General features: G+C 68.7%; 103 protein-coding genes, 6 tRNA genes and 3 riboswitches (1 of these 112 only partly in view). Of the genes, 73 read left to right on the plus strand and 36 right to left on the minus strand.

Annotated features, from left to right (window positions below; translation table 11 throughout):
- Positions 1 to 653, minus strand: partial view of a glycine cleavage system aminomethyltransferase GcvT gene (gene gcvT / locus ABGI63_RS20235; RefSeq protein WP_349744250.1) — the 5' portion only. Its footprint begins 466 nt before the window's first position; the window shows 653 of its 1,119 coding nt (coding positions 1-653); its start codon is at positions 651 to 653; its stop codon lies off the left edge, out of view.
- 52 nt (positions 654 to 705) lie between these two features.
- Positions 706 to 814: riboswitch (glycine riboswitch) on the minus strand.
- 9 nt (positions 815 to 823) lie between these two features.
- A riboswitch (glycine riboswitch) is annotated at positions 824 to 927 on the minus strand.
- A gap of 225 nt (positions 928 to 1,152) precedes the next feature.
- On the opposite strand from gcvT, the gene ABGI63_RS20240 reads away from it, so the two are divergent.
- From ABGI63_RS20240 to ABGI63_RS20270, 7 genes are all read left to right on the plus strand, one after another.
- Complete coding sequence (locus ABGI63_RS20240) at positions 1,153 to 1,821, plus strand: hypothetical protein (protein WP_349744251.1); 669 nt, start codon at positions 1,153 to 1,155, stop codon at positions 1,819 to 1,821.
- A gap of 36 nt (positions 1,822 to 1,857) precedes the next feature.
- Positions 1,858 to 2,715: a MipA/OmpV family protein gene (locus ABGI63_RS20245; protein ID WP_349744252.1), complete on the plus strand. Its 858-nt coding sequence runs from the start codon at positions 1,858 to 1,860 to the stop codon at positions 2,713 to 2,715.
- A 45-nt stretch (positions 2,716 to 2,760) separates the two neighbouring features.
- Positions 2,761 to 3,420, plus strand: coding sequence for a response regulator (locus tag ABGI63_RS20250; protein ID WP_137943440.1), 660 nt, complete (start codon positions 2,761 to 2,763; stop codon positions 3,418 to 3,420).
- The gene (locus tag ABGI63_RS20255; RefSeq protein WP_349744254.1) at positions 3,417 to 4,730 is read left to right on the plus strand and encodes an ATP-binding protein; all 1,314 of its coding nucleotides are present in this window, start codon (positions 3,417 to 3,419) and stop codon (positions 4,728 to 4,730) included. Before ABGI63_RS20250 ends, ABGI63_RS20255 begins: the two co-directional genes overlap by 4 nt.
- A 63-nt stretch (positions 4,731 to 4,793) precedes the next feature.
- On the plus strand, positions 4,794 to 6,290 hold the full coding sequence (locus ABGI63_RS20260; protein ID WP_349744256.1) for a DegQ family serine endoprotease: 1,497 nt from the start codon (positions 4,794 to 4,796) through the stop codon (positions 6,288 to 6,290).
- A 183-nt stretch (positions 6,291 to 6,473) separates the two neighbouring features.
- Positions 6,474 to 7,313 (plus strand): flagellin N-terminal helical domain-containing protein, encoded by an 840-nt coding sequence (locus ABGI63_RS20265; protein WP_349744257.1) that lies wholly within the window; start codon positions 6,474 to 6,476, stop codon positions 7,311 to 7,313.
- Between the two features lie 184 nt (positions 7,314 to 7,497).
- Positions 7,498 to 9,414, plus strand: a complete 1,917-nt coding sequence (locus ABGI63_RS20270; RefSeq protein WP_349744258.1) for an O-linked N-acetylglucosamine transferase, SPINDLY family protein — start codon at positions 7,498 to 7,500, stop codon at positions 9,412 to 9,414.
- Between the two features lie 31 nt (positions 9,415 to 9,445).
- Here ABGI63_RS20270 and ABGI63_RS20275 read toward each other — a convergent pair whose 3' ends face one another.
- A complete protein-coding gene (locus tag ABGI63_RS20275) occupies positions 9,446 to 11,719 on the minus strand; it encodes a hypothetical protein (RefSeq protein ID WP_349744259.1) in 2,274 nt (757 codons plus the stop codon).
- A gap of 95 nt (positions 11,720 to 11,814) precedes the next feature.
- On the opposite strand from ABGI63_RS20275, the gene ABGI63_RS20280 reads away from it, so the two are divergent.
- On the plus strand, positions 11,815 to 12,765 hold the full coding sequence (locus tag ABGI63_RS20280) for a hypothetical protein (RefSeq protein WP_349744260.1): 951 nt from the start codon (positions 11,815 to 11,817) through the stop codon (positions 12,763 to 12,765).
- Here the strand turns inward: ABGI63_RS20280 and ABGI63_RS20285 are convergent.
- Genes ABGI63_RS20285 through ABGI63_RS20315 form a run of 7 tightly spaced genes read right to left on the minus strand, consistent with a single transcriptional unit; the run spans position 12,757 to position 18,980 of the window.
- Positions 12,757 to 14,844 carry a flagellar biosynthesis protein FlhA gene (locus ABGI63_RS20285; RefSeq protein ID WP_349744261.1) on the minus strand — a complete coding sequence of 696 codons (2,088 nt, stop codon included), beginning with the start codon at positions 14,842 to 14,844 and terminating at the stop codon, positions 12,757 to 12,759. The two genes, ABGI63_RS20280 and ABGI63_RS20285, sit on opposite strands and share 9 nt — an antisense overlap.
- Positions 14,841 to 15,974 (minus strand): flagellar type III secretion system protein FlhB, encoded by a 1,134-nt coding sequence (flhB, locus tag ABGI63_RS20290; RefSeq protein WP_349744262.1) that lies wholly within the window; start codon positions 15,972 to 15,974, stop codon positions 14,841 to 14,843. Before flhB ends, ABGI63_RS20285 begins: the two co-directional genes overlap by 4 nt.
- On the minus strand, positions 15,967 to 16,755 hold the full coding sequence (gene fliR / locus ABGI63_RS20295) for a flagellar biosynthetic protein FliR (RefSeq protein WP_349744263.1): 789 nt from the start codon (positions 16,753 to 16,755) through the stop codon (positions 15,967 to 15,969). The genes flhB and fliR overlap by 8 nt, the downstream gene beginning before the upstream one ends.
- Before the next feature lie 11 nt (positions 16,756 to 16,766).
- Positions 16,767 to 17,036, minus strand: a complete 270-nt coding sequence (fliQ, locus tag ABGI63_RS20300) for a flagellar biosynthesis protein FliQ (RefSeq protein ID WP_137943431.1) — start codon at positions 17,034 to 17,036, stop codon at positions 16,767 to 16,769.
- Positions 17,033 to 17,788, minus strand: coding sequence for a flagellar type III secretion system pore protein FliP (fliP, locus tag ABGI63_RS20305; protein WP_349744264.1), 756 nt, complete (start codon positions 17,786 to 17,788; stop codon positions 17,033 to 17,035). Before fliP ends, fliQ begins: the two co-directional genes overlap by 4 nt.
- A complete protein-coding gene (gene fliN, locus ABGI63_RS20310; RefSeq protein ID WP_272647304.1) occupies positions 17,785 to 18,147 on the minus strand; it encodes a flagellar motor switch protein FliN in 363 nt (120 codons plus the stop codon). Before fliN ends, fliP begins: the two co-directional genes overlap by 4 nt.
- Positions 18,144 to 18,980 carry a FliM/FliN family flagellar motor switch protein gene (locus tag ABGI63_RS20315; protein WP_349744265.1) on the minus strand — a complete coding sequence of 279 codons (837 nt, stop codon included), beginning with the start codon at positions 18,978 to 18,980 and terminating at the stop codon, positions 18,144 to 18,146. Before ABGI63_RS20315 ends, fliN begins: the two co-directional genes overlap by 4 nt.
- 444 nt (positions 18,981 to 19,424) lie before the next feature.
- A riboswitch (cyclic di-GMP riboswitch) is annotated at positions 19,425 to 19,525 on the plus strand.
- Between the two features lie 617 nt (positions 19,526 to 20,142).
- Here ABGI63_RS20315 and fliE point away from each other — a divergent pair.
- The 17 genes from fliE (at position 20,143) to flgJ (ending at position 33,564) form a co-directional block, all read left to right on the plus strand.
- Positions 20,143 to 20,472 (plus strand): flagellar hook-basal body complex protein FliE, encoded by a 330-nt coding sequence (fliE, locus tag ABGI63_RS20320; protein ID WP_269841515.1) that lies wholly within the window; start codon positions 20,143 to 20,145, stop codon positions 20,470 to 20,472.
- Between the two features lie 49 nt (positions 20,473 to 20,521).
- Complete coding sequence (fliF, locus tag ABGI63_RS20325) at positions 20,522 to 22,216, plus strand: flagellar basal-body MS-ring/collar protein FliF (protein WP_349744267.1); 1,695 nt, start codon at positions 20,522 to 20,524, stop codon at positions 22,214 to 22,216.
- Positions 22,209 to 23,228 carry a FliG C-terminal domain-containing protein gene (locus ABGI63_RS20330; protein ID WP_262972882.1) on the plus strand — a complete coding sequence of 340 codons (1,020 nt, stop codon included), beginning with the start codon at positions 22,209 to 22,211 and terminating at the stop codon, positions 23,226 to 23,228. Before fliF ends, ABGI63_RS20330 begins: the two co-directional genes overlap by 8 nt.
- Positions 23,225 to 23,911 carry a flagellar assembly protein FliH gene (gene fliH / locus ABGI63_RS20335; RefSeq protein ID WP_349744269.1) on the plus strand — a complete coding sequence of 229 codons (687 nt, stop codon included), beginning with the start codon at positions 23,225 to 23,227 and terminating at the stop codon, positions 23,909 to 23,911. Before ABGI63_RS20330 ends, fliH begins: the two co-directional genes overlap by 4 nt.
- Entirely contained in the window at positions 23,908 to 25,218 is a 1,311-nt protein-coding gene (gene fliI / locus ABGI63_RS20340) for a flagellar protein export ATPase FliI (RefSeq protein ID WP_349744271.1), read from the plus strand. The genes fliH and fliI overlap by 4 nt, the downstream gene beginning before the upstream one ends.
- The gene (locus tag ABGI63_RS20345) at positions 25,215 to 25,649 is read left to right on the plus strand and encodes a flagellar FliJ family protein (RefSeq protein ID WP_349744272.1); all 435 of its coding nucleotides are present in this window, start codon (positions 25,215 to 25,217) and stop codon (positions 25,647 to 25,649) included. Before fliI ends, ABGI63_RS20345 begins: the two co-directional genes overlap by 4 nt.
- 84 nt (positions 25,650 to 25,733) lie before the next feature.
- Positions 25,734 to 27,113: a flagellar filament capping protein FliD gene (fliD, locus tag ABGI63_RS20350; protein WP_349744273.1), complete on the plus strand. Its 1,380-nt coding sequence runs from the start codon at positions 25,734 to 25,736 to the stop codon at positions 27,111 to 27,113.
- 3 nt (positions 27,114 to 27,116) lie between these two features.
- Positions 27,117 to 27,506, plus strand: a complete 390-nt coding sequence (gene fliS / locus ABGI63_RS20355) for a flagellar export chaperone FliS (protein WP_349744274.1) — start codon at positions 27,117 to 27,119, stop codon at positions 27,504 to 27,506.
- Between the two features lie 4 nt (positions 27,507 to 27,510).
- Complete coding sequence (locus tag ABGI63_RS20360) at positions 27,511 to 27,831, plus strand: hypothetical protein (protein ID WP_349744275.1); 321 nt, start codon at positions 27,511 to 27,513, stop codon at positions 27,829 to 27,831.
- On the plus strand, positions 27,828 to 28,970 hold the full coding sequence (locus ABGI63_RS20365; protein ID WP_349744276.1) for a flagellar hook-length control protein FliK: 1,143 nt from the start codon (positions 27,828 to 27,830) through the stop codon (positions 28,968 to 28,970). The genes ABGI63_RS20360 and ABGI63_RS20365 overlap by 4 nt, the downstream gene beginning before the upstream one ends.
- Before the next feature lie 16 nt (positions 28,971 to 28,986).
- A complete protein-coding gene (locus ABGI63_RS20370) occupies positions 28,987 to 29,460 on the plus strand; it encodes a flagellar basal body-associated FliL family protein (RefSeq protein ID WP_137943418.1) in 474 nt (157 codons plus the stop codon).
- 17 nt (positions 29,461 to 29,477) lie between these two features.
- Positions 29,478 to 30,203 carry a FliA/WhiG family RNA polymerase sigma factor gene (locus tag ABGI63_RS20375; RefSeq protein ID WP_349744277.1) on the plus strand — a complete coding sequence of 242 codons (726 nt, stop codon included), beginning with the start codon at positions 29,478 to 29,480 and terminating at the stop codon, positions 30,201 to 30,203.
- Between the two features lie 21 nt (positions 30,204 to 30,224).
- Positions 30,225 to 31,154 (plus strand): flagellar motor stator protein MotA, encoded by a 930-nt coding sequence (gene motA, locus ABGI63_RS20380; protein ID WP_349744279.1) that lies wholly within the window; start codon positions 30,225 to 30,227, stop codon positions 31,152 to 31,154.
- Positions 31,144 to 32,112, plus strand: coding sequence for a flagellar motor protein MotB (locus ABGI63_RS20385; protein ID WP_349744281.1), 969 nt, complete (start codon positions 31,144 to 31,146; stop codon positions 32,110 to 32,112). The genes motA and ABGI63_RS20385 overlap by 11 nt, the downstream gene beginning before the upstream one ends.
- 36 nt (positions 32,113 to 32,148) lie before the next feature.
- Entirely contained in the window at positions 32,149 to 32,436 is a 288-nt protein-coding gene (gene flgM, locus ABGI63_RS20390) for a flagellar biosynthesis anti-sigma factor FlgM (protein ID WP_349744282.1), read from the plus strand.
- Positions 32,433 to 32,861 (plus strand): flagellar export chaperone FlgN, encoded by a 429-nt coding sequence (flgN, locus tag ABGI63_RS20395; RefSeq protein ID WP_349744283.1) that lies wholly within the window; start codon positions 32,433 to 32,435, stop codon positions 32,859 to 32,861. The genes flgM and flgN overlap by 4 nt, the downstream gene beginning before the upstream one ends.
- Positions 32,848 to 33,564, plus strand: coding sequence for a flagellar assembly peptidoglycan hydrolase FlgJ (gene flgJ, locus ABGI63_RS20400; protein WP_349744284.1), 717 nt, complete (start codon positions 32,848 to 32,850; stop codon positions 33,562 to 33,564). The genes flgN and flgJ overlap by 14 nt, the downstream gene beginning before the upstream one ends.
- Positions 33,565 to 33,572: 8 nt before the next feature.
- Here flgJ and flgA read toward each other — a convergent pair whose 3' ends face one another.
- Positions 33,573 to 34,283: a flagellar basal body P-ring formation chaperone FlgA gene (flgA, locus tag ABGI63_RS20405; RefSeq protein WP_349744286.1), complete on the minus strand. Its 711-nt coding sequence runs from the start codon at positions 34,281 to 34,283 to the stop codon at positions 33,573 to 33,575.
- Here flgA and flgB point away from each other — a divergent pair.
- From flgB to ABGI63_RS20465, 12 genes are read left to right on the plus strand one after another with little or no spacing between them, the layout of a single operon-like run.
- On the plus strand, positions 34,282 to 34,647 hold the full coding sequence (gene flgB / locus ABGI63_RS20410; RefSeq protein ID WP_266004826.1) for a flagellar basal body rod protein FlgB: 366 nt from the start codon (positions 34,282 to 34,284) through the stop codon (positions 34,645 to 34,647). The two genes, flgA and flgB, sit on opposite strands and share 2 nt — an antisense overlap.
- A 9-nt stretch (positions 34,648 to 34,656) precedes the next feature.
- Entirely contained in the window at positions 34,657 to 35,085 is a 429-nt protein-coding gene (gene flgC / locus ABGI63_RS20415; RefSeq protein ID WP_137943409.1) for a flagellar basal body rod protein FlgC, read from the plus strand.
- Complete coding sequence (locus ABGI63_RS20420) at positions 35,082 to 35,741, plus strand: flagellar hook capping FlgD N-terminal domain-containing protein (RefSeq protein ID WP_349744287.1); 660 nt, start codon at positions 35,082 to 35,084, stop codon at positions 35,739 to 35,741. The genes flgC and ABGI63_RS20420 overlap by 4 nt, the downstream gene beginning before the upstream one ends.
- A gap of 20 nt (positions 35,742 to 35,761) precedes the next feature.
- On the plus strand, positions 35,762 to 36,985 hold the full coding sequence (locus ABGI63_RS20425; RefSeq protein WP_137943407.1) for a flagellar hook protein FlgE: 1,224 nt from the start codon (positions 35,762 to 35,764) through the stop codon (positions 36,983 to 36,985).
- Positions 36,986 to 36,987: 2 nt separating this feature from the next.
- Entirely contained in the window at positions 36,988 to 37,713 is a 726-nt protein-coding gene (locus ABGI63_RS20430; protein WP_349744289.1) for a flagellar basal body rod protein FlgF, read from the plus strand.
- Between the two features lie 18 nt (positions 37,714 to 37,731).
- Positions 37,732 to 38,520, plus strand: coding sequence for a flagellar basal-body rod protein FlgG (gene flgG, locus ABGI63_RS20435; protein WP_171018290.1), 789 nt, complete (start codon positions 37,732 to 37,734; stop codon positions 38,518 to 38,520).
- Positions 38,520 to 39,170, plus strand: a complete 651-nt coding sequence (gene flgH / locus ABGI63_RS20440) for a flagellar basal body L-ring protein FlgH (protein WP_262972896.1) — start codon at positions 38,520 to 38,522, stop codon at positions 39,168 to 39,170. The genes flgG and flgH overlap by 1 nt, the downstream gene beginning before the upstream one ends.
- Before the next feature lie 13 nt (positions 39,171 to 39,183).
- The gene (locus ABGI63_RS20445) at positions 39,184 to 40,287 is read left to right on the plus strand and encodes a flagellar basal body P-ring protein FlgI (RefSeq protein ID WP_349744290.1); all 1,104 of its coding nucleotides are present in this window, start codon (positions 39,184 to 39,186) and stop codon (positions 40,285 to 40,287) included.
- Positions 40,287 to 40,658 (plus strand): rod-binding protein, encoded by a 372-nt coding sequence (locus tag ABGI63_RS20450; protein WP_349744291.1) that lies wholly within the window; start codon positions 40,287 to 40,289, stop codon positions 40,656 to 40,658. Before ABGI63_RS20445 ends, ABGI63_RS20450 begins: the two co-directional genes overlap by 1 nt.
- Entirely contained in the window at positions 40,655 to 42,004 is a 1,350-nt protein-coding gene (flgK, locus tag ABGI63_RS20455) for a flagellar hook-associated protein FlgK (RefSeq protein WP_349744293.1), read from the plus strand. Before ABGI63_RS20450 ends, flgK begins: the two co-directional genes overlap by 4 nt.
- Before the next feature lie 16 nt (positions 42,005 to 42,020).
- On the plus strand, positions 42,021 to 42,923 hold the full coding sequence (locus tag ABGI63_RS20460; RefSeq protein ID WP_349744294.1) for a flagellin N-terminal helical domain-containing protein: 903 nt from the start codon (positions 42,021 to 42,023) through the stop codon (positions 42,921 to 42,923).
- A gap of 13 nt (positions 42,924 to 42,936) precedes the next feature.
- On the plus strand, positions 42,937 to 44,034 hold the full coding sequence (locus ABGI63_RS20465) for a hypothetical protein (protein ID WP_349744295.1): 1,098 nt from the start codon (positions 42,937 to 42,939) through the stop codon (positions 44,032 to 44,034).
- A gap of 5 nt (positions 44,035 to 44,039) precedes the next feature.
- On the opposite strand, the gene ABGI63_RS20470 is transcribed toward ABGI63_RS20465, so the two are convergent.
- Positions 44,040 to 44,813, minus strand: a complete 774-nt coding sequence (locus tag ABGI63_RS20470) for a transporter substrate-binding domain-containing protein (RefSeq protein ID WP_349744296.1) — start codon at positions 44,811 to 44,813, stop codon at positions 44,040 to 44,042.
- A gap of 309 nt (positions 44,814 to 45,122) precedes the next feature.
- Here ABGI63_RS20470 and ABGI63_RS20475 point away from each other — a divergent pair, with 309 nt between their 5' ends.
- The 22 genes from ABGI63_RS20475 (at position 45,123) to ABGI63_RS20580 (ending at position 72,444) form a co-directional block, all read left to right on the plus strand.
- Positions 45,123 to 45,425, plus strand: a complete 303-nt coding sequence (locus ABGI63_RS20475) for a hypothetical protein (RefSeq protein ID WP_349744297.1) — start codon at positions 45,123 to 45,125, stop codon at positions 45,423 to 45,425.
- The gene (locus tag ABGI63_RS20480; RefSeq protein ID WP_349744299.1) at positions 45,425 to 46,000 is read left to right on the plus strand and encodes a Pvc16 family protein; all 576 of its coding nucleotides are present in this window, start codon (positions 45,425 to 45,427) and stop codon (positions 45,998 to 46,000) included. Before ABGI63_RS20475 ends, ABGI63_RS20480 begins: the two co-directional genes overlap by 1 nt.
- Positions 45,997 to 46,779: a hypothetical protein gene (locus ABGI63_RS20485; protein WP_349744301.1), complete on the plus strand. Its 783-nt coding sequence runs from the start codon at positions 45,997 to 45,999 to the stop codon at positions 46,777 to 46,779. Before ABGI63_RS20480 ends, ABGI63_RS20485 begins: the two co-directional genes overlap by 4 nt.
- Before the next feature lie 25 nt (positions 46,780 to 46,804).
- A complete protein-coding gene (locus ABGI63_RS20490; RefSeq protein ID WP_349744303.1) occupies positions 46,805 to 48,619 on the plus strand; it encodes a phage tail sheath family protein in 1,815 nt (604 codons plus the stop codon).
- 14 nt (positions 48,620 to 48,633) lie between these two features.
- Entirely contained in the window at positions 48,634 to 49,074 is a 441-nt protein-coding gene (locus ABGI63_RS20495) for a phage tail protein (RefSeq protein WP_349744304.1), read from the plus strand.
- Positions 49,075 to 49,090: 16 nt separating this feature from the next.
- On the plus strand, positions 49,091 to 51,040 hold the full coding sequence (locus tag ABGI63_RS20500; protein WP_349744305.1) for a phage tail sheath C-terminal domain-containing protein: 1,950 nt from the start codon (positions 49,091 to 49,093) through the stop codon (positions 51,038 to 51,040).
- A gap of 11 nt (positions 51,041 to 51,051) precedes the next feature.
- Positions 51,052 to 51,579: a phage tail protein gene (locus ABGI63_RS20505; RefSeq protein WP_349744307.1), complete on the plus strand. Its 528-nt coding sequence runs from the start codon at positions 51,052 to 51,054 to the stop codon at positions 51,577 to 51,579.
- A gap of 2 nt (positions 51,580 to 51,581) precedes the next feature.
- Positions 51,582 to 52,385: a CIS tube protein gene (locus ABGI63_RS20510; RefSeq protein WP_349744308.1), complete on the plus strand. Its 804-nt coding sequence runs from the start codon at positions 51,582 to 51,584 to the stop codon at positions 52,383 to 52,385.
- Between the two features lie 16 nt (positions 52,386 to 52,401).
- Positions 52,402 to 52,560 (plus strand): hypothetical protein, encoded by a 159-nt coding sequence (locus tag ABGI63_RS20515; protein WP_349744310.1) that lies wholly within the window; start codon positions 52,402 to 52,404, stop codon positions 52,558 to 52,560.
- Between the two features lie 21 nt (positions 52,561 to 52,581).
- The gene (locus ABGI63_RS20520) at positions 52,582 to 53,649 is read left to right on the plus strand and encodes a phage late control D family protein (RefSeq protein WP_349744312.1); all 1,068 of its coding nucleotides are present in this window, start codon (positions 52,582 to 52,584) and stop codon (positions 53,647 to 53,649) included.
- Positions 53,646 to 54,338: a phage baseplate assembly protein V gene (locus ABGI63_RS20525; RefSeq protein WP_349744314.1), complete on the plus strand. Its 693-nt coding sequence runs from the start codon at positions 53,646 to 53,648 to the stop codon at positions 54,336 to 54,338. The genes ABGI63_RS20520 and ABGI63_RS20525 overlap by 4 nt, the downstream gene beginning before the upstream one ends.
- Positions 54,339 to 54,345: 7 nt before the next feature.
- Positions 54,346 to 55,980 carry a hypothetical protein gene (locus ABGI63_RS20530; RefSeq protein WP_349744315.1) on the plus strand — a complete coding sequence of 545 codons (1,635 nt, stop codon included), beginning with the start codon at positions 54,346 to 54,348 and terminating at the stop codon, positions 55,978 to 55,980.
- Positions 55,981 to 55,984: 4 nt separating this feature from the next.
- A complete protein-coding gene (locus ABGI63_RS20535) occupies positions 55,985 to 56,428 on the plus strand; it encodes a GPW/gp25 family protein (protein WP_349744317.1) in 444 nt (147 codons plus the stop codon).
- The gene (locus ABGI63_RS20540) at positions 56,418 to 58,682 is read left to right on the plus strand and encodes a putative baseplate assembly protein (RefSeq protein WP_349744318.1); all 2,265 of its coding nucleotides are present in this window, start codon (positions 56,418 to 56,420) and stop codon (positions 58,680 to 58,682) included. The genes ABGI63_RS20535 and ABGI63_RS20540 overlap by 11 nt, the downstream gene beginning before the upstream one ends.
- An 80-nt stretch (positions 58,683 to 58,762) precedes the next feature.
- Positions 58,763 to 61,510 carry a phage tail protein gene (locus ABGI63_RS20545; protein ID WP_349744320.1) on the plus strand — a complete coding sequence of 916 codons (2,748 nt, stop codon included), beginning with the start codon at positions 58,763 to 58,765 and terminating at the stop codon, positions 61,508 to 61,510.
- A 24-nt stretch (positions 61,511 to 61,534) separates the two neighbouring features.
- Positions 61,535 to 61,879, plus strand: coding sequence for a hypothetical protein (locus ABGI63_RS20550; RefSeq protein ID WP_137943386.1), 345 nt, complete (start codon positions 61,535 to 61,537; stop codon positions 61,877 to 61,879).
- Between the two features lie 10 nt (positions 61,880 to 61,889).
- A complete protein-coding gene (locus ABGI63_RS20555) occupies positions 61,890 to 62,051 on the plus strand; it encodes a hypothetical protein (protein ID WP_349744321.1) in 162 nt (53 codons plus the stop codon).
- A gap of 6 nt (positions 62,052 to 62,057) precedes the next feature.
- Positions 62,058 to 63,071, plus strand: coding sequence for a hypothetical protein (locus ABGI63_RS20560; protein ID WP_349744322.1), 1,014 nt, complete (start codon positions 62,058 to 62,060; stop codon positions 63,069 to 63,071).
- Positions 63,072 to 63,080: 9 nt separating this feature from the next.
- The gene (locus ABGI63_RS20565; protein ID WP_349744324.1) at positions 63,081 to 65,057 is read left to right on the plus strand and encodes a hypothetical protein; all 1,977 of its coding nucleotides are present in this window, start codon (positions 63,081 to 63,083) and stop codon (positions 65,055 to 65,057) included.
- A gap of 3 nt (positions 65,058 to 65,060) precedes the next feature.
- Entirely contained in the window at positions 65,061 to 69,452 is a 4,392-nt protein-coding gene (locus ABGI63_RS20570) for a hypothetical protein (protein ID WP_349744325.1), read from the plus strand.
- Positions 69,453 to 69,458: 6 nt separating this feature from the next.
- Entirely contained in the window at positions 69,459 to 70,850 is a 1,392-nt protein-coding gene (locus ABGI63_RS20575) for a hypothetical protein (RefSeq protein WP_349744327.1), read from the plus strand.
- Positions 70,851 to 71,082: 232 nt separating this feature from the next.
- Entirely contained in the window at positions 71,083 to 72,444 is a 1,362-nt protein-coding gene (locus tag ABGI63_RS20580; protein ID WP_349744329.1) for a sigma-54 interaction domain-containing protein, read from the plus strand.
- Positions 72,445 to 72,465: 21 nt separating this feature from the next.
- Here ABGI63_RS20580 and ABGI63_RS20585 read toward each other — a convergent pair whose 3' ends face one another.
- Together ABGI63_RS20585 and ligA are read right to left on the minus strand one after the other, a co-directional pair.
- A complete protein-coding gene (locus ABGI63_RS20585) occupies positions 72,466 to 72,750 on the minus strand; it encodes a hypothetical protein (protein WP_349744330.1) in 285 nt (94 codons plus the stop codon).
- 102 nt (positions 72,751 to 72,852) lie between these two features.
- Positions 72,853 to 74,913, minus strand: a complete 2,061-nt coding sequence (gene ligA, locus ABGI63_RS20590) for an NAD-dependent DNA ligase LigA (RefSeq protein WP_349744331.1) — start codon at positions 74,911 to 74,913, stop codon at positions 72,853 to 72,855.
- Between the two features lie 94 nt (positions 74,914 to 75,007).
- On the opposite strand from ligA, the gene ABGI63_RS20595 reads away from it, so the two are divergent.
- A complete protein-coding gene (locus tag ABGI63_RS20595) occupies positions 75,008 to 76,213 on the plus strand; it encodes a multidrug effflux MFS transporter (RefSeq protein ID WP_349744332.1) in 1,206 nt (401 codons plus the stop codon).
- On the opposite strand, the gene ABGI63_RS20600 is transcribed toward ABGI63_RS20595, so the two are convergent.
- Entirely contained in the window at positions 76,214 to 77,125 is a 912-nt protein-coding gene (locus ABGI63_RS20600; RefSeq protein ID WP_349744333.1) for a LysR family transcriptional regulator, read from the minus strand.
- Positions 77,126 to 77,229: 104 nt separating this feature from the next.
- Here ABGI63_RS20600 and ABGI63_RS20605 point away from each other — a divergent pair, with 104 nt between their 5' ends.
- On the plus strand, positions 77,230 to 78,000 hold the full coding sequence (locus ABGI63_RS20605) for an SDR family NAD(P)-dependent oxidoreductase (protein ID WP_349744334.1): 771 nt from the start codon (positions 77,230 to 77,232) through the stop codon (positions 77,998 to 78,000).
- 7 nt (positions 78,001 to 78,007) lie between these two features.
- On the opposite strand, the gene paeA is transcribed toward ABGI63_RS20605, so the two are convergent.
- Positions 78,008 to 79,333 carry a polyamine export protein PaeA gene (paeA, locus tag ABGI63_RS20610; protein WP_432767446.1) on the minus strand — a complete coding sequence of 442 codons (1,326 nt, stop codon included), beginning with the start codon at positions 79,331 to 79,333 and terminating at the stop codon, positions 78,008 to 78,010.
- Between the two features lie 167 nt (positions 79,334 to 79,500).
- Between paeA and ABGI63_RS20615 the strand changes: the two genes are divergently transcribed.
- On the plus strand, positions 79,501 to 81,051 hold the full coding sequence (locus ABGI63_RS20615) for a methyl-accepting chemotaxis protein (RefSeq protein ID WP_349744336.1): 1,551 nt from the start codon (positions 79,501 to 79,503) through the stop codon (positions 81,049 to 81,051).
- Here the strand turns inward: ABGI63_RS20615 and ABGI63_RS20620 are convergent.
- Both ABGI63_RS20620 and smc read right to left on the minus strand, forming a co-directional pair.
- Positions 81,044 to 82,117: a cell division protein FtsZ gene (locus tag ABGI63_RS20620; RefSeq protein ID WP_349744338.1), complete on the minus strand. Its 1,074-nt coding sequence runs from the start codon at positions 82,115 to 82,117 to the stop codon at positions 81,044 to 81,046. The two genes, ABGI63_RS20615 and ABGI63_RS20620, sit on opposite strands and share 8 nt — an antisense overlap.
- A gap of 11 nt (positions 82,118 to 82,128) precedes the next feature.
- Positions 82,129 to 85,644, minus strand: a complete 3,516-nt coding sequence (gene smc, locus ABGI63_RS20625) for a chromosome segregation protein SMC (RefSeq protein ID WP_349744340.1) — start codon at positions 85,642 to 85,644, stop codon at positions 82,129 to 82,131.
- A gap of 252 nt (positions 85,645 to 85,896) precedes the next feature.
- Between smc and queF the strand changes: the two genes are divergently transcribed.
- From queF to ABGI63_RS20665, 8 genes are read left to right on the plus strand one after another with little or no spacing between them, the layout of a single operon-like run.
- A complete protein-coding gene (gene queF, locus ABGI63_RS20630) occupies positions 85,897 to 86,328 on the plus strand; it encodes a preQ(1) synthase (protein WP_262973071.1) in 432 nt (143 codons plus the stop codon).
- Positions 86,329 to 86,338: 10 nt separating this feature from the next.
- Complete coding sequence (locus ABGI63_RS20635; protein ID WP_349744341.1) at positions 86,339 to 86,764, plus strand: SET domain-containing protein; 426 nt, start codon at positions 86,339 to 86,341, stop codon at positions 86,762 to 86,764.
- 11 nt (positions 86,765 to 86,775) lie between these two features.
- The gene (dapC, locus tag ABGI63_RS20640) at positions 86,776 to 88,002 is read left to right on the plus strand and encodes a succinyldiaminopimelate transaminase (protein ID WP_349744342.1); all 1,227 of its coding nucleotides are present in this window, start codon (positions 86,776 to 86,778) and stop codon (positions 88,000 to 88,002) included.
- A complete protein-coding gene (gene dapD / locus ABGI63_RS20645) occupies positions 87,999 to 88,817 on the plus strand; it encodes a 2,3,4,5-tetrahydropyridine-2,6-dicarboxylate N-succinyltransferase (RefSeq protein ID WP_269841564.1) in 819 nt (272 codons plus the stop codon). The genes dapC and dapD overlap by 4 nt, the downstream gene beginning before the upstream one ends.
- Positions 88,818 to 88,842: 25 nt before the next feature.
- Positions 88,843 to 90,000: a PilT/PilU family type 4a pilus ATPase gene (locus ABGI63_RS20650; RefSeq protein WP_349744343.1), complete on the plus strand. Its 1,158-nt coding sequence runs from the start codon at positions 88,843 to 88,845 to the stop codon at positions 89,998 to 90,000.
- Entirely contained in the window at positions 89,997 to 91,145 is a 1,149-nt protein-coding gene (gene dapE / locus ABGI63_RS20655) for a succinyl-diaminopimelate desuccinylase (RefSeq protein ID WP_349744344.1), read from the plus strand. Before ABGI63_RS20650 ends, dapE begins: the two co-directional genes overlap by 4 nt.
- On the plus strand, positions 91,142 to 92,020 hold the full coding sequence (gene prmB / locus ABGI63_RS20660) for a 50S ribosomal protein L3 N(5)-glutamine methyltransferase (protein WP_349744345.1): 879 nt from the start codon (positions 91,142 to 91,144) through the stop codon (positions 92,018 to 92,020). Before dapE ends, prmB begins: the two co-directional genes overlap by 4 nt.
- Positions 92,017 to 94,005: an ABC-F family ATP-binding cassette domain-containing protein gene (locus ABGI63_RS20665; protein WP_349744347.1), complete on the plus strand. Its 1,989-nt coding sequence runs from the start codon at positions 92,017 to 92,019 to the stop codon at positions 94,003 to 94,005. Before prmB ends, ABGI63_RS20665 begins: the two co-directional genes overlap by 4 nt.
- 13 nt (positions 94,006 to 94,018) lie before the next feature.
- On the opposite strand, the gene ABGI63_RS20670 is transcribed toward ABGI63_RS20665, so the two are convergent.
- Positions 94,019 to 94,372 (minus strand): DUF1304 domain-containing protein, encoded by a 354-nt coding sequence (locus ABGI63_RS20670; protein ID WP_349744348.1) that lies wholly within the window; start codon positions 94,370 to 94,372, stop codon positions 94,019 to 94,021.
- 66 nt (positions 94,373 to 94,438) lie between these two features.
- Here ABGI63_RS20670 and ABGI63_RS20675 point away from each other — a divergent pair, with 66 nt between their 5' ends.
- Both ABGI63_RS20675 and ABGI63_RS20680 read left to right on the plus strand, forming a co-directional pair.
- A complete protein-coding gene (locus tag ABGI63_RS20675) occupies positions 94,439 to 94,933 on the plus strand; it encodes a MarR family winged helix-turn-helix transcriptional regulator (protein WP_349744350.1) in 495 nt (164 codons plus the stop codon).
- A gap of 14 nt (positions 94,934 to 94,947) precedes the next feature.
- Entirely contained in the window at positions 94,948 to 95,373 is a 426-nt protein-coding gene (locus ABGI63_RS20680; protein WP_137940555.1) for an organic hydroperoxide resistance protein, read from the plus strand.
- 45 nt (positions 95,374 to 95,418) lie between these two features.
- On the opposite strand, the gene ABGI63_RS20685 is transcribed toward ABGI63_RS20680, so the two are convergent.
- Complete coding sequence (locus ABGI63_RS20685) at positions 95,419 to 96,357, minus strand: asparaginase (protein WP_349744351.1); 939 nt, start codon at positions 96,355 to 96,357, stop codon at positions 95,419 to 95,421.
- A 76-nt stretch (positions 96,358 to 96,433) separates the two neighbouring features.
- Between ABGI63_RS20685 and lexA the strand changes: the two genes are divergently transcribed.
- Positions 96,434 to 97,144, plus strand: coding sequence for a transcriptional repressor LexA (gene lexA / locus ABGI63_RS20690; protein WP_349744352.1), 711 nt, complete (start codon positions 96,434 to 96,436; stop codon positions 97,142 to 97,144).
- A gap of 109 nt (positions 97,145 to 97,253) precedes the next feature.
- Here the strand turns inward: lexA and ABGI63_RS20695 are convergent.
- From ABGI63_RS20695 to ABGI63_RS20775, 17 genes are all read right to left on the minus strand, one after another.
- A tRNA-Asp gene (locus tag ABGI63_RS20695) sits at positions 97,254 to 97,330 on the minus strand.
- A 79-nt stretch (positions 97,331 to 97,409) separates the two neighbouring features.
- Positions 97,410 to 97,485 (minus strand) — tRNA-Glu (locus ABGI63_RS20700).
- A 67-nt stretch (positions 97,486 to 97,552) separates the two neighbouring features.
- Positions 97,553 to 97,628 (minus strand) — tRNA-Ala (locus ABGI63_RS20705).
- 94 nt (positions 97,629 to 97,722) lie between these two features.
- A tRNA-Asp gene (locus ABGI63_RS20710) sits at positions 97,723 to 97,799 on the minus strand.
- Positions 97,800 to 97,869: 70 nt separating this feature from the next.
- Positions 97,870 to 97,945, minus strand: a tRNA-Glu gene (locus ABGI63_RS20715).
- Between the two features lie 69 nt (positions 97,946 to 98,014).
- Positions 98,015 to 98,090: transfer RNA gene (locus ABGI63_RS20720), tRNA-Ala, on the minus strand.
- Positions 98,091 to 98,183: 93 nt separating this feature from the next.
- Entirely contained in the window at positions 98,184 to 99,584 is a 1,401-nt protein-coding gene (gltX, locus tag ABGI63_RS20725; RefSeq protein ID WP_349744353.1) for a glutamate--tRNA ligase, read from the minus strand.
- Between the two features lie 37 nt (positions 99,585 to 99,621).
- The gene (gene purF / locus ABGI63_RS20730; protein WP_349744355.1) at positions 99,622 to 101,136 is read right to left on the minus strand and encodes an amidophosphoribosyltransferase; all 1,515 of its coding nucleotides are present in this window, start codon (positions 101,134 to 101,136) and stop codon (positions 99,622 to 99,624) included.
- Positions 101,137 to 101,175: 39 nt separating this feature from the next.
- The gene (locus ABGI63_RS20735; protein WP_349744356.1) at positions 101,176 to 101,664 is read right to left on the minus strand and encodes a CvpA family protein; all 489 of its coding nucleotides are present in this window, start codon (positions 101,662 to 101,664) and stop codon (positions 101,176 to 101,178) included.
- Between the two features lie 6 nt (positions 101,665 to 101,670).
- A complete protein-coding gene (locus ABGI63_RS20740; RefSeq protein ID WP_349744357.1) occupies positions 101,671 to 102,333 on the minus strand; it encodes an SPOR domain-containing protein in 663 nt (220 codons plus the stop codon).
- A gap of 107 nt (positions 102,334 to 102,440) precedes the next feature.
- Positions 102,441 to 103,757, minus strand: coding sequence for a bifunctional tetrahydrofolate synthase/dihydrofolate synthase (gene folC, locus ABGI63_RS20745; RefSeq protein WP_349744358.1), 1,317 nt, complete (start codon positions 103,755 to 103,757; stop codon positions 102,441 to 102,443).
- 67 nt (positions 103,758 to 103,824) lie between these two features.
- Positions 103,825 to 104,697, minus strand: coding sequence for an acetyl-CoA carboxylase, carboxyltransferase subunit beta (accD, locus tag ABGI63_RS20750; protein ID WP_137940563.1), 873 nt, complete (start codon positions 104,695 to 104,697; stop codon positions 103,825 to 103,827).
- Positions 104,698 to 104,718: 21 nt separating this feature from the next.
- Positions 104,719 to 105,522: a tryptophan synthase subunit alpha gene (gene trpA / locus ABGI63_RS20755; protein WP_349744359.1), complete on the minus strand. Its 804-nt coding sequence runs from the start codon at positions 105,520 to 105,522 to the stop codon at positions 104,719 to 104,721.
- Complete coding sequence (trpB, locus tag ABGI63_RS20760) at positions 105,519 to 106,766, minus strand: tryptophan synthase subunit beta (RefSeq protein WP_349744360.1); 1,248 nt, start codon at positions 106,764 to 106,766, stop codon at positions 105,519 to 105,521. The genes trpA and trpB overlap by 4 nt, the downstream gene beginning before the upstream one ends.
- 13 nt (positions 106,767 to 106,779) lie before the next feature.
- Positions 106,780 to 107,418 (minus strand): phosphoribosylanthranilate isomerase, encoded by a 639-nt coding sequence (locus tag ABGI63_RS20765; protein WP_349744361.1) that lies wholly within the window; start codon positions 107,416 to 107,418, stop codon positions 106,780 to 106,782.
- 14 nt (positions 107,419 to 107,432) lie between these two features.
- A complete protein-coding gene (gene truA, locus ABGI63_RS20770) occupies positions 107,433 to 108,221 on the minus strand; it encodes a tRNA pseudouridine(38-40) synthase TruA (protein ID WP_262972945.1) in 789 nt (262 codons plus the stop codon).
- 63 nt (positions 108,222 to 108,284) lie between these two features.
- A complete protein-coding gene (locus tag ABGI63_RS20775) occupies positions 108,285 to 110,936 on the minus strand; it encodes a FimV/HubP family polar landmark protein (RefSeq protein ID WP_349744362.1) in 2,652 nt (883 codons plus the stop codon).
- Positions 110,937 to 111,018: the final 82 nt, after the last annotated feature.

Consider the following 111,018-nt stretch of genomic DNA (forward strand, 5'->3'; position numbering starts at 1 on the left):
ACCTCGGGCTGGGCCAGCAGTTTGCGCGCCAGGGCCTCGGCCTGCGCACCGGCCACCGAGATCTCGAAGCCGTCCTCGCCGGTGTAGCCGGAGCGGGTCAGGAAGGTCGGGATGCCGTCCAGCTCGAAGAAGCCGCCGGTCATGAAGGTCAGCTTGGCGACCTCGGGGTTCAGGCGCGCGAGCGCGGTCACGGCCTGCGGGCCCTGCAGCGCGAGCAGCGCCTGCTCGGGCATGGGAATCACCTCGCACTTGGTGCCGATGGTGGCTTGCAGATGGGCGATGTCCTGCACTTTGCAGCCGGCATTGACGACGACGAACAGGTCGTCGGGGCGGCGGCAGATCATCAGGTCGTCGAGGATGCCGCCCTGCTCGTTGGTGAAGAGGGCGTAGCGCTGCTTGAACACGCCCAGGTCGATCACATCGACCGGCACGATGGTTTCAAGCGCGGCAGCGGCGCCGGCGCCGACCAGGCGCAGCTGGCCCATGTGCGAGACATCGAACAGGCCGGCCGCGGCGCGGGTGTGCTTGTGCTCGGCCATCACGCCCGACGGGTACTGCACCGGCATGTCATAGCCGCCGAAGGGCACCATCTTGGCGCCGAGTTCGAGATGCAGGGCGTGCAGGGGGGTCTTGAGGAGAGCGTCGGCGGACATGGGAAAACTCCGAGGGCATTCAAACAGCCCACGCCCATCGGGGGCGCGGGGGGATGCCCTCGCTGTCCGGCTTACCTGAGAGATTGACCGCTGACGGTTCGCCAACAGCTTGCCCCTTCGGTGGACGGACTCGGGGCCCGCCTCTCTCCAGTGAGGAACGCCCGGTTCTGGGCGTTTTGTCAGTCCTTTTGCCTGAGCGTTCGCAGCTTGGGATCACCATCGCCACTGCGCCTTCGGCGGCTTCCGCTAGGAAGCTCTCTCCTGACCGGCGGCATTGTAGCCATGGTTTGAGCTCGCCGAGCTCGCGGCTTGGGATTCAGCAAGTCTTCATGCAGGGTGCATGAAATCTTCAGCGTCGCTGCCGACACTGCGATCACCCGGGAGATACCCGGGGACGCCGTCGATCGGCGGGTTCACAAGCAAGAAGGGAAGGCTTGAGCATGAAGTACCGCTATCCACACCGCGCCGCGCCGGGCGACGCCTGCGCCGGGGTCCTGCCTTGAGCGGCCACGGCCTGCTGGCGATGCTAGGCCTGGTGCTGGCCCTGGCCGACGGCCGACCGGCCTGCGCCGCCAGCAATGCCCAGCTGCCGGCGCGCACCGTGTTCGAGATGGCGGCCGCGCTCGACCGGCTGGCACCCGAAGAGCGCGATGCGATCCGGCTGCAACACCGTCTGCGGGCGCTCACGCCGGGCGAGGACCTGCGGCTCTGGTATGTCGAGCAAGGTCGGCGTGTCGACGTCCCCTTGCTGGCCGATGGCCGCTTCGAGCGCCCGGCGGCGCTGGCCAGGGCCGACGTCGCCGCCACCATGCATGCCAACAGGCCGCTGGATGATCTCGATCTGAACATCGATCTGCTGGTGCAGTTGCCCGACGGCCGGGAATTCCGTTACGCCGACCTGACGCGTGCTGCGGCGCAGATGAACGGCTTTGCCAAGCGCCAGGCCGGCTTCGCCGGCGTCTTCGCCCCCAAGGTTCACAGCCTGCAGTTCCGTTGCGAGCAACGGCCCGATTGCGCACTCACCGTGCATCTGCCGGCCGGTGCCCGGACTTATCTGCCCGACGCCAAGGACCGCATCGTCTTGCGGCTCAGTGCCGCCTTGAAGGATGCCAACCCGCGCATCACCACCGTACAGCCCTTCGCCGAGATCGTCGGCGCTATGGATTGATTGCTCCCACCACTTTCCCTACTCGACCCACCACTCATGAACAAGCCATCCAAACTCATTGCCGGCCGTCAAACCGCTGCGGCCGCCGCCCTGCTGCTGAGCCTGGGCCTGGTGCCAGCACTGTCCCATGCCCAGGCCGGCGCCGAGCCTGCCGGGGGCAACACCCTGATGCTGGGCATCGGGGTGGGCTTCGATGCCAAGTACGCCGGTGCCAAGAAGATCGAGGGCGGCGTGCTGCCCGGGATCGACTACCAGATGAGCAATGGCTTCTTCGCCAGCACCATGCGCGGCATAGGCTGGGCCGGCGAAACCGGCCCGCTGGGCTATAGCGCCTCGCTGGGGCTGCGCGGCGGCCGCAACGACAAGGACAAGAAGGGCATCTCCGGCGGCGCTAAGGAGCTCAAGGGCATGGGCGAGATCAAGACCATAGGCACGCTCAATCTGGGCCTGAGCTACAGCCTGATGGACACCGTGCAGCTGAGCGCCGGCGTGGAGCTGCCGCTCAGCAAGGGCAAGGACAAGGACATCGCCCAACTGAAGGACGCTCGCCACGGCACCGTCTTCCGGCTCGGCGCCGAGGCTGGCGTCTGGTCCGACGAGCGCAACGAACTGTCCATCGGGCTCAGCGCCAGCGCCGGTGACAAGAAGTACACGCAGGCCTTTTTTGGCGTCAGCCCGGCCCAGGCGGCGGCGAGCAAGTACGGCATCTACACGCCCAAGTCCGGCTTCCATTCGCTGGATGCCAGCGTCAGCTGGAAGTACAAGATAGACAAAAAATGGGGCGTGATGAGCTCGCTGGGCGCGACCCGCCTGCTCGGCGACGCGGCCAAGAGCCCGCTGGTGCAGCGCAAGGCCAGCCCGACCGGCATGGTGATGCTGACCTATCTGTACTGAGGGCCACCCTAAGCCCGGCCTAAGCCGGGCGTGGACAATACCGGCATGCGTTTATTGCTGGTGGAAGACGATCAGATGATTGGCGAGCAGCTGCTGGACCTGCTGCGCGCCGAGGGCTATGCGGTCGACTGGGTGCGCGATGGCGAGCAGGCCGACACGGCGCTGCAGGCCCAGGACTACGACCTGCTGCTGCTCGACCTGGGCCTGCCCCGGCGCGACGGCATGAGCGTGCTGCGCGCCTTGCGCGCGCGCAAGCAGCGCCTGCCGGTGCTGATCGCCACCGCCCGCGACGCGCTGGCGCAGCGGGTCGAGGGGCTGGACGCCGGCGCCGACGACTATGTGCTCAAGCCCTTCGAGCTCGACGAGCTGCTGGCCCGCATCCGCGCACTGCTGCGCCGCGCCAGCGGCCGCGCCGAGCCGGTCTACGAGCATCTGGGCGTCAGCCTGAATCCTGCCACCCATGAGGCCACGGTCGGCGGCCAGCCGGTCACGCTGTCGGCGCGCGAATGGGCGGTGCTGGAACCGCTGCTGGCGCGGCCGGGCCTGGTGCTGTCGCGCCAGCAGCTGGAGGAGAAGCTCTACAGCTGGAAGGACGAGGTCACGAGCAATGCGGTCGAGGTCTATATCCACGGCCTACGCAAGAAGCTCGGGCCCGGCCTGATCCAGAATGTGCGCGGCCTGGGCTATATGGTGCCCAAGCAATGAGTACGGCAAGACCTGCCCCCTCGCTGCGGCGCCGGCTGATGCTGTTCCTGCTGGGTGCCGTCAGTCTGGCGGCGCTGCTGCAGGCCTGGAGCGCCTACCGCACGGCCTTGCAGGAGGCCGACGCGATCTTTGACTACCAGATGCAGCAGATGGCGCTGTCCATCGGCGGCGCCGCGCCGCCGCGCCATCTGCCCGAGGAGCTGGAGCTGATCATCCAGGCCTGGACCGACGACGGCCTGCAGCTGTTCGCACCGGCGCCGCGGGCGCGGCTGCCGCAGCGCGCGGTGCTGGGCTTCACCACTGTCGAGTCGGAGGGCAAGCAGTACCGCGTGCTGTCGATGCAGACCGGCGGCCGGGTGGTGCAGGTGGCCCAGGAGCTGGCGGTGCGCCAGCGCCTGGCCGGGCGGCTGGCCTGGCGCACGATCACGCCCATCGCCATCGTGCTGCCGCTGCTGATGGCGGTGGTGGGCTGGGTGGTGAGCCGCTCGCTGGCGCCGGTCGAGCGGGTGCGCAAGCAGCTGGCGGCGCGGGCGGCCGAGGATTTGTCGCCGGTGGGCGAGGGCGGCCTGCCGGCCGAGATCCAGCCCATGGTGCAGGAGCTGAACTCGCTGCTGGCGCGCATGCGCCAGGCCTTCGACGCGCAGCAGCATTTCGTCGCCGACGCCGCCCATGAGCTGCGCTCGCCGCTGACCGCGCTGAAGCTGCAGCTGCAGGCCCTGCAGCGCAGCGGCGGCGAGCCCGAGCGCGCGCTGATCCAGCAGCGCCTGGGCGCCGGCATCGAGCGAGCCGGCCATCTGGTCGAGCAGCTGCTGCTGCTGGCGCGCCAGCAGGCGGTGGGCAGCGTCGAGAGGCGGCCGGTCGCGCTGGAGCCGCTGACCCGTCAGCTGATGGGCGAGCTGGCCGCCAGCGCCCAGGCCCGGCACATCGACCTGGGCTTGCTGCGGGCCGACGCGGTCAGCGTCCCGGGCCAGGCCGATGCGCTGGCCGTGCTGCTGCGCAATCTGCTGGACAACGCGCTCAAGTACACGCCCGAGGGCGGGCGGGTCGATGTGCTGCTGCTCGACGAGGGCGGCACGGCGCGGCTGCGCATCGAGGACAGCGGCCCCGGCATCGCGCCCGAGGAGCGCGAGCGCGTGTTCGATCGCTTCTATCGCAGCAGCGAGCAGCAGGCCCAGGCCAGCGGCTCCGGCCTGGGTCTGGCCATCGTCAAGTCGATTGCCGAGCGCCACGGCGCCCGGCTCGCACTGGAGCGCTCCGAGGCGCTGGGCGGGCTGCGGGTGGATGTGTTGTTCGACAAGAGCGCGCCTTAAGTGCCACCTAAGTCTTGCTTGCCATAGTGAGCCCATCGACGCTCACTTTTAGCAGGAGGCTTTATGGCAGCAGCAGAAACGATGATCCCGGCCAAGCGTTTGGTATGGGCCCTGGCGACGGCCGGACTGATAGGCGTCGGCGGCGGCGCGATCGGCGCGGCGGCCTTGCAGAAGACGGCCACGCCGCCGGCCGCAGGCGTGCAGACGCCATCCGCCCAGCCTTTCTCACCCGTTCAGGCCGCCGCGCCCGGCGCAGCCACGGGGCTGCCCGACTTTGCCCAGATCACCCAGCAAAACGGTGCGGCCGTGGTCAATATCAGCGTCACCGGCAGCGTCAAGACCAGCCGCGCCGCGCCGCAGCTGGACCCCGATGATCCCTTCTACCAGTTCTTCCGGCGCTTTCAGGTGCCGGGCCAGCCGGGCCAGGCGCGCGAGATGCCCACGCGCGGCCAGGGCTCGGGCTTCATCGTCAGCGCCGACGGCCTGATACTGACCAATGCCCATGTGGTGCGCGACGCCCAGGAGGTGATGGTCAAGCTGACCGACCGGCGCGAGTTCCCGGCCAAGGTGCTGGGCAGCGATCCCAAGACCGATGTGGCGGTGCTGAAAATCGAGGCCAAGAACCTGCCGGCGCTGAAACTGGGCAGCAGCAAGGACCTGCGCGTCGGCGAATGGGTGCTGGCGATAGGCTCGCCCTTCGGTTTCGAGAACAGCGTCAGCGCCGGCGTCGTCAGCGCCAAGGGCCGGGCCCTGCCCGACGAGACCTTTGTGCCCTTCATCCAGACCGATGTGGCGGTCAACCCCGGCAACTCGGGCGGCCCGCTGTTCAACGCCCGCGGTGAGGTGGTCGGCATCAACTCGCAGATCTACAGCCAGTCGGGCGGCTACCAGGGCATCTCGTTTGCGATCCCTATCGAGGTGGCGACCCGGGTGCAGCAGCAGATCCAGGGCGGCGGCCGCGCCCGCCATGCGCGTCTGGGCGTGACCATCCAGGATGTGAACCAGAGCTTTGCCGACTCCTTCAGGCTCGAGCGCCCGGCCGGGGCCCTGGTGGCCGGGGTCGAGGCCGGCGGCCCGGCGGCCCAGGCCGGGCTGCGCTCCGGCGATGTGGTGCTGAAGTTCAACGATCAGCCCATCGTCGCCTCCAGCGATCTGCCGGCCCTGCTGGGCCAGGCCACGCCGGGCGAGACCGCCACGCTGGAAATCTGGCGCCAGGGCAAGCGCGAGCAGCTCAAGGCCAAGCTCGGCGAAGCCGGCGAGCCGCAGCAGGCCAGGGCCGAAGACGAGCAGGCCACGCCGGCCGGCAAGCTGGGGTTGGCGCTGCGCCCGCTGCAGCAGGGCGAGCGCCGCGGTGCCGAGGGCGGCCTGGTGGTGCAGGACGCCGGCGGTGCGGCGGCCCGCGCCGGCGTGCGGCCCGGCGATGTGCTGCTGGCGATCAACGGCACGCCGGTCAGCTCGGTCGAGCAGGTCCGCGAGGTGGTGGCCGCCGCCGATAAATCGGTGGCCCTGCTGGTGCAGCGCGGGCCGGAGAAGATCTTCGTGCCGGTGCGCATCGGCTGATTCCTGGTGCCCATGGGCGGCTTTGTGTGAACAAAGTCGCGCAGCGAAGCCCGCTTTGGCGGGTTTCGCTTTTTTTGCTTCAGCGATTTAAGTCCGCCGGCGCGGCTGCCGCCTTGTACCGGTGAGGGCAGAAGTTCCTGCCCGCCAACGAAGACACAACCCTTCTTCTGGAGTGAAAACATCATGTTGAGCCTGCACACCAACGCCGCCGCCCTGTCCACCCAAAGCTCGCTGGGCAGCACCCAACGCGCCCTGACCACCTCGATGAGCCGTCTGGGCACCGGCCTGCGCGTCAACTCCGCGATGGACGATGCCGCCGGCCTGCAGATCGCCACCCGCCTGAACGCCCAGACCCGCGGCATGGCCGTGGCCCAGCGCAACACGCAAAACGGCATCTCGATGCTGCAGACCGCCGAAGGCGCTCTGAATGAAGTCAGCAACATCGTGCTGCGCATGAAGGACCTGGCCACGGAAGCCTCGAACGCCACCTCCAACGCCGACGACAAGACCGCGATGGACAAGGAGTTCCAGGCGCTGAGCTCCGAGCTGAACAACATCATGTCCAACACCAAGTTCGGTGGCCAGGCTCTGTTCAGCGGCGCCGGTGCGACGCTGGCCGCAGCCGCCTCGTTCCAGATCGGTTCGGACGCTGCCGAGGTCTATGCCTTCAATTCGTCGGCCTCGCTGTCCGCCGCGACCGGCGCTCAAGCCACGCTGACCGGCGGCAATGTGTCGACCGCCGGCACCGCCACGACGGCCATCACCAATGCCAACACGATGCTGGACAAGATCGGTGCACTGCGCGCCGAGCTGGGCGCCGGTGCCAACCGCCTGGACCACGTCTACAACAACTTGCAGAACATGAAGACCAATGTGTCGCAAGCCAAGGGCCGCATCATGGACGTCGACTACGCGACGGAGACCTCCAACATGACGACCAAGCAGATGCTGATGCAAGCCTCGTCGTCGATGCTCAAGCAGAGCAACAGCATGTCCGGCATGGTCATGTCGCTGCTGCAGTAATTGCCGCAGTTGCCGTGACGGCGGCGGTCCGCGCACCGCCGCATCGAAAGCCAGGCTTGTGCCTGGCTTTTTTTATGGGGTCGGCGTGACAAGCCGCACGTCAGCAAGGCCTGCCTCGGCCGGAGTCGGTCCGGATCTTTCTAGAATTTCGCGTCAACAACGCGCACGCGCAGGACGGGATCGCATGAGCAGTTTCCAGCAGACCCTCAGGGCCAAGCAGTACCGTGAGGCCGGCCACCGCGCGATGACGCGCCAGCAGTGGAGCGATGCCGCGCGCGAGTTCGGGCGCGCCCTTCACCAGCTGCCCAAGGACAGCCAGCTGTGGCTGTCGATGGTGCAGGCCCAGATGGCGATGAACGATCTGGCCGGCGCCCAGCAAAGCGCCGAACGCCTGGTCGAGCTCGAGCCCCACAGCCTGGCCGCGGTCAAGCTGCTGGCCGAATGCCTGCGCAAGCGCGGCCGCAGCGACGAGCTGCTGGCGGCCTGTGCCCGCTTGCCCGCCCAGGTGCCGCGCGACGAGGAATTGCTGATGATGCAGGCCGAGGCGCTGCTGTTCACGCCGCGCATGGCCGAGGCCGTGCCGCTGCTGACCCAGGCCCTGCAGCTCAATATCAAGAACAGCCTGGCCCATTTCCAGCTGGGCCTGGTGCTCAAGGACCTGAACATGGCCAGCCAGGCCGCCGTCTGTTTCGAGACCGCGGTGCTGACGGCCCAGAACGTGCGTCCCGATGTGCGCGCGCTGGCGCTGTCGCGCCTGGTGTTCCAGCTCGCCCTGATCTGCGACTGGCCCCAGCTGCAGCGCCACAAGAACACCATGCTCGACGAGCTGTCCCAGGGCAGCGATGCGGCGGTGCTGGAGATTGCCCCGTTCACGCTGCTGGCGCTGGAGAGCAGCGCGCAGCAGCAGCTGCGGGTCGGGCAGCTGCGCTGCGCCGCGCTGGGCCGCTCGATCGAGCCGCTGGCGCCGCGCGGCGCGCGCCGGCCGGGGCGGCTGCGCATCGGCTATCTGTCGTCCGACTTCTTCATGCATGCGACGGCCATCCTGATGACCGAGCTGCTGGAGCTCCGTGATCGCGAGCGCTTCGAGGTCTTTCTGTACTGCCACAGCCCCGAGGACGGCTCACCCGAGCAGCTGCGCCTGCGTGCCGCGGCCGACCATTTCCGCAGCGTCAAGAGCCTGGCCGATGTCGAGGTCGCGCGCCTGATGCGCGAGGACGATATCGACATCGTCATTGACCTGAAGGGCCATACGCACAACAGCCGCATGCACATCCTGGGCTACCGCCCGGCGCCGGTGCAGGTGAGCTATCTGGGCTATCCGGGCTCGACCGGCGCGGCCTTCATCGACTATGTGGTCGGTGATGCGGCCGTCACGCCGCTGGCCCATGCGCCGAGCTATAGCGAGCGCATCGCCCAGATGCCGCACAGCTACCAGCCCAACGACAGCCGCCGCGCGCTGCCGACCAAGCCGCCGCGCGCGCTGCTGGGCCTGCCCGAGGACGCCCTGGTGCTGAGCTGCTTCAATCAGAGCTACAAGATCACGGCCGAGATGGCCGATCTGTGGGCCCAGATCCTGAAATCCGTGCCCCAGGCCGTGCTGTGGCTGCTGGCCTGGAACGAGGCCGCCCAGCGCAATCTGAGCAAGGAGATGGTCGCACGCGGCATCGATGCGAGCCGCTTGCTGTTCTCGCCGCTGATCGGCAGCAATGACAATCTGGCCCGGCTGCAATGTGCCGACCTGGTGCTCGACACCTGGCCTTGCAACGCCCACACCACGGCCAGCGAGGCCTTGTGGGCCGGCGTGCCGGTGCTGACCGTGCCGGGCGAGACCTTTGCTTCCCGCGTCGCCGCCAGCCTGGTGCAGGCCTGCGAGCTGCCGGACTTTGTCTGCGCCAGCCCGCAAGCCTATGTCGACAAGGCGGTCAGTCTGCTGACCGGGCTGGACGAGCTGCGCGCCGCCCAGGCCCATCTGCGCGAGCAGCGCATGCGCCTGCCGCTGTTCGACAGCCGCCGCTACACCCGTGACTTCGAGGCCTTGCTGCTGCGCATGTGGGAGCGCCACGAGGCCGGGCTGGCGCCCGCGCCGCTGAGCGCCGCCTGAACCGGACCGGGCCGCCCCGGCCGTCGCGTCCTCAGGCCATCGCCGCTGCGCCCAGCAGCGCCTCGAGCTGGCGGCGGAACTGCGGCCAGGAGAATTGCGCGTCGTAGTAGGCGCGCGCCTGCTGCGCCGGCGCTGCGGCGGCGGCGCTGTGCTCGCGCAGCAGCGCCGCCAGTTGCTCCGGGCCGGCCCAGCCCAGCTCGCGCCCGGCGTAGACGCTGAAGTTCTCGACCAGGGAGCCGGCCTCCATGCCGGAGAAGAACAGCACCGGCAGGCCGGCGCCCTGGGCCTCGATCGCCGCGCGTCCGCCGCCCACCGGCGCCGAGCCGATGTAGAAGGCGGCGTCCGGCAGCGCCAGCAGGGCTTGCCACAGCGAGGGCACCAGACCCAGCGGCACGAAGCGGGCCGGGTCGATGTGCTGCGCCCGCAGCTGGCTGCGCACAAAGGCAATCCAGCTGTCGTCCAGCGGGCCGATGAAATAGAACTCGCCGTCGACCGCGCTCAGCGCGGCAGTGACGATCTTGTGCAGCGCGAACTCGCCGGTCTGCACGAACTTGCCCGGCCGGCCCGAGGTGACCACCGAGCGGCGCTGGCCGGCGGCGGGCAGCGGGCGGCAGCCCTGGTCGGCGACATAGAGTGGCAGCAGCTGGACCGGCTGCTCGAGCTGGCCGCCGCAGGTCTGGGCCAGCATCTCGGACAGGTCGGCATGGGCCACGCCGGCCAGCGTGCAGCCCAGGCTGGGGTTGTGGTCGCAGTGGTGGATCAGGGTCTTGCCGGCGCTGGGGTGCCACAGCGTGCCGACAAAGGCGACCGGGTCCTGGTGATGCTGCAGATAGACGATCTGGGCCAGCGGCAGGCCGGCGGCGATGCGGGCCAGCGCGCGGCTCTTGTCCCAGAGCGTGGGCTCGGACAGGCAGATCACCTCGATGCCCTCGAAGCGCTCGCGTATCCAGCGCATCTTGGGTCCGTCATTCTGGTAGGTCGAGAACAGATCGGTCAGCACGATGACCGGCCGCTTGACCGCGCGGGCGATATCTTCCAGCACCTTGGTATGGCCGCCGACCTGGAACAGCTCGGTCGCGACGATCAGCGTCACATCGGCCGGCTCGGCGCGCGATGATGCAGCGCCGGGCTTGGTGCCCAGCGCGCGCGTCAGGCGCTCGATCTGGCGGTCGAAATCGGGGTAGTAGAGCCCATGGTGGGCCACGCCGGGCAGACAGAAATGCTGGTGCACGGCCAGCGCGATGATGTTCAGCGCCTCGTCGTGGCGGCCGGCGTCGATCTGGCGGCCGGCCTTGTCGGCGGCATCGTCCAGGTACTGGAACAGCGGTGCCGGCTTGCGGCCCGGGCGGTTCGGCAGCAGCGGGGCCGCACCGCCCGGCGCCGCGCCAAAACCCAGCGCCAGGTCCTGGGCGGTCTGGCCGATGGCGCCCTGGCTGTGCACCTGCCACAAGCCGGCCGCGAAGCCCAGCGCATCGGCATACTGCTCCACCGGGTCGGTCTGCCTGAAGCGCTCGAGCTGGGCGTAAAGCCTGGCGTAGAAGTCCGGCGTGCCGAAGTCCTGACCGAACAGGCGCTCGAGGTCCTGCTCGTCGAACCAGCCGATGCTGTCCTCATAGGCGGCCGGCGGCTGGCTTGCCGCACGCCGCTCGGACAGTACCGGCGTGCCCAGCGACTGGCACAGAAAGGCCCGCACCTGCTCGAAGCGGGCGCTCTCGTAGAAGGGCACATTGACGACGGCCTTGGCCTCGCGGATCAGCGCGTCGCGCTCGGCGCCGTAGAGCGGGAAGGGCGCCACCATCACCCGGCGGCCGCAGGCCTCGATGCGCTTGAGCAAGCCGGCGCGGCGCTCGTTCATGCTGCCGAAGAACAGCAGATCGATAGGCCGCTGTTCCAGCGGCGCGACATCGTCCTGCGCCATATAGGGCGCGTACTGGAAGGAGGTGATCGGGATGTCGTCCGGATAGTCGCTGCACTGCGGCGGATTGGCCGGGTCGTAGTCGATCACCGCCGAGTTGCGCAGCAGCTGCAGATAGGCGGCCGGCAGGCGCGCGCCCTCGCGGCCGAGCTGCTCCAGATTGACGAAGATGCAGCTGTAGGCCTGGCACAGCCGGATGTCAAAACCCAGATGGGCACCGAACACCAGGTTGACCGCGCCATGGCGCAGCTGGTTGCGTTCCATGCTGACCTCGGCACCGAAGCGCTGGAACTGGAACTGGAAGTAGATGGCCGGGTCCAGCAAGGCGTCGCCATGAGCATAGCCGGGTGGGTGGATCAGGCAGATATGGATGGCGGGCAGGGCGCTCATAGCGTCTCGACAGGGATGGGTTTGAGGTCCGGCGGGAGCCGGCGTTTAATTGTTTGGCGATCCAGGTCGCCTTTAATGGGGTACAGGACACCCAGATGACGCTGCCCAACTCCGCCATTGCCGCCGTCGCCGCCATCAGCACCATTCGCCCGGTGCTGAGCTGGCATGCCGACACGGCGATGCCGCCGCGCCAGGTCGGCGAGCTGCTGCGTCTGCTGGTCGAGCAGGACGCCCAAGGGCAGCTGCTGGGGCAGCACGGCAGCGGCTTGCTGCTGCGCCTGCCGCCAGGCACGGCGATGCCCGGTGACCAGCTGCTGTTGCGGGTGCTGTCCACCCAGCCCAAGCTGGAGCTGGCCCTGATCGAACACCGGCCGCAGCGCCCGGCCGGCGATAGCGCCACCGCCGAGGGCGAGATGGCCGCGCTGCGCAGCGATCAGGCCTGGCAGCTGCAGCTGCGCCTGCCCTCCTCGCTGAGCCCGGCGGCCTTGGCCATGCAGTGGCGCAGCCGGGTGCTGGCCGATGCCTCGCGCTTGGGTCTGCCCGGCCCGGTCGCCGAACCGGCGCAGACACAGGGCTTGCAGCTGCCGCCGACCCAGGTGCTGGGCTGGAATGCCCAGGCCTTGTTGCTGCGCCTGATCCAGGCGCCACCGCAGGGCTGGCTGCCGGACGGCGGCGACGAGGCCGGCGAGCCTGCGGAAGCCGGCGATGGCGTGCTGGCGCTGACGGTGCAGCTGAGCTTGCAGGGCGGCTGGGTTCAGCTGCTGCTGAAATGGCAGCAAGGCCTGTGGCTGCAGCTGTCGGCGGAGAAGCCGCCCACCCTTCAGGCCTTGCGCGCGCTGATGCCGCGCATCGCGGCGGCACTGGCGGGCGTGCCGCTGGCACTGCGCCACTGCCAGCTGAGCAGCCGGCTGATCGCGGTCAACGCGCCCCGCGCCGGCACCCAGACGCTCCATGGCGCGCAGGGCTCCAGCGGCCCGCTGTTCCGGGCCGCCGCCGAGATCGTCTGGGTGCTGCAGCATGCGGATGCGCCGAACAGCTCAGCCTAGCGAGCCGATCACCGCGATCTCGCGCTGCTCGGGCACTTCGTTGTAGGACAGCACGGCCAGGCCGGGCGCGAACAGCTTGGCATAGCGCGCCAGCAGCGGGCGGATCTGCGGCATCACCAGCAGCACCGGGGCGGCGCCCTGGCCCTTCATCTGGTCGCGCGCCATCGGCATGTGCTGCTGCAGCTGGCCCAGCAGCTGCGGGTCGACCGGATAGCTGTCGAGCTGCACCTTGGCGCCGCCCTGGCGGGCCTGGTTCAGCGCGCCCAGCAGCAGGTTCTCGAGCTCGGCGCCGATATTGAAGACGCGCATGGCCCCGACCGGGCCGCACAGCTGGGTCACGATCTGGCGCTTCAGCGCGCAGCGCACCTCGGCGGCCAGCAGGATAGCGTCCTTGGTGGCCTCGGCGTTCTCGACCAGGGTGCTGGCGATGCTGACGATGTCCTTGATCGACACGCTCTCGGCCAGCAGCAGGCGCAGGATCTTCAGCAGCTGGCTGTGGCCATAGGCCTTGTCCAGCGCGGCGGCCAGCTTCGGGCTCAGCGCGCTCAGGCGTTCCAGCAGCGCCGAGACATCGTCGAAGCGCAGCAGCTCGGGCAGTTGCTCGCGCACCAGCTTGGAGAGGTGGGTGGCAATCGTGCTGGGCACGTCGACCACCTGGTAGCCCAGGCCCAGCGCATGGGCCTTGTGCTGCGGCTCGATCCAGATCACCGGCAGGCCGTAGGCCGGGTCGGCACCGGGCACGCCGTCGAGTTCGCCATAGACCTGGGCCGAGGCGATCGCCATCAGCCGGTCGGGATGGACCTCGGCCTGGGCGATCACGCTGCCGCCCAGCAGCACCGCGTACTGGCTGGGCTTGAGCGAGAGATCGTCGCGCACCGAGATCGGCGGCAGCAGCAGGCCCAGGGTCTCGCTGAGGCTTTGGCGCATGCCCTTGACGCGCTGCTGCAGCGGGGCGCCGTTCTCGGGGTTGATCAGGCCGACCAGCTTGTAGCCCAGGCTGACCGACAGCGGCTCGACCACCGGCAGCGCGCGCCAGTCCAGCTCGGGTGGCGCACCGGTCAGCAGCGCCGCCTCGATGGGCGCGGCCGGTTTGATCGCCTCGCCGGCGCGTTGGGCCATGCGCCAGCCCACATAGGCCAGCGCGGCGGCAAAGCTCAGGAAGGCGAAGGTGGGCATGCCCGGGATCACGGCCAGGGCCACCATCACCGCGGCCGCGCTGTAGAGCACGGTCGGCGAGGCCAGCAGTTGCTCGCCGATCTGGTTTTCCATGTCGCCGGCGTCGCTGACGCGGGTGACGATGATGGCCGCCGCAGCCGACAGCAGCAGCGCCGGGATCTGGGAGACCAGGCCGTCGCCGATGGTCAGCAGCGCATAGGTGCGGAAGGCATCACCCAGGCTCAGATCGTGCATGAAGGCGCCGATCGCGACGCCGCCGACCATATTGATGATCAGGATCAGGATCGATGCGATCGCGTCGCCGCGCACGAACTTGCTGGCGCCGTCCATCGCGCCATAGAAGTCGGCCTCCGAGCCGACATCCTTGCGGCGCTTCTGCGCCTGCTCCTGGTTGATCAGGCCGGCGTTCAGGTCGGCGTCGATCGCCATCTGCTTGCCGGGCAGGGCGTCCAAGGTGAAGCGGGCCGAAACCTCGGAGATGCGCTCCGCACCCTTGGTGACGACGATGAAGTTCACCACCATCAGGATCACGAAGACGACGATGCCGACGACGAAGTTGCCGCCGATCACGACATTGCCGAAGCTCTCGATCACCTGGCCGGCCGCATGCGTGCCCTCGTGGCCATGCAGCAGCACGACGCGGGTCGAAGCCACGTTCAGCGACAGCCGCATCAGCGTGGTCGCCAGGATGATGCTGGGGAAGACCGCGAAGTCCAGCGGGCGCTTGCTGTTGACACTGACCAGTATCACGACGATGGCCAGCACAATGTTGAACGTGAACAGCACGTCCAGCAGCACCGGCGGCAGCGGCAGTATCACCATGGCCAGGATGGCCATCAGGAACAGCGGCGCGGCGACGCGGTACTCGCGCATCAGGGCGCTCAGGCGTTGCATGGGATTCATGAGGGGTCAGACAAATGAGTGGGCACCGCCAGGTCGGCGGGCAAATGGGGCGCGCTCTTGCGCGCGCCCGACCTGAAGGCCTTGAGCTGCATCACATAGCTCAGCACCTGGGCGACGGCCTGGTACAGCGAGGCGGGAATCTGCTGCTGCACCTGGGAACTGTTGTAGATCGCGCGGGCCAGCGGCGGCAAGGTCAGGATCTGCACCTGGTGCTGCTTGGCGATCTCGCGGATGTAGAAGGCCATCTCGTCGACGCCCTTGGCGAGCAGGAAGGGAGCCTCGGCGCGCTTGTCGTCGTAACGCAGCGCCACCGCGTAATGCTCGGGGTTGACGATCACGACATCGGCCTCGGGCACGGCCTGGCGCACGCCGCGCCGCGCCAGCTGCTGCTGCAGCTGGCGGATGCGCTGGCGCACCTCGGGCCGGCCCTCGTTCTGCTTGTGTTCTTCCTTCAGGTCCTGCTTGCTCATGCGCTGGCCCTTCAGGAAGAAGAAGAGCTGCAGCGGCGCGTCCAGCAGTGCGAACATGGCCAGCAGGGCGGCCATCACCATCAGGCTGTCCATGCTCAGCGCGGCGCCATGGATCAGGGCCTGATCCAGGCTCTGGCCCTGCAGCGCGACATAGGCGCCGGCCAGGCTGCGGCTCAGATAGACCAGGGCGCTGAGCAGGCAGATCACCTTCAGTATCGAGATGCCCAGATCGCTGTAGTGCTTGGCGCTGAAGAGCCGGCCCAGATTGCTGACCGGGCTGAGCCGGCTCAGCTTGGGCGCCCAGTTGGAGGTGGCGAAGATCAGGCCGCCGGGCATCAGCGAGGCCAGCATCAGCGTCAGCGGCAGCAGCAGCAGCGGGGCCACCATCTTCAGCAGCAGCAGCAGGCAGGCGCCGAAGGCGGCCGACCAGACATTGTCCTGCGCGCCGTCCAGGTCCAGCGGCGCGAAGGCCAGCTTGAACAGCATGTCGAAATCGTCCAGGTACATGGGCATGCACAGCAGCAGCAGCTTGAAGCTCAGCAGAATGCCCACCGCCATCGGCAGATCCTTGGAGCGTGCGACCTGGCCCTGCTCGCGAGCCTTCTTCAGCTTCTGTTCTGAGGGCTTTTCGCTCTTGTCGGCGCTGCTGGACTCAGACATGGCCGGCCCCCGACTTCAGGCCGCGGTCAATCATGTCCAGCACCTGCTGGGTCATGCGCAGATAGTGGGCCGGCACATGGGCCAGGATCTGGCTCAGCATGAAGAGGCCGAACAAGGTCACCAGCGAGAAGCCCAGTGAGAACAGGTTCAGGCTGGGCGCGACGCGGTTCAGCAGGCCCAGGCCCATCTGCACCACCAGGGTCGAGAAGATCACCGGCAGCGCCAGCAGCAGCGCGGCGGAGAACACCCAGGCCAGGTTGTAGGCCACCGTGTCCATATTGAGCCCGGCGATGCCGGAACCGACCGGCCAGACCTTGAAGCTGCCGCCCAGCACCTGGACGAAGAGCAGGTGGCCGTCGACGGTGAAGAACACCAGCATGCACAACATGCTCAGCAGCGCGGTGATGACATCGGAGGACGAGCCGTTCATCGGGTCGTTCATCACCGCCATCGACAGGCCCAGCTGCGAGGACAGCAAGAAGCCCAGCACGGTGATCACCGCCATCGCCAGATGGAAGGCCAGGCCCAGCACGAAACCCAGCAGCGCCTGCTCGGCGGCAGCCAGCACGCCGGCCATCGACCAGGGATCGACGCTCAGCGCGGTGGCCTGCGAGATCGGCATCAGCACGACGGCCAGCGCCAGCGACAGCAGCACCCGCGCGCTGATCGGCACCATGGCCTCACCGATCATCGGCGCCGCGCTGAGCATGGCCATGACCCGGCAGAACGGCCACCACAGCGCGCTCAGCAGGGTCACAAGCTGGGCAAACTCAAGCTCCATGGGACGCCCCCTCAGCCAACCAGGGTGGCCGCGCGCTCGAAGATCGAGACGCAGAAGTCCATCAGGTAGCCGACCATCCAGCGCCCGGCCAGGCCTATCACCAGCAGGGTCACGAGCATCTTGGGCAGAAAGCTCAGGGTCTGCTCATTGATCTGGGTGGCGGCCTGGAACAGGCTGACCAGCAGGCCGACGATCAGGCTGGGCACCACCGTCAGCGCGACCAGCAGCATCACCATGTTCAGGCATTCGTTGAGCAGGTCAACCGCGACTTCCGGTGTCATCCTATGACCCTCACGCTGGTCACCAAGGTGTTGACGGTCAGGGTCCAGCCATCCACCAGCACGAACAGCAGGAGCTTCAGCGGCAGCGAAATCACCAGCGGGCTGAGCATCATCATGCCCATGGCCATCAGCACCGAGGCCACGACCAGGTCGATCACGAGAAAGGGGATGAAGAGCATGCAGCCGATCTGGAAGGCGGTCTTCAGCTCGGACAGCACAAAGGCCGCCAGCTTGACGGTGAAGCCATGGTCCTCGGGCTTGGCCACGCCTTCTTCGCCGGCCAGCTTGGCGATCTGGGCCAGCGAACTCTTGTTGGTCTGCGCCAGCATGAAGCGCGACAGCGGGGCCTCGGCGATCTTCAGCGCCTGCATCAGGGTGATCTTCTCGGCGTCATAAGGCACCAGCGCCTTCTCCCAGATCTGCTCGCCGACCGGGCGCATCACCAGGATGGTCAGTATCAGCGCGACGCCGGTGATCAGGCGGTTCGGCAGGCCCTGCTGCAGGCCCAGGGCCTGGCGCAGCAGCGACAGCACGATGATGAAGCGGGTGAAGCTGGTCATCATCAGCACCAGCACGGGCAGCAGCCCGAGCAGTGTCATGATGATCAGGACCTGGGTCTTGACGGTGAACTCGTTGGCCGCCCCGCCGGGCGCGGCGCCGGTGATCTTCAGCGTCTGTGCCAGCGCGGGGTGGTGCAGCAGGGCCAGACCGGTGCCCAGGACCGAGGCGGCCAGGCCGCGCAGCAGCTTCATGAGCCGAGCTGGTCCAGATCCAGGCCGGCGATCTCGATGATCTTCAGCCCGTAGTTCTCGCCCGACACCACCACCTCGGCACGGCCGATGGCGGTGCCGTTGACCTTGATGGTCAGCGGCTCGCCGGCCAGCGTGTTCAGCTCGACCACGCTGTCGGCCTGCAGATGGGCCAGGTCGTGCAAGGAAAGCTTGGCCTCGCCGACCTCCAGGGTCAGCGTCACCGGGATCTTGCGCATCAGCTTGGGCAGATCCCGCGCCGGCCGGGCCGGTTCGGCCGGCACCTCGTTGGGCAGGGCCAGGTCTTGCTCGGGGAAATCGTTCAGCAAGGCGTCGATAGCTTGGTTGTCGTTCATGGTCATTCCGCGTCAACGAAAGAGGTCAGGCACAGCTTGCCCTGGTGTTCGGCCACCGAGGCCGTGAAGAGGAGGGCGCCGTCGACCAGCACATCGGTGCTCTTCAGCCGCACCGGGATCAGGTCGCCGGGGCGCAGGTCCAGCAGCTCGCCCAGCGGCAGGGTCTGCTCCAGCAGCCGGGCTTCGAGCTTGAGCTTGAGTTGCTTGGCGAGCTGCTGCGTGTCGGCCCTGGGGGGCTGCGGCAGGGTCTGGCCGAGCCGCTTCAGCAGCTTGCCGATATAGAGCGGGTCCAGTGCCAGCAGCAGCTGGCTCTGCAGCCCCTGGCCGAGCTCGCGCACGGTGATCTGGATGAACCAGGAGCCGGCACTGAGCTGGGGCTGCAGGCTGGGCTGCAAGGCCGGCGCAGCGACGGTTTCGGCGGGCTCGCCGATCAGACGCAGCGCGCACTGCAGCGATTGCAGGCACAGCCAGCTCAGCATGCGCTCCTCGGTGGCGGTTTCGGCCGGCGGCTCGCTGCTGCCGGCGCCGGCATTGCCGTAGCGATGCGCCATCAGGTTCAGCACCAGGGCGCGCTCGGCCAGACAGGCGACGCGGCCATGCTCGGCCTCGCCCACCATCCAGCGCCCGGCGACCGCTTCGGGGCCCATCGGCTTGATGCTGATCGCACCGATCTCGTACTGGGCGCGGTAACGGCGGTTATGGCCGAGGAACAGCTCGCCCAGCGCCTCGCCCAGCTGCTCGGCGAAGCGCGGCAGCAGGTGCACGGGGCGGCCCAGCGTGCGCGGGTCCAGCGGCTGGGGGCTGGGGCGCGGTGAGGCGCGCGGTGGTTGAGGATTCATCGCTGGGGCTTCGTATGGGGGTGGGCAACAGGGGTTGCGGCGAGCTTTTTGAGCTGACGAATGGCTAGGAGGCTGAGTCTGCCTAAATCGTAAATACTACTGGCGCGATTCTATTGAAACTGCCTGCCTGCAGCGCTTTCAAAGGTATGTCAAGAGCGCATATCGCGCCAAGAATTCACGCGAGCGACGCGCTATTTAAGTTTGCCATGGCGGCGGTCGCCTGAATCCGGAGCGCCGCTTGGAAATATGACGGCTGCGTGACAGGTCTGCAGTTCGCACCATACTAGTGCTGCGACGCAACATCGGTATTTTCGGCGCCGCGCTCGCTGGCTTGAGTCGGCCCGTTTCGTGCGCCTGGCGTGCACTTTGTCACGTGCCTTGCGCCGGCCTTGGCTCACCCCCCAGAAAACCCTTGTGGGCAGGTCGCCTGCCGGGATACAGTTTGTCTCATCAGGGCACACCCGAGCGAAAGCCGGGGTCGCAAAGCCTCCGGTCTACCACCCACGGGTTCTCCAACCCAGGGAAACGATAGCGGGGTTGCCAGACCTGAGTCTGCTCGCTCCACGCGCTGCGTGGAGCCGCCCCATGTGCTATGCATGGGGCAGGGCATGACTTCATGCCTGCCGGGCTGCCACCGCAGTCTGTTGTGACCTCGATGGCGTTCGCCAGGGCTTGCCTGCTAGACCTTCACGGGACGATGCAACCATGAGCAAGCGACACACCTCTTCTCCCCAGCTGCAGCACCAGGCACGGCGTCGCCGCGCCGGCTCGGCCGTGGTGCGAGCATTGGCTCAGGCATTTTCTCCAGTATTCGCACAAACCATCGATGGTTATCGGACCATAACCAGATGATGCGGACATCCAATGAATATGCCGGCGTGTCGACCCTTTATTTCCGGGTCGCGCGGCCGATATCAATCTAAGCTTTCGCTCCATAACAGGCAGCCCGATATGAATACCGGAAAGTGCCGAGCGAATGCCAACGCAGGGGGTATCAAAATTGTTTCATCTGAATCCTGACTGAGGCGTAGCCGGTTGCGGCATGCCGGTTTGATCCGGCCACTCGGTAATACCTGAATATTTTGCTGCCTTGGTTTTCGAGGCAAGGCCTGAACACGTCGGTAAGCGCCGCGCGCTTGCCGCATTGCCCAAGGATTGATCGATGTCTGTCACTTCAAGCGCCGCCAGCAGTCTGGGTTCGCTGCAGTCCGAACTGGCCCGCATCGAGCAGGACGCCCTGCGCCTGGCCTCGGGCCCGGGCGAGGCCGACGGCCAGGGCTTTGCCCACAGCATGGAACTGGCGCTGCGCCAGGTCGACAGCAAGGACCAGGATGCGGCGGCCCGCATGACGGCGGTCGAGAACGGCGAGAGCGATGACCTGGTCGGCGCGATGCTGGCCAGCCAGAACGCCAGCCTGTCCTTCTCGATGCTGATGCAGGTCCGCAACAAGGTGGTCGGCGCGGTCGACGAGCTGATCAAGCTGCAGCTCTGAACGCGCAGACCGCCACCGCCACCTGCCAAGAACAAACACGCACACCACCATGCTCAAACCCCTGATGGCCCGCCTGGGCCCGGCCTGGAACTCACGCCCCGCCTTGCCTGCCGGCCTGGCCAAGGGCATGGCGCCCGTGCTGGCCCTGGCCGTGGCCGGTACCGCCTTGGCGCTGATGCTGATGTGGCGCGATCAGGCCTCGTACAAGCCGGTGTTCGGCCAGCGCGAGCGCGTCGCCACCGCCGAGATGCTGGCGGTGCTGGATGCCGAGCAGATCGCCTACCGCCTGCATCCCGACACCGGCCAGGTGCTGGTGCCCGACAGCGCGCTGGGTCGGGTGCGCATGCTGCTGGCCGCCAAGGGCGTGGTCGCCAAGCTGCCGGCCGGCCTGGAGCTGATGGACCGCAACGATCCGCTGGGCGTCAGCCAGTTCGTCCAGGACGTGCGCTTTCGCCGCGGCCTCGAGGGCGAGCTGGCGCAGAGCATGCTGACACTGGACGGGGTCGACAGCGCGCGCGTGCACCTGTCGATCGCCAAGTCCTCCTCCTTTGTGCTGAGCGACGGCCAGAAGAGCTCGGCCTCGGTGGTGCTGGCGCTCAAGCCCGGCCGCACGCTCAGCAACGAGCAGATCGCCGCCGTCATCAATATGGTGTCGGGCAGTGTCGCCAGCCTGGACCCGGCGCGCGTCAGCCTGGTCGACCAGGCCGGCAATCTGCTGTCGGCCCGTGTCGATCTGAGCGAAGGCTTCGAGGCCAACCAGGGCAACGAGGCGGCCAAGCGCTACCAGGACGAGGTGCGCCGCAATGTGCGCGATCTGCTGGCGCCGGTGCTGGGCGAAGACAACTACCGCCTCTCGGTCACCGCCGAGGTTGACAACGACCGCATCCAGGAAACCCGCGAGCAGTATGGTGATGCACCCAAGCTGACCAACGAGGCGATGCGCGAGGAGCAGGACCGCGAGCGCATCGCGCTGGGCATTCCCGGCTCGCTGAGCAACCGGCCCGTCAACGCGGCGGACCCGGCCGCCTCGGAGCCCGAGGCCAATGTCGGCACCGCGCGCAAGAACGCCGCGACACGCCAGTACGCCTACGACCGCAACATCACCCAGATCAAGCGCAGCCGCGGCCGGCTGGCGCGCCTGAATGTGGCGGTGCTGCTGAACAATGCGGCCGCGCCCGGCCCGGCCGGTGCAGGCAAGACCTGGACCCCGGACGAGATCGCCAAGGTCGAGAAGCTGCTGGTCAGCGGCCTGGGCGTGAACACCGAGCGCGGCGACAAGCTGACCGTCTCGCCGATGAGCTTTCCGACCCCGGCGCTGCCCGAACCCTGGTATCAGCAGCGCGACACGATTCTGGACTTCAGTGGCTGGCTGGCCTACGCACTGGCCGCGCTGCTGGGCTATCTGCTGCTGGCGCGCCCGCTGCTGCGCCTGGCCCAGGCCCGGCTGGCGCCCGCCACCGCTGCCGCAGGCGGCACGACGGCGCTGACCCCGCTGGAGCCTGCCGCACTGGCCGCCACGGCCGAGCGCGCCGCTGGCGCTCTGCCGGCCCCGGATGCCGATACCGCTGCCGAGCCCAAGACCATGTCGGTCGTGCCGCTGCTGGAGAACTATGAACTGCCGCCCCCCGGCTCGCCGGTGGATGTGTTGGTGGACCACCTGAAGGTGCTGGCGGCCAAGGAGCCGGAGCGTGTTGCCGAGGTGGTGAAGCAATGGGTGCAAAAGAAGAATGTCCGCAATGACTGATTTCATCCCCGCCACCACGGCCGCCGGCCTGACCCCGGTCGAGCAGGCCGCCATCGTCTTGCTGAGCATGGGCGAGGAGCCGGCTTCGGCCGTGCTGCGCTGCCTGTCGCGCGAAGAACTGCTGGACGTCACCCAGGTGATGTCGCGCATGAGCGGCATCAAGGTCGACTGGGTCAAGACCGCGATCCAGCATTTCTTCGATGACTATCGCGAGCAAAGCGGTGTGCACGGCGCCTCGCGCAGCTATCTGAAGCGCTCGCTGGACCTGGCGCTGGGCGGCGATATCGCCACCAGCGTGCTCAACAGCATCTACGGCGAGGCGATCCGGCCCAAGATGCAGCGCCTGCAATGGGCCTCGCCGAAATGGCTGGCCGACCATATCGCCCGCGAGCATGTGCGCATGCAGGCCGTGTTCCTGGCTTTCCTGCCTTCGACCCAGGCCAGCGATGTGATCGCGGCGCTGCCCGAGCAGGGGCGCGATCTGGTGCTGCTGAATGTGGCGCGCCTGTCCGAGGTCGATGCCGAGTTGCTGGGTGAGCTCGAAGAGCTGGTCGAGCGCTGCCTGATGGGCCTGGGCCAGCAGGGCGCCAGCGTCGAGGGCGTCAAGCAGGCGGCCGAGATCCTGAACCGCCTGCCGAGCGAGCGCCAGCAGATGGTCGAGCTCTTGCGCGCCCATGACCCCGAGGTGGTCAACGAGATCGAGGTCAGCATGTATGACTTCTTCATCCTGTCGCGCCAGAGCGAGACGGTGCTGACCCGCGTGATCGAGGAAGTGCCGCTGGAGCTGTGGGCCGTGGCGCTGAAGGGGGCCGAGCCGGCCGTGCGCGATGCCATCCTGGCCGCGATGCCGCGCCGCCAGGCCCAGAGCTTCGAGGACCTGATACGCCGCAGCGGCCCGGTGCCGCGCTCGCGCGCCGAAGCCGCCCGCAACGAGGTGATGGCCCAGGTCAAGGCCCTGGTCGACGCCGGCGAGATCCAGGTCCAGCTGTTTGCCGAGGCCACCGTCGAATGAAGCCGGTCCTGCGTCCGCACCGCTTTCCGCCGCTGGCCCAGCTGCATGCGCGGCGCGAGGTCGAGCAGAGCTCGCCGGCGCAGCTGCAGGCCGCGCTGGCCGAGGGCTTCCAGGAGGGCCTGTCCAAGGGCTACGAGGAAGGCTATGCCAGCGGTTTGCAGGCCGGCAGCGAAGAGGCCCAGGCCCAGGGCCGCGAGCAGGGACTGGCCCAGGGACGGCGCGAGGTGACCGAGCGTTTCGAGCATCTGGCCGCGCCGGTCGATGCCTTGTTCAGCGAGCTGCAGGCGCTGCAGATCGAGCTGCAGGCGGCGGCCCGCAAGGAAGTGGTCGAGCTGGTCGAGAAGGTGGCCCGCCAGGTCATCCGCGCCGAGCTGACCCTGCAGCCTTCGCAGCTGCTGGCCCTGGTTGACGAAACCCTGGCCAGCATGCCGATCGCCCGCGACGGGGTCGAGGTGTTCCTGAACCCCGAAGACCTGCGCCGCATCAGCGAGCTGGCGCCCGAGCGCGCCCAGGCCTGGAGCCTGCTGCCCGACCCGAAGCTGGAAAGCGGCGAATGCCGTCTGCACGCCGGCGGCCGCGAGGCCGATGCCGGCTGCCGCCAGCGCCTGGCCGCCTGCATGGAGCAGGTCAAGACGCAGATGATCGAGCAGCCGCATGACGAATCACAGGAGCAGCGCGCATGATCGCCGCCGCGCTGCGCCGTGTCGAGCTGGACACCGTGCCGGTGGCCACGCCCACCGGCCGTCTGGTCGGCGCCTCCGGCCTGCTGCTGGAGAGCTCGGGCTGCGCGCTGCGCACCGGCCAGCGCTGCATGATCGAGGGCGCCGACGGCGAGTGGATCGCGGCCCAGGTGGTCGGTTTCCGCGACCAGGTCTCCTATCTGATGCCCTTCAAGAAGCCCGACGGCCTCTCCACCGGCGCCCGCGTGCTGCCGGCGCCCGAGAGCCGCAGCCTGATGATTGGCCCCTCGTGGCTGGGTCGCATCGTCAACGGCCTGGGCGAGCCTATCGACGGCCTCGGCCGGCTCGGCGGCGAACACCCGCTGCCGGCCCAGCCGCCCAAGGTCAACCCGCTGAAGAAGACACCGGTGCATGAGCCGCTGGACGTCGGCGTGCGCGCGATCAACAGCATGTTGACGCTGGGCCGCGGCCAGCGGGTCGGCCTGATGGCCGGCTCGGGCGTCGGCAAGAGCGTCTTGCTGGGCCTGATCACGCGCCAGACCGTCGCCGACGTGGTGGTGGTGGGCCTGATCGGCGAGCGCGGCCGCGAGGTGCGCGAGTTCATCGACATGTCGCTGGGCCCGGCCGGCCTGGCGCGCGCCGTGGTCGTCGTGGCACCCGCCGACGAGTCGCCGCTGATGCGGCTGCGTGCCACCGAGCTGTGCCACACGATTGCCGCCCACTACCGCGACCAGGGCCAGCATGTGCTGCTGCTGGTGGACTCGCTGACCCGCTATGCGATGGCCCGCCGCGAGGTGGCGCTGGCGCTGGGCGAGCCGCCGGCCACGCGCGGCTATCCGCCTTCGGTCTTCAGCCTGCTGCCCGAGCTGGTCGAGAGCGCCGGCAACGGCGAGCACGACCGCGGCAGCATGAGCGCGATCTACACGGTGCTGGCCGAGGGCGACGACCAGCAGGACCCGGTGGTCGACACGGCCCGCGCCATTCTCGACGGCCACATCGTGCTGTCGCGCGCGCTGGCCGAGCGCGGCCACTACCCGGCCATCGACATCTCGCAGTCGATCAGCCGCTGCATGGCCCTGGTGGCCGCCAAGCCTCACCAGCAGGCCGCCCGCCTGCTCAAGCAGCTGGCCGCCCGCTACGAGCAGGTGCGCGAGCTGATGCCGCTGGGCGCCTATGTGCCCGGCGCCGACCCGCTGACCGACCGGGCGGTGACGCTGTTCCCGCGCATCGAGGCCTTTCTGCACCAGGGTGTCAACGAGGCGGCGCCGCTGGCCGAGACCTTGCAGCAGCTGGAGGAGTTGCTGGCATGAGCAAGGCACCGATGCAAAACAGCCTGAGTCGCCTGATCGAGCTGCGCGAGCGCGAGCTGGAGCAGCACCAGGCCCAGCTGGCCGCCAAGCAGCAGCTGCGCGACCGCCAGGCGGCGATGGTGACGCGGCTGGAGCAGCTGAGCCAGCAGATCGGCCCGACCGGCGCGGCCGTGCCCAGCCTCGCGGCCAACAGCGCCGCCTACAAGCAGGCGGTGCTGCAATGGGCCGAACAGCAGCGCCAGGACCTGGCCCTGCACGAGGCCGATATGGCGGTGCAGCGCCAGGCCATGCTGGCCGTGGCGCGCAAGCAGGAGGCCTATGGCCAGCTGCTGGGCCGCGTCGTCTCGCGGGCCCAGCAGGCCGAGGAGCGCCAGCAGCAGAAGTTCCAGGACGATCTGGCCAGCCAGGTCTGGCAGCGGGGGCTGGCATGACAAACCCTCAGCAATTTAAGTGCCAGGGCGAAGGAGTCGCCCTGAAGCAAGGTAGTCCTACCCAACACCTTGCAGGAGCACGTCATGGCTAATTTCGACCCGTCCACCCTGGCCACCCAGCTGGCGACCGCCTACACCCAGCAGACCCAGAGCCTGCTGACGGCGCAGAACAAGACCAGCCAGGCCACGTCGACCGCGCTGAGCAAGCTGCAAAGCTCGCTGCAGGGCTTCGACACGGCGATGAAGGCCCTGACCACCGGCAAGAACGGCCTGGCCCAGCTCAGCGCCGGCTTTGCCAACACCGCCACCGGCACGGCCAAGGCGGATTCAACGGCGCTGCCGGGCAGCTACCAGATCTTCGTCGAGAAGCTGGCCAGCTCGCACCAACTGGCCTTCAAGGATGTGCCGGCCCAGGATGTGTCGGCCTGGCCCGCAGGGCCGCTGAATATGTCGGTCAATCTGGCCAACGGCAGCAATTTCGTCGTCAATCTGGCCAATGCCGATGCCGACAACGATGGCAGCCTGTCCCAGGTCGAGCTCGCGCGTGCGATCAACCAGGCCAGTGGCAATGCCGGCGCGGTGACGGCCCAGGTGATCACGGCCGGCGGCCAGTCGCAGCTGAGCCTGAGCTCGGGCGTCAGCGGCGAGGGCGGCGCCATCAGTCTGGACACCAGCGGCATCCCGGCCGGCGCGCTGCGCAGCGCGCTGGAAGACCCGGCCAAGAAGCTGCAGCTGACGGCCGCCCAGGATGCGGTGGTCTGGATGGGAGCCCAGGGCTCGGGCATCCAGATCAAGCAGGGCAGCAATGAGCTGACGGCCATCCCCGGCGTCAGCGTCACGCTGAAGGCCTTGAGCAGCGGCGCACCCGATGTGCTGACCGTGGCCAAGGACGAGAGCGCGACGACGGCCAAGGTGAAGAGCTTTGTCGATGCCTACAACGCGCTGGAGAAAAGCCTCAGCGAGCTGACCGCCGCCGGCAAGGACGGCGCCGCCTCGGCCGCTTTCGCCACCGATGCCGGCGTGCGATCGCTGCGCAACCGCTTGAACAACATCCTGCGCCAGGATTTCGGCGGCCTGGCCCTGCGCGACCTGGGCATCAGCGCCGACCGCAACGGTCAGCTGAGCCTGGACAGCGCCAAGCTGAACAAGACGCTGGCGACCAAGCCCGATGCGCTCGACCAGGTGTTCGGCAAGTCTTCGCTGAGCTCGGGCAGCGGCGTGCTGGGGGCTTTCAGCGTCGCGGTCGATCAGTGGACCAACAGCGTCTCGGGCCAGATCGCGCAGCGCAAGAGCTCGGTGCAGTCGCAGCAGAAGGCCATCGGCGAACGCCAGACCCGGCTCGACAACCAGTACGAGCAGTCCTACCAACGCTATCTGAAGCAGTTCACCGCCTTGCAGCAGGTGCAGGCGCAGATGGCCGATACCACCAGCCTGTTCAGCTCGCTGAGCTTACCGAACTCATAAACGATGACTTACGACGCCTACCAAAGCTACCAAGCCGTCAATCTCAAGGCCCAGACCGCCCAGGCTTCGCCGGTGCAGCTGGTGCTGGTCCTGATGGACGGCCTGATCGATGAACTGGCCCGCGCCCGCGGCCATATCGAGGCCCGCCGCTACGAGCTCAAGGCCAGCAGCCTGGAAAAATGCGTCAGCATCATCAACGGCCTGTCCAGCGCGCTGGACGTGGACGCCGGCAGCGAGGTGGTGCACAACCTCGCCCGTCTCTATGACTACTGCGCCGAGCGCCTGTACCGCGCCGGCGTCGAGCTCAATGTCGCCATCGTCGACGAGGTGAGCGGCCTGTTGGCCAATATCCGCAGCGGCTGGCAAGGCGTGCAGGCGAACAGCCATGGCTGAGCGCATGCCACTGATCGAACGCCTGGGTCGCGGCCTGAAGCAGGCCAGCGGCGCGCGCGACTGGCAGGCGCTGGCCCGCCTGGATCGCGAGCTGGCCCTGGCGCTGCGCGACTGGACCGATGTGGCCGGCTGGAGCGCGACCGAACGCGGCGCGCTGCAGGCCCTGCAGCGCCAGCACCAGGACGCCCGCCTGCATTGCGCGGCCGAGTTGCAGAACCTGGCCCAGACCCTGGAGCAGATGCGTGCCGGCCAAGGCCGCTGGCAGGCCTATGCCGAGAGCAGCAACTGGTCCGACAGCGCCCAGGACGAGGAGGCCCGCGCATGAACAGCAACACTCTTTTGCTCAACACCGGTGCCGGCGCCGCGCTATTGCCGGGTCTGAACGGTGGCGTGCTGCTCAACGCGGCCCAGCCGCTCGGCCAGAACTTGGGCCAGCCCGGTTTCGCCAACACGCTGGCGCTGCAGCAGGACGTTGCGCTGCTGCAGCAGCAGCCGGCAGCGCTGCCGACCACGGTAGAGCCTGCGACCCCGCCCGCCGCAGACAGCGCCGTGCTGGCAGCGGCCGGCGAACCGACAGCCGAAGCAGGGCAAGGAACTGAAACCGATCCGAGCGCGGCCGAGCCGGTTCTGGAGGCCCAGTCCAGCCATGTGCTGGCGGCCCTGGGCCTGTGGCAGCCTCCGATAGCGGCGCAGGCTGCGGCCATGCCGGCGGCCGGCATGCCGTCGCTGCCTGTCGCTCCGACCGCTGCCGCGGTGCCCGACAAGCTCTCCGCCGCCGCGGCCGAGTCGACACTGCTGACCGCGCTCCCGACCGTCGCCATCGGCGCCAAGTCCGGCAGCGCGGCGGACAGTGCGCCGTCGGCCGGCTTCGACGCGGCGCTCACACTGCCTGCGCCGAGCGGCATCGACGGCGTCAGGCCGGCGGCGGCCGTCGCCGCGGCGGCGCTGCCGACCGGCGACGCCGGCCCCACGCCGGCGCCTGCCCTGGTGCTGAAGGGCGAGCCCACCCAATGGCAGCAGCCCTTGCTGCAGGCCTTGGGCGACCGGCTGCAGCTGCAGATCGCTGCCCGCAGCGAGCAGGCCGTGATCAAGCTGGACCCGCCGATGCTGGGCCAGGTCGAGATCGCGATCCGCCAGCAGGCCGGCGAGCTGCAGGTGCGCATGAGCGCCAGCCATGGCGAGGTGGCGCGCCAGCTGCATCAGGTCAGCGACGGCCTGCGCCAGGACCTGGTGCAGCGCCACAGCGGCGAGGTGACGGTGCAGGTGATGCAGACCGCACGCGGCGGTGACGACGCGCGCCAGGCCGGTCGCGATGCGCAGCAGCAGCCCTCCCAGCAGCAGGCCCAGCAAAACGCCCAGGATCAGCGCGAACAACAACGCCGCCCGGGCCGCGGTCTGCATGAGGACGAGGCTGCCGCCCGTGGATTCGCGAGCTCGCTGAACGCCGCCGACACCCCGGCCTGAACCGACGGACAAGCCCATGAAAAATTTCAAACTGATTCTGATCGTGGCCCTGGTGGGCCTGCTGGCTGCGGCCGGCGCCGGCGCCGCCGTCTGGTGGAGCATGGCCAACAAGGCCCCGAGCCCGGACAAGTCCGGCAAGGCCGTCGCCGAAGCACCGGCCAAACCGGCGCCCGACTACAAATACGTAACCCTGGACAAGGTGCTGATCATGCTGCGCGGCCGTGCCGGCGAGACGGTCTCGCACTACATGGCCATCGATGTCGTGTTCAAGGCGCTGCCCGAGCAGGAGAAGCGCGCCAAGGAGCATCTGCCGCTGCTGCGCACGATCGCGGTCAAGGCGCTGTCCGAGTACACGGTCGAGACGGCGCAAGGCATGACGGTGGCGCAGTTCGCCGATGAGCTGAACAAGGCCTACCAGGCCAACTATGCGGCCGAGCAGCGCGAGCCGCCCTTTGCCGAAGCCCTGATCGGCAAGCTGATCATCGAGTAAGAGCAGCCGACCGCGCCATGCAAGCCACCGCCTACGCCGAGCTGAATCAGGCCGCCCATGCCGCGCATGCCGGCCTGGGGCCCGACTTCGAGCAGCGCCAGCTGCGCGCGTATGCCCCCTTGGTCAAGCGCATCGCACGCCAGCTCAATGCCCAGGCCAGCGCGGTGATGGACCGCGAGGACATGGAGCAGATCGGCCTGATGGGCCTGCTCGAAGCGCTGCGCCGCTATGGCGAGCCCGACGAGGCCTTCGGCGCGTTTGCCGCGTTGCGCGTGCGCGGCGCCATCCTCGACGAACTGCGGCGCCAGGACTGGCGGCCGCGCTCGGTGCGCCAGGACAGCCACAAGGTGCGCGACGCGCTGCGCGCGCTGACCCGCAAGCTGGGCCACGAGCCCAGCGAGGCCGAGATTCTCGCGCATCTGAAGCTGACGCCGCAGGCCTGGTCCGCCTACCAGCAGGCCGAGGTGGCCGAGGAGCTGGCCAGCTTCGACGAGCTGGTCCAGGAACTCAGCAATCTGCCCAGCGAGAGCCGCACGCCCGAGGCCCAGCTGATGATCAACCGCAGCATCGAGCAGGCACTGACCAGCCTGGACGAGCGCGAGCAGAAGGTCATCCAGCTTTACTACGAATTCGACGCCAGCCTGAAGGAAATCGCCGCGGTGCTGGACCTCACCGAGGCGCGCGTCTCGCAGATCAACAAGGGCGCGCTGCGGAAGATGAAAACCTTCCTGCAGCAAGCCTGATTCAAGAAAGTAGCAACAACCATGCAGCCGTTCATTGGAATCGTCATCGTGCTGGGCTGTGTCTTCGGCGGCTTCATGCTGCACGGCGGCAGCTTCAAGGTGATCTGGCAGCCGGTCGAGCTGCTGATCATCCTGGGCGCCGGCCTGGGCGCCATCGTGCTGGGCAACCCCAAGCATGTGCTGTCGGAGATGATGCTGCAGCTCAAGAAGGTGATGCTGCCGCGCAAGGCCGGCGAGGAATTCCAGCGCCAGCTGCTGCTGCTGATGTATGAGCTGCTGCAGACGGCGGCCGGTGGCCTGAAGGCGCTGGACGCCCACGTCGAGGCGCCGCACGAGAGCGCGCTGTTCAAGCGCTATCCGCTGATCCTGGACGAGCCCAAGCTGCTGCACTTCATCGTCGACAACTTCCGTCTGATGGCCATGGGCAAGATCAATGCCCACGAGCTCGAGGGCGTGCTGGAGCAGGAGCTGGAGGCCATTCATGACGAGCTGGCCCAGCCGGCCAAGTCGCTGCACAAGATCGGCGAGGCGATGCCGGGCTTCGGCATCCTGGCCGCCGTGCTGGGCATCGTGATGGCGATGAGCTCGGTGGCCGAGGGCGCCGACACCGGGCAGATCGCGCTGATGGTGGCCGCGGCCATGGTCGGCACCTTCATCGGCATCTTCTTCTGCTATGCCGTGCTGGACCCGCTGAGCAATATGATGAAGCAGCAGGTCAACGAAGAGATGGCTGCGATGGAATCGGTCAAGGTCGTGCTGGTCACCCATGTCTCGGGCAAGCCGCCGCTGCTGGCCATCGATGCCGGCCGCCGCCTGGTGCAGCTGAACATCAAGCCCAGCTTCGCGGTGCTGGAGGGCTGGATCGACAAGATGCAGGACGCCGGCGACGCCGAGGCGACGCCGCGCCGCCGTGCCACCGACCGCATGCCGGGAGAGCGCCGTGCTGCCTAGTAGCAAGGTCGGCGCCAAGGCCGATCATCACCAGACCGTCGTCAAGCGCGTGTCGCGCAAGCACGACGACGAAGGCCACGGCGGCGCCTGGAAGGTCGCCTTCGCCGACTTCTGCCTGGCCCTGCTGTGCCTGTTCCTGGTGCTGTGGCTGCTGGCCTCGCGCGAGACCGAGGCGATGCAGCAGGTGCTGCAGAGCAATGGCAGCAAGATGCTGGGCGAGGGCAGTGGCACCAGCAATGCGATCGCCGCCGGCATGAAGGGCAGCCTGATCGAGCGCCACCCGGTGCCGGCGCGCGAGCAGGAGCTGATGCGCGGCCGCAGCGAGAACCTCGACGACCCGCAGGCCGTCAAGCACTACGAGAGCCCGGCCGAGTTCCGCGATCTGGCGCGCCTGATCGAGCGCGCCAGCGCCGAGGAAGGGCTGCAAGGCAATCTGCAGACCGCGATCACGCCGCAAGGCCTGCGCCTGATGCTGCACGACACCGATGCCGAGGGCATGTTCGACCGTGGCAGCGCGATGCCCAACCAGCGCTTTCGCGCGCTGCTGCGCAAGCTCGGTGCGGTGTTCGCGAAGGTCGACAACCCGCTGCTGATCGTCGGCCATACCGATGCCTCGCAGTACCGCGGCCGCAGCATCGGCGCCTTCTCCAACACCGCGCTGTCCAGCCATCGTGCGATGGCGGCGCGCTTTCATCTGCTCGAAGGCGGCATGGTCGAGCGCAGCGTGATGCAGGTCAGCGGCATGGCCGACGCCGCGCCGCTGGACGAGCGCGATCCGAACGCGGCCATCAACCGCCGCATCGAGCTGATGGTGCTGACCCACCGCCAGTCGCAGCTGATGGCCGCGATGTTCGGTGCTCCGCGCCAGAGCTTGCCCGTTGCCGACGGCCTGAGCGCCGAAACCCCCGAGGCCATGCGCGAGCTGCGCCGGGTCCTGCAAAGCCAGCCGGCGAACTGAGGGCCGGCCATGCGTACCAAAGCAAGAGGTGATCGTATGAGAGTCACAGGACAGAACGGCCAGCCGGTCGACAAGCTGGCCGAGAAGAGCGAGATTGGCAAGACCCGCGAGGCCGCGCCGGCCGTGCTGGGCGCGGCCACGGCCGTCGACGCCGCACTGGAGTCCAGCACCTTGCAGCCGGCCAAGGCCGCGCTGGCCGAGATGCCCGAGATCGACCAGGCCAAGGTGGACATGCTGCGCGAGGCCCTGGCCCGCGGCGAGATCACCTTCGATGCCGGCCGCCTGGCCAAGCTGATCCAGCGCTTCCACGGGGGGCGGGGATGAGCAAGGTTGCCGAGGTGCTGGCGCGGCTGCTGCGCGATCTGCATGCGGACCGCTCGGCCTATGCCCGCCTGCGCGAGCTGCTCGAAGAACAGTTCCAGGCCGCGCTGCGCCACCGCAGCGAGCAGCTCGGCGCGCTGGCCGCCGACATCGTGGCCCTGGTCGAACAGCTCGACCAGCGCCGCGCGGTGCGCGGCGAGCTGCTGCTGGCCCTGCTGGGTCGCAACAGCAAGCCCAGTGTCGAGGCCTTGCTGCAGCGCCTGTCGGGCGCCAGCGCGCAGACGCTGGCGGCCGCCTGGCAAGGCCTGGAGCAGCAAGTCGTCGAGTGCAAGGCCCTGAACCTGCGCAACTGCCAGCTGATCACCGACCAGCATGCGCTGATGCAGCGGGTGCTGGGCGTCGAGGAGGCTTCCTATGCTGAATGCTGATTTCAAGATCGGCGCCGGCTTTCCGGCCCTGCCGGCCGGCGGGGCGGTGCGCGGCGGTGGCGAGTTCTCGGGCCTGTATCGGCAGCTGCATGGCGAGGTCAGCCAGTTCATCGAGAACGGCAGCGGCAGCACGGCGACCACGCCGCCACCGCGCGCCGCAGCGCTGAGCCCGGAGGGGCTGTGGCATCAGCTGCAGGCCGGCGGGGAGCCCGTCGAGAACAATGCCGCCGCACCCAGCCCGAGCCAGCAGGAGTTCCTGCGCGAGATCGCGCCGCTGGCCGAGCAGGCCGGCCAACGCCTGGGCGTCGCGCCCGAGGTGCTGGCCGCCCATGCGGCGCTGGAATCGGGCTGGGGCCAGAAGCCGATACGCCGCAGCGACGGCAGCGACAGCCACAATCTGTTCGCGCTGAAAGCCGGCGCGAGCTGGCGCGGCGAGGTCGCCGAGGTGCTGACCACCGAGTACGAGCAGGGCGCGCCGAGCAAGCGCCGCGAGGGTTTCCGCAGCTATGCCGGCCCGGCCCAGGCCTTCAACGACTTTGCCCAGCTGCTGCTGAACAGCCCGCGCTACCAGGCAGCGCTGCAGACCGGCGCCGACGCCCAGGCCTATGGCCGGGCGCTGCAGCAAGGCGGCTACGCGACCGACCCGGCCTATGCCGAAAAGCTGGCCGCGACGGCCCAGCGCATCAAGGCGGGTGGGCGATGACGCAGGCTTCAGCGCAGGGCCGGTTCGACCTGAGACTCGTCCAGCACGCGCGCACTGATGACGCGGCCGCTGGCCAGGTTGCGCACGCGGATCTGTGCGCCCAGCGCGCCGGCGTCCAGTGCCTCGCCGGCCGCCTGCACCTCGATGCCGCCATTGCGCGCGACGATGCTGACCTTCTGGCCGCGCTTGATCAGCAGCGCCGCCTGCAGCTGGCGTCTGAGCAGCAGCTGGCCCGGCCGCAGGCTGGTGCGCGGGCTCTGGCCCAGCACCGCATCGAACTGCGACAGCGCTTCGGGCGCGTTCGTGATGTCACGCCGCTCCAGCAGCACATCGCTCTCGGTGATCAGCTGGCCGGGGCGCAGCGCCTGGGCCGCCACCAGCACCTCGGCGCTGAGCTGGCCGCGCAGCAGCAGCACCTGGTGGGGCGCCGCAGCACGATCCGGGCAGTGCGCGGAGAAGCGCAGCCGGCTCAGATAGCGGGTGTCCAGCGCCTCGATCTGCCAGCCACTGGGGCAGGGCGGCGCGCTGCTTGGCTTGGCCGTCGGCGTCAGGCGCAGCTGCGGTTCCAGCCAGCCCTGGCGCTGGGCCTGCTCCAACACGAGCCGCTCGGCGAATTCGTTCACGCTGTCGCCGAGACCGTGTGTCACGGCGGCGCCGACATCGCCGATAGTCACGGCCAGCACGCTGGCCAGCATCAGATTTCTTGGGGAACAAAGCATGAGTATTGATTTCAGCAAGGCGATGGGCCAGCACGCCGACGCGCTCCGTGTGCGCGCCGAGCGCACCAAGGTGCTGGCCTCCAACATCGCCAATGAGAGCACACCCGGCTATCAGGCGCGAGACATTGATTTTGCCGCCACCCTGCGCCAGGCCCATCAGGACAACCGTGATGGCCTGCTGCTCGACACCGAGGGCGAGGACCTGCAGTATCGCGTGCCCTTCCATGCGGCCCAGGACGGCAACACGGTGGAGCTGGGCGTCGAGCAGGCGGCGTTCTCGCAGAACGCCTCGGATTTCCAGACCAGCCTGACCTTTCTGAACATGAAGCTCAGAGGCCTGGCCAAGGCCATCAACGGACAGTAAGGAGCGGCGATGTCATTCAAGCAGATCAGCCAGATCGCGGGCTCGGCCATGTCGGCCCAGACCACGCGTCTGAACACCATCGCCAGCAATCTGGCCAATGCGCAGTCGGCCTCGGGCTCCGAGGCCGATACCTACCGGGCCCGCAAGCCGGTGTTCGCCGCGCTGGCCGCCCGCGAGGGCCTGGGCGAGCAGCAGCTGGCCGGCAGCCGCGTCCAGGTGCTGGACGTCGTCGAGAGCGAGGAGCCGCTGCGCAAGGTCTACGAGCCCGAGCATCCGCTGGCCAACGAGGCCGGCGAGGTGTTCTATCCGAACGTCAATCCGGTCGCCGAGATGACCGACATGATGTCGGCCTCGCGCGCCTTCGAGACCAATGTCGAGGTGCTGGGCCGTGTCAAGGCGATGCAGCAGTCGCTGCTGCGCCTGGGAGAGGGCCAATGAGCGCGGTCACGAACGACACCAGCAGCAACAGCGCCGGCGCCGCCAGCAAGGCCGTCGGCAGCAATGGCGAGGTCTCGCAGCTGTTCACCACCTTGCTGGTGGCCCAGATCAAGAACCAGAACCCGCTGGAGCCGACCGACCCCAGCGAGTTCGTCAACCAGCTGACCCAGCTGAGCCAGATGGAGACCTTGCAGCAGCTGACCGCGCAGGGCGCCAGCAATGCCGGCATGCTGTCCAGCCTGCAGATGCTGACCCTGGGCGCCCAGGTCGGCTCCACCGTGCAGGCGCGCGTCGAGCAGCTCAAGCTCGACAAGCAGCCGGTCGACACCCACTTCACGCTGGACGGCAATGCCAACCCGGCCACGCTGGTGCTCAAGGGCGCCGATGGCGTCGAGAAGCGCGTCGATCTGGGCCCGCGCACCGCCGGCGCCAACAGCTACAAGCTGGACCCGGCCGCGCTGGGCCTGGCCAGCGGCAGCTACGAGGTGCGCATCGAGAACGAATCCAAGCAGGCCACGGCGGTCGAAGTCGTCGCCGAGCTGCGCAGCGTGCGCCTGACCGGCGACGGCGGCGCCTTGCTGCAGCTGGGCGCGCTGGGCGAGATCACGCCGGCCGCCATCACCCAGTTCAAGGGCCGCGCCGCGGCCAATTCCTAAATTCACGCGAAGGGCACATCATGAGTTTCGAAATCGCACGCTCGGGCATCAACGCGGTCAGCGGCAGCCTGGAAGCCATCAGCAACAACATCGCCAACTCCGGCACCTACGGCTTCAAGTCCAGCCGCGCCAATTTCTCGGCCATGTACTCGGGCACGCAGATGAACGGCGCCGAACTCAGCTCGATGTCGCAAAGCATCGAGAAGAGCGGCGGCCTGTTCAACACCGGCCGCGGCATGGACGCGATGATCCAGGGCCGCGGCTTCTTCGCCGTCAAGGACGATTCCGGCCAGCAGGTCTTCACCCGCGTGGGCATCTTCAATGTCGACAAGGACGGCTTCGTCGTCGATGCCAACGGCCGCAAGGCCCAGGGCTATGGCGTGGTGGTCGATGCCACCGGCAAGCCGGTCCCGGGCGCGGGCCTGGGGGCGCTGGGCGATCTGAAGGTGCCGACCGGCCAGATCGGCGCCGAAGCCAGCACCAAGCTGGCATTCAACGGCAATCTGTCGGCCGATTGGACCGTGCCCGGTGCGCCCGGCCCGCTGCCGGCCTTCAATGCCAATGATCCGACGACCTTCAACAGCTCGATCACCTCGGTCGTGCACGACTCGTTGGGCAGCGTGCACAAGGTGACCCAGTACTTTGTCAAGACCGCCGCCAATGCGGTGACGGTGCGCTACAGCTTCGACGGCGCGATGCAGCCGGCCACCCAGGCGCTGGGCTTTGACGGCAACGGCAAGCTGACCGGCCCGCTCGCTCCGGTGACCTTCGGCCCGGTAGCCATCGCCGGCGGCGCCGCGCCGCTGAGCTTCGATATCGACTACAAGGGCACGACCCAGTACGCCGGTGACACGACGACGCTGACCAACACCGCCGATGGCTATGCCGCCGGCACGCTGACCGGCACCGCGATCACCGACGACGGCAGCATCGTCGCCAGCTACAGCAACGGCAAGAAGCAGACCGTCGGCACCCTGGCACTGGCGACCTTCGCCAACGAGAACGCGCTGCAGGCCGTCAACGACACCAGCTGGGAGGCCAATGACGCCACCGGCGCCGCGCTGTTCTCGCGCCCCGGCTCGGCCACGGCCTCCAAGCTGACCGTCGCCGCGATCGAGCAGTCCAACGTCGACATGACCGGCGAGCTGGTCAATCTGATGTCGGCCCAGCGCAACTACCAGGCCAACACCAAGGTCATCTCGGCTGAGAACGAGATGATGCAGAACCTGATGCAGGCTGTCTGACGATGGATGCGCTGATCTACACCGTGATGAGCGGCGCCGAGCGCGTGCAGCGCGCTCAGCAGGTGCATGCCAACAATCTGGCCAATCTGGAGACGCCGGGCTTTCGCGCCAATATCGAGCAGTCCAACGCCCGCCAGGTCGAGGGCTACGGCTATGCGGCCCGGCATCTGAACGAGCTGGTCAGCGATGTGGTCAGCGCCCGCGAGGGCACGCAGCGCGAAACCGGGCGCGAGCTCGATGTCGCGCTGCAGGGCCAGGGCCTGTTCGCCGTGCAGTACGGCAATGGCGAGGCCTATACCCGCGCCGGCAACTTCACGCTGGATGCCGAGGGCAATCTGCTGCTGGGCAAGCATCCGGTGCTGGGCGACGGCGGGCCGATCAATCTGCCGCCGCACAGCAAGGTCGAGATCGGCGCCGACGGCACGATCTCGATCCAGACGCCCGGCACCGCCGAGCTGCAGCCGGTCGACAAGCTCAAGCTCGTCAAGCCCGAGTTCGCGCAGCTGATCAAGAACGAGGCCGGCCTGCTGGTCGGCCGCGACGGCGCGGCGCTGGCGGCCGACGAGACGGTGAGGGTCGGCAGCGGCCGGCTCGAGTCCAGCAATGTCTCGGCCGTCGAGGAGATGGTCACGACCATGAGCCTGGCGCGCGATTTCGAGCTGCAGATGAAATTGTTCAAGGCCGCCGACAGCATGGCCGACGCAGGCAACCGCCTGGTGCGTGAGTAAGAAACACAGGAGTACACGATGAACCCAGCAATGTGGATCAGCAAGACCGGCGTGCAGGCGCAAGACGCCAAGCTGCAGGCCATCGCCAACAACCTGGCCAATGTCAACACGGTGGGCTTCAAGCGCGACCGGGTGATGTTCGAGGACCTGTTCTACCAGGTCGAGCGCCAGCCCGGCGCCGCCGGCGAGGACGGTGCGGCCGCGCCGGCCGGCGTGCAGCTGGGCAATGGCACGCGCATGGTCGGCACGCAGAAGGTCTTCACCAGCGGCAGCCTGCAGACCACCGGCCAGAGCATGGATGTGGCCATCGTCGGCCAGGGCTTCCTGCAGGTCGAGGGCCCGAACGGCCGCCCGGCCTACACCCGCGCCGGCCAGCTGCAGGTCAACTCGGAAGGCCGCCTGACCAATGCCCAGGGCCTGCGCCTGCAGCCCGAGATCACCGTGCCGGCCAATGCCACCGCGATCACGATTGCCGAGAACGGCACCGTCAGCGCCACCGTGGCCGGCGCCGCCGCACCGACCGAGCTGGGCCAGCTGCGCCTGACGAGCTTCGTCAACCCGACCGGCCTGCTGGCCCTGGGCGACAACATCTACCAGGAAACCACCGCCAGCGGCGCGCCGACCGAGGGCGTGCCGGGGGCCGATGGTCTGGGCAAGCTCAAGCAGGGCGCGCTGGAAGGCTCGAATGTGCAGGTGGTCGAGGAGATGGTCGACATGATCGCCGCCCAGCGCACCTACGAGATGAACACCAAGGTGCTGTCGGCGGCCGACAATATGCTGCAGTACCTGTCGCAGGCGGTGCGCTGATGCGCGCGGTCGGCTCGCTCCTCATCGTCGCGGCCCTCCTGGGCGGCTGCGCCAGCCTGCAGCCGCCGGCCTTGCCCGAGGCCGAGCCGGCCCCGCTGCCGGCGCTGGCCCAGGCGCCTGCCAAGGCACGCGCCGGTGGCGTCTTCGTCGCCGGCCGCACCGCCAGTCTGACCGCCGACACGCGCGCCTTCCGCGCCGGTGACGTGCTGACCGTGGTGCTGATGGAAACCACCCAGGCCAGCAAGAGTGCCGGCACCCAGCTGGGCAAGAACAGCAGCGCCGGCTTCTCGGCCAGCCTGCGCGACAAGTCCTCGGACGGCTCGCTGGAAGCACAGCGCGATTTCAACGGCCGCTCATCGAGCAGCCAGCAGAACACCTTGCAGGGCGCGATCACCGTGGTTGTCCACGAGGTGCTGCCCAACGGCCTGCTGAAGGTGCAGGGCGAGAAGAGCGTCTACCTGAACCAGGGCGAGGAGCTGATACGGCTGGGCGGCTATGTGCGCGCCGCCGATGTCGACAACGACAACCGCGTCTCCTCGCAGCGTGTCGCCAATGCCCGCATCAGCTACAGCGGCACCGGCCATATGGCCGAGGCCAACACTCCCGGCTGGCTGACGCGCTGGTTCGTCAGCGCGCTGATGCCATTCTGAAGAAAGACAAGCGATGAAGAGCATCTGCATCCTGGCCCTGAGCCTGGCCGCCGGCCTGCTGAGCCTGCCCAGCCATGCCGCCCAGGCACTGGGCCAGCTGGTCAGCATCGAGGGCGTGCGCGACAACCAGCTGCTCGGCTATGGCCTGGTGGTCGGCCTGAACGGCAGCGGCGACAGCACCCAGGTCAAGTTCTCGGGCCAGTCGATCAACAATCTGCTCAAGCAGTTCGGCGTCAAGCAGCCCGATCGCACCGAGGCCAAGAGCAAGAACGTCGCCACCGTGATGGTCAGCGCCACCTTCCCGAGCGGCTACCGGCGCGGCCAGCCCATCGATGTGACCGTGTCCTCGCTGGGCGATGCCAAGAGCCTGCGCGGCGGCGTGCTGCTCTTGACCCAGCTGCATGCGGCCGATGGCGAGGTCTATGCGCTGGCCCAGGGCAATCTGGTGGTCGGTGGCCTCAATGCGCAGGGCCAGAGCGGCTCCAGCGTCACCGTCAACACGCCCACCACCGGCCGCATCCCGAACGGGGCGACGGTGGAGCGCGAGATCGAGAGCGATTTCGACAGCCGGCCCAGCGTGCAGCTGAGCCTGAAGCGCCCCAATTTCCAGACCGCCACCTCCATCGTCGAGACCATCAACCGCCGCTACGGCGAGATCGCCAGCACCCGCGACGCCACCAGCGTCGAGGTGCAGGCCCCCGCCAACCCGACCCAGCGCGTCGCCTTCATGGCCGGGCTGCAGGCGCTCAAGGTCGAGGTTGGCGCCGAGCTTCCCAAGGTCATCTTCAACTCGCGCACCGGCACCGTCGTGATCGCCGATGGCGTGCGCGTCAAGCCGGCGGCGGTCTCGCATGGTTCGCTGAAGGTCGTGATCAGCGAGCGGCCCCAGGTCAGCCAGCCCCAGCCCTTCAGCCAGGGCCAGACCCAGGTGACGCCGCAGTCGCGCGTCGCGGTCGACCAGGGCAACGGCCGCATGCTGCGCTGGCCGGCCGGCGCCAGCCTGCAGGCCATCGTCGACACCATCAACAGCATCGGCGCGAACCCGGACGATCTGATGGCCATCCTGCAGGCCCTTGACCAGGCCGGCGCGATCGAAGGCGAATTGCAGGTGATCTGATGCTGAAAATCGACACACCACTGAATCCCGCCGCGACTGGCGCCGCTGCGGAGGCCGACGCGGTCCGTCTGCAGGCGCGCGCCACCGAGGCGGCCGAGAAGTTCGAGGCCTTCTTCATCAAGCAGATGATGAGCCAGATGCGCTCGGCCACCCGCGCGCTGGCCGACGATGACAGCCCGCTGAAGAACAAGGTCAACGAGGACATGATGGACATGGCCGACGGCCTGGTGGCCGATGCGATGGCCGGCCAGCGTGCCTTCGGCATCGCCGACCTGATGCTCAAGCAGATCCTGCCGAAGGTCAATTTAAGTCCGGCCGGCGTGGCGTCGCCTTCCCGAGTTGACGAGTCCAACCAGGGCATCCAGCCATGAGCATGATTTTCAACGCGCTGTCGGGCGCGATCGCCGCCCAAGCGGCGCTCAGCACCAACAGCCAGAACATCGCCAACGCGATGACGCCGGGCTACACCCGCCAGGGCGTGCTGCTGGGCTCGGTCCAGCCGGGCAGCAGCGGCAGCAATGCGGCCGGTGCCGGCGTGGCCGTCTCGGGCCTGCTGCGCTTCAACGACGGCTACAAGTCGCTGCAGATGTGGCAAGCGGCCTCGAATCTGGGCCAGTACAAGGCCGGTCAGCCCTATCTGAACCAGTTGGAGCAGGTGATGTCGGACGACACCTCCAACATCAACCAGGGGCTCGATGCCTTCTTTGCCGCGCTCAATGCCGCCAGCGTGCAGCCCGATTCGGGCCCCCTGCGCGAGCAGGTGATCACCGCGGCCGACGGCCTGGTCAAGCGCGTCGGCAGCCTGCAAAGCCTGCTGAGCGGCCAGCAGACCGCACTGCTCGCGCAGCGCGGCGCGGCCATCGACCAGGTCAACAGCCATACCCAGAGCATCGCGCTGCTGAACAAGCAGATCGCCGCGGCCCAGGCCACCGGCATCAACACCTCGGGCCTGCTCGATGCGCGCGACCAGCAGGTCGATGCGCTGTCCTCGCTGGCCGGCCTGCAGGTCGTCAACCAGCCGGACGGCACGATCAGCGTCTCGCTGAAGAACGGCCAGCCGCTGGTGCTGGGCAGCGAAGCGGCGCTGATGAGCCAGAACGCCGGCGACCTGGAGCTGAGCTTCGCCAACAGCACCTTCAAGGTGCTGGGCCAGAACCTGGGCGGCCAGCTTGGCGGGCTGCAGGACTTCGAGACCCAGGTGCTCAAGCCGATGCAGAGCTCGATCGGCGAGCTGGCCCAGGGCATTGCGACGAGCTTCAACACCCAGCTCGCGGCCGGTGCCGCGCCACCGGTCGTCGGCCCGGGCCAGCCGCTGTTCGACTACAGCGGCGGCAAGCTCAAGCTGACCGGCCTCACCGCGATGCAGCTGGCCTTTGCCGCGCCGGGCGGTGCGATCGGCGACAGCAGCAATCTCAAGGCCCTGGTCGGGCTGAAGAGCCAGACCATCAGCGTCGACGGCAAGCTGACCGTGATGGGCGATGTCTACACCCAGCTGGTCGGCAAGCTGGGTGTGCAGAGCCAGCAGAACATCGCCGCGCAGAAGACCGCGATCACGGTGCGCGACCAGGCCGAGGAAAGCTGGAAGTCCACCAGCGGCGTCAACAACGACGAAGAGGCCATCAGCCTGATGCAGTACAAGCAGATGTACGAGGCCAATATGAAGGTCGTCGCGGTGGCCAATGCCTTGTTCGACAGCACGCTGGCGATGATTCGCTGACAGGAGAGACCGGACTATGCGTATCGCCAGCAACCAATACCACGCCACGATGAACAGCGCGCTGCAGGCGGCCAATAGCGGGCTGAGCCGCGTGATGCAGCAGATGGCCTCGGGCAACCGCGTCATGCTGCCCTCTGACGACACCATCGCGACGGTGCGCCTGGCCCGGCTGTCCCGCGAGGAGGCGGCGCTGGACCAGTACCGCAGCAATGCCGGTGCACTGAAGACCCGGCTGCAGGCCAACGAGGTCACGCTGGACTCGATGAAGAACGACTTGATGATGGCCCGCGATCTGCTCGTCTGGGCCGCCGACGGCGCCAACACGCCGGCCGATGTGGCCGCGATGGCGACCTCGCTGGAAGCGCTGCGCGACAGCCTGTTCTTCGCCGCCAACAGCCGCAATGCCGAGGGCAAGTACCTGTTCTCGGGCACCGCCACCGATGTCGCGACCGTGACCGATACCGGCGCCGCACCGCCGGCCCGCTATGCCCAGAATGCGGCCGTCAACGGCCTCACGCAGGACGTTGCGGTCGGCGACGGCGTGACCCTGGCCGCCAATGTCTCGCTGGGCAGCCTGGGCTTCGCCGCCTTCCTGAACAAGCTCGACGCGGCGGCCACCGCTTTCAAGACCGGCAGCTACACCGGCACCACCGCGCGCGACCAGCTGGTCGAGACCGATCTGATGCTGGACGGCATCAGCGGCCAGATCAGCGTGCTGGGCGGGCGCCAGAATGTGCTGCAGACCATGGCCGACAACCAGGCCGCGATCAGCCTGGCCAACAAGCAGGCCTATATCGACCTGGCCCAGCTCGACTATGGCGAGGCCTCGGTGCGCCTGAACAGCCACACGCTGGCGGTGCAGGCCACGCAGAAGGCCTATGCCAAGGTCAGCCAGCTGAGCCTGTTCAACGCTTTCTGAATCGGACCGGCTCTTGCAAATCCCCGTCGTTCATAGCCCCCAGCGTGCCAGCGAAGTGCTGCAGCGCAGCGGCGCCAGCAGCCCCAGCACAGGCATCGCGCTGGACACGCTGCCAGCACTGCGCCGCGTCGCGCCGCAAGACCTGGCCCCCGCCGGCGCTGCCACGCCCGGCACGAGCGGCAGTGCCGGCAAGCACCGGACCAGCCCGTTTCGCGAGCCCGGGCAGCAGCAGCGCCTGGGCGAGCTGCAGCAAGGCCTGGCCTATGCCGAGCGCCTGGGCCAGGCCCTGCAAGATCTGAAGAGCGGGCTCAGCCGCGCGCTGGCCCAGCCGCAGCTCGCCGGCCGGCAGGCCTTGCCCGCCAAGCTGGAAGCCGTCCAGCAAGCCTGGCAGGCCCGCGCCGGCGAGAGTGGCGGCCAGCTCGACGCGCGCTTGCAGCCGGTGGCCGAGGGCGAACAGCCGCGCCAGCTGTTCCGCGTGCGCGGCCTCGATGTCCAGGCGCTCAGCAGCGCCGGCGCCGAGACGCTGAGGCTGGCCATGCCCGGCCAGTCGCGCGCAACCCTGGTGCCGCTCGACGGCCAGGGTCTGCAGCGCGGCCTGCAGAGCCTGCAGCGTGCGCTGGCAGCGACCGATATGCGAGTGCACAGCCAGGGCGGCGAGCTGCTGTTCAGCGCGCCCGAATCGCAATGGCCGGCGTTCCGAGACGGCCTGAGCCTGCGCGGCGACGGCAAGCGCTTCCCCAGCGGCCAGATGGTGAGGGCCTTGCTGGATCCGCAGCCCGACGCGATCACCCCATCGGGCTGGCAGCTCGACGACAGCCAGGCCCAGCGCCACAGCCTGGTCCAGGTGCTGGACGCCCAGGCGAAGCTGGACCGTGCCCAGCAGCAGCTGAGCCAGCGCCTGGACAGCGCCGCCGCGCTGACGGCCCAAGCCAATACCATCACCAGTAGCGCCAGCTCGGCCGCGCAGCAAGCCCGTTTCGCGGCGGGCTTTCGCGCCGAGGCCAGCGAGCAGGTGCTGGACTTCGAGCGCCTGAGCGCGCTGGCGCCGGCCCTGCTGGGCCTGCATCGAAATCAGGTGCAACAGCTGCTGCTGCCGCCCGGCCAGGCCTGAGCGTCTCAGGGCCTGCGCTCGACGGCGTAGGCTCGCATCAGCTCCTCGATCGTGCCTTTGCTGCGCAGCCGCTCCAGCGCGCTTTGCAGGCGCTCGACCAGCGCCGGATCGCTGTGCCGGTTCATCGCAAAGTAGTAGCCGCCCTGCTCGCTGAGCGGCGCCAGCCTGAGCACCTCGCTGCTGGCCATGCCGGCCTGGCGCAGATTCCATGCCATGCCCAGCTCGGTGTCCACCATCGCGTCGATCCAGCCCAGGCGCAGCTGGCGCAGGATGGCGGCATTGCTCGCGTCGGCCACCAGGGCCGCAGGCGGCACGCCGGCGTCCAGCAGGTCCTGGGCCGCCGCCTCGCCGCGCACGACGCCGTAGCGGAGCAGGGGCAGGTCCTTGCGGTCCCGGATCGTGGCCGTGCCGCCGGCGCGTCCCCAGACCCAGGTGCTGCGCGACAGGATAGGGCCTATCCAGATGAAGTCGTGCTCGCGCGAGGGACGCCGCACCGTTGTATAGACCATCGCGTTGGGGCTCTTCAGCGCGGCGGCATAGGCGCGCGCCCAGGGCACGCTGTCGATCAGGCAGCGCAGCTCGGCTTCGGCGCACAGCGCGCGCAGGATGTCGGTCGCCACCCCCTTGAGCTCGCCGCGCTCGCTGTAGTTGTAGGGCGGCCATTCCTCGGTGTAGGCGTTCAGCACCGGCGTGCCGGCCTGGGCCCATGCGCCGGCACTGGCGATCCATAAGGGCAGGGCTGACAGCGCTGATCGAAGGAGTCGGTGCAGGGCAAACAAGGCAAAAGGGGTGGCGGCTGGCGATGCGCACAGCATGCCAGCTTTGCGTGGCACCGCGTTGACGGCAAGGACAAATCTGTCCATGCGCGTGGACAAATACGTCTTTGCCGCTGCGCGACGCGGCCGTCCCGCAGCGCGGCCACATCCGGCCTCGAATGCGGGAGGACAAAGCCGTCCACGCCCGCCTGCCGCAGTAAAGAAAAACATCCAGCACAACAAGCACTTAGCGAGTACCGGCGGGCTGGCATCTTCCGTGCATGCAACGTCGCCATCAAGCTGGGGGAGGCCCCGAGCATGGATCCCGACATCATGTCCGTCGTTCAGCATCTGGCGCGCTATCTGTGCGCCCACCCGCAAGCCTGCGACAGTGCCGAAGGCATCTCGCTTTGGTGGGGGGCTGCGGCCGAGCAGGGCGCGGCGGTCGGCGTGGTCGAGGCGGCGCTGCAGTGGATGGCGGCCTGCGGTGTGGTCGAGACCTGGCAGGCCGCCGATGGCCGGGTGCTCTATCGCGGCGCCCGCGGCGATGCGCATCTGCTGGCCCGGCTGCAGGCGCTGGCGGCCGATCCGCGCGCGCTGCTGCCCGGCGGCCCGGCGCCGAGGAGCTTGCACTGATGGCCGGCGTCACCGCCATCCATGCGCTGTGCAGCGGGCTGGCCCAGCATCTGTCGCGCGCCTATCAGCTGCGCCCGATCGCCGGCCTGAGCTGCAAGTTCGAGCCGGCCGGCGTGAGCGAGCTGAAGAAGCTCGATGACCAGGACAGCATGCTGACCCTGATGGTCTGGCGCATCGGCCACAACGAGCAGTTGCGCAACCGTCCGGCGCTGCAGCTGCCGCAGGGCCGCGTCGCAGCGCTGAGCCTGAACGTGCATCTGCTGCTGAGCGTCTGGGCCGATACCGCGATGAAGGAGCAATCGCTGCTGGGCTGGGTCCTGCGCGAGCTGCTGCAGCGGCCGGTGCTGGACGCCAGCGTGCTGGGTGAGGGCTTCGGCCCCGACGAGCAGGTGCCGCTGCTGGCCGAGGACCTGTCGCTCGACGAGCTCAGCAAGCTCTGGCAGGTGCTGCTGCCGCCGCTGCGGCCCTCGCTGGGCTTTGTCGCCCGCAATGTGATGCTGGAACTCGATCCCGAGCCGGACCACGGGCCGGTGCTGGCGCGCCGCATCGCGCTCGGTGCGGAGGTCCGGTCATGATGGAGCGCCTAGACCGCCGCATCTTCGGCGCCATCGAGTTCGTCGATGCGCTGAGCGATGCGCCGCTGCGGGCGCCGCTGCACATCGACGCCCCGGGTCTGCGCCTGCTGCCCAATCGCCGCGGGCTCTATGTGATCCATGCGGTCGACGCTGAAGACGATTACACCCGCGCCTTCGACGATCCGCCGGCCGTGCCGCCGCGCCGCGACTTCCGGCTGACTATCCACGACCCGCAGCAGCACTACCTGCCGCAGACCCTCACGCTGGCCCTGCCGCGCCTGCTGCCGCAGCCGGGCGTGCCGCTGGACGATGTCGACAATGCGCAGCGGCCACTGCGGGTCCGGCTCTATCCCTCGGCCGACCGGCCCCTGCGGGCGGCCTGGGCCGTGCTGCGCCTGGCCGTTCAGCTGCCGGGCGGGGTGGGCCTGGCCAATGTCGTGATCGAGGCCCAGCCCCGGCTGGCCGGCCAGCCGCTGCGCCACACGCTGACCGATGCCCATGGCGAGGCCTTGCTGGTGATTCCCGGCATGCCGGCCATCCTGCCGGACGCCGGTGGTCCGGCCGGCCTGAGCCGCGAGTTCAGGCTGGGCCTGCAGCTGCTGCTGGACCCGGCCGTGGTCGTGCGCAGCGATGCGGCGGCTGTTCCCGTGCCCGATCTGCGCGCGGTGCTGGCGCGGCGCGAGGCCGGCGTGCCAGCGCTGCGCGTCATCAGCCCCGCCGACCCCTTGCTGAGCGCGGGCAGCAGCCGGCGCCATGTGGAGACCGTGTCATGGCCCTGAACTGCGGCCACCCAGGAGGTGCATCGTGCCCGAATACCTAGCCCCAGGCGTCTATGTCGAGGAAGTCAGCTTCCGCTCCAAATCCATCGAGGGCGTGGGCACCAGCACCTGCGCCTTTGTCGGCCCGACCCGCAAGGGCCCGGTCGGCGGCGCGCCCGAGCTGCTGACCAGCTTTGCCGACTTCGAGCGCATCTATGGCGGCATCGACGATCTGGCCTTCGACGGCGACACCGTCGATGCGCACCGGCGCAACTACATCGCCCATGCGGCCCAGGCCTTCTTCAACAACGGCGGCGGCCGGCTTTATGTGGCGCGGGCCCAGTCCGGCGATGCCCGGGCGGCCGTGGCGCCGCCGCTGCTGGCCGCCGCCGATGCGGCCGATCCGCCACGCGCGGTCTTCGAGGCCCGCTTTGCCGGCACACATTTCAACGGCGCCGTCATCACGGTGCAGCAGGTGCTGACGCCGATCGGCAAGGCCGCGATCAGCGCCGTACCCGACGGCAGCCTGCTGCGCATCCACCGCAAGAATCCCGCCGCAACCCTGGAAGGCCTGTGGGGCAAGGCCGCCGACGCCTGGAGCCGCATCGGCGAGGCGCCAGCGGCGGTGGACCCGCCGCTGCCGGCGATCACCACGCTGCCGGCCGATTTCGACCCGGTCAACTTCTCGGCCTCTCTGCTGAGCTTCGACCTGACGGTGGCGACCAGCGACGGTGCCAGGGCCCAGTACGAAGGCGCCAGCCTGGGCAGCGGCCAGCCGCAGTTCATCGGCCGGCTGCTGTCGGCTGCGCCGGCCCGCCGGGCCGAGGCCCTGGTGCAGCCGATCGCGCTGAAGACCCGGGGTGCGATCGGCGCGCCCGAGCTGCTGGCGGTGCTGGGTGGCGGCCGTGCCGATGCCAATGGCATCGAACCCAGTGTGCGTTTCACGCTGGCCGGCGGCACCGACGGTGCCGCACCCGATGCCGGCGAATACCAGGCCGGGCTGGACCTGCTGATCGCGCTGGAGGATGTCTCGGTGGTTGCCGCGCCGGGCTACTCGGCCTTTGCCGATATCAGCCAGGGGGCGGTTTATCGTTCGATCCAGGAAGCGCTGCTGAGCCATGTGGCCGACGCGCGCCGCTACCGCATGGCGGTGCTCGATGCGCCGCCCGATGTCACGGCCACCGAGATGCGCGATCTGCGCGGCCTGGTCGATTCGACCCGGGGCGCGCTCTACTACCCCTGGGTCGTGCTGGCCAACCCGCTGGCCGGCCCCGGCAGCAGCCAGCCGGCCGAGATCCAGCTGCCGCCCTCGGGCTTTGTCTGCGGCATCTACGCACGCAATGATGTCGAGCGCGGCGTGCACAAGGCGCCGGCCAACGAGATCGTGCGCGGTGCCTTGCGCTTCCATCCCAATGTCAACTTCGGCCAGCAGGAGCTGCTGAACCCGATCGGCGTCAACTGCCTGCGCCAGCTCGACGGGCGCGGCCTGCGGGTCTGGGGCGCGCGCACGATCTCCAGCGACCCGGAATGGAAGTACGTCAATGTGCGGCGCTACTTCAACTACCTTGGCGCGTCGATTGATCGCGGCACGCAGTGGGCGGTGTTCGAGCCCAATGGCGAGATGCTGTGGGCCAATGTGCGCGGCACCATCGCCGACTTCCTCTACAACGAGTGGCGCAATGGCGCGCTCTTGGGCGCCAAGCCCGAGCAGGCCTTCTTCGTGCGCTGCGACCGCACGACGATGACGCAGAACGACCTCGACAACGGCCGGCTGATCTGCCTGGTCGGCGTGGCCGTGATCAAGCCCGCCGAGTTCGTGATCTTCCGCGTCGGCCAGAAGACGGCCGACGCCAAGTCCTGAGCCAGGAGCCGACGATGATTCAACGCGACACCCCTTACGGCGCCTTCAACTTCCAGGTCGATCTGGGCAATGGCGTGGCCGGCGGCTTCTCCGATGTCTCGGGCCTGGTGACCGAGATGACGGTGGCCGAATACCGCAACGGCAACGAGGCCGAGAACCATGTGCGCAAGATCCCGGGCGTGCACAAGGTCGGCGACGTCACGCTCAAGCGCGGCCTGATCGGCAGCGCCGATCTGTTCCAGTGGATCAAGCAGACCCGCACCGAGGGCTACAAGGCCAAGCGCACCGTGGTCATCCATCTGCAGGACGAGGCCCGCGACGGCCCGGTCGCGACCTGGCGGCTGCAGGGCGCCGTGCCGCTGAAGTACACCGGCCCCACGCTGGCCGGCAAGGGCGGCGGCGATGTCGCGATGGAAGAGCTGGTCCTGTCCTGCGAAGGCTACGAGATCGAGTAGGTCTCGCGACTGCACCATGTCCAGCCATCCCCAAGCCCTCACCGGATTGAGCTTCGAGCTGGCGCCGCCGCGCCCGTCCCATGCTCTGCGCAGCGATATCGCGCTCTTCGTCGGAACGCTCGCGCGGCGTCGGCGCGTGGCCAGCGATGCGCCGCAGGCGCTGCCGGTCGTGCTGAGCCGCTGGCTGGCCGGGCAGGGCATAGCCCGGGTCGGCGGCCTGCCGCTGGCGCGGCTGCGCCTGAGCCTGGCCTCGGCCGGCGCCTTCGTGGCAGACCTGCTGGCGCAGGCCGCCGATCTGGCGGAGCGGGCGCGACTGAGCACGCTGCTCGATCAGCGGCTGAACACGCCGGGCCGCCGCGCCGCCTTCGCTGCCTTGCTGGACGCCTGCCGCCAGCTGAGCGCCTTGCCCGAGAGCCTGGTCGAGGCGCTGCGGCTGCGCGGCCTGACACCGGATACACGGCCGGGCGCCTTGCCGGGCGATGATGTTCTGGAGGGCTGGCTGCGGGTGCAGACCCTGCTGAATCTGCCGGTCGCGGTCGAGAGCTTCGAGCAGGTTGATGCGCTGTTCGCCTGGGAGCAGCGCGGCGTGCGCGAGCGGGTGCTGCGCCCCGGCGACCCGATCGTGCCGACGCCCACCGGCGTGGCCTTGCGGGCCTTCTTCGGCGAGGGCGGGCGGCGCGCCTACATCGTGCGCAGCGGCGACCCGAGCTGCCTGTTCGAGTCGGCCGGCGAGCGCTTCAACAGCTGCTTCCCCGAGCCGGCCACGCGGGAGCGCTGCGCGCAGCTGCCCGGTGTGCAGGCCATCGTGCGGCGCGGTTTCCTCAGCGGCTTGCGGCCCGGCGGCCGGCCGGTCGCGCTGTCGGCGGCCGACTGGGTCGGGCTGGAGCATGTCTATGGCCTGAACGATGTCGCGTTCGCGCTGCTGCCCGATCTGGTCGATGCCTGCGCGCAGAGCCTGGGCGGCGAGCCGGCGCCGCCCGAAGTGATCGCCGCACCCGAGCGCTTCCGTGAATGCGCGGTCGAGGCGCCCGGCCCCGCGGCACCGGCCGGGCGGCGCCTGCCGGCGCCGCGTCTGAACAGCCTGGGCCTGGCGGTCTGGCGCCGCCTCTTGCTGCGGGCGCTGAATCTGCTGGACAACCCCGGCCGCCCCTTCCACCGCCGCGATGTGCAGCTGCTGGCCTCGCTGCCGCTGCTGGGCGAGGGCCGCGAGCTGCCGGCGCCCGATCAATGGCTGCTCTGGATGGCGCGGCAGCCCGGCTGGATGCGGCCGGCCGAGGATGGCGAGGGCGAGCTGCTCAGTGACCGGCTGCAGCTGGCCTATCCCTGGCTGCGTACCGACGCGAGCGCTGACGCGCAAGGCGGTGTCGAGGCGCCCGAGGGCAGCCTGGCCGGCCTGCTGGCCCGCAGCGCGCTGGAGCGCGGCAGCTACCGCTCGGCCGCGCGGCAGCGCATCTACCGCTACCAGGACAGCGAACCGCCTCTGGCCTGGACCCAGGCCCTGCATTACAGGCAGTGGACGCCGCTGGGCGAGCTGAGCCTGGCCCAGCGCGTTTGCCTGCTGGGCCCGAGCCCGCGCGGGCCGCAGCTGCTGTCGGATGTGTCCTGCGCGGCCGACCCGCGCACCCGCCAGGCGGCGGTGCGCCGGCTGATCAATGTCGTGATCCAGGCCGCCCGGCAGGCCGGCGAGGAACTGGTTTTCGAGGCCCATGGCGAGGCCTTGTGGGCGCGGGTGCGCGAGCGCCTGAGCGATCTGATGCGGGCACTGCTGAGCGCCGGCGCGCTGTCCGGCGACGCTCAGGCCTTCGCGGTGCGCTGCGGCCGCGACACGATGCGGCAGAGCGATATCGACGCCGGCCGCCTGCTGGCCGAGATCGAGATCCAGCCGGCCCAGCCGATCCAGCGCATCGTCGTCGTGCTGAATCTGCGCGACGCAGGTCTGGCCCGGCTGCTGGCCGAGGCCGCCTGAGGCCAATGATCATGAACAAGCAGCAAACGCCCTGGTTCGGCAGCCGCTTCCATGTGGCCTTCACGCGCGAGCCCATCGCCGCGCGCGGCGGTGGCAGCGGCGAAAGCCTGGCCGAAGACCTGTGCGAGGGCGGCTTCGCCGAGGTCAGCGGCCTGGAGGCTTCGATGGAAGCCAAGACCATACGCGAGGGCGGGGCCAATTACGCGGTGCACCAGCGTGCCGGCCAGGTCAGCTTCGCCACCGTGGTGATCAAGCGCGGCATGGCGCCGGCGCGCGATCTCTGGCATTGGTGGGCCTTGTTCGCCGGTGCCGGTGCGCAGGACGGCGCCAACGACAGCCGGCGCAACGGTGCCTTCGCGCACCGCCTGACGGTGCGCATCTGCCTGCTCGATATCGACGGCACGCCGCTGCTGAAGTGGCGGCTGGAGCGCGCCATGCCGGTCAAGTTCAAGGCCGCCGAGCTGAGCGCCCGGGCCGCCGAGATCGGCATCGAGGAAATCCATCTGGCCCATGAAGGCCTTTACTTCGAGGCCCCCTGATCATGCGCATTCCCGACGAACACAAGGCCAAGCTCTACCGGGTCGATCAGGCCCATCCGAGCCAGGAGCCCAATGCGGACAGCCCGGACGCGGTGCTGGTGCAGTTCAATCCGCTGTCGCTGTCCTACACGGCCCAGAACACCTTGGAGAAGAAGGGGCGCGATGCCAGCGCCCGCCAGTTCGTCGCCCAGACCACGGCCAAGCTGGAGTTCGATCTGCAGTTCGACAGCAGCCATGACGGCGGCGATGTGCGCGCCGAGACCGACCGCATCAAGCAATTTCTCCAGCCGCTTGAACAAGGCCCGGCCTGCGACCGGGCGCCGCCGCTGGTCGGCATGCGCTGGGGCAGCTTTGTCTTCAAGGGCGTGCTGGAGTCCTTCCAGGAAACCCTGGACTTCTTCTCTGCCGAGGGCGTGCCGCTGCGCTCCCTGCTGAAGATCGCGCTGGCCTCGCAGGATCCGAAAGACGTGTTCGCATCCCTGCCGCCCGGCCACCCCGATGCCCATGCGGCCGCCGCCGCCGATATCAGCCTGGTGGCGCTGTCGGCGCGCGGCTCGGCCCTCGGTGGCATGCCTGGGCGTGCGCTGGCCGCCGCCAATGGCTTCGAGAGCCTGCGCCATCCGGCCGCGGCCGTGGCCGTGCTGAGCGGCGGCGTCGGCCTTTCTGCCGGCCTCGGCCTGCAGCCGGACGCGGCGCGCTCGACCAGCCTCACCGGCCAGTTCGCGCTGGGAGGCCAGGCCGTCGGCGCGGGGTCCAGCGGCATGAAAGCCGATATGGGGGCCCAGGCCCGCATCAAGTTCGACTGAACCGGAGACACCCACCATGGCCGTCGTGATCAATGAGATGGAGGTGCTGGAGCAGCCAGTGGCGGCGCCGGCGCCACCGGCCGCTGCTGCTGAGAGCCCCGCACCGGACGAGCAGGCGCTGCTGGCGCTGCTGGCACGCGAAACCTGGCGCCTCGAGCGCCGGCAGACCGACTGAGGAGCGCTCAGCATGGGTGATATGGCACTGTCCCGTCTGGCGCTGTACTCGCCGCGTCCGAGCGTGCATGTCGACGGGGCGGACAACCGCCAGCTCGCCGGCGCGCTGCTGTCGATGGCGATGCGCGAGCAGGAGGGCGGCATGTCCTCGCTGGAGATGGCCATCAGCGCCCATGGCCCGCGTGACGATGGCTCGGTCGGCCTGCTCTACGAGGACGAACGGCTGATCAAGCTGGGCACCCGGCTGACGCTCTTGTTCGGCGATACCGCGATCTTTGAGGGTCTGGTCAGCGCCATCGAGCTGGCGATCGATTCCGAGGGGCCGCCGCGCCTGCTGCTGCAGGCCGAGGACGCGGCCCAGCGCGCCCGGTTGCGGCGCCGCAGTGTCGTCCATGAGCAGCTGTCGCTGGCCGAGATCGCGCGCCGTCTGGCCGCCGACCTGGGGCTGTCGCCGGTGATCAGCGGCTTCGAGCAGAACCGTGAACTCGAGGTGCAGTTCAACGAGAGCGATCTGGCCTTTCTGCGCCGCCTGCTGGCTCGCGAGGGCGGCGATGTGCAGGTGAGCGGCCGCGAGTTGCAGGTGGCGCCACGCGGCCAGCTGCCGCGCCATGCCGTCAGCCTGCAGATGCACAGCCAGCTGCGCAAGCTCAGCGCGGTGGCCGATCTGGCCGACCAGGTCAGCGAGCTGCGGGTGACGGGCTTTGACTTCGCCGCCGGCCAGACTATTGCCGCCAGCGGCAGCGTGGCTACGCTCGGGCCAGGCCGTGGGCGCACGGGCGCGCAGCTGCTGCAGCAGGTATTCGGCGCGCGTGAACAGCTCAGCTCGCACCGGCTGGCGCTGAGCCAGGCCGAGGCACAGGCACTGGCACGGGCCGAGTTCGAGCAGCGCGCACGCCGCTTCGTTCGTGTCGATGGCATCTGCGAGGGCCATCCGGCGCTGCGTGTCGGCTGCCGGCTGAGCCTCGTCGATGTGTCGCCGCGCTTTGACAACGACTACGAGATCAGCGCCTGCACCCACCGCTTCGACGCCCGGCGCGGCTACGAGACCGAGTTCCGCGCCGAGGGCGCTTATCTGGGTGAGCCGGCATGACGCGCGACGACCTGCCCCTCACCGACTTCGGCCGGCCCGCGCACGCCCAGGCCATGCCTTATCTGGGCCAGGTCGTCGACGTCAATGATCCGCTGGGCCTGGCCCGCGTCAAGGTCTGGTTCTACAGCCTGGACAGCGAGCCCGCTGCAGCGGTCTGGGCCCGCGTCGCCTGCCCCTTTGCCGGCGAGCGGCGCGGCGGTTTCTTCATCCCCGATGTCGGCGACGAGGTGCTGGTCGTGTTTGTGCACGGCGACGCGCGCCACCCCATCGTCGTGGGCGGGCTGTGGAACGGTGCCGCCGCGCCGCCAGAAACCCTAGGTACCAGCGTCGACCGCTGGACCATCACCGGCAAGGCCGGCACGCGCATTGCCATCGTCGAGGCGGCCGACGGCCAAGCGATGATCGAATGCACGACGCCCGGCGGCGTCAGCCTGCGCATGCAGGAGGAGGGCGGCGGCAGGGTCGAGATCGAATGCGCCGGCAACACCGTGACGCTGGACACCCAGGGCGTGTCGGTGCTGACCTCGGCCAAGGTCACCGTGCAGGCCTCCTCGGTCGAGGTCAGTGCCGGCATGGTCAAGGTCGATGCCGGCATCTCCAGGTTCTCCGGCGTGGTCCAGTGCGATGTGCTGATGGCCAACTCGGTGGTCTCCAGCGCCTACACGCCCGGTGCGGGCAATATCTGGTGAGGCCGGCATGAACCAACTGCAGAGCCCCCGGCATCCGCTGCCCCATCCGGTTCATCTGAGCGGCCTGCGCGCCGGCGGCACCCGGCAGCCGGCGCCACCGCTGATCAATGAGCGGCGCGACCAGGACTTCATCGACGGCCTGCTGGCCGAGCTGGCCGATCCGCAGCGCCATGCGGCGCTGGCCACGCCGGCCCTGCAGGACGGCGCACTGCGCCTGTTCCAGCCGCTGCAGCGGGTCTTCAATCTGCTGGTGCTGGAAGCGTTCTGCGAGCAGCCCGGCCAGCCCCGGCTGGACCCGCGCCAGATCGATAGCAGCGGCTTCGTGCTGCGTCGTCTGCAGGGCCAGCGCAAGCTGGCCTGGCTGAGGCAGGGCAGCCGCGTGTTCGGCTGGGAGGCGGTCGATGAGGCGCTGGACCCGGCCCAGGAGCGCCGCGGCTGGGCCGCCCGGCTGGGGCATCCGGCCCTGAACGCACGGGCGCCGAGCCAGCAGCGCCTGCGCAGCGCCGGCAGCGAGCGCCTGGCCCACAGCAGCGCGGCGGTCAGCGAGGATGTGCAGCCGCTCTTCATCGCGCCGCCCGAGGTCTGCGGCGGCGCCGGCAAGACCCTGCTTTACGGCATGCTGAGGGTGTCCTCGGGCGAGCTCAGCGAGGCCGGGCCCAGCCCGACCCGCTTTGGCAGCGACGCGGCCGAGCGCGCGCTGCTGCGTGCCGACCTGGCGCTGTTCCTGCAGGCCCATGAGGCGCTGGCCCTGCCGCTGGCCGGCCGCAGCTTCAGCAGCGAGGACGCGCTGCTGGCCGCGCGCGGCGCCTCGGCCACGCTGGGCAAGCCGCAGTTCGACACGCTGGCCGGCCTGCTGGCCCTGCTGCAGCAGCTGCACGGCGAGTTCGATGCCTTTGGCGACGGCGCGGCGGCGCAGGGGCTGCAGGCGGCGCTGCGGCCGCTGCGGGTCGAGACCGACATCGCTGCCGTTGGCGGCCAGCCGGCCCGCGTCGAGCGCCGCAGCGCCTGGGACTTCCTGATCGAGGCCAAGGCCGTGCTGCTCGATGCCGAGGCCGGCGCCCGCCTGACGATGCCGCAGCGCTGGGGTGCCGTCAGCGGCGCCGAAGCCGACGCGATCTTCGAGGCCACGCTGGCCTGCTTGCAGCAGCAATTCGCCGCCGTGCTGCCGGCGGCGGGCCGTTTCGACGCGCCGGGCAGCGGGCCGGCGCCGCAGTATGTGGTGCGCGCCTTTGTGCGCCTGAAGCCGGTCCGGCCCGGCTGCGACGGCCGCCTGGTCTGGTCGGACTACAGCGCGCCGTTTTGCATCGCGCCCTGGTTCGAGTCCTCCGGCGCGCCGGTGCCGCTGATCCCTCTGCCCGATCTGTTCGACCGCGCCCAGCTGCGCCGCATCAAGCCCAGCGTGGCCTTCGCGCTGAGCCCCAGGCTGGCCAAGCTGCTGCGCAGCAAGGCCGACGAGCTGATCGAAGGCAAGGGCGACGCCGGCGACGGTCTGGGCCTGGGCTGGATCTGCTCCTTCTCGCTGCCCATCATCACCTTGTGCGCCTTCATCGTGCTCAACATCTTCCTGATGTTGCTGAACCTGATCTTCTTCTGGCTGCCCTTCCTGAAGATCTGCATCCCTATCCCCAAGGCCAAGGAGTAGTGCGATGAAGCCCGCCCCCCACGCGCTGCCGCCGGCCCTGGCAGCCCGCTATGCCGAGCCGATCGGCTGGCCGCTGCTGCCGCTGCCGGATGCGCTGGGCCAGCTGCACTACCCCGACCTGTCGCTCAGCGTGCGACAGCAGATCGAGGTGCTGCTGTCGACCCGGCCCGGCGAGCAGCTGATGCGACCCGGCTTCGGCGCCGGGCTGGAGAATCTGCTGACCGAGCCCAACACGGTGGCGACCCGGGCCCGCATCAAGGACCTGGTCGAGGACGCGCTCAAGCGCTGGGAGCCGCGCATCGTGGTCGACGGCGTGGCGGTCGAACCGGTGCTGTCCGCCGGGGTCGCCAGCGGCGTGCGCGTCGAGATCGCCTACCGGCTCAAGCGCGACGGCTCGCCGGCCCGCATCGGCCTTAGCCTGGTGATGGAGGCCCGCCATGCCGATTAAGCCCCCGGCCCTGGACGACCGCAGCTATGAGGACCTGGTGGCCGAGCTGCTGGCGCGCATTCCGGCCCACACGCCGGAATGGACCCATCCGCGCCCCGGAGACCCGGGCCGCACCCTGATCGAGCTGTTCGCCTGGCTGGGCGACACCTTGCTGTACCGCGCCAACCTGATCCCCGAGCGCCAGCGCCTGGCCTGGCTGCGCCTGCTCGGGCTGACGATGAAGCCGGCCCGCGCGGCCACCGGCCTGGTGGCGCTGCAGGTGAAGAGCGACAAACAGCCGGCTGCGGTCCAGGTGCCGGCCGGCGCGCTGATCGACAAGCCGCTGCCCTTCTCGACCTTGCAGCACTGCACTGCCTATCCCGTCGTCGGCCGCGCCTTTGTGCGCCGCCGCCTGGACGCCGACGAGCAGCAGGACTTCAATGCGCTGCTGCCCGATCTGCAGGCGGTTTACCGCGGCCTGGAAGGGCAGCCGCAGGGCTATGTGACGACCGAGGTGTTCGCCCCCGGGCAAGACCTGGCCCCGGGCGTGGACCTGATGACGGCCACGGTCGACGGCGCGCTGTGGCTGGCCCTGATGGCGCCCGGCGCCGCCCAGCACGCGCAGGCCCGCCAGACCCTGGCGCCCGATGCGCAAGGCCTGGCCCGCGCGCTCAATATCGGTCTGGCGCTGGCGCCGACCCTGCCGGAGGATGGCCGGGGCCTCGGCACCCGCCGGCCCTTGCCGCTGATCTGGGAGATGAGCGGCCCCGCGGGCGTGTTGACGGCGCTGGAGATGCTGGAGGACGGCACGCAGGGCCTGAGCCGCTCGGGCGTGCTGCGCCTGGCGCTGCCGCCGCTGTCACGCATCGGCGCACCGTCCAATGACCCGCGCGAGAATCTGCTGGCCGGCGTCGGCGCCGATGCGCCGCCGCGGCTGGACAGCGAGGCCGATGCGGCCCGGCTGATCGCCTGGCTGCGGCTGCGCGTGGCCGCGGACTTCCCGCTGGCCAGCCTGCGCCTGGCCTGGGCCGGCCTGCATGCGGTCGAGGTCGAGCAGCGCCAGGCCCTGGCGGACCGGGTGCTGGGCGTCTCCGACGGTGGCTCCGACCAGCGCTTCGAGCTGGGACTGGGGGCCCAGGACGGCGCCGAGCCCGAGGCGCTGCAATGCCGGGTCCACGACACCGTGCTCGGCAGCCGGCTCTGGCAACAGATCGACGACCTGGGCCGCGCCGGTCCGCTGGACGAGGTCTACCGCTTCGATGCCGAGGCCGGCAGCCTGCGCTTCGGCGACGGCATCCAGGGCCGTGTGCCCAGCACTGGCAGCCGCATCGTCGCGGCCGGCCTGCGGGTCGGCGGCGGTGCGCGCGGCAATCTGCCGGCCGGCACGCTGAGCAAGCTGGCCAGCGTCAGCGACTTGCTCAGCGGCGCCCGGCGGGCGCCGCTGCCCGCGATCGATGTCTGGCAGCCGCTGGCGCTGCGCGGCGGGGCCGATGCCGAGACCCTGGACGCAGCCGAGCGCCGCATCCCGGCTCATTTCCAGCACCGCGACCGTGTCGTCACCGCCGAGGACTACCGGCTGCTGGCGCGCGAGGCCCCCGGTGCTGCCGTCGGCCGGGTCGAGGTCTTGCCGCGCTTCAAGCCGCATGAGCGCCAGTCCGGTGTGCCCGGCGCGGTCTCGGTGATGGTGCTGCCGCAACGCGACAGCGAGGACCAGGGCGCGCCGCTGCCGCGTGCCGACCGGCCGCTGCTGGAAGCCGTCCACGGCTTTCTGAACGAGCGCCGGCCGCTGGCCACCGAGCTCTATGTGATCGGCTGCGAGTACCGCGCGATCGGCCTGGCCGTCGCGGTGCAGATCCGCGCGGGCCATGCGCGCGAAGTCGTGCTGACCGAGGTGCGGCAGGCGCTGCGCCGCTATCTGTGGCCGCTGCCGCTGGAGGCCTCGCCCTGGCCGGCCACGCCCGGCCAGGATGGCGGCTACCCGCTGGGCCGGCGCCTCGGGGATCGCGAGCTGGAGGTGGTCGTCGCGCGGGTCAGCGGCGTCGCCGGCGTCTCGCCGCTGCGCCTGTTCGAGCAGGGCGCCGATGGCGGCTTCACCGAGCTGCCCGGCGCCGGCAAGATCCCGACGACCCTGCTGCTGCAGCCCTGGCAGCTGCCGGAGTTGGTGGCGTTGGCCGTCATCGAAGGTGTCGATGCACCGGCCTCGCCTGAGTTGCCGCACAGCCCATCCAGTGCCGCCGCCGCACTGTTCCTCCCCGTCGTACCGGAGCTGTGCTGATATGAGCCCCCAGGTTCACTTTGTTCACTGCCCCCCGAGGGGGCGCTCAGCGCCCTTCGGGCGGCCGGGCGGGCACTGAGATGGACATCAACGGCCTTCGCAGCTTCGGTCTCGGCTTCGAGCCTCATGGCTTGAAGCCCTGGGCCGTGCCGCAGGACGATGGCAGCGTCGCCGTGACGGTAGAGCCGGCGCCGCAGCATCGCCTCGGCGGCCTGCGCCTGGCCGGCCGTGCCAGCCCGCTGGCGTTGCAGGAGGACGCGGCCGATGTCGACGCGGTGCTGCTGCAGCCCTCGCTGGTGATCGACGCGGTCGGCAACCATCTGTGCTGGGACGGCGCGGCCCTGGTCTCGAACTCGCATCTGGCCGCCGCCCATGGGCTGGCGCCGCAGGCGCTGGCCTTGCCGCCCGAGGCCCTGCCGGTGACCGATATGACGCTGGGTGCCGACGATGTGCTGTACCTGCTTGCCAATGGGGCGCTGTGGCTGCTCGACCTGCGCGGCCGCTTTGCGCTGACCCGGCTGGCCGCGCCCGACGGGCTGCAGCCGCAGCGCCTGGCTTCGGCCGCCGAGGGCGGTGTCTGGGTGCTGGACGTCGCCCAGGGCCGGCTGGCCCATCTGCGCGGCCTGCCGCTGTTCACGCGGCCGGTTCATCTGGAGCGCAGGCAGGACGCGCGGCTGGCCGCCTGCGATGCCAATCCCGATCCGCCGCGGTGGCGGCTGCTGCCCGATGCGGTGCCGGCCGACGAGAAGGCGCTGGCCCTGGCCAGCCATCGCGAGGGCGGGCTCTTGCTGCTGAGCCTGCGGCGCGCTGGTGGGGGCGTGCGCCTGCGCCGGCTGCTGGACGACGGCCGCCTGTCGCTGCCGCTGAGCCTGGCCGGGCCGCGCTTTGCCCACACGCTCGCCTGGTTCGACGGCGAGCAGATCGCGCTGGCCACACGCGGCCAGCTGCTGGGCGCCGACGGCCGGCCGCGCGATCCCGGCGTCTGGCTCTACGCGCTGCCGGCCGCGCTGCGGCAGCGCTGGCAGCAGGCCAGCCGGGCCGGCGGGCTGAGCAGCGAGCTGCAGCGCCCGCTGCAGCCCCAGGGCGGCTACTACCCGCTGGCCGGCTGGACCGGCGGCCCTTTTGTCGCGGCGCGCCCCGGCGCCCGCCTGCACTACCCGGGCCGGGACGGACCCGTGCCGGTCGCCCGCGTGGCGGGCATCAGGCGCGCACGCTACGGCCTGGCGGCCAATAGCGAGCAGGCCCAGCTGCCCGGCGTCCGCGCCCGTGCCGCGGCCGGCCTGATCGACAGCGGCGACCCGGCCTGCGTCTGGCACCGCCTCTATCTGGAAGCCGCCGTGCCGCATGGCTGCGCGCTGCTGGTCTGGCTGGCGGCCGGCGAGCAGGGCGCGCCGGCTTTCACCGCGGGTCGTGCGGGCCAGGGGCCGCGCTGGGCGCCGCATCTGGTCGGCGAGCGCACGGCCTTGCCGGCGGCGCTGGCCGCCGCCCTGCCGGAGGACCTGCCGCGCGCCGCCTGGGTGGCCGCGCCGACCGAGCAGCCGCTGGGGCAGGGCGTGCTGTGCTGCGCGGCCGAGCCCGGCCGCACGGGGCTGTTCACGGTGCTGATCCAGCGCGCCGGCACCGCGGTGCGGGCCTTGCAGGGCGCACGGCTGTGGGTAGCGGTCGAGCTGTTCGGCGATGGCCGGGCCACGCCGGAACTGGCGGCGCTGCGCGCCTATGCCGGCCGCCTGTCCTACCGCGACCGCTATCTGCCGGCGCTCTATCACGAGCAGCTGTTCGGCAGCGATGCCGAGCAGCGCGGCCGCGCCAGCCCGGCGGATTTCCTGGAGCGCTTTCTGCTGCTGTTCGAGGGCATGTTCAGCGATATCGAGGCCCGCATCGCCGCCAGCGCGCTGCTGACCGATGCGATGGCCTGTCCGCCCGAGGCCTTGCCCTGGCTGGCCGGCTGGCTGGGCCTGGGCCTGGAGCCGGGCCTGCCGACCGAGCGCGCCCGCTGGATGCTGGCCAATGCGCCGGCGCTGGCTCGCCAGCACGGCACGCTGGCCGGCCTGCAGCGTGCGCTGGACATCGCTACCGATGGCGCGCTCACGCGCGGGCGTATCGTCGTCGTCGAGGACTTCCGGCTGCGGCGCAGCCTGGCCACGATACTGGGCGCGCGGCTGGAAGACCGCCTCGACCCCTTGACCAGCGGCCTGACGCAATCGGGCAACTCGGTGCTCGGCGACACGCTCTTCCTCGGCGACGCCCGCGTGCTGGCCGACGAAGGCTTCACCAAGACCTTTCTGGCCCTGTTTCGCGATCTGGGCAGCGAGACCGCCGCCGAGCAGGCCGAGAGCGCCGCCGCCCGGCGCGCGTTGTTCGATGCGCTGGCCTACCGGGTCACCGTGCTGGTGCACGAGGAACTGGCCAGCGACGAGCTGGGCCTGGTGCGGCGCCTGGCCGAGCAGGGTGCGCCGGCCCATGTGCAGCTGCGCGTCGTGCCGGCTACCCATCCCTTCATGGTGGGCGTGGCGGCCCTGGTCGGGGCCGACAGCTATCTGCGCAGCGCGCCGCCGTCGCGGCCGGTGCGTGCCGGCCCGGGCGCCGAGAGCTCGACGCTCGGCGGCGTGGACCGGCTGCGCGGCGAGGCCTCGCTGGACGCCCACGCCGGCGCCTTCGACGCTCTCTTGCCGCCGGTCGCATCGGCCGAGCCGCCGGTCGCGCGCATCCATCCGGCCGATTTCAGCAGCGACCCCGTCAGCGCCTTGCGTCTGGACGGCGGTGCCTCGAGCGCGGCCGACGGTTACTTCATCGCCAGCTACGACTGGCTGCATCGCCCACCTCTGTGAATCCACCCCCCGAAGGAGTCCACCATGGCCAAGTTCGTTCCCGGCACCGACACCAGCATCAAGTCCGATGAGCCCCTGCTTGATGTTGCCGCCTCGGCCAACACACCGCTGAAGCCGGGCAAGCATGTGTTCCAGCTGGTGGTCACCGACGACAGCGGCAACGCCTCGGCACCGGCCAATATCACCATCATCATCGTCGACAGCGCCCGGCCGACCGCCGTCATCGACATGCTGGACGCCACCGGCGGCCGCGTACCCGACCCCGAGGTCAAGGTGCCGTTCGGCCAGGCCTTCCGTCTCAGCGGCGACCGCTCCAGCGATGTCGGCGGCGCGGTCAAGGTCTGGAACTGGACCCTGGTGCGCGGTTGAGGGCCTGGCGATGGAAACGCTCAAGCTCGATGCCCCGCTGAGCACCCGGGAGCCCGAGGTGCTGCTCGATCCCCGCTTGCCGGTCGGGGCATATATCGTGCGCCTGGTCATCGAAGGGCCCAGCGGCAAGAGCGCGCCGGCCACGCTGCTGCTGCACGTGCAAAGAGGGTAGACAACCATGGCAATCGCTGACCCTGGCCTGCTCAAGGAGCAGGTGGACGATCTGGTGGCCGAGGCGCTGGCGCCGCGCGGCGTGCCCGAGCGCGTGCACTACGCAAACGGCGTGCTGCTGGGCGCCGAGGACTTCGCGGCCGAGCAGCTCTATCTGCGTGGCCGCAGCGGCCGGGCACTGGCCGCGCTCTACGGCCACGGCACGCTGGCCGGCCTGCGCGTGGGCTGCAGCGCGCTGGACAACCCCGAGCTGGAGCTGCAGGTGGCGCCCGGCCTGGCGCTGGACCGGCTGGGCCGGCTGATCGAGATCCGGCGCAAGCAGTGCATCCATATCGCGCGCTGGCTGGCCGAGCGCGAGGCCATCGCGGAGACGACCGAGGCCGCGCTAGAGCGGGCTGCCGTGATCGCTGCGGTGCGCGCCGGGGCGACGGGGCCGGTGCTGGTCTTCGATGTGTGGCTGCGTTTCGCGATCTGTCCGCATGGCAAGACCCCGGCCTTCGCCGCCGGCCCCTTCAATGCCAGTGACTATGTGGTGCCGGCCCGGCTGGCCGATGCCTTCGAGCTGAGCCTGCGCCTGGCCCATGTGATCGGCGGCGAGCTGGCCCGGCCCGAGCCGCGCTCGGTCAAGCTGGAGGCGATGCTGGCCGATCTGAACAGCCTTGTCGACCCAACCGAGCTGGAGGCCCGGCGGCGGGCCTGGTGCGTCGCGAGCGCACTGGACGCCTGGCCGCAGCCCTCGGTACTCGATCCGCAGCGCCTGCCGCGGCTGCGCGAGCAGGCCGGCGAGGCCGACTGGGACCAGCTGTTGCTGGCGCGGGTGACGGTGCCGGTGCGCCAGGCCGAGGCGGGCGCCTTTCCGCAGCCCGATACCGAGGCGATCGCCGCGATCGCCGCCGCGCCCGAGCCGCCACCCGAGCAGCGCTGGGCCGAGCCGGCCTGGCGCGAGCTGGCCGACAACAGCCTGCGCCCTTTGGTCTTCAATCCCTATTCATGGCGCGGCCGCCTTGCGGCCGAGCTCTAGGAGCCCCTGATGAACAGCCCCGCCGAACTGACCCTGCTGACCGTGCGTGATGCCCAGGACCAGGCGCGGCTGCGAACCCAGCTCGATGCCGGCGCCATTCTGGTCGACAGCGCCCGGCGCCGGCCCTTTTATTTCGATGGCCGCTTCCTCAGCGCCGATGACCTGACGGCCGATCAGAACTACATCCGCGCCCGCCAGTCCGACCTGGCCCAGGCCATAGGGGCCGGTGTGGTCCGCGGCCTGATGGTGGGCCTGGGCCGGCAGGCCGCGTCCCAGCAGCCGACCCTGCTGCTGGAGCCCGGCATCGGCCTGACGCCGGGTGGCGATATCGTCACGGTCGGCGCCCGGCAGGAGCTGGCGATCAGTGCGCTGGCCGGCCAAGCCGAGCTCGATGCGCAGCTGGGCATCAAGCAGCTGCCCGGCGCCGGCGCGAGCAATCGCAGCGGCCTGTTCGTGCTGGCGCTGCGGCCCATCGAGTTCAGCGCCAACCCGACCACCGCCTACCCGACCAGCCTGGACGGCCAGCGCCTGGTGCGCGACGGCGACATCGTCGAGGCCACCGCCGTCACGCTGATTCCCTATCCGGACCGTGCCGGCGTCGAGAATGCGGCGGCCAGGCGCGCGCGGGTGGCGCGCGAGATCTTCTTCGAAGGCCAGCGCCCCGGCGCACTGCAGGACGCCTTGCCGCTGGCGATGCTGTGCCTGGAGGGCGGGGCGCTGCGCTGGCTGGATGTCTTCATGGTCAGGCGCGAGGTCGGCGCCGAGTCGACTTTGGCGGCCGGCTTGGCACCGCGCCCGCGCGCGCTGCTGGAGGCCTGGCTCAAGCAGCACCAGGACCAGCTCGACGACATCGCCACGCCCGAGATCCAGGCCGGCTTCGCGGCGGCCCGGCAGTTCGAGGTGCTGCCGCCGGTCGGCCCGCTGCCGGCTGCCTGCCTGCGCTTCGAGACCCAGCTGGGCCAGCTGACCCTGCTGCAGTCCTACTTCCCGCCGCTGGTCGATTGTGAGTTCGCCTTCATCCCGGCCGACGAGCTGGCGACCCTGGTGCAGGAGGCGCTGGCCCTGCCGCCCATCGATCTGCGCGCAGCCGACGAGGACCTCGACCACCTCTCGGTGCTGATCGTCGCGCCGGTGACGCGCCAGCAGCTGGAGCAGCACAAGCGCAGCCTGCAAAGCCTGAGCCGGCCGGTCAAATCGGCCTCGGCCGGCCTGATCGCCAAGCGCTCGCCGCTGGAAGCCCTGCTGCAGATCGGCCGGGGCGATGGGTCCGGCCTGCTGGCGCCCGCGCCCGTCGACGCGGCCAAGGCCTGGCAGCGCGCCATCGAGGCTTGCCGCAGCGAGCTCGCCGCCAGCGATGGCCGGCCGATGTTCTGGTACCTGCGCCGCCGCCAGCTGCCCTACAGCAGCGAGCTGTCCAGCGCGACCTTGCGCCTGGCCGGCGATGCCGCCAGCATCGATGTCGAGCTCGACCTGCGCCTGCGTGCCGACAGAGTGCTGGAGCGCTTTGCCAGCATCAACAGCAAGATGCCGCTGCTGGCCCGTGCCGAGCTCGGCAATCTGCTGGCCGCGCCGCGGCTGGCGGTCTCCGAGGGTGTCGCCAACAAGCAGCTGCTGACCTCGGACCTGTTGCGCCGCAGCGCCTTCACGGCGGTGTCGGCACGCGCCGAGCTGCGCGCCAAGAACGAGGAGGCGCTGCGCCACGATGATGTGCTGGAGATCGCCCGCCAGTTCGGCGATCCGCGCCTGGGCGAGGGCTTTGATGCGCTGGCCCAGGCGGCCGATCCCGAGACGCGCGACAGCCTGCGCAGCCCGGCCCTGGTGCAGGCGGTGGCCGACAGCGGCGTCGCCCCGGCGCTGGACCGCGCCGCACGCGCGCTGCCGCCGCTCAAGCAGGCCGAGTTCGCGGCCCGGCTGCGCGAGGCCGCGCTGTCCGATGACGCCGTCCAACGCCTGGCCCAGCTGGCCGGCGAGATCGCCAGGGGCTGAATCATGAAACTGCTGCGCGGGATCTCCAAGCCTTTTGCCGGTGAACATGTGCTGGCCAGCCTGCCGCCGCTGGGCCCTTATGCCAGGGCCGGCGCGGGCGAAGCGCCGCTGCGCAAGCGCCTGAACTTCTTTGCCCAGCGTGCATTGACCCATGGCGCGCTGAGCGAGGAGCAGCGCGGCCGGGCCGCCGCGGCCGAACGACTGGCCCAGGCGGTGGCGCCGGGCGTGGTGCGCGGGCTGGAGCTGAGCCTGGAGGGGCGGGAGACGTTGCTCCTGCTGCCCGGCCAGGCCATCGCGGCGGATGGCCGCGATCTGGCGCTGGCCTATCCGCTGCGGGTGCGCGCCGACGCGATCAAGGTCTTGTCGCCGCGCGTCGAGGCCGCCCTGAGCGTCGGTGGTTCGCGCGGCGGCCTGCAGTCGCAGGCCAGTCTGGCCCAGGTGCTGGCCGAGCTGGGCGGCGCCGGCTTCCTGCCCCATGCGATGGTGCTGATCGCCCAGCCGCTGAGCATCGCACTCGATCGCAGCGAGGCCTCGGACAGCCCCTGTCCGAATGCGCTGGATCAGCTCGGCGACAGCCATGCCGCCTGGGAGGACGGTTTTCAGCTGGCCTGGGTGCCCTGGCCCGAGACGCTGAGCCTGCCGCCCTGGAGCGCCGACGGCTTGACGCCCGATCCGCGCTTTCGCAACCGCCTGGCGTATGCGGTCTTCAATGCCGAGCGCGAGCGCCTGTCGCCCAGCGGCTCGCGCTCGCTGCGTGCCTGGACCGAGCGCGCGGCGCTTGATGCACCCGATCTGCTGCCGGCCCAGCCCTGGCCCTGGGAGCGGCTCGGGGTGCCGCTGTCCATCGTCGCCTTCGATGCGGACTTCAGGCCGCTGTTTGCCGACCGCGCCAGCGTCGTGCGCCAGGGCGGCGGGCGGCGCAATCGCAGCAGCCTGGTGAGCGGCTCGGGCGACGATGTGCTGTGGCAGGCGCGGGTCGCGCAGCTGCTGGAGCAACTGGCCGAGCTGCCGGCCGCGCAGCGCCGGGCCGAGGTGCTGCAGCAGCAGTTCGACTGGCTGCCGCCGGCCGGCGTGCTGCCGCTGGAGCTGGTCGATCTGGTGGCCGGGCGCCAGCGCTTCTTCCCGCCGCAATTCGAGCTGCGGGCCGAGCCGGTGCCGCTGGACATGGTCGATGCGCTGATTGCCGAGTCGGCCTCGATGATGCCCTTCAATCTCTCGCTGCGTGACCAGGTTCAGCTGCTGGTGCCGGTGCCAGCGCGCTTCTTCGACGCCGACCTGCTAAAGCTCGACGAGCGCGTCCACCCGCTGTTCGATCTGGAGATCCAGCGCCTGACGGCCGAGCGCCTGAGCCTGCTGACGCGCCGCGACGGCCTGCGCCGGCGCTATGACCTGCTGACCCAGGCGATTGCCGGCGAGCTGCCGGCCTATCCTCAGGATGATTTGAATGCCTTGCCCGACGAGAGCGGCGCGCTGGATGCGCAGGCCTTCAAGCGCCTGCATGTCTCGCGCGTGGCGGCCGGCGGCGCCGAGATGCACCAGTTCAGCGGCGCCCATCTGAAGCTGGACCTGCAGGCCAGCGATGCGCTGATCGTCTTCGTGCGCCTGCTCGGCAGTCCCGCCGGCATCGCGCTGCGACCGCTGATCAGCGGCGATGCGCTGGAGAACCCGCCGGCGACCAGGCCGCTGAGCTGGGGCCAGGTGCCGGCCGAGGCCCAGGGCGAGCGCATCGGCGAGCTGCCGACTGCCGGCGTCTGGACCCGCCTGAGCGTGCCGGTTGCGCGCGCCGGCCTGGCCGGACAGCGCATCGACGGCCTGGCCTTCGCGCTGTTCGGCGGCGACGCGGCGGCCGAGCTGCACTGGGGCTATGCCGGCAAGCTGGGCCAGGGCCTGGAGACCTTCTGGCTCAGCGATGCGCTGCCGCCCGGCGCGACGCCGGCCGGCACCTGGTCATGGCTGACCCAGGGCGAGGCCGTCGATGCGGCGCTGGACCTGGCCTGGGGGCTGCCGATCGCCGAGACCCGCAGGCTCAGCGAGCTCGACCGGCTGCTGGCCGACTGGCGCGGCCTGCGCGGCGGCGTGCTGACGGTGGAGCTGGGCGAGCCGACCGGCAGCCCGCGCAAGGCGACAACGCCGCCGCGCACGGTGGACGGCGGGCTTGACGAGCTGATCCAGCGCCTGGAGGGCCGCATCAAGGCGGCCGGCGACCATGTCGACTTCGGCTTCCTGCGCTCGCGCATCGACATCTTCCGGATGCGCCAGAGCCTGCTGGGTGTCGACGATGCCGGCCGCTTCCTGACCTCGCCGGCGGCGGCCGAGCTGGTCAAGCGCAATGAGAACCCGGTCGCGACCGAGAAGGAGTTCGCCGACTATTTCAAGCGCCTGAACGACAAGGCGAGCAACCCGCCGGACTTCAAGGAACAGCGTGGCGTGGCGCCGGCCGGGCTGGATGTCGCGGCTGCCCCGGCCGCACTGAGCTCTCAGGCCCTGACGGACGGCGGACGCGCCGCCGCCGGCAGTGCGATCAACCGGCTGGCGCTGGACCGCCTGCCGAGCCGCATCGTGCCCATCGACAGCGGCGCCAAGCCCAGCGGCACGATCAAGCTGGGCAGCGCGCTGGGCAAGCAGAGTCTGGCGACGACGGCGACCGCCCGGCCGGCCCAGCTCAGCGTCGAGGTGCCGCCGGCGATCAAGGATGTGGTGGGCGCCAGCCTGATCGGCGCCACCTACAACACCGTGACGGTGGCCGAGCGCTTCACCTTGCCGGCCTCGGTGGTGTCCAGCAACACGGCGGCCAAGGGCAAGAACGACTTTGTGCAGGCCGGGCTGGCGGGCCTGCAGGCCAGCGGCCTGGCGGTGGCCGATCTGCCGGTCTATGGCTATCGCAAAGGGGAGGGCGAGGCCGGCAAGAAGGTCACGGCGGCCGAGCTGCTGGCCGGCGGCGTCAGCGATATCGACGCGGTCGAGGTCGGCAGCGATCTGCACGAGGCGGTCTATTTCCGCCGCGGTGTCGACGCGATCGACAACACGATACGCTTTCTGCGTGGCATCGAGCTGCGCGCCGAGGACTACCGCCGGCTGCAGTCCGACGCCAAGGCAGCACGCGAGCGCATGCTGGGCGTCTCGGCCGAGATCCAGAAGCGGCTGGCCGCGCTGGCGCTGAACCTGGCCGAGGTGCGGCACGATCTGTCGGTCGCGCGTGCGCTGCGCAGCGAGGAGCAGGCGCGCATCGCCGCGCTGATCGCGCGGCGCAAGGCGGTGCTGGCCGAGCAGGTGCCCTATCTGGTGTTCCGCCGGCCGCGCCTGGCCGCGACGCGGGTCGATGTGCCGGTGCTGGCGGCCCAGGCGGCCGAGTTCGAGGATCCGGTGCCGCGCTGCCGTGGCGAGGCCCATCGGGCGCCGCCCGAGCTGCTGGCGATGGTCGACAGCCTGCGCGAGGTACCGGTGCGCTGGCTGCGCCCGCTCGCGCAGAGTCTGCTGAAGCTCGACCGTGTCGATGATCTGCAGCGCCTGCTAGCCACCGCCCAGCAGCGCCTGCTGACGGGTCGCGAGGTCGGTGCTGCGCTGCGTGGCAAGAGCGAGGATTCGCTGACCGGTCGCCTGCTGCAGAGCGCCTTCGAGCGCCAGGACGAGCGCCTGCTGAAGAGCCGTGAGCAGGCCGTCGAGCAGCTGGTCCGCTTCGAGCCCGGCAGCAGCTGGCAGCAAGCGATCGCGCCGCTGCAGCAGATTGCCAGCGTTGCCGATCTGCTGCTGACGCCGGCTGCGCCGCGCGCCGTGACCTTGGCGGCGCTGGGTCTGCTGGACGATATCGCCGGCGTCGGCGCCTGTCTGCATGCGGGCTTTTGCACGGTGCCGGCGCTGCTGCGGCTGCGCTGGGCCGAGCTGATGTCGCAGCTCGACGAGGCCGCCTCGCTGCGCCAGCTCAGCGTGCTGCCCGGCTTCGGTAGCGCCGGCCTGGAGCACGCCGACTGGCGCCGGCTGCAGACCCTGGTGGACTGGCTGTTCGCCCAGGTCAGCGCCGAGGACCTGGCCCAGCAGGCGATCAACGATCTGGTGCGGGTCTGCCTGCTGCTGGCCGCCCACGCGCCGGTCAAGCGCATCCTGGCCGCGCGCATCAAGCGGGCGGTGCCGGCGCGTGTCGACGCCCGCTTCGAACTGGAGGTCGATGCGCAGCTGACCCGCATCGGCATGCAGGTGTTGGTGCAGGCCCCCGGCGACCCGCGCCTGCTGGCGCGCGCGGTGATCGAGGACCTGGCCGACGGTCTGGCCAGTGCGCGCGTCACCCATGTCGAGCCGGGCCCGGCCCTGAGCCTGGACGCCAGCCTGCGGGTGCAACTGCAGACCGGGCCGGCACTGACCACGACGAGCCGTCAGCTGGCCGAGGCCAGGCGGCGCTGACCGGCCATGGACGGCGCGCTGCCTTTGCCGCCGGCCGCACGCCTGGTGCGCCGGGCTCGGCTGGCGCCGGCCCGCGCCGGCGGCGGGCCGGCGCTGCGTTGGGCGCTGGAGGATGCGCTGCGCACGGCCGAGTTTCATGACTGCGGCCGGCTGCTGTTGGTGCGGCGCCTGCGTCTGCACGGCCTGCCGCCGCAGGCCAGCCCGGCGCAGCTGGCCCGCGCGCTGGAACAGGCCTGGCGCGAGCTGGCGGCCCAGGCCCTGCCGGCCAGCCACCCGCAAGCCGGCGCGGCGCCGGCGGTGTTCTTTAACTCGCGTTTCGACGCGCGCCTGGCCTGGCTGCGGCGCCTGGCCGACTGTGGCGGCGCGCCGGGCCAGGCCGCTGGCGCCGCGGGCGAGTGGTACTGGCGGGCCGCCTTGCCCGAGCTGGCGGCGCTGCCCGCAACTGCTGCGGCGAGCAGCGCGCCGGTCCTGCGGGTCTTGCTGCAAGAGCAGGAGGCCGCGCTGGTGCAAGCGCTGCGCCGCTGGACGGACGCGGCCCTGCTGCGCCTGGATTCGCAGCTGCCGCCGGCGCTGGCCGAGCGCTTGCTGAGCGCTGTCGACCGTGCGCAGACAGCAGCGGCGGATCGCATCGAGACGCAGGACGGCAGCGCCAGGCTCGGGCCCATGATGGTGCCAGCGAGCAGCAGGTGCTGGCCGCCGTGGCTGCAGCGCTTGCGTCAGCCCGGGCCTGGCACGCTGTGCTCGGCGAGCGACAGGGCCGGCGGCATCGCGGCGCCCTTGTCTGCGCAAGAACGCGAGGCTCAGCGTCCCGAGCCACCGGCCATGAAGACAGACGGCACGACGCCGAGGCGGCTCTCCACACCACCTCTTCATCCTGCGCCCACAGCGCCCGACGCCCGCAGGCGCCAGGGCGCCGGCTTGCCCTGGCTGGCCGAGGCCTCGTTCAGCGCCCGGGGGGGCCTGCTGCTGTTGTTGAACCTGCTGCAGACCCTGGGCTATGAGCGGCAGGCGCGAGCGGTGCCGGGCTGTGTCGATGCGCTGTTTCTGAGCCTGCTAGGTGCTTGCGAGCCGGATGGGCAGAGGGATGCACAGCGGGCGCTGTTCGAAGCGTGTCATGCCGGCAGCCACCCGCAGTTGACCCGGCTCTGGACCCTGCGCCTGCGCCGCGCGCTGCGCGGCCATGCGCGAATGGACCTGGCCGAGCTGCTGCAGCGGCCGGCCTGGGTGGGCACCAGCCCCACCCATATCGATGTGGTCTATGCGCTGGACAGCGTCGATCTGCGGCTGCGCCGACTTGGTCTGGACAGCGACCCCGGCTGGCTGCCCTGGTTCGGCCGCATCGTCGCCTTTCATTTCCTCGGTACCGAGCTGCTGCCGCCGGAGCCCGGCCATGGGTAGGGCGGCGGTGCCGTCTGGGCACGGATCTCTGCGCGAGCCTCTGCGGCTGGCCTTGGCCGCCCTCGTTTCTGCAGAGCGAGCTCTCCAAGATGGCACCGGGGCGGCTGCACATCACCTGGCTGGTGCTGGGCTGACATTGCCGGTCTAGGGGGATCGCACCCCTATGCTGCGGGATAGAGCATCCGCCTATCCGGACTACATTGGGCCGCAGCAAGAACCAAGGGGGACTGCCTTGCGCATCGAGCTGATCACGGCGGAGTCGGCCCGGCCCGGCGCCGCGATGCTGCAGCGGCGGCTGCGCCAGGCCTTGCTGGAGGGCGACGAGTGCGTGATGGCGCAGCCGGACGGCGCCGACGCGAGTGGCTCGGATCTGATGGTGCTGCTGGTGGACAGCGAGAGCTTCTCCGCCTGCGGTCGAGCCTGTGCCCGGGTGCGGCGCCAGTCACCGGGCTGCGCGGTGCTGGCGGTTGGCGAGGCCGGTGTGCATGAACGGCTCGAAACCCTGCTGTCGGCCGGGGCCACCGATCTGCTGTTCCTGCCGGTCAGCGATGCCGAGTTGCGCGCACGGGTGCGCCATATGTTGGGCCGCACGCTGCGCGGCGCCATCGGCGAGATCGCCGCGGTGCGGCCCGACCCGCGGCTCAAGCATATGGTGGGTGGCAGCCCGGCCTTCACCGAGCTGCTGAACAAGCTGCCGACCCTGGCGGGCTGCGATGCCGGCGTGCTGATACTCGGCGAGACCGGCACCGGCAAGGAGGTGTTTGCCCAGGCCTTGCACTATCTGTCGCCGCGAGCCGCCAAGCCCTGGGTGCCGATCAACTGCGGCGCGATTCCGACCGAGCTGATCGAGAGCGAGCTGTTCGGCCACGCGCGCGGCGCCTACACGACGGCCCACGCGGCGCGCGCCGGCCTGGTCGAGGAGGCCGCCGGTGGCAGCTTGTTTCTCGACGATGTCGACTGCCTGCCGCTGGCCGCCCAGACCAAACTGCTGCGCCTGCTGCAGGAGCGCGAGTACCGGCCGGTGGGCTCCAACAGCCTGCGCCATGCCGATATCCGCATCATCGCCGCCAGCAATCGTGATCTGGCCCAGCAGGCGCGCCAGGGCCTGTTCCGGCAGGATCTCTACTACCGGCTCAATGTGCTGTCGCTGAGTCTGGCGCCGCTGCGCGAGCGGCGGCCGGATGTGGTGCTGCTGGCCCAGCATTTCCTACAGCACTATGCGCGGCGCCAGCAGCGCAGCCTGCCGCAGCTGACGCCGCAGGCGCTCAGCAAGCTGCTGCAGTACGACTGGCCCGGCAATGTGCGCGAGCTCCAGCATGTGATCGAACGCGCGGTGCTGCTCGGCGGGCCGCAGCTGCTGGCCGAGGATCTGGACATCGATGCCCAGCCTTTGCCTGAGCTGCAGGCGAATTTCCAGGGCGCCAAGGCCCGCATGGTCGAGCGCTTCGAGCGCGATTACATCGAACGCCTGCTGCTGCATTGCCAGGGCAATATCACCCAGGCTGCGCGGCACGCCGGCAAGCACCGGCGCGCGTTCTTCGAGTTGATACGCAAGCACGGCATCGATATGGATCCGTTTCGCAAGCCACGCTGAAGAGCAGGGCAGGCCGGCGACTCAGGACTGTTTTTTGTCCTGCCCGACGAGCTTGGCCCAACGCAGCAGTTCCGCGTCATCCGCGAGCAGCGCACGCGTCGCAGCCGCGCCAGGGTGTTTGCGGATCTTCTGCAGCACGGTGTCCTCGTCCAGGCTGGCGATATAGGCGCCGATCTGCTGCTCGGACGGAATGAAGCCCTTGTTGGCCAGGCTGTAGCTGTGGGTCATGATGGCCTCGATGACGCCGGCCATCTGCTTGTCGATGAATCGTTGGTCGGGATTCGGTACGGGATAGTTACTGCTCATGGCCGGCATTGTGACCCGGCCCGCAGCCGCCAGCCGGGCGAATACGGTTGCCAAAAGTTTCTGGGCTGTAGATATGTGAGTTTACATAATATACATTGTCGCCTATTCAGGTGCCTCGACAGCCAGCAAAGCCAGCAGGCCTGCCTCGTCCAGCACCGCCACACCGAGCTCGCGGGCCTTGTCGAGTTTCGATCCGGCTTCCTCGCCGGCGATCACGTAATGGGTCTTCTTGGACACCGAGCCGCTGACCTTGCCGCCGGCGGCTTCGATCATGTCCTTGGCGGCGTCGCGGCTCAGCGTAGGCAAGGTGCCGGTCAGTACCAGGGTCTTGCCTAGCAGCGGCCGCGGGCCCTGGTCGGCGAAGGCGCCTTCGCCCTCGGCCCAGTGCACGCCGGCGGCGCGCAGCTGCTCGACCACCTCGCGGTTGTGCGGCTGCTGGAAAAAGGTGTGGATGCTTTGCGCGACGATGGGCCCGACATCGCGCACCTCCAGCAATTCCTCCGGCTTGGCGTCCATCAACCGGTCTATCGAGCCGAAATGCCGGGCCAGGTCCTTGGCCGTGGTCTCGCCGACCTGGCGTATGCCCAGCGCAAAGAGAAACCGCGCCAGCGTCGTGCTCTTGCTTTTCTCCAGCGCATCGACGAGGTTCTGCGCGCTCTTGTCGGCCATGCGCTCCAGCGCCGCCAGCTTGGCCACGCCCAGCTTGTACAGCCCCGGCAGGCTCAGCACCAGGCCGGCGTCGACCAGTTGATCGACCAGCTTGTCGCCCAGGCCCTCGATGTCCATCGCGCGGCGGCCGGCGAAATGCAGCATGGCCTGCTTGCGCTGGGCCGGACAGAACAGGCCGCCGCTGCAGCGGTGATCGATGCCGCCGCGCTCGCGCTGCACCGCGCTGCCGCAGATCGGGCAGGCCTTGGGCATGCGGAAATTGGGCACATAGGTCGCACGCAGCGCATCGACCTTGCCGACGATCTCCGGAATCACATCGCCGGCGCGCCGCACGATGACCTGGTCGCCGATGCGCACGCCCTTGCGGCGCAGCTCGAAGAGGTTGTGCAGGGTCGCATTGCTGACCGTCGTGCCGCCGACGAAGACCGGCTCCAGCTTGGCGACCGGCGTCAGCTTGCCGGTGCGGCCGACCTGGATGTCGATCGCATTGAGCCGCGTCACCTGCTCCTGGGCCGGGTATTTGTGGGCCACGGCCCAGCGCGGTTCGCGGGTCTTGAAGCCCAGTTGACGTTGCAGCGCCAGGCTGTTGACCTTGTAGACGATGCCGTCGATATCAAACGGCAGCCGGTCGCGCTTGGCCCCCATGGCCTGGTGGAACTCGACCAGGCCTTGAGCGCCCTGCACCACCGCACGATCGGCGCAGACCGGCAGGCCGAAGGCCTGCAGCGCGTCCAGCATCGCGCTGTGCGTGGCCGGCAGCTCCCAGCCCTGCACCTCGCCCAGGCCGTAGGCGAAAAAGCTCAGCGGCCGCTGCTTGGCCAGCGCCGGATCAAGCTGGCGCACCGCGCCGGCCGCGGTATTGCGCGGGTTGACAAAGGTTTTCTCGTTGGCGGCGCGCTGGCGCTCGTTGAGGGCCTCGAAATCATCGCGCCGCATATAGACCTCGCCGCGCACCTCGATCACCGGCGCACTCACGCCCCTGAGCCGCAAGGGGATCTGGCCGATGGTCCGGATGTTCTGCGTGACGTCCTCGCCGGTCTCGCCGTTGCCGCGGGTGGCCGCCTGGGTCAGCACGCCCTGCTCGTAGCGCAGATTGATGGCCAGGCCGTCGAACTTCAGCTCGGCGGCGTACTCGATGGCCGGAGCGTCCTCGGCCAGGCCCAGCTCGCGGCGCACCCGGCCGTCGAAGTTCATGGCGCCCGTCGGTTCGGTATCGGTCTCGGTCTGGATGCTCAGCATGGGTACGGCATGGCGCACCGGCGTGAAACCGGCCAGCACCTTGCCGATCACGCGCTGGGTCGGCGAATCGGGGCTCAGCAGCTCGGGATGGGTGGCCTCCAGCGCTTGCAGCTCCTGGAACAGCTTGTCGTACTCGGCATCGGGCAGGACCGGTGCATCGAGCACGTAGTACAGATGGGCGTGGTGGTTCAGGGTCGTGCGCAGCTCGGCGGCGCGCTGCGCATCGGAAGAAATATCGTCGATTCGGGAGCTCATGGCCCGGATTGTGGCCGAGCCGGCTGGGCGCTCCGCGCAGCGTGCGCGACCTGCAGGCCTAGGGTTTCTGCTAGGCCCGGCGACAATAGGCCCGATGATGAATTCGCGCTTTTTCAAGATTGCCCTGGTGCTGGGCCTGCTGTCGGCCATCGGGCCCTTTGCGATCGATATGTATCTGCCGGCCCTGCCGGCCATCGGCCAGAGTCTCGGCGCCGAGATCGGCGGCGTGCAGATGAGCCTGACGGCCTTCTTCATCACCCTGGGCCTGGGCCAGCTGCTGTACGGCCCGGTGTCCGATATGGTGGGACGCAAGCCGCCGCTGTATTTCGGCCTGGGTCTGTTTGCCGCCGCCAGCGTCGGCTGCGCGCTGGCCACCGATATCGAGACCCTGGTCGTGCTGCGCGCCCTGCAAGGGCTGGGAGCGGCGGCCGGCATGGCGGTGCCACGCGCGGTCGTGCGCGATCTGCACACCGGCACCGACGCGGCGCGGCTGATGTCGCTCTTGATGCTGGTATTCAGCGTCTCGCCGATTCTGGCGCCGCTGGCGGGCAGCGCGGTGATCGCGCTGACGGGCTGGCGCGGTGTGTTCTGGGCGGTGACGCTCGCGGCGCTGGCCGGCCTGGCGATGATTGCCAGCTTTCTGCAGGAGACGCGGCCGGCCGAGGAGCGGGTCGAGAGCAGCCTGGGCAGCGCCTGGCGGGCCTATGCCCTGCTGCTGCGCGACGGCCACTTCATGGGCCTGAGCCTGATCGGCAGCTTCGCGATGGGCGGCTTCTTCATCTATCTGGCCAACTCGCCGTTCGTGATGATCGATCACTACGGCCTGTCGCCGACCCTGTACAGCCTGGCCTTCTCGCTGAACGCGATCTCCTTCATTGGTGCCTCACAGCTGACCGGCAGCCTCGGCGAGCGTTACGGCCTGGCCCAGGTGGTGCGGGTGGCGGCGCCGGCGGCCACCGCCGTGATGCTGCTGATGCTGGCCTACTACCTGGCCGGCGGTGACCGCCTGCCGGTGCTGATCGTGCTCTACCTGATCTCCAGTGCCTTCATGGGCCTGGTGATCCCGACCACCTCGGTGCTGGCGCTGGAGGCGCATGGCGCGATCGCCGGCACCGCCTCGGCCCTGCTGGGCACGCTGCAGATGCTGACCGGCGCGGTGATGATGGGGCTGGCGGGCCTGTTCACCGATGGCCGGCCGCTGCCCATGGTGATAGGCATGACCGCCGGGCCGCTGATCGCGCTGGTGCTGACCTGGGGCACCCTGGGCCTGCGCCCTGCCCGGCCCTGCCCGGCCGCCTGATCACTGAGCGGCTTGCAGATGGGGGCCGAGAACCTCGACCAGCCAGTCCATCACGACCCGTACCCGAGTCGACAGATGGCGCCGGTTCGCATAGACCAGGTTCAGCGGCATCGGCGGCGCCGGATAGTCGGGCATCACCTCGACCAGGCGGCCGCTGGCCAGCAGCTCCGTCATCACCAGGGCCGGCACCTGGATCAGGCCCAGGCCGGCCAGGCAGGCGGCCTGGTAGGCGTCGGCATTGTTGACGGTCACCGCGCCGGCCATCGCCAGCTGGTGCTCCCGGCCGTCCTGCAGATACTCGAAGCCGCTCGACTTGGCGCCCAAGGTGTTGACGTAGTGCACCAGCCGGTGGCCGGCCAGATCGGCCGGCGTCCGCGGCAGGCCATGGGCCTGTAGATAGGCCGGGCTGGCGCAGCTGACCATGCGCAGCAGACCCAGCGGCCGTGCGACCAGGCTGTTGTCCAGCACCGCGCCGACCCGCAGCACGCAGTCAAAACCCTCGCGCACCAGATCGACCCGGCGCTCGGTGCTGCTGAACTCGATCTCCAGCCGCGGATGCCGCGCCAGCAGCTCGGGCAGGCGCGGGATCACCAGGTCGCGTGCCATGCCCGTCGTCATGTCCAGCCTTACCCGCCCGCTCAGGCCGGTGGCACCCTGCAGCTGGAACATCGATTCCAGTTCCTCCACATCGGCCAGCACATCCTTGCTGCGCTCGTAGAAGGCCTGGCCGTCCTGGCTCAGTTGCACGCGCCGCGTGGTGCGGTGCAGCAGGCGCACGCCCAGCTGGGCTTCCAGCTGCTGGACCGCGGTCGAGGCCGTGGCCTTGGGCAGGCCCAGGCTTTCGGCGGCCTGGGTGAAGCTGGCCAGCTCGGCCACGCGATGGAAGATCTGCATCCGTTCGATAGGGCTCATTGTTCAATTATTAGCGAACAGATAAATCAATCAGCCCAGATTTATCGGTTGCATCTCCGTCAATAGACTGCTGCTCATCCCTTCCACCTCTGACGGAGAACCCCATGAACCAGCAGTCCACCACCCCCATCGCACTGATCACCGGCGGCAGCCGCGGCCTCGGCAAGAGCGCCGCCCTGCATCTGGCCGTCCAGGGCAGCGACATCATCCTGACTTACCGCAGCCAGCGCGCCGAGGCCGAGGCCACCGTGGCGGCCATCCAGGCGCTGGGCCGCCGCGCGGTGGCGCTGCCGCTGGACGTCGGCAACAGCGCCAGCTTCGCCGGCTTCGCGGCCCAGGTCAGGCAGGTGCTGGCCGAGGTCTGGCAGCGCGATCGCTTCGATCATCTGGTCAACAACGCCGGCGTCGGCGTCCACGCCGGCCTGCTGGACACGAGCGAGGCCCAGTTCGATGAGCTGGTCAATGTGCACTTCAAGGGCGTGTTCTTCCTGACCCAGGCGCTGCTGCCGCTGCTCAATGACGGCGGCCGCATCGTCAACATCTCCAGCGGACTGACCCGCTTCGCCCTGCCCGGCTATGCGGCCTATGCCGCAATGAAGGGGGCCATCGAGGTCTTGAGCCGCTATATGGCCAAGGAGTTGGGGGCGCGCGGCATCGCCGTCAATGTGGTGGCGCCGGGCGCCATCGAAACCGATTTCGGCGGCGGCGCGGTGCGCGACAACGCCGAGCTGAACCGCTTCATCGCCGCGCAGACGGCGCTGGGTCGGGTCGGTCTGCCCGACGATATCGGCGGCGTGATCGCCTCCCTGCTGGCGCCGGCGAATCGCTGGGTCAATGCCCAGCGCATCGAGGCTTCCGGCGGCATGTTCCTCTGAACCAGGCTCAGGCGTCGCCCTCGGGCTCGCTGGCCGCCACCCGGGCGATCATCACCTGGTCGACCCGGTGGCTGTCCACATCGACCACCTCGAAGCGCCAGCCCTCCCAAACCACCTGGTCGGTGCGCTTCGGGATGCGGCGCAGCATCACCATCAGAAAGCCGGCCAGCGTGTCGTACTGGCCGGAGTGCGGCAGCGTCTCCAGCCCCAGCGCGCGCTGCACATCGGGGATGGGCGTGATGCCGTCGGCCAGGAAGCTGCCGTCCTCGCGGCGCACGATCTGCTCCTCGTCATGGCTGGCCACCAGGCTGCCCATCACCGTGCTCATCACATCGTTCAGCGTGATCACGCCGACCACCAGGCTGTACTCGTTGACGATCACGGCGAAGTCTTCCAGCGCCTGGCGGAACTGGGTCAGCACCTCGGACAGGGTCAGCCGGTCCGGCACGATCAGCACCTTCTTGACCAGGCCGACACAGGTGCGCAGGCTGATCGGCTCGTCGCGCAGCACACGCTGGAACAGGTCGGTGGCGTCGACATAGCCGACCACCTGATCGATCTCGCCGTCGCAGACCAGATAGGTCGAGTGCGGGTCGTCGGCGATGCGGGTGCGTATCAGCGCGTCGTCGTCGTCCAGCGAGAAGAACACGATGCGTTCACGCGTCGTCATCGCGCTCTCGACCCGGCGGGTGTCGAGCTCGAAGATGTTCTCGATCGCCTGCTGCTCGGCATCGGCCACCACGCCGGCCTGGTTGCCGGCCTCGGTCATCGCCAGGATGTCGTGATGGGTGATGGTGTTGTCGCGCTGCACCGGCCGGCCCGACAGGCGCAGCAGGCCCTCGGTGATCAGGCTGAAGATCCAGGCCAGCGGCTTCAGCAGGGTCACCAGCCCCAGCATCGGGCCGATCAGGGCCAAGGCGATGCGCTCGGGCTCATTCATCGACCAGCGCTTGGGCACCAGATCGGCCAGCACGATGAAGAGCGTCGTGATCGTGATGAAGGACAGCGCGAAGCCCAGGGTCTCGGCCCGCTCGGGCGCGACCAGATAGCCCAGCGCGGCCTGGAAATGCGGCGTGAATGCGCCCTCGCCGACGATGCCACCCAGGATGGCCACGGTGTTGACGCCGATCTGCACGACGGTGAAATAGTGGCCCGGATGCTCCTGCACGGCCAGCACCCGCGCGGCCCGCGCGTCGCCCTCCTCGGCCAGCTGCTGCAGCTTCAGGCGGCGCGAGGCCGCCAGCGACAGCTCGGCCATCGAGAAAAAGGCGCTGGCCGCAATCAAGGCGGCGATCAACAGCAGGCTGGTGCTCAACAAAGATTTCCCCCGCATCCGGGCATGAACAGACCTCAGTGTAGCGGTGCGGCAGACCGCCTCGGCGGCCAGGCAAGGCCTGGCCCTTGGCCCAATAAATAGCCCCATCGAGCCAGGCCCTGTGTTAATTTCTGCGCCTTGCCGAGTGTTTCTTTGAGGCGCCTGACGGTGCCAAGAGGGGCGATATGCAGCTATCGAATATGCGCGTGGGTTTGCGCTTGGGTCTGGGCTTCGGGCTCCTGCTCGCGCTGATGCTGGCGATGGGGATTTACGCGGTCAACCGGGTCAACCGGGTGCAGGCCAATGTCACCGATCTGGCCGGCAACTGGCTGCCCAGCACCCAGCAGCTGGCCGGGCTCAACGAGGCACTCAACCAGGTGCGACGGGCCGAGCTGCAGATGCTCTTGGGCGGCGGCGAGAAGGCCCTGCAGGAAGAGACTGCGCGGCTGAACAAGCAATGGGAGCTGGTGCCCCAGCTGCTGACCAGCTACGAGGCCAGCGTCGGCAGCGCGGCCGAGCGCCAGCTCTTCAAGGAGTTCTCCGACATTGTCGGCGCCTACAAGAACTCGCAGCCCCGGTTGATCGAGCTGCTGCGTGCCGGCAAGCAGGAGGAGGCCCTCAGTTATCTGCGCGGCGACTCGCGCAAGGTGTTTCGCGCCACCACCGAGGCCATCGCCAAGCTGATCGTGCTGAACGATCAGGGCGGCGCCCAGGCCCACCAGGACGCCAAGGCCAGCCATGAGGCCGTGCTGTGGGGCATCTGGCTGATGGTCGCGCTGGCCCTGGCCTTCGGCAGCGCGGTGGCCTGGCTCCTGACGCGCTCGCTGACCCAGCCGCTGGGCTATGCGGCGGCCAGCGCGGACCGCATCGCCGGCGGCGATCTGAGTGTGCGTCTGCAGTCGGAGCGGCATGACGAGCTGGGCGACCTGCTGCGCTCGCTGGCACGCATGCAGGAGGCGCTCAATCTGTCGATGGGCACGGTCAAGCACAGCGCCGACAGCATCGCCACGGCCAGCCAGGAGGTCTCGACCGGCAGTCTGGACCTGTCCTCGCGCACCGAGCAGGCCGCCTCCAGCCTGGAGCAGACCTCGGCGGCGATGCAGCAGGTCACCGACACCGTGCGACATAGCGCCGCCTCGGCGCGCGAGGCCAGCCAGCTGGCGGTCTCAGCCTCCGGCGTGGCGCGCCAGGGCGGCGATGTGGTGTCCCGGGTGGTCAGCACGATGGACGGCATCCAGCAGTCCTCGCGCAAGATTGCCGACATCATCGGTGTGATCGATGGCATCGCCTTTCAGACCAATATCCTGGCGCTGAATGCGGCGGTCGAGGCGGCCCGTGCGGGTGAGCAAGGCCGCGGCTTCGCCGTGGTGGCGGCCGAGGTGCGCACCCTGGCCCAGCGTAGCGCCCAGGCGGCCAAGGAGATCAAGACCCTGATCGGCAACTCGGTCGAGCAGGTCGAAGCCGGCTCGCGCCTGGTGGCTGATGCCGGCGGCACGATGCGCGAGGTCGTCACGGCGGTGGGCCGGGTCAGCGACATCATCGGCGAGATCGCCACCGCCGTTCAGCAGCAGACCCAGAGCCTCAGCGAGGTCAACACGGCCATCGGCCAGCTCGACGGCATGACGCAGCAGAACGCCGCCCTGGTCGAAGAGTCGGCTGCGGCCTCGGAGTCGCTGCGCGAACAGGCCGCGCGGCTGGCCGAGGTGGTGGCGCGCTTCCGACTGGCGGCTAGCTGAACAGGCGCCGCGCGGCCAGTGAGCCTGCCGCCAGATCGCGCGAGGCCAGGGCCTTGTAGAGGGTGGACAGCTCCTCGCCGATCGCGGCGAAGGCATGCAGATTCAAGACCTGACCCCGGTCGTCGCAGATATCGGCCTCGATGTCGCGCGACAGGCCGCGGGCGGCCTCCTGCCAGGCGGCGAAGGGCTCCAGGCCCTCGGGTGTCTGCGGCACATCCAGCGCCAGGGTCAGCTCGCGCAGCGAGCTCTGCTGCGGATCGTCGGCCAAGGCGGCCTGCGATTCGAAGCTCAGCACCAGCAGCGGCGGCGCGCCGCGCTCGGCGGCCGACATCACCAGCCGGCCGGGCATCGCGCCGGGCACGAAGCCATGGCGCTGCGCCATCTGCTGCACAAAGCCCAGGGTCCAGGCGGCGTTGCGGGCGCGCAGCACGATGGCCAGTTGCGCGTCGTGCTCGCTGGCGAACTGGTCCAACTCGCGGGCCCGGCCGACCACGTCCAGCATGTCGGGGAACTGCACGAAGGCGCCCAGACCGTCGGCAAAGGCCTGCAGCTTCTGCACGAACTCGGAATACTCGATCTCGTTGAGCGCACCGCTGCGGTTGGCCATCTGCACACCGGCCTGGAACTCGCCATAGCGCTGGCCCGGCGCCGGCAGCTCCCAGTCGCCGGTCTCGGCGTTCAGGCCTTCGATATGAAAAGGCTTGGTGCCGGCGCGGCGGCTGGGCGGCAGATGCGACAGCGCCATCTCGCCGCTGACCGGGGCTTCGAGCGTGACGGCGGCGATCGCGTCGATCAAGGCGTCGATGCGGGCCGAGGGCTTGCGCGGCTGACGCGCGACGGCGGGCACCGTCTCGTCCAGCGACGCATTCGGCTCGAACGCATCGCTCAGGCCGGAGCGGATCTCGTCAAGACCGGGTTCCTGGCGCACGGCGCCGCCGTCTGCCATCACCGGCTCGTTCTGCCGGTCCACGGTCGGCAGTGCGCGCCGCGGGCCGGCCTTGCGGGCAGTCCAGGCGCCGTGGGCAATGATGGCGGCCAGGATCAGACCGCCAAGGATGGCAAGCATCGTGGTTAAAGTCATAGTGCTTCCGCCATCGACAAGGCCTTGTCCATGTCCACCGCGACGATGCGCGAAACGCCCTGCTCCTGCATCGTCACCCCAATCAGTTGTTCAGCCATTTCCATTGCAATCTTGTTGTGCGAGATGAAGAGGAACTGGGTTCCGCTGCTCATCTGGGCCACCAGCTTGGCGTAGCGTTCGGTATTGGCATCGTCCAGCGGCGCATCGACCTCGTCGAGCAGGCAGAACGGTGCCGGGTTGAGCTGGAAGATCGCGAACACCAGCGCGATCGCGGTCAGTGCCTTCTCGCCGCCCGACAGCAGGTGGATGGTCGAGTTCTTCTTGCCCGGCGGCTGCGCCATCACCTGGATGCCGGCGTCGAGAATCTCGTCGCCGGTCATCACCAGCTTGGCCTGGCCGCCACCGAACAGCACCGGGAACATGCGGCCGAAATGCTCGTTGACCTGCGCAAAGGTCGCGCCGAGCAGATCACGGGTTTCCAGATCGATCTTGTGGATCGCGTCTTCCAGGGTCTTCATCGCCGACATCAGGTCGGCGTTCTGCGCATCGAGGAAGGTCTTGCGCTCGCGCGCCGCCGTCAGCTCGTCCAGCGCGGCCAGATTGACCGCGCCCAGCGCCGCGATATCGCGGTTGATGCGGTCGATCTCGCCTTGCAGGCCGTAGAGCTTGACCTGGCCTGCCTCGATGCTCGCGGCCAGCGCCTCCAGATCAACGGCCGCGGCGAGCAGCTGCTCCATATACTGCGCGCCGCCCAGCGCTGCGGCCTGCTCTTCGAGCTGCAGCTTGGTCAGGCGCTCGCGCAGCGGGTCCAGGCTGCGCTCGAATTCCAGACGCTGCTCGTCGGCGCGCTTCAGGCGCAGGGTCAGGTCGTCGTAGCCGCTGCGCACCGCGGCCAGTTCCTTCTCGCGCTCCAGCTTGATCGCCAGCGCGTCCTGCAGACCGGCCTGGGCGGCCGCATCGTTGAGCGTGTCCAGCTCGCCCTGCAAGGTGGCGGCCGACTGGGTGTTGACGAGCACCTGCTGCTGCGCGGTTTCGATGCTGCGCTGCAGCTCGCCACGGCGCGAGGCCAGGGTGCGGGCGCTGAACTGGGCCTCCTGGGCACGGCGCTCCAGGCCGCGCAGCTGCTCGCGCGCCTCGGCGAGCTTGCGCTCCGCGGTGATCACCGCGTCGTCGAGCTCGGCATGGCGCTCCTGCGTGCTCGCCAGCTGCATATCCAGCTCCTCGAAGCGGGCTTCGCCGGTGATGCGGCGCTCCTGCAGCTCCTCGGACTGGGCGTCGATCTCGAACAGCTCGTCTTCCAGCTGGCTGCGGCGGCTGCTGGCGGCCTCCGCCTGCTGGCTCAGGCGCAGCAGCTCGACATGCAGCTGGTGGGCGCGGGCCTGGGTCTCGCTGGCTTCGCGGCGCAGCCCCAGCAGGCGCTGCGAGGCCTCGGTATAGCCGGCCTCGGCACGCACCAGCTGGCTCTTCGATTCCTCGGCGATCAGCTGCTGGGCGCGCAGCTCCAGCACCAGATGCTCGATCTCCTGGGCCCGGGCCAGCATGCCGGCCTGTTCGGAGTCGGGCGCGTAGAAGCTGACCGCGAACTGGCTGACCGCATGGCCGGCGGCCGTCATGATGACCTCGCCGTGGGTCAGCTTGTCGCGCTTGGCCAGGGCCTCGTCCAGCGAGTCGGCGATGTAGACGCCTTCGAGCCAGTCGTTCAGCAGCGCTTTCAGCCCCGCATCATCGAGCCGCAGCAGGTCGCTGAGCCGCGCCAGGGTTTCATGTGTGTTGGCGATGCTGGCGGTGGGCGGCGAATAAAAAGCCAGCCGGGCCGGCGGCGCATCGGCCGCGAAGGCGCGCACCATCTCCAGCCGTCCCACCGAGAGCGCGCCCAGGCGCTCGCGCAGCGCCGCTTCGAGCGCGTTTTCCCAGCCGGTCTTGATGTGCAGCCGGGTCCACAGCCCTTGCAGACCGTCCAGCCCATGCCGGGCCAGCCAGGGCTTGAGCTTGCCCTCGGTCTGAACTTTTTCCTGCAGCGCGCGCAAGGCATCGAGCCGGGCCGACAGATCGGACTGGCGCGACTGCTGGGCATTCGCATCGGCCTGGGCCTTGCTGCGCATCTCGTCGAGCTGGGGGACCTGCTCCTGCAACTCGTGCAGGCGGGCGTCGGCCAGGTCACGCGCTTCGTCGGCGGCCTCGCTCTGACGCTTGAGTTCGGCCAGACGCTCGGCATCGGGGGCTACCAGGCCCTGGCGCTCGGTGGCCAGGCGCTCGCGGCGGCCACGCAACTGGCGCGACTGCTCGTCGATGCTGCGGCTCTCGGCCGCCAGCACCTGGATCTGCTGCTGCACCTGGACCACGGCCGTGCGCTGCTCATTGGCCTTGGCCTGGGCCGCGCGCACCGCGTCCTCGGCGTTCGGCAGATGGGCGCCCTGCTCCTCGGCCTGGGCGGCCAGGATCTCGCTTTGCTCCTCGGCCGTGGCGATCTGCTCGGCAATGGTCTCGAGCTCTGCCTCAGCCTGCTCGGAGCGTTCCTGCCACTGCTGGTTCTGCGCCTGCAGTTCGGCCAGGCGCGACTCGACGCGCGTGCGTCCCTCGACCACATAGCGGATGCGCTCCTCCAGCCGGCTGACCTCCAGCTGAGCCTCGGCCATGCGCCCCTGCGAGGCATGCAGCTCATCGCCGGCCGCGTAATGGGCCTGGCGCACCGTCTCCAGCTCGGCCTCGACCTGGCGCAGCTCGGCCACGCGCGACTCCAGCGCGTTGACCGCTTCCAGATGCTCGGTCTTGACGCGGGCCTGCTCGCCGGTGGCGTCGCGGTGCTTCAGGAACCAGAGCTGGTGCAGCTTCAGCGTGCCGCTGTCCTGCAGGCCGCGATAGCTGGCGGCGACCTCGGCCTGCTTCTCCAGCTTGTCGAGGTTGTTGTTGAGCTCGCGCAGGATGTCGTCGACCCGGGTCAGGTTCTCGCGCGTGTCCTTGAGCCGGTTCTCGGTTTCGCGACGGCGCTCCTTGTACTTGGAGACGCCGGCGGCTTCCTCCAGGAACATGCGCATCTCTTCGGGCTTGCTCTCGATGATGCGGGAGATCGTGCCCTGGCCGATGATGGCGTAGGCGCGTGGCCCTAAGCCGGTGCCGAGGAACACGTCCTGCACATCGCGGCGGCGCACCGGCTGGTTGTTGATGAAGTAGCTGCTGGTGCCGTCGCGGGTCAGCACGCGCTTGACGGCGATCTCCGCGAACTGGTTCCACTGCCCGCCGGCGCGCGCATCCTCGTTGCTGAAGACCAGTTCGACGCTGGCGCGGCTGGCGGGCTTGCGGTTGCCCGAGCCGTTGAAGATCACGTCCTGCATCGACTCGCCGCGCAGCTCGCTGGCCTTGCTCTCGCCCAGCACCCAGCGCACCGCATCCATGATGTTGGACTTGCCGCAGCCGTTCGGTCCGACCACACCCACCAGCTGGCCGGGCAACTGGAAGACGGTCGGCTCTGCGAAGGACTTGAAGCCCGAGAGCTTGATCGAATTCAGGCGCATGGATGCGGGGCTAAACCATTGATTTATTTACAGAAAAGCCCCTTCATCGGGGCTTCTGGCAGGGCCGGATGATACCATTCGGCCCTTCCCCTTTTCACTGCGCTCCCGGGTCACGGCCCGGGGCACGCTGCATCGATTCATTCCATGGCCAAGACCACCACCGCCGCCGCCAAGCCGGCCCGCAAGACCGCCACCAAGACTGCCGCGCCCAAGCAGCGCAAAGCTCTGGAACTCGCGCCCAAGCAGCGCGAGATGCCGCCCAACCCGCCCTCGGCCCCGTCGAAGGAACTGCACGTCTTCCCGAACCCGGCGCCGCAGCGCGACTATGTGATCCAGTTCCAGGTGCCGGAGTTCACCTGCCACTGCCCGCTGACCGGCCAACCGGACTTCGCGCACTTCACGATCGACATGATCGCGGACAAGCTCTGCATCGAGCTGAAGAGCCTGAAGATGTACTTCTGGAGCTACCGTCACGAAGGCGCGTTCCACGAGAAGGTGACCAACACCATCATGGAAGACATCATCAAGGTCACCGATCCGCGCTTCATTCGCATCACGGCCAAGTGGTATGTGCGCGGCGGCATCTACACCAACGTCGTCACCGAGCACCGCAAAAAGGGTTGGAAGCCGGCGCCTCGCGTCGACCTGCCGGCACACGGCTTCGAATCCGGCCTGCTGCGCTGAGCCTCGCTGCTTGAGCTTCGCGACCAGCTCGGCCAATCTGTCCGTCGCCGTGACGGTGCGGCGCAGCCGCATCGACGGCTATGGCGTGTTCGCCACCGATGCGGTGTCGGCGGCCGTGCGTATCGGTGCGCTGACCGGCGAGCCCGTCACGGTGGCCGAGGGCCGGCGCCGGGTGGCCGGGCGGCAACGCATCATGCTGGTGGAGCTCAGCGACAGCCGAGCGATCGACGCGACCCGATCCGACGACGCGCTGCGCTTCACCAATCACAGCTGCCGCCCGAACGCGCAGATCAGCCTGGAGCGGGGCAGCATCGAGTTCGTCGCGCTGCGCGATATCGCGCCCGGCGAAGAGATCACGGTGGCCTACGGCGCCACCCATCACGAAGGCCGGCTGGCCTGCCGCTGTGCCCAGAGCGGCTGCCTGGGCTGGCTATGATCCGCACCACCATGCACAACCCTTTGCTGGACAAGCTCCACCCCTACCCCTTCGAGCGCCTGCGCGCGCTGATGAAGGGCATCACGCCCAACCCGGCCTACCGGCCCATCAGCCTTGGCATCGGTGAGCCCAAGCACCCGGCGCCCCAGCTGATCGAGGACGCCTTGATGGCCAGCCTCAAGGGCCTGTCCGGCTACCCGGCCACTGCCGGCGAGCCGGCGCTGCGGGAGTCGATCTGCGCCTGGATCCAGCGCCGCTATGGGCTGAGCCTGGATCCGGCCAGCCAGGTGCTGCCGGTCAACGGTTCGCGCGAGGCCTTGTTCGCGCTGGCGCAGACCGTGATCGACCCGACGCAGCCCGGTGCCACCGTGGTGTGCCCGAATCCCTTCTATCAGATCTACGAGGGTGCGGCCCTGCTGGCCGGCGCCCAGACCGCCTTCGCCAACAGCGATCCGGCCCGCAATTTCGCCGCCAACTGGGCCGAAATCGACGAGGCGACCTGGGCCCGCACCCAGCTGCTCTATGTCTGCTCGCCCGGCAACCCGACCGGCGCGGTGATGCCGCTGGACGAGTGGAAGATGCTGTTCGAGCTCTCCGACCGTTACGGCTTCGTGATCGCCTCGGACGAGTGCTATTCGGAGATCTATTTCCGTGAGGAGGCGCCGCTGGGCGGCCTGGAGGCGGCGGCCAGGCTGGGCCGCAGCGACTTCCGCAATCTGATCGCCTTCACCAGCCTGTCGAAACGCTCGAACGTGCCCGGCATGCGCTCGGGCTTTGTCGCCGGCGACGCCGCCATCATCAAGAAATTCCTGCTCTACCGCACCTATCACGGCAGCGCGATGAGCCCGATCGTGCAGGCCGCCAGCATCGCCGCCTGGAACGACGAGGCCCATGTGGTCGCGAACCGCGAACAGTACCGCGCCAAGTTCGCGCAGGTGACGCCCATCCTGTCGGCCGTGCTGGACGTGGCCCTGCCGGACGCCGGCTTCTATCTGTGGGCGGCGATCCCTTCCCACTTCGCGGGCGGTGACGACATCGAGTTCGCCCGGCAACTGCTGGCTCAATACAATGTCGCGGTGCTGCCCGGCAGCCTGCTGGCCCGCGAGGCCCACGGCGTCAATCCCGGCGCCGGCCGCATCCGCATGGCCCTGGTGGCCGAAGTGTCCGAATGCGTTGAGGCCGCTCAGCGCATCGCCGAATTCACACCTCTCTTCAAGCAATCGCTCCGAACACCATGACGCAACTGCAGACCACCATCGAACAGGCCTGGGAAGACCGCGCCTCCCTGAACACCGGCAGCACCGGCGCTGTGCGCGAGGCCGTCGACCATGTGATCGCCGAGCTGGACGCGGGCCGCCTGCGCGTGGCCGAACGCCAGGCCGTGGGCCAGTGGACCGTGCACCAGTGGGTCAAGAAGGCCGTGCTGCTGTCCTTCCGTCTGAACGACAACCAGCTGATGGGCGATGGCGCCCTGACCTTCTTCGACAAGGTGCCCAGCAAGTATGGCCAGATGGACGAGGCCGCGATCCGCGCCAGCGGTGTGCGCGTCGTGCCGCCGGCCGTCGCGCGCCGCGGCAGCTTCCAGGCCAAGAACGTGATCCTGATGCCCAGCTACGTGAATATCGGCGCCTATGTCGACGAGGGCACGATGGTGGACACCTGGGCCACGGTGGGCTCCTGCGCGCAGATCGGCAAGAACGTGCACCTGAGCGGCGGTGTCGGCATCGGCGGCGTGCTGGAGCCGCTGCAGGCCAACCCGACCATCATCGAGGACAACTGCTTCATCGGCGCCCGCTCCGAGGTGGTCGAGGGCGTGATCGTCGAGGAAAACTCGGTGATCTCGATGGGCGTCTACATCGGCCAGAGCACGCCGATCTATGACCGCGAGACCGACACCGTGTCCTACGGCCGCGTGCCGGCCGGCTCGGTCGTGATCAGCGGCTCGCTGCCGAAGAACGATGGCAAGTACAGCCTGTACGCCGCCATCATCGTCAAGAAGGTCGACGCCGGCACCCGCGCCAAGACCAGCATCAACGATCTGCTGCGCGCCTGATCCGGCGACCACAGGGAGCACCGGCATGAGTGGAAACATGGAACGCATCCTCAGGCTGATGGCCGAGAAGGGTGCGTCCGACGCCTATCTCTCGGCCAATATGCCGGTGCTGATACGCATCAACGGCCAGATCCTGCAGCTCTCCGACCAGCTGCTGACGCCATCGCAGCCGCGTCAGCTGATCGCCGAGGTGGTCGACGCGAACCAGCTCGGCGAGCTCGACGCCACCGGCGAGCTGAATATGGCGGTGGCGATCTCCAAGGTCGGCAGCTTCCGGCTCTCAGGCTTTCGCCAGCGCGGCTCGATCGCGGCGGTGTTCCGCCACATCCCGCACGACATCCCGACCCTGGACAGCCTGAACCTGCCGCCCATCCTCGGCAAGCTGATCCAGGAAAAGCGCGGCCTGATCCTGATGGTGGGCGCCACCGGCACCGGCAAGAGCACCACGCTGGCGGCGATGCTGGAGCAGCGCAACCAGAATATGTCCGGCCATATCCTCACCATCGAGGACCCGCTGGAGTATCTGTTCACCAACAAGCGCTCGGTGGTCAACCAGCGCGAGGTCGGCCGCGACACGGCCTCGTTGCAGATCGCGCTGAAGAACGCGCTGCGCCAGTCACCGGACTGCATCCTGATCGGCGAGATCCGTGACCGCGAGACGATGACGGCGGCGATCTCCTATGCGCTGTCCGGCCATCTGGTGGTGGCGACCCTGCACGGCAACAACAGCTATCACGCGCTGAACCGCATCCTGTCCTTCTACACGCCCGAGTCGCGTCCGGCCCTGCTCAACGACCTGGGTGCCGGCCTGAAGGCCGTGGTCTCGCAGCGTCTGGTGCGCGCGGCGGCCGGCGGCCGGGTGCCGGTGACCGAGATCCTGCTGAACACCAAGCTGATCGCCGAGCTGATCGAGCAAGGCGACTTCGGTGGGGTCAAGGAGGCGATGGAGAAGTCCATCGCCGAGGGCTCGCAGACCTTCGAGGAGCATTTCGCCAAGCTGATCAAGGAAGGCACGATCACCCGCGAGGAAGGCCTGGCCTTCGCCGACTCGCCGACCAATCTGCTGTGGCGGCTGCAAAACGATGCCGGCCCGCCCAGCAGTCAGAACGGCAACAAGAAGGAGGAGCCGGCCAGCGACCACGCCAGCTTCACCGAAATCACCCTGGATGTGCGTACCGAATGAGCTCCACACTTGCCCTTCTTGAGGCCTTGATCGCCCGGCCTTCGGTCACACCCGCCGATGCCGGCTGCCAGGCGCTGATCGCCGAACGCCTGAGCGCCTGCGGCTTCGAGATCGAACGCATGGACAGCGGCCCGGAGAACGCGCGGGTCAGCAATCTGTGGGCCCTGAGGCGCGGCACGGCCGTCGACGGCCCGGTGCTGATGTTTGCCGGCCATACCGATGTGGTGCCGCCCGGATCGCTGGCGGCCTGGACCAGCGACCCCTTCGTACCCAGCTACCGCGAAGGCCGCATCTATGGCCGCGGCGCGGCCGATATGAAGGGCTCGGTGGCGGCCATGGTGGTCGCGGCCGAGGAGTTCGTCGCGGCGCATGCCGGTCACCAGGGCAGTGTCGCCTTCTTGCTGACCAGCGACGAGGAAGGCCCGGCCACCGATGGCACCGTGGTCTGCTGCGAGCTGCTGAAAGCGCGGGGCCAGAAGCTGGACTACTGCATCGTCGGCGAGCCGACCTCGGTCGAGACCCTGGGCGACATGATCAAGAACGGCCGCCGCGGCACGCTGAGCGGCAAGCTCAAGGTCAAGGGCGTGCAAGGCCATGTGGCCTACCCCCATCTGGCCCGCAACCCGGTGCATCAGGCCGCGCCCGCGCTGGCCGAACTGGCGGCCACCGAATGGGACCGCGGCAACGCCTACTTTCCGGCCACCACCTTCCAGATCTCGAACATCAACGCTGGCACCGGCGCGACCAATGTGATCCCGGGCGAACTGGTGATCGACTTCAATTTCCGCTTCTCGACCGAGGCCACGCCCGAGGGCCTGAAGTCCAAGGTCCATGCCTTGCTGGATCGCCATGGGCTGGAGTATTCGTTGAGCTGGACCCTGGGCGGTGAGCCCTTTCTGACGCCGGTGGGCAATCTCAGCGAGGCGCTGCGTGTGGCCATCCGGAGCGAGACCGGTCTGGAGCCGCAACTCTCGACCACCGGCGGTACCTCGGACGGCCGCTTCATCGCCAAGATCTGCCCCCAGGTGCTGGAGTTCGGCCCCATCAACGCCAGCATCCACAAGATCGACGAGTATGTGCCGGCCGATTGCGTCGAGCCGCTGAAGAATGTCTACCGACGCACGCTGGAGAACCTGCTGCTGTGAACCTGATCGCCTGTATCGAGGCCCAAGCCGCCCGCCTGACCGAGGCGGGCGTTTCTTTTGGGCATGGCACGAACAATGCCTTTGATGAAGCCGCCTGGCTGGTGCTGTGGCACCTCACGCTGCCGCTGGATTCGCTCGACGCGCATGCCGAACAGGCGCTGAGCCCGGCGCAGTTGGCCGAGATCGACACCCTGGTGGCCGAGCGCATCGCCAGCCGCAAGCCAGCCGCCTACCTGACCCGCGAAGCCTGGCTGCAGGGCGTGCCCTTCTACGTTGACGAGCGCGCCATCGTGCCGCGCAGCTTCATCGCCGAGCTGATCGCCGACGCCAGCATCGATGCCTGGTTGTCGGACCAGACGACACGCGTGCTGGATCTGTGCACGGGCAACGGCAGCCTGGCCGTGCTGGCCGCGCTGGCCTGGCCGGAGGTGAGCGTCGATGCGATCGACCTGAGCACCGAGGCGCTGGAAGTTGCCCGCATCAATGTCGACAAGCACGGCCTGCAGGAGCGCATCCGATTGTTGCAGGGCGATGGCTTGAAGCCGGCCGATGGCCGCTACGACCTGATTCTGTGCAACCCGCCTTACGTCAACAGCGCCTCTATGGCCAAGCTGCCCGCCGAATACCGTGCCGAGCCCGCGCTGGCGCTGGCGGGCGGTGCCGACGGCATGGACTTTGTGCGTCAGCTGCTGGCCGACGCGCCCGGCCATCTAAGCGAGCACGGCGTGCTGGTGCTGGAGATCGGCAACGAGCGCGAGTTTTTTGAGGCGGCATTCCCGCAGTTGGAAGTGGCCTGGATGGAGACATCGGCCGGAGAAGAGCAAGTGTTGTTGATTACCCAAGAAGCATTGACCCAAGGCCTGGCCGCATCATGATCACGCTGCGCAATATCACGCTGCGTCGCGGCACCAAGATCGTTCTCGATGACGCCAGCGTCACCTTGCAACCGGGCGAGAAGATCGGCCTGGTCGGCCGCAACGGCGCCGGCAAGTCCAGCCTGTTTGCGCTGCTGACCGACCGCCTGCAAAGCGACAAGGGCGAGGTCGACATCCCGCGCCAATGGGCCGTCGGCGAGGTCGCGCAGAACATGCCCGAGACCGAGATGCCGGCCACCGACTATGTGCTGGAAGGCGACATCCGCCTGATGGCGGCGCGCCAGGCGCTGGCCGATGCGGAGGCGGCCGAGGACGGTCATGCGATGGCCGACGCCCATGCGCTGTTGATGGATGCCGGTGCCTTTGATGCCAAGCCGCGCGCGCAAGCGCTGCTGATGGGCCTGGGCTTCAAGGGCGAACAGGTCGACGCGCCGGTCAACAGTTTCTCGGGCGGCTGGCGCATGCGCTTGCAGCTGGCCCGCGCGCTGATGTGCCCGGCCGATCTGATGCTGCTGGACGAGCCGACCAACCACCTGGACCTGGATGCCCTGGTCTGGCTGGAGGCCTGGCTGCAACGCTATGAAGGCACGCTGATCATCATCAGCCATGACCGCGAGTTCCTCGATGCGATCACCAAGGTGACCCTGCATCTGGACGAGGCCAAGCTGATGCGCTACGGCGGCAACTACACGGCCTTCGAGTCGATGCGGGCCGAGCGCATGGTCTTGCAGCAGGCCGCTTTCGGCAAGCAGCAGGACCGCATCGCCCACCTGCAGAAGTTCATCGACCGCTTCAAGGCCAAGGCCAGCAAGGCCAAGCAGGCGCAAAGCCGGGTCAAGGCGCTGGAGCGCATGGAGAAGCTGGCGCCGGTGCTGGCCTCGGCCGACTTCAGCTTCGAGTTCCGCGAGCCGGTCAGCCTGCCCAACCCGATGCTGATGTTCGACGAGGTGGCCTGCGGCTACGAGGTCGACGGCGTCGAGAACATCATCGTGCGCGGCATCAACCGCTCGGTGCTGGCCGGCCAGCGCATCGGCATCCTGGGTGCCAACGGCCAGGGCAAGTCCACCGTGGTGAAGACGGTGGCGCGCATGCAGCGCGCGATGGACGGCAAGATCACCGAGGGCAAGGGCCTGTCGATCGGCTACTTTGCCCAGCAGGAAATGGACGTGCTGCGGCCCGAAGAGGGTCCGCTGTCGCATATGGTGCGCTTGGCCAAGGAGGTCAGTCCGAGCGCGCGCGAGCAGGAGCTGCGCGACTTCCTGGGCCAGTTCCGTTTCGTCGGCGAGATGGTCAACCAGCAGGTCGGCAGCCTGTCGGGCGGTGAGAAGGCGCGGCTGGTGCTGGCGATGCTGGTCTGGCAGCGCCCCAATCTGCTGTTGCTGGACGAGCCGACCAACCATCTGGACCTGAACACCCGCGAGGCGCTGTCGATGGCACTCAACGAGTTCGAGGGCACGGTGATGCTGGTCAGCCATGACCGCGCGCTGCTGCGCGAGGTCTGCGACGAGTTCTGGCTGGTCAGCAAGGGCGTGGTCGGCCCGTTCGACGGCGATCTGGACGACTACCAGAAGTGGTTGCTGGACCAGTCCAAGGAAGCCGCAAAGGCTGCCAAAGAAGCGGCCAAGAAGGCAGCCAAGCTGCCCGCCGCTGCGGCCTCAGCGCCGGTACCGGTGGTCGCGGCGGCCCCCGCTCCCGCAAGCATTGCAGCTCGCGAGGACCGCAAGGCCAGCGGCCAGGCCCGCCAACGCCTGGCCGAGCAGACCAAACCGATGCGCAAGGAAATGGAAGGCATCGACGCCAAGCTCAACAAGCTGGCCGATGAGCGCACGGCGCTGGAAGCCCAGCTGGCGGCCGGCAGCACCACGCCGGCCCAGATCGCCGAGCTCGGCAAGCGGCTGAAAACCATCCATGATGAGTTGGAGGCTGCCGAGCTGCGCTGGCTGGAGCTGAGCGCCCAGGTCGACGCGATTCAGGCCGCCGCCTGAGTCTTCTCCCCTCTCAGCGCGCGGCCAGCACGGCAGCGATCGCCAGCGCCGCCGGCAAGGCCTGCACGAACAGGATCTTCTTGCCGACGGTGGCGGCGCCATAGACGCCCGCAGCCACGACGCAGCCCAGGAAGAAGAGCTGGTTCGCGGTGTTGCCGGCCACCAGGCCCCAGAGCAGGCCCGCACTCAGAAAGCCGTTGTAGAGGCCCTGGTTGGCGGCCAGGGTCTTGCTCGCCTCGGCGAACTCGGGCGTCAGTCTGAAGACCTTGCGGCCCAGCGGCTTGGTCCAGAAGAACATCTCCAGCACCAGAAAATACAGATGCAGGGCGGCCACCAGGGCCACCAGCAGGTTTGCCAACATCGTCATCTCATCCCCTAGCTTGAATAACCATTTAAGTTGTGTGCAATTTAATTGCGGAATACATTATCACCCATGCCACGCCACAAGACCACCGCAGCACCGAGCCAAGCCGAGCAATGGCTGCAGCTGGACCAGCAGCTGTGCTTTGCGCTGTACGCCAGCTCGCTGGCCATGACCAAGCTCTACAAGCCCCTGCTGGAGCCCATGGGCCTGACCTACCCTCAATACCTGGTGATGTTGGTGCTTTGGGAGGCAGACGGCATCAGCGTTTCCACCCTGGGCCAGCGCCTCTCGCTGGACTCCGGCACCCTGACGCCCTTGCTCAAACGCCTGGAGACTGGCGCGCTGATCACCCGCCGCCGCGCCCAGGACGACGAGCGCCGCGTCGACATTTTCCTCAGCGATGCCGGCCGCGCGCTGAAGGCGCAGGCCCTGAACATTCCGCCCCAGCTCGCCTGCGCCAGCGCCTGCTCGCTGGATGAACTCGTCTCCCTGACCCGGCGCCTGCATGAGCTGCGCAAGCAGCTCTCCAGCGCCGACCTTTCTTCGCCCACCCACCACTCCTGATAGGAAGAAACACCATGGCACTCGACAAAGTTCTCTACACCGCCACCGCCACCGCCACCGGCGGCCGTGAAGGCAAGGCCTCCTCGTCCGACGGCGCTCTGAGCGTCACGCTGAGCACGCCCAAGGAACTCGGCGGCGCCGGTGGCTCGGGCACCAACCCCGAGCAGATGTTCGCCGCCGGTTATTCGGCCTGCTTCATCGGCGCGATGAAGGCCGTGGCCGGCAAGATCAAGATCGCCGTGCCGGCCGATGTGTCCATCACCTCGGAAGTGGGCATCGGCCCGATTCCCGCCGGCTTCGGCATCCAGGTCGCGATGAAGATCAGCCTGCCGGGTCTGGAGCGCAGCCAGGCCGAGGCCCTGGTGGCCGCCGCCCACCAGGTCTGCCCTTACTCGAACGCCACGCGCGGCAATATCGATGTGAGCCTGACCATCGTCTAAGGACCTTGGCCGAGCCAGACAGGGGCTGCGGCCCCTGTTGTCGTTTCAGGCCAGCAATTCGAGCAAGAGTTCGATACGCGCCTTGACCGGGCTCAGCGCGCCGGCGCTGGGCAAAGCATCAGCCGAGGGCGTGACCGGACCGGCATCGCAGCGGCTGCTGCGCAGGATCCTGACGCCCTGCTGCTGGGCACTGCGCAAGGCCTGCTCCAGCGACAGCGACAGCGTGCCATTGCCGGTGCCGGCCACCACCAGGCCGTCGACCCCCTGGGCCAGCAAGGCCTGCACGAGCGCGCCGTCGGCGCCGACATGGTTCAACACGATCTGCACGCGCGGCCAGGCCGCAGCGGGCTTGCCGATACGCGCCAGACCGACGACGCCCTCCGCTGCCGGCCACGCACCCAAGGGGCGCAGCACGCCCTCCTCCACGACGGCGACCAGGCCGCCATCACTGGAAGCAAAGGCATCGACCTTGTAGCTGTGCACCTTGCGGATCTGCTCGGGCCCATGAACAGCGCCCGCAAACACGGTGAGCACCCCTTGCGCACCTTCATCGCTGGCAACGCTGACGGCATCGAGCAGGTTCTGCGGCCCATCGGTCTGCAAGGCCGTGGCCGGTCGCATCGCGGCGGTCAACACCACCGGCTTGCGCGGCGCCAGCACGCGGTGCAGGAAATAAGCCGTCTCTTCCAAGGTATCGGTGCCATGGGTGATCACAATCCCGGCCACCTCCTCGCGTGCCAGATGGTGGGCCACGCGCTCGGCCAGCCGCTGCCAGGTGGCGAAGTCCATGTCCTTGCTGTCGAGCTGGGCCACTTGCTCGGCCTCCAGCGCGCGCTGCGCCAGCGGCGGCACGGCCGAGACCAGATCGTCCACGCCCAGCTGGGCGGCGGTGTAGCCGACGTTGTCGGACGCCGTGCGGGCCTGGCCGGCAATCGTGCCGCCGGTGCCCAGGATCACGATAAGAGGCTTGTTCTTGCTGACCACGGTCACTTCCTGGATGAATGAACAGTTACTGGATATATACTCAGGCGCATCTTTCCCAGATGTCTGCGAGCCCAGCATGGACGATATCAGCCCCAGTGTTTCCACCGTCAAATTGACGGCACGCCAGCAGCAGATCCTTGACTTGGTGCGCCAGGCCATCGAGCAGACCGGAGCCCCTCCGACCCGCGCCGAGATCGCCAACGAGCTGGGTTTCCGCTCGGCCAATGCGGCCGAGGAGCATCTGCAGGCCTTGGCGCGCAAGGGGGTGATCGAACTGGTCGGCGGCACCTCGCGCGGCATCCGGCTGAAGTCGGACACCTTGAAAGCCATGCATCAGGAGCGCCGCGCCCGTGAGGACTTCCAGTTCTCGCTGCCGATTCCGAATCTGTCGCAGCTCACCCTGCCCCTGGTCGGGCGCGTTGCGGCCGGCCATCCCATCCTCGCGCAGGAGCATATCGAGCAGAGCTACACGGTCGAGAGCGGCATGTTCGCGCGCCGACCCGATTTCCTGCTGAAGGTGCGCGGCATGAGCATGAAGGACGTCGGCATCATGGACGGCGATCTGTTGGCGGTGCAGAAGGCCAGCGAAGCCAAGAATGGGCAGATCGTCGTCGCACGGCTGGGTGATGAGGTCACCGTCAAGCGCTTCAAACGCAGTCGCAGCGGCGGCATCGAGCTGCTGGCCGAGAACCCTGACTTCGAACCCATCCTGGTCGCGGCCGGCGATGAAAGCTTTGCACTGGAAGGTCTGGCCGTCGGTCTGATTCGCGGGCAAATGGCCTTCTGATACTGCGGCCGCAATCAGGTTTGCAGGGATGAAGTCTCTGCAAACATTTGATATGTCTCGGCGCATAAGAAAAAACCCTGGATGCTTGCGCTTCCAGGGCTTCAAATGTTGGCGGAGTGGACGGGACTCGAACCCGCGACCCCCGGCGTGACAGGCCGGTATTCTAACCAACTGAACTACCACTCCAGATACTCTTGCGAATATCAGATAAGTTCTGTAGTTTCTCGAAGCATGCGCTTCCAAAACTACCAAGCCTTATCAAACTTGGCGTCCCCTAGGGGATTCGAACCCCTGTAGTCACCGTGAAAGGGTGGTGTCCTAGGCCTCTAGACGAAGGGGACTAAACCTTCTATTTACTTCTTCTACCTTGCTGCCCGAGCCGCGCGCCACCGCCACCCTGAAGTGACTTGGTGGAGGTAAGCGGGATCGAACCGCTGACCTCTTGCATGCCATGCAAGCGCTCTCCCAGCTGAGCTATACCCCCAAATTTCGGGCTACACGCTGCTCAAGCAGTAATTTCTCTCAAAATACAAGCGGCCAACTGAATGGCCGCTTACCGATACGAATCGGGCAAACCTTGGCGGAGTGGACGGGACTCGAACCCGCGACCCCCGGCGTGACAGGCCGGTATTCTAACCAACTGAACTACCACTCCGCAGTGGGATAATTTCATAACTGCTGCAGTATACATTATATATCGCAGCAATTATCAAGTTTATCAAACTTGGCGTCCCCTAGGGGATTCGAACCCCTGTAGTCACCGTGAAAGGGTGGTGTCCTAGGCCTCTAGACGAAGGGGACTAAACCTTCTGAATTCTACTTCCTCATACTTGAACTGCGCGCCAACCAAATACCCAGTAACTGAACATTTGGTGGAGGTAAGCGGGATCGAACCGCTGACCTCTTGCATGCCATGCAAGCGCTCTCCCAGCTGAGCTATACCCCCTCAGATCATGCAAGCCGCTTCGATTACTCGTTGCTGCCTGCTGTTCTTTGTGTATCGCGCTGTTCAAGCGAGACATAGAGTATAGAACGATTTTTATGCGCAGCGCAAGCGTTCGACCACATTTTCTTTATCGAACAGTTCCAGCACGGCGTCGACCGACGGAGTTTGTGCACGACCACACACCAGCACCCGCACCGGTATCGCCAGTTGCGGCATCTTCAGACCGTGAGCCGTGATGGTTTCCTTGATCGCGGCCTGGATGCCGGCCTTGTTCCACTCGGCAGTGGCGAGCTTGTCGGCCAGCAATGCGAGCGCGGGCTTCACCGCGTCGCTGACATGGGTGGCCAGATCCTCGGCGCTGGGCTGCACCGGCGCGAAATACATGGCCAGCCAATCGGCCAGCGCCACCGTGGTCGCGCAGCGATCCTTGAACAGCGCGCACATGGCCGGCAGCCGGCCGAGATCGGCGCTGATGCCGCGCTTGGCCAGTTGCGCCGCGACGAGCGCCGACAGGCGCGTGTCATCGGCCTGCTTGATGTACTGGCTGTTGACCCACTCCAGCTTGGCCGGGTCCCATTGCGCCGGGCTCTTGGAGAGATGCGAACCGTCGAACCAGCTGACCAGCTGTTCGCGCGAGAACAGCTCGTCATCACCGTGGCTCCAGCCCAGGCGCGACAGATAGTTCAGCATCGCCTCGGGCAGATAGCCGTTCTCCTCATAGGCGGTGACGCTGACCGCGCCGCGGCGCTTGCTCAGCTTCTGGCCATCGTCGCCGAGGATCACCGGCACATGGCCGAAGGCCGGCAGCGGCGCGCCCAGCGCGTTGAAGATATTGATCTGCCAGGGCGTGTTGTTGACATGCTCGTCGCCACGGAACACATGGCTGATCTTCATGTCCCAGTCGTCGATGACCACGGCGAAGTTGTAGGTCGGCACGCCATCGGTGCGCTGGATGATCAGGTCGTCGATCTCGCGGTTGTTGATCGTGATCGGGCCCTTGCACAAGTCATCCCAAGTCACATCGCCGCCGATCGGGTTCTTGAAGCGCACAACCGGCTTGACCCCCTCGGGAACGGCGGGCAACACCTTGCCGGCTTCCGGACGCCAGGTGCCGTCATAGCGGCGCTTCTCGCCGCGCGCTTCCTGGCCGGCCTTCATCGCATCCAGCTCCTGGGGCGTGCAGTAGCAGCGGTAGGCGGTGCCGGCGGCGATCATCTGCTCGATCACCTCGTTGTAGCGCGCCAGGCGCTGCATCTGGTAGATCGGGCCTTCGTCGTATCCCAGCCCCAGCCACTGCATCGCGGCCAGGATCTGGTCGACCGAGTCCTGGGTCGAGCGCGCGACATCGGTGTCCTCGATGCGCAGCACGAACTGGCCACCGTGATGACGGGCATAGGCCCAGGAGAACAGCGCCGTACGGGCGGTGCCCAGGTGCAGAAAGCCGGTCGGCGATGGGGCAATGCGGGTGCGGACAGGGGTGCGGGTTTGTATCATGGCGAGATCAGGTATTCATGGTCTTCGGCAGCGGCACTCAGCCCTGCTCCGTGCCGCTTTGCAGGGCCAGCCGGGTGCGGGCCGGGCCGTCCTCTTCCTCGCCCTGCGACTTGCGCTGCTCCTGCATCGTCGCGAAATCTTCGGCCGAGACATCGCCGGTGATGTAGCTACCGTCGAAGCAGGAGGCCTCGAAGCCGTTCAAGCCCGGGCGCAGCGCTGCGACCACGCGCTTCATCGCATCGACGTCCTGGTAGATCAGCGCATCGGCGCCAATGTACTGGCGGATTTCCTCGATCGAGCGGTTGTGCGCGATCAGCTCTTCGCTGGTGGGCATGTCGATGCCGTAGACATTCGGGTAGCGCACCGGCGGCGCGGCCGAGGCCAGATAGACCTTGCGGGCGCCGGCCTCGCGGGCCATCTGGACGATCTCCTTCGAGGTAGTGCCGCGCACGATGGAGTCATCGACCAGCAGCACATTGCGGTTCTTGAACTCCAGGCCGATCGCATTGAGCTTCTGGCGCACCGACTTCTTGCGCGCGCCCTGCCCCGGCATGATGAAGGTGCGGCCGACATAGCGGTTCTTCACGAAGCCCTCGCGATAGGGCTTGCCGATGCGGTGCGCCAGCTGCATCGCCGAGGGCCGGCTCGACTCGGGGATCGGGATCACGACATCGATATCGCTGGGTGGCATCGTCGAGATCAGGCGCTGGGCCAGGGTCTCACCCATATTCAGCCGGGCCTGGTAGACCGAGATGCCGTCCATCACCGAGTCCGGGCGTGCCAGATAGACGAACTCGAACATGCAGGGGTTCAGCGTCGGGGTGTCGGCGCACTGCTGCGTGTGCATCTGGCCGTTCATGTCGATGAAGATCGCCTCGCCGGGCGCCACATCGCGGATCAGCTGATGGCCGGTGCCCTCCAGTGCGACGCTCTCGCTGGCCACCATGATCTCGCCGTCGGCCGCCTGGCCGAAGCACAGCGGGCGGATGCCGTAGGGGTCGCGGAAGGCCAGCAGGCCATGGCCGGCGATCAGCGCGATCACCGCGTAGGAGCCCTTGATGCGCTTGTGCACCGCCCGCACCGCCTTGAACACCTCCTCGGGCGTCACCGGCAGATCGCGCGCGGCCAGCTCCAGCTCGTGGGCGACGACATTGATCAGCACCTCGGTGTCGCTCTCGGTGTTGATATGGCGACGGTCGATGTCGAACAGTTCCTTCTTCAGTGCATGCGCATTGGTCAGATTGCCGTTGTGCACCAGCACCAGGCCGAAAGGCGCATTGACATAGAAGGGCTGGGCCTCTTCCTCGCTGTAGGCATTGCCGGCGGTCGGGTAGCGCACCTGGCCCAGGCCGATCGCGCCCGGCAGCGCCCGCATATTGCGGGTGCGGAACACATCACGCACCATGCCGCGCGCCTTGTGCATAAAGCACTTATTGCCTTGCATGGTGACGATGCCGGCAGCGTCCTGGCCACGATGCTGCAGCAGCAGCAAGGCGTCATAAATCAGCTGATTGACCGGCGAGCGAGAAATCACTCCGACGATGCCACACATGGGACTACTTCCTTGTCGTGAAAGATCTGAAGCCGCAGCTCAGACCGGGATGAACTTGAGCACTTCGGCCGGCAGCACCGGCGTCAACAGATGCAAGGCGGCCTGCAGCCAGGGCGCCACCTGAGATTCCTGCCAGGGCCCGGAACGCACGGCCGGCGTCATGCTGACCAGCACCACCGCCAGCAGGCCGATCAGCACGCCGCGCAACACACCAAAGCCCCCGCCCAGCACCCGGTCGATGATGCTCAGCGGCGTCGCATGGATCAGCGCCCGCAGCAGCCGCGCCGACAGGCCCCACAGCAGCAGTATCAGCATGAAGGCGAGCACCAGGCTCAGCGCATGCAATAAATTCGGCGCCAGCTGGTCCTGCGGCAGCCAGTTCGCAATGAAAGGAGCGACAAAGGGGCAGGCGAAGTAGGCCACCACCCAACCCAGGATAGACAGGACTTCGAAGACCAGCCCGCGCCACAGACCCAGCAGCACCGAGACGGCCAGAACACCCAGCAGTACCAGATCGACCCAGCCCATGGTGCATCAAAGCGTCAGCACGGCCGTCGACAAACCGCCGCCGCGCACCTTGGCCGCCACCTTGTCGGCCTCCTCGCGGCTGCCGAAGGGGCCGACCCGAACCCGGATGCGTTTGCCATCCGCCGTGTCCACGGCCTGCGTATACGTCTTCAAGCCCATGCGCTCGACCTTCATGCGCGCCTCCTGGGCGGCCTTGCCATCGGCATAGGCACCGACCTGGACAATGAAACGCCCATCGGACTTGCTGTCAGCCTTCTTCTCGACCGGCTTGCCTTCCAGCAAGGCCTGCACACGGGCCGACTCCTGCGTCTTCGGCTGAGCCGTCTCGACGGGCTTCTTCTCGACCGGCTTCTCCAGCGGCTTGGGCTTGTCTGCGGGCTTTTCGATGACTCGTTCCACCGGCTCGGGCTTGGGCTCGGTGACCACAGCCGGTGCTTCGGTGGGCGCCTGGGCCACCGGCGCTTCGCCCACAGCCGGCAAGGACGCGGGCAAGGCCGGCGGAATCACCACGGCCGGCATGGCTTCCTTGCGCGGAATGTCGATCGGCAGATCGACCGGGATGGGGCGCGGCTGGGTCTCGAAGATCAGCGGGAAGCCGATCACGCCAACGCCCACCAGCAGGGCCGCGCCAATCAGGCGGCGGCGCGCCCTGACCCGCAGCTGCTGCACCACAGTGTCCGAGACCGGTTTTGCCGCGGCTTGATCGGGCGAGCGTTTGAAAAAAGACAGCAAACCCATGAGCTGGAGAGTCGGACAGTGCGTGTTGGAGAGAGTGCTCAGGCGCCAGCGGCTGGCTTGCCGGCGACCAATCGGGGGACACCATGCTTGAGAACGCCGCCCACGGTGAAGAAGGAACCGAAGACCAGAATTCTATCAGCGGGGTCGGACTCGGCCGCCGCTGCGCTCAGGGCGTCCATGGGGTCCGCATGCCGCTGCACGGTCACGGCGGCCGGGGTCTTGATGGCGCCGGCGGCGCGCAAGGACTCGAACTGCACGGCCAGGGCCTCGGCCTTGGCCGCGCGCGGCAGGTCCAGGTCGGTAAAATGCCAGACATCGACCAGGTGCGAGATGCGCCCGATGATCTGGGCCAGATCCTTGTCGGCCATCGCACCGAACACCACCCGGGTGCAGGGGAAGAAGCCCATCTGATCGAGGTTCTGCGCCAGCGCCGCCACCGCGTGCGGGTTGTGCGCGACATCCAGCACCAGGGCCGGCTGGCCCGGCACCACCTGGAAACGCCCCGGCAGCTCGACCAGGGCCAGACCGGTGCGCACCGCCTGCGCGCTGATCGGCAGTCGCTCGTACAAGGCCTCGAACACCGCCAGCACGCCGGCCGCGTTCAGCAGCTGGTTGACGCCGCGCAGCGAGGGATAGGCCAGGCCGCTGAAGCGGCGCTCGCGGCCCACCCACTGCCATTGCTGGCGGTCGCCGCTATAGCTGAAATCCTGCCCCAGCTGGCGCAGATCGGCGCCGATCTTGCTCGCATAGGCCGCCAGCGAGGCCGGCGGCACCGGATCGCTGACCACCACGGGCCGGCCGGCTCGCATGATGTGCGCCTTCTCATGCCCGACCGACTCGCGGTCGGGGCCCAGATACTCGGTGTGGTCCAGGTCGATGCTGGTGATCACGCTGCAATCGGCGTCGATGCAGTTGACGGCGTCCAGCCGTCCGCCCAGCCCCACTTCCAGAATCACCAGATCCAGCGGCTCGGCCGCCAGCCGGCTCATGATGGCCAGGGTCGTGAACTCGAAGTAGGTCAGCGCCAGGTCAGCGCGCGCCTTCTCGACGGCCTCGAAATGCGGCAGCAGCGAATCCGCCTCGACCGGCGCGCCGGCCACCCGGCAGCGCTCCTGAAAATGCACCAGATGCGGCTTGATGTAGAGCCCGACCCGGTAGCCGGCCTGCAAGGCAATCGATTCCAGCATCGCGCAGGTCGAGCCCTTGCCATTGGTGCCGGCCACCATCACGACCGGCGCCTCGAACTTCAGCCCCATGGCCTCGCGCAGACGCTGCACCCGCGCAAGCGTCATGTCGATTTCCTTGGGATGCAGTCGCTCGCAGTGGGCCAGCCAGTCGTCCAGATTCTTCTTCATGCCATGTCCAAATGAAGACGGCCAGGCTGTCCAGCCTGGCCGCTGCGTCTACAGGGATTGACGGCGCTCAGGCCACCGCGTCGGTGCTCTGCCGCTGCAGCATCGCCAGCTGGCGCGCGATGGTCTCGCGCAGCTCGCGGCGGTCGACAATCATGTCCACCGCGCCCTTTTCCATCAGGAACTCGGCGCGCTGGAAGCCCGGCGGCAGCTTTTCGCGCACCGTGTTCTCGATCACGCGCGGGCCGGCAAAACCGATCAAGGCCTTGGGCTCGGCAATCACGATATCGCCCACAAAGGCGAAGCTGGCCGACACGCCACCCATGGTCGGATCGGTCAGCACGCTGATATAGGGCAATTTGGCCTTGGCCAGGCGGGTCAGCGCCGCATTGCTCTTGGCCATCTGCATCAGGCTCAGCAAGCCCTCCTGCATCCGCGCGCCGCCGGTGGCGGTGAAGCAGATGAAGGGGGTCTTCTGCTCGATGGCCGTCTCGACACCGCGCGCAAAGCGCTCGCCGACCACCGAGCCCATCGAGCCTCCCATGAAGTCGAACTCGAAGCAGGCCGCGACCACCGGCACGCTCATCACCGCGCCGCCCATCACGATCAGCGCATCGGTCTCGCCGGTGTTCTCCAGCGCTTCCTTGAGCCGGTCGGGATACTTCTTGCTGTCCTTGAACTTCAGCGCGTCGACCGGCAAGACCTCCTGGCCCACCTCGTAGCGGCCTTCGCCGTCGAGAAAGGCGTTCAGACGCGCACGCGCGCCGATGCGGTGGTGGTGGCTGCACTTGGGGCAGACATTGACGTTCTGCTCCAGATCGGTCTTGTAGAGCACCGTCTCGCAGGACGGGCACTTGATCCACAGCCCCTCGGGCACCGTGCGGCGCTCGTTCGGGTCGGTCTGCTGCATCTTGGGCGGCAGAAGTTTCTCAAGCCAACTCATGGTTGCAGGCTCCTTTATCAATCAGTGGGGCGCGTCGAGCGCCTGGCGGATGTCCCGGATGAACTGGGCGCCGGTTGCGGCGACATTATCGCGCGGCTGAACCTCCAGCAGCTCGACCAGACGCGAACCGATCACGACCGCATCGGAATGGTCGGCCACGGCCCTCGCGGTGACGCCGTCGCGGATGCCGAAACCCACGCCCACCGGCACCGTCACATGGCGGCGGATGCGCGGAATCATCTCGGCCACGGCCGCCGTGTTCAGATGGCCGGCCCCGGTCACGCCCTTCAGCGACACGTAGTAGACATAGCCGCTGGCCAACTGGCCGATGCGGGCCATGCGTTCCTCGGTCGAGGTCGGCGCCAGCAGGAAAATCGGGTCCAGGTCTTGCGCGCGCAGCGCGGCCGCGAAGATCTCGCACTCCTCGGGCGGGTAGTCGACGATCAACACACCGTCCACGCCCGCGGCCTTGGCATCGGTGACGAAACGCTCGACGCCATAGCGCTCGACCGGATTGGCATAGCCCATCAGCACCACCGGCGTGCTGTTGTTCTTCGCGCGGAAGCCGCGCACATAGTCCAGCACCTGGGTCAGGCCGATGCCGTGCTTCAGTGCGCGCTCGCCAGCGCGCTGGATCACCGGACCGTCGGCCATCGGGTCCGAGAAGGGCACACCCAGCTCGATCACGTCGGCGCCGGCCTGGCCAAGAGCCAGCATCAGCTCGACCGTCGCATCGGGAAAGGGATCGCCGGCGGTGACAAAGGGGATCAGCGCCTTGCGGCCCTGGGCCTGCAAAGCCGTGAAGGCAGCAGCGATGCGGCTCATTGCGCGCCTCCCTTCACGCTGTGGCCGGCCATCGAGGGGCGGTCAAAGTACTGCACGCCCGACAGGTCGGCGACGGTGCCGATGTCCTTGTCGCCACGGCCGGACAGGTTCACCAGCAAGGTCTTGTCCGGCGACAAGGTCGGCGCCAGTTTCATCGCATAAGCCAGCGCGTGGCTGGACTCCAGCGCCGGAATGATGCCCTCGGTGCGGCACAGGCGGTGGAAGGCCTCCAGCGCCTCCTTGTCGGTGATACCGACATACTCGGCCCGGCCGATGTCCTTCAGATAGGCATGCTCGGGGCCGACGCCCGGATAGTCCAGGCCGGCCGAGATCGAGTGCGTCTCGGTGATCTGGCCGTTGGCGTCCTGCAGCAGATAGGTGCGGTTGCCATGCAGCACACCGGGGCTGCCAGCGCTCAAGGTCGCCGCATGCTTGCCGCTGTCCACGCCCTCGCCCGCCGCCTCGACGCCGATCAGGCGCACGTCTTGATGCGGGATATAGGGGTAGAAAATGCCGATGGCGTTCGAGCCGCCGCCGACGCAGGCGATCACCGCATCCGGCTGGTGGCCGATCATCTCGGGCATCTGGGTCAGGCACTCATCGCCGATGACGCGCTGGAAGTCGCGCACCATCATCGGGTAGGGATGCGGTCCGGCCACGGTGCCGATGATGTAGAAGGTCGATTCGATGTTGGTGACCCAGTCGCGCATCGCCTCGTTGAGCGCGTCCTTCAGGGTCTTGGAGCCGGACTCGACCGGCACCACCCGCGCGCCCAGCAGATTCATCCGGTAGACATTGGGCGATTGGCGCTTGACGTCCTCGCTGCCCATATAGACCACGCATTCCATGCCGTAGCGGGCACAGATGGTCGCGGTGGCCACGCCGTGCTGGCCGGCGCCGGTCTCGGCGATCACGCGCTTCTTGCCCATGCGCTTGGCCAGCAGCGCCTGGCCGATGGTGTTGTTGACCTTGTGCGCGCCGGTGTGGTTCAGATCCTCGCGTTTCAGGTAGATCTGGGCACCGCCCAGTTCGCGACTGAGGCGGTCGGCGTAGTAGATCGGGCTGGGGCGGCCGACGAAATGGGCCAGTTCCTTCTTGTACTCGGCGATGAACTCGGGATCTTTGCTGTAGTGGGCATAGGCCTCGCTCAGCTCGTCCAGGGCATGGACCAGGGTTTCGGCGACGAAGCGCCCACCATAGGGTCCGAAATGCCCACGGGCATCGGGTTGGTCATAGGTCTGCATGACGGTTTTCTCTTCAGGTTTGCTGCAGTTGTCTGTCCGCCTCACGGACGGCGGCACAGAACTGCTGGATCAGGGCGGCGTCCTTCAGGCCCTTGGCCTGCTCGACGCCGGAACTCACGTCAACGGCCCAGGGCCGTACCTGAAGAACGCCTGTCAGCACATTTCCGGCATGCAACCCACCAGACAAAACGACTGGAGAGGGCACGTTTCTTGGAATGAGTGACCAATCGAAAACCTTTCCACCGCCGCCATAGCCGTCGACATGGGCGTCGAGCAGAATGGCCTGGGCACCTGAATACTGATGGGCGAAGTCTAGCAAATCAAAGCCGGGGTTGATGCGCGCGGCCCGCAGCCAGGGCCGCCCTGCCCGCTCGCAGTCCTGCGGGCTCTCGTCGCCATGGAATTGCAAGAGCATATTCGGCAGCGCGGCCAGGCCGGCCGCCAGCTGCTCGTCGCTGGCGTTGACGAACAGCCCCACCGGTGTCACGAAGGGCGGCAGGCGCCGCGCCAGCTCGGCCGCGCGCGCTGGCGTCACATAGCGCGGGCTCTTCGCGTAGAACACAAAGCCGATGGCATCGGCACCGGCCTCGACGGCGGCGTCGATATCGGCCTCGCGTGTCAGGCCGCAGATCTTGATACGGGTTCGGCTCATGCGCTTCGTTTCACTCAGGGCAGCCAGTCCAGCGCCGCCACATGCTCGGGGAGTTGCAGCTCGGCATCGTAGTACGGTCCGATGAAGTACAGGCCGTCGGGGGCAAAGGTCGGCGCCGCCACCTTGCGGTCGCGCGCTGCCAGCACCCCAGCCAGCCATTCCACCGAGCGCGTGCCGCTGCCGATCGCCAGCAGACAGCCCATGATGTTGCGCACCATATGGTGCAAAAAGGCCGAGGCATCGAACTCGAAGCGCCAGTAGGCGCCGCGCTTGCTGATCTGGATCGCACGAAGGGTCTTGATCGGCGACTTGGCCTGGCAGTCGACCGAGCGGAAAGAACTGAAGTCGTGCTCACCCAGCAGCACCTCGACGGCCGCGCGCATCGCATCGCCGTCCAGCGGGCGGAATACCCAGCCCACCGAGCCGCTCTCGATCGCCGGCCGCACCGCCGACTCCAGCAGCAGATAGGCATAGCGCCGGCCGCGCGCATGGTTGCGGGCATGGAAGTCGGCGCCGGGGAAGGCGCACCACTGGATCGCGATATCGGGGGGCAGATAGCGGTTCGTGCCGCGTATCCACGAGAACGGGTCGCGCTCCACCTGGGCATCGAAATGCACGACCTGGTTGAGTCCGTGCACGCCGGCATCGGTGCGGCCGGCGCAGATTGTGCGGATCGGATGCGCGGCAAACTGGGCCAGGGCTTTTTCCAGCTCATCCTGCACCGTGCCGCCGCCCGGCTGGCTTTGCCAGCCCTTGTAGCCGCGGCCGCGGTAGCTGACGCCCAGCGCCACCCTAGTTGTCATTCCTGCTCCAACAATGAAAAAGGCGCCCGGCCTGGCCGGGCGCCTCGGATTGTGCCTGCGTGTTCAGCGCAGCTCGTTGAGCATGGCCTGCGCCTTGTCGCGCAGCGGGCCGCTGGCCCGGGCCAGCAGTTCCTGCAGCACATCGCGTGCACCTTCGGTATCGCCGATCTGGCGGAACTCGTCGGCCAGCTCGAGCTGGCGCTGCAGCGGGTCACCGCCATCGTCGTCCAGCGCATCGAAGGCCTGGGACAGCGGATCGCTCGGGGCATCGTCTTGCAAGATGCTCTCGAACTCGGCCGGCAGACCGCCATCAATGGCTTCGGCGGAGGCGGTCGGGATCGCCTCTTCCTTGCGGGCCGGCTCGGGCAGGTCCAGATCGATGGACGAGAGATCAAAGTCCAGCGACTGGGGCTCGTCGGGCAGCTCGGACTGCAGGGTGGCGGCCTGGGTGACCTCCGGCGGCATATCCAGATTGCCCAGATCGAAGGCCAGCTCCTGGGGCTCGATCTCGCCGGGCTGCGTCGTCGGCGGGCCGTCGAGATCGAAGTCCATCGCCAGCGGTGCCTGCTCCACCGTGGTGGCCAGGGCTTGCGTGGCATCCATCGCAAACGGCGAGACCGAGGGCGGCGAGCCCAGGTCCAGGTCGAGGTCCAGATCCAGACCGCTGGGTGGGCCGGCGTCGCTGGCGCGGCCCAGCGGCTCGGTGGCCATCAGGGCGGCGCCGCCAAGCATGCTGTGCTGGGCCGTCTGCGGCAGCGTGCTGGCGTTCATCGGCTCGGGATGGCGCTCGTGACTGCCATCGTCGGGCAGCAGCTCGGGCGAGCCGCCCGGCTGGTACAGCGGATTGTCGGCGTCGATCTGGCGGCCCAGCTCCTGGGCCTTGGCCCAGTCCTCGCCCTGCCCTTGGGTCTCGGCATAGAGCTGCACGGCCAGTTGCTCGAAGCCCTTGGTGTCACGGCGCTTGGCATAGACCTCCAGCAGCTTGAGCCGGATCGCCAGCCGCTCGGGATTGGAGCGCAGCGCTTCCTTGAGAATCTCCTCGGCCTGCAGGTCACGGCCATAGGCCAGATAGACATCGGCCTCGGCGACCGGATCGACATCACCGATGGCATCGAGCTGGCTCAGCGAGTAGCTCATCGAGGACGCGGGGCCGTTGGCGTCACGGGTGTCAACGCGCTGGCCACCGGTATTGCCGAAGAAGGAGTCGGGCTGCAGCCGGCTTTCATGGAAGCCGGTGTCGGCCTTGGGCTTGCCACCCTTGCCGCGCAGGCGCATCAGACCCAGCCCGCCCAGCAAGAGCACCAGCACGCCAGCGATCGGCAGCACCAAGGGGCTCTCCATCAGCTCGGCCATCAGACCCGGGCCTTCGGCTTCGGCCGCCGGGGGCGGAACCGGTGTGGGGGCCGGCTTGGCAGCGACGGGGCTTGCGGCCGGCGCAGCCGCAACCACGGGCGCGGGTGCCGATGCGACCGGTGGCGCCGGCAGCGCCAGTGCGGGCGGTGCCGACGCGGCCGTTGTGCCGGTGTTCGCTGCGGGCGCGGCGCTCGCAGCCGGCTTGGCCGCGCTGGAGAGCTTCTTCAACTCCTCCACATTGCGGGTCAGTTCGGCCACACGGGCGGCATCCGCCTTCTTCTCGGTTTCTTTCGATACCTTGGCCTCGGCGGCCGCGCTGGCGGCTGCGGCCTTGCTGAGCGTCAGCTTGTCGGGGCTGGGCGCTGCGGCCGGCTTGCGGTCCTCGACCGCCGCCTGCACCTTGCCCTTGACCTGGCGCTGGCTTTCATCGAGCTTGAGCTCGGGGGCGGCACCGGCCAGGCGCTGCCGGTAGTTGCTGAAATCGGCGCTCTGCGCCTGAATGACTTCGCGCGCCTCGGTCGGAGTGATCGCGCTGAGGCTGTCGCTGCCCGGCACTTGCAGGACCACACCCGACTTCAGCCGGTTCATGTTCTCGCCGATGAAGGCATCCGGATTGCTGCGGAACAGGCCAACCAGCATCTGGTCCAGCGAGATTTCCCGGGGCTTGGTGCGGCCGGCGATGCGCGACAGCGAATCGCCCGCCTTGACCTTGTATTCGGATGCGGCGCTGGGGCTCGGTGCAGGCGCCGGCGCCGGACGTGGCGCGCGCGCCGGCTCGGCCGGGGCCGCCTCGACACGCGGCCGAGGCGCGGGCGCTGCGGCCAAAGGAGCCGAGGCCGGCGGACGCTGGGTCGGCACGGCCCGGGTTTCGGCCGGCGCGGTCGCAAAGGACGGGGCCGTCGTGACGGCCGGCGGTGCGCTCGGGCGGGCCAGGTTTGGCGGATCGAACAGCAGCGTGTATTCGCGCACCAGGCGGCCGCTGGACCAGGTCAGCTCCAGGATCACATCGACAAAGGGCTCCTGGACAGCCCGGTCGCTGTTGATGCGCAGCACCGGTCGGCCATCGCTGCGCCGCTCCAGCTGCACCTGGGTGCCGGTCAGCACGGCGTTGTACTCGACGCCGGTGGCGCGGTAGGAATCGGGAGGGGCGATGCGCACCTTGAGCGTGCCCGCCTCTTCGGCGGTCAGCGAACTGACGTCGATCTCGGCCTTGAGCGTTTCGCCCAGCGAAGACTGCACGGTCAGTTTGCCCAGTCCCAGGCTCCAGGCCGAGCCGCTGCCGGCAACGGCAAATGCCGCCATCGCCATATGGGCCAACGGGGTCAGGGCAAAGCGCCCCAAAGCGCTACGTTTTTGTTTCAAGGCGTCCCCCAAAGCAACAAGGCGGACACCGTCAGGTACCCGCCTGTTTCGACGATCTTTGTTCTCTTCTCAACAGCGCTAG

This window comes from Roseateles cavernae, from assembly GCF_040187885.1.
GTDB lineage: Bacteria > Pseudomonadota > Gammaproteobacteria > Burkholderiales > Burkholderiaceae_C > Roseateles_E > Roseateles_E cavernae.

What these genes read in the sequence shown, in the direction of transcription:
- ABGI63_RS20245 (WP_349744252.1), top strand. Translation starts at nt 1,858, where the DNA reads ATGAACAAGCCATCCAAACTCATTGCCGGCCGTCAAACCGCTGCGGCC.
- ABGI63_RS20250 (WP_137943440.1), top strand. Translation starts at nt 2,761, where the DNA reads ATGCGTTTATTGCTGGTGGAAGACGATCAGATGATTGGCGAGCAGCTG.
- ABGI63_RS20255 (WP_349744254.1), top strand. Translation starts at nt 3,417, where the DNA reads ATGAGTACGGCAAGACCTGCCCCCTCGCTGCGGCGCCGGCTGATGCTG.
- ABGI63_RS20260 (WP_349744256.1), top strand. Translation starts at nt 4,794, where the DNA reads ATGGCAGCAGCAGAAACGATGATCCCGGCCAAGCGTTTGGTATGGGCC.
- ABGI63_RS20265 (WP_349744257.1), top strand. Translation starts at nt 6,474, where the DNA reads ATGTTGAGCCTGCACACCAACGCCGCCGCCCTGTCCACCCAAAGCTCG.
- ABGI63_RS20270 (WP_349744258.1), top strand. Translation starts at nt 7,498, where the DNA reads ATGAGCAGTTTCCAGCAGACCCTCAGGGCCAAGCAGTACCGTGAGGCC.
- ABGI63_RS20275 (WP_349744259.1), bottom strand. Translation starts at nt 11,719, where the DNA reads ATGAGCGCCCTGCCCGCCATCCATATCTGCCTGATCCACCCACCCGGC.
- ABGI63_RS20280 (WP_349744260.1), top strand. Translation starts at nt 11,815, where the DNA reads ATGACGCTGCCCAACTCCGCCATTGCCGCCGTCGCCGCCATCAGCACC.
- ABGI63_RS20285 (WP_349744261.1), bottom strand. Translation starts at nt 14,844, where the DNA reads ATGAATCCCATGCAACGCCTGAGCGCCCTGATGCGCGAGTACCGCGTC.
- flhB (WP_349744262.1), bottom strand. Translation starts at nt 15,974, where the DNA reads ATGTCTGAGTCCAGCAGCGCCGACAAGAGCGAAAAGCCCTCAGAACAG.
- fliR (WP_349744263.1), bottom strand. Translation starts at nt 16,755, where the DNA reads ATGGAGCTTGAGTTTGCCCAGCTTGTGACCCTGCTGAGCGCGCTGTGG.
- fliQ (WP_137943431.1), bottom strand. Translation starts at nt 17,036, where the DNA reads ATGACACCGGAAGTCGCGGTTGACCTGCTCAACGAATGCCTGAACATG.
- fliP (WP_349744264.1), bottom strand. Translation starts at nt 17,788, where the DNA reads ATGAAGCTGCTGCGCGGCCTGGCCGCCTCGGTCCTGGGCACCGGTCTG.
- fliN (WP_272647304.1), bottom strand. Translation starts at nt 18,147, where the DNA reads ATGACCATGAACGACAACCAAGCTATCGACGCCTTGCTGAACGATTTC.
- ABGI63_RS20315 (WP_349744265.1), bottom strand. Translation starts at nt 18,980, where the DNA reads ATGAATCCTCAACCACCGCGCGCCTCACCGCGCCCCAGCCCCCAGCCG.
- fliE (WP_269841515.1), top strand. Translation starts at nt 20,143, where the DNA reads ATGTCTGTCACTTCAAGCGCCGCCAGCAGTCTGGGTTCGCTGCAGTCC.
- fliF (WP_349744267.1), top strand. Translation starts at nt 20,522, where the DNA reads ATGCTCAAACCCCTGATGGCCCGCCTGGGCCCGGCCTGGAACTCACGC.
- ABGI63_RS20330 (WP_262972882.1), top strand. Translation starts at nt 22,209, where the DNA reads ATGACTGATTTCATCCCCGCCACCACGGCCGCCGGCCTGACCCCGGTC.
- fliH (WP_349744269.1), top strand. Translation starts at nt 23,225, where the DNA reads ATGAAGCCGGTCCTGCGTCCGCACCGCTTTCCGCCGCTGGCCCAGCTG.
- fliI (WP_349744271.1), top strand. Translation starts at nt 23,908, where the DNA reads ATGATCGCCGCCGCGCTGCGCCGTGTCGAGCTGGACACCGTGCCGGTG.
- ABGI63_RS20345 (WP_349744272.1), top strand. Translation starts at nt 25,215, where the DNA reads ATGAGCAAGGCACCGATGCAAAACAGCCTGAGTCGCCTGATCGAGCTG.
- fliD (WP_349744273.1), top strand. Translation starts at nt 25,734, where the DNA reads ATGGCTAATTTCGACCCGTCCACCCTGGCCACCCAGCTGGCGACCGCC.
- fliS (WP_349744274.1), top strand. Translation starts at nt 27,117, where the DNA reads ATGACTTACGACGCCTACCAAAGCTACCAAGCCGTCAATCTCAAGGCC.
- ABGI63_RS20360 (WP_349744275.1), top strand. Translation starts at nt 27,511, where the DNA reads ATGCCACTGATCGAACGCCTGGGTCGCGGCCTGAAGCAGGCCAGCGGC.
- ABGI63_RS20365 (WP_349744276.1), top strand. Translation starts at nt 27,828, where the DNA reads ATGAACAGCAACACTCTTTTGCTCAACACCGGTGCCGGCGCCGCGCTA.
- ABGI63_RS20370 (WP_137943418.1), top strand. Translation starts at nt 28,987, where the DNA reads ATGAAAAATTTCAAACTGATTCTGATCGTGGCCCTGGTGGGCCTGCTG.
- ABGI63_RS20375 (WP_349744277.1), top strand. Translation starts at nt 29,478, where the DNA reads ATGCAAGCCACCGCCTACGCCGAGCTGAATCAGGCCGCCCATGCCGCG.
- motA (WP_349744279.1), top strand. Translation starts at nt 30,225, where the DNA reads ATGCAGCCGTTCATTGGAATCGTCATCGTGCTGGGCTGTGTCTTCGGC.
- flgM (WP_349744282.1), top strand. Translation starts at nt 32,149, where the DNA reads ATGAGAGTCACAGGACAGAACGGCCAGCCGGTCGACAAGCTGGCCGAG.
- flgN (WP_349744283.1), top strand. Translation starts at nt 32,433, where the DNA reads ATGAGCAAGGTTGCCGAGGTGCTGGCGCGGCTGCTGCGCGATCTGCAT.
- flgJ (WP_349744284.1), top strand. Translation starts at nt 32,848, where the DNA reads ATGCTGAATGCTGATTTCAAGATCGGCGCCGGCTTTCCGGCCCTGCCG.
- flgB (WP_266004826.1), top strand. Translation starts at nt 34,282, where the DNA reads ATGAGTATTGATTTCAGCAAGGCGATGGGCCAGCACGCCGACGCGCTC.
- flgA (WP_349744286.1), bottom strand. Translation starts at nt 34,283, where the DNA reads ATGCTTTGTTCCCCAAGAAATCTGATGCTGGCCAGCGTGCTGGCCGTG.
- flgC (WP_137943409.1), top strand. Translation starts at nt 34,657, where the DNA reads ATGTCATTCAAGCAGATCAGCCAGATCGCGGGCTCGGCCATGTCGGCC.
- ABGI63_RS20420 (WP_349744287.1), top strand. Translation starts at nt 35,082, where the DNA reads ATGAGCGCGGTCACGAACGACACCAGCAGCAACAGCGCCGGCGCCGCC.
- ABGI63_RS20425 (WP_137943407.1), top strand. Translation starts at nt 35,762, where the DNA reads ATGAGTTTCGAAATCGCACGCTCGGGCATCAACGCGGTCAGCGGCAGC.
- ABGI63_RS20430 (WP_349744289.1), top strand. Translation starts at nt 36,988, where the DNA reads ATGGATGCGCTGATCTACACCGTGATGAGCGGCGCCGAGCGCGTGCAG.
- flgG (WP_171018290.1), top strand. Translation starts at nt 37,732, where the DNA reads ATGAACCCAGCAATGTGGATCAGCAAGACCGGCGTGCAGGCGCAAGAC.
- flgH (WP_262972896.1), top strand. Translation starts at nt 38,520, where the DNA reads ATGCGCGCGGTCGGCTCGCTCCTCATCGTCGCGGCCCTCCTGGGCGGC.
- ABGI63_RS20445 (WP_349744290.1), top strand. Translation starts at nt 39,184, where the DNA reads ATGAAGAGCATCTGCATCCTGGCCCTGAGCCTGGCCGCCGGCCTGCTG.
- ABGI63_RS20450 (WP_349744291.1), top strand. Translation starts at nt 40,287, where the DNA reads ATGCTGAAAATCGACACACCACTGAATCCCGCCGCGACTGGCGCCGCT.
- flgK (WP_349744293.1), top strand. Translation starts at nt 40,655, where the DNA reads ATGAGCATGATTTTCAACGCGCTGTCGGGCGCGATCGCCGCCCAAGCG.
- ABGI63_RS20460 (WP_349744294.1), top strand. Translation starts at nt 42,021, where the DNA reads ATGCGTATCGCCAGCAACCAATACCACGCCACGATGAACAGCGCGCTG.
- ABGI63_RS20475 (WP_349744297.1), top strand. Translation starts at nt 45,123, where the DNA reads ATGTCCGTCGTTCAGCATCTGGCGCGCTATCTGTGCGCCCACCCGCAA.
- ABGI63_RS20480 (WP_349744299.1), top strand. Translation starts at nt 45,425, where the DNA reads ATGGCCGGCGTCACCGCCATCCATGCGCTGTGCAGCGGGCTGGCCCAG.
- ABGI63_RS20485 (WP_349744301.1), top strand. Translation starts at nt 45,997, where the DNA reads ATGATGGAGCGCCTAGACCGCCGCATCTTCGGCGCCATCGAGTTCGTC.
- ABGI63_RS20495 (WP_349744304.1), top strand. Translation starts at nt 48,634, where the DNA reads ATGATTCAACGCGACACCCCTTACGGCGCCTTCAACTTCCAGGTCGAT.
- ABGI63_RS20500 (WP_349744305.1), top strand. Translation starts at nt 49,091, where the DNA reads ATGTCCAGCCATCCCCAAGCCCTCACCGGATTGAGCTTCGAGCTGGCG.
- ABGI63_RS20505 (WP_349744307.1), top strand. Translation starts at nt 51,052, where the DNA reads ATGAACAAGCAGCAAACGCCCTGGTTCGGCAGCCGCTTCCATGTGGCC.
- ABGI63_RS20510 (WP_349744308.1), top strand. Translation starts at nt 51,582, where the DNA reads ATGCGCATTCCCGACGAACACAAGGCCAAGCTCTACCGGGTCGATCAG.
- ABGI63_RS20515 (WP_349744310.1), top strand. Translation starts at nt 52,402, where the DNA reads ATGGCCGTCGTGATCAATGAGATGGAGGTGCTGGAGCAGCCAGTGGCG.
- ABGI63_RS20520 (WP_349744312.1), top strand. Translation starts at nt 52,582, where the DNA reads ATGGCACTGTCCCGTCTGGCGCTGTACTCGCCGCGTCCGAGCGTGCAT.
- ABGI63_RS20525 (WP_349744314.1), top strand. Translation starts at nt 53,646, where the DNA reads ATGACGCGCGACGACCTGCCCCTCACCGACTTCGGCCGGCCCGCGCAC.
- ABGI63_RS20530 (WP_349744315.1), top strand. Translation starts at nt 54,346, where the DNA reads ATGAACCAACTGCAGAGCCCCCGGCATCCGCTGCCCCATCCGGTTCAT.
- ABGI63_RS20535 (WP_349744317.1), top strand. Translation starts at nt 55,985, where the DNA reads ATGAAGCCCGCCCCCCACGCGCTGCCGCCGGCCCTGGCAGCCCGCTAT.
- ABGI63_RS20540 (WP_349744318.1), top strand. Translation starts at nt 56,418, where the DNA reads ATGCCGATTAAGCCCCCGGCCCTGGACGACCGCAGCTATGAGGACCTG.
- ABGI63_RS20545 (WP_349744320.1), top strand. Translation starts at nt 58,763, where the DNA reads ATGGACATCAACGGCCTTCGCAGCTTCGGTCTCGGCTTCGAGCCTCAT.
- ABGI63_RS20550 (WP_137943386.1), top strand. Translation starts at nt 61,535, where the DNA reads ATGGCCAAGTTCGTTCCCGGCACCGACACCAGCATCAAGTCCGATGAG.
- ABGI63_RS20555 (WP_349744321.1), top strand. Translation starts at nt 61,890, where the DNA reads ATGGAAACGCTCAAGCTCGATGCCCCGCTGAGCACCCGGGAGCCCGAG.
- ABGI63_RS20560 (WP_349744322.1), top strand. Translation starts at nt 62,058, where the DNA reads ATGGCAATCGCTGACCCTGGCCTGCTCAAGGAGCAGGTGGACGATCTG.
- ABGI63_RS20565 (WP_349744324.1), top strand. Translation starts at nt 63,081, where the DNA reads ATGAACAGCCCCGCCGAACTGACCCTGCTGACCGTGCGTGATGCCCAG.
- ABGI63_RS20570 (WP_349744325.1), top strand. Translation starts at nt 65,061, where the DNA reads ATGAAACTGCTGCGCGGGATCTCCAAGCCTTTTGCCGGTGAACATGTG.
- ABGI63_RS20575 (WP_349744327.1), top strand. Translation starts at nt 69,459, where the DNA reads ATGGACGGCGCGCTGCCTTTGCCGCCGGCCGCACGCCTGGTGCGCCGG.
- ABGI63_RS20585 (WP_349744330.1), bottom strand. Translation starts at nt 72,750, where the DNA reads ATGAGCAGTAACTATCCCGTACCGAATCCCGACCAACGATTCATCGAC.
- ligA (WP_349744331.1), bottom strand. Translation starts at nt 74,913, where the DNA reads ATGAGCTCCCGAATCGACGATATTTCTTCCGATGCGCAGCGCGCCGCC.
- ABGI63_RS20595 (WP_349744332.1), top strand. Translation starts at nt 75,008, where the DNA reads ATGATGAATTCGCGCTTTTTCAAGATTGCCCTGGTGCTGGGCCTGCTG.
- ABGI63_RS20600 (WP_349744333.1), bottom strand. Translation starts at nt 77,125, where the DNA reads ATGAGCCCTATCGAACGGATGCAGATCTTCCATCGCGTGGCCGAGCTG.
- ABGI63_RS20605 (WP_349744334.1), top strand. Translation starts at nt 77,230, where the DNA reads ATGAACCAGCAGTCCACCACCCCCATCGCACTGATCACCGGCGGCAGC.
- paeA (WP_432767446.1), bottom strand. Translation starts at nt 79,333, where the DNA reads ATGCGGGGGAAATCTTTGTTGAGCACCAGCCTGCTGTTGATCGCCGCC.
- ABGI63_RS20615 (WP_349744336.1), top strand. Translation starts at nt 79,501, where the DNA reads ATGCAGCTATCGAATATGCGCGTGGGTTTGCGCTTGGGTCTGGGCTTC.
- ABGI63_RS20620 (WP_349744338.1), bottom strand. Translation starts at nt 82,117, where the DNA reads ATGCTTGCCATCCTTGGCGGTCTGATCCTGGCCGCCATCATTGCCCAC.
- smc (WP_349744340.1), bottom strand. Translation starts at nt 85,644, where the DNA reads ATGCGCCTGAATTCGATCAAGCTCTCGGGCTTCAAGTCCTTCGCAGAG.
- queF (WP_262973071.1), top strand. Translation starts at nt 85,897, where the DNA reads ATGCCGCCCAACCCGCCCTCGGCCCCGTCGAAGGAACTGCACGTCTTC.
- dapC (WP_349744342.1), top strand. Translation starts at nt 86,776, where the DNA reads ATGCACAACCCTTTGCTGGACAAGCTCCACCCCTACCCCTTCGAGCGC.
- dapD (WP_269841564.1), top strand. Translation starts at nt 87,999, where the DNA reads ATGACGCAACTGCAGACCACCATCGAACAGGCCTGGGAAGACCGCGCC.
- ABGI63_RS20650 (WP_349744343.1), top strand. Translation starts at nt 88,843, where the DNA reads ATGAGTGGAAACATGGAACGCATCCTCAGGCTGATGGCCGAGAAGGGT.
- dapE (WP_349744344.1), top strand. Translation starts at nt 89,997, where the DNA reads ATGAGCTCCACACTTGCCCTTCTTGAGGCCTTGATCGCCCGGCCTTCG.
- ABGI63_RS20665 (WP_349744347.1), top strand. Translation starts at nt 92,017, where the DNA reads ATGATCACGCTGCGCAATATCACGCTGCGTCGCGGCACCAAGATCGTT.
- ABGI63_RS20670 (WP_349744348.1), bottom strand. Translation starts at nt 94,372, where the DNA reads ATGACGATGTTGGCAAACCTGCTGGTGGCCCTGGTGGCCGCCCTGCAT.
- ABGI63_RS20675 (WP_349744350.1), top strand. Translation starts at nt 94,439, where the DNA reads ATGCCACGCCACAAGACCACCGCAGCACCGAGCCAAGCCGAGCAATGG.
- ABGI63_RS20680 (WP_137940555.1), top strand. Translation starts at nt 94,948, where the DNA reads ATGGCACTCGACAAAGTTCTCTACACCGCCACCGCCACCGCCACCGGC.
- lexA (WP_349744352.1), top strand. Translation starts at nt 96,434, where the DNA reads ATGGACGATATCAGCCCCAGTGTTTCCACCGTCAAATTGACGGCACGC.
- gltX (WP_349744353.1), bottom strand. Translation starts at nt 99,584, where the DNA reads ATGATACAAACCCGCACCCCTGTCCGCACCCGCATTGCCCCATCGCCG.
- purF (WP_349744355.1), bottom strand. Translation starts at nt 101,136, where the DNA reads ATGTGTGGCATCGTCGGAGTGATTTCTCGCTCGCCGGTCAATCAGCTG.
- ABGI63_RS20735 (WP_349744356.1), bottom strand. Translation starts at nt 101,664, where the DNA reads ATGGGCTGGGTCGATCTGGTACTGCTGGGTGTTCTGGCCGTCTCGGTG.
- folC (WP_349744358.1), bottom strand. Translation starts at nt 103,757, where the DNA reads ATGAAGAAGAATCTGGACGACTGGCTGGCCCACTGCGAGCGACTGCAT.
- accD (WP_137940563.1), bottom strand. Translation starts at nt 104,697, where the DNA reads ATGAGTTGGCTTGAGAAACTTCTGCCGCCCAAGATGCAGCAGACCGAC.
- trpA (WP_349744359.1), bottom strand. Translation starts at nt 105,522, where the DNA reads ATGAGCCGCATCGCTGCTGCCTTCACGGCTTTGCAGGCCCAGGGCCGC.
- trpB (WP_349744360.1), bottom strand. Translation starts at nt 106,766, where the DNA reads ATGCAGACCTATGACCAACCCGATGCCCGTGGGCATTTCGGACCCTAT.
- ABGI63_RS20765 (WP_349744361.1), bottom strand. Translation starts at nt 107,418, where the DNA reads ATGAGCCGAACCCGTATCAAGATCTGCGGCCTGACACGCGAGGCCGAT.
- truA (WP_262972945.1), bottom strand. Translation starts at nt 108,221, where the DNA reads ATGACAACTAGGGTGGCGCTGGGCGTCAGCTACCGCGGCCGCGGCTAC.